Source organism: Solibacillus daqui (assembly GCF_028747805.1).
GTDB classification, from domain to species: domain Bacteria; phylum Bacillota; class Bacilli; order Bacillales_A; family Planococcaceae; genus Solibacillus; species Solibacillus daqui.
Genome location: NZ_CP114887.1, coordinates 405,858 through 521,200 on the forward strand (window position 1 = coordinate 405,858; position 115,343 = coordinate 521,200).

Below are 115,343 nucleotides of genomic sequence, written 5' to 3' on the forward strand. Positions count from 1 at the left end.
TAACTTCAGAAGAACATAACCGTTTTACAATAACAGTAGGTAAATCCACGGTTACATTTATTAAAGCCCCGTTGGAAGAAAAACCATTCTATCATTTTGCATTTGATGTACCTTCAAATCAATTTGAAGAATCGAAGGCATGGACAAAGGGAAAATTAGAATTATCTCAAGAGCAAGGGGATGATGAAGTATACTTTGCTTTCATTGATGCTAAATCTATTTATTTTGAGGATCCTGCCGGAAACATTGTTGAATTCATTTGTCGTTTTTCAGATGCAAAACAAAGTGATGAGCCGTTTAATGCTTTTTCCCTACAAAAAGTGTCTGAGATGAGTATTGTTGTAACCGATAAATTAAAGGCCGTATCATCATTACATGAAGTATCCATCTTTGAACGTGATCGCGAAGAAATCTCAGCAGAAGGCTTATCTTTTATGGGAGAACGTGAAGATGCGACATATCTACTATTTGTAAATGAGGGACGTACATGGTTTTTCTCAAATAAAAAATCAACAGCTTATCCTGTCGAGATTTCACTAGATCATGGGGTTTCGGTTAAAATTAATGAAGAACTGGAATTAGTTAGTTCTATAAATTATTTTTAAAAAGGAAATATTGGAAGTCTATAATAAGAAAATGAAAAGTGCTAGTTGATTTTTAATCAATTAGCACTTTTTATAACAATTGTGGGAAATTAGTTTTAAGCCTTATACGTTTTGTCTAAAACTAAAATTGGTTTAATCGTTGAACCGTTTTTAGAATCAGCAAATGCTTGTTCAATTTGATCGAAATCATAAAATTTCACCAGTTTATCTACCGGGAATTGGCCATTTTTAAAGAATTGAACTAATTTAGGGATAATTAATTGTGGTACTGCGTCTCCTTCAATAACACCTTTTAAAGTTTTTGCAGGACCAACGATGTCTGTGAACACATTTAATGTTAAGTCACGTTTACCAACAGCTACAGAAGCGATTTCACCTTTTACACGTAATGAGCGAATACCAGCTAATGTTACTTCTGGAACACCAGTAGTTTCTAATGCATAGTGAGCACCTTTACCAGTGATTTCAATAATACGTGCTATTACATCTTCTTGCTTACTATTGATTGTGTGTGTTGCACCTAGCTCTTTTGCTAATTCAAGTCGACTATCATGAATGTCTACAGCAACGATAGGGTAGCATCCCGCAATTTTTGCTGCCATCATACCTGCTAAGCCTACAGCACCGGTACCGAATACAACAAAGCTTGAACCTGGTTCTGGTGCAAGTGAATTTAATACAGTTCCACTACCAGTCATGATACCGCAGCCGAAAGGTCCAAGAAAGCGTAGGTCGATTTCTTTATCTACTTTAACAGCATTACCTTCAGAAACTGTGGCGTAAGTAGCGAATGAAGATTGTCCAAAGAATTGAGATACATCTTGATTATTTTCTGTGTGAAGTGGCGTTTCACCGTGTTTATTTTTACCACCGAAGTTTAGAGGGAGCATGTTTTCACAACCACCAGCGTTACCTTCTAAGCAGTTATCGCAGTGACCGCAGTAAGTGAAACCAAGTACAACATGATCTCCTGGTTGGACTGTCGTTACGTTTGCCCCAACTTTTTCTACAATTCCAGCACCCTCGTGACCAAGTACCGCTGGGTAAGGAACAGGTGTAGATTTATCTAAAACAGTTGCATCCGTATGACAAACACCCGTTGCAACGATTTTCACTAGTACTTCATCAGCTTTAGGCTCGTCTAAAATCAAAGTTTGTTGTTCGAAATCAATAACATCCGTTGTTACCATTGCTTGAATTTTCATGTTAATACCTCCTAAAAGTTGAAACGAATAAGATTCTATCGTTAAGATAGTATTATCCGCCCAGAAATAATTATAGGTAGCGGAAAATTTGCATTCAATCATTAAAAAAGTAATTTTGTATCCGTTTTCATCACCTAATTATAAGATGTACTGGTATTCAACATTATTTTAAAAGTGTCGATTTTGGAGGGTAGGTAGATGGAAAAAAAAGAAGATCGTCGCATTGAAAGGACTAAGAATCAACTTAGGCAAACATTGAAAACGCTTGTAGTAAAGAACGGTTATACGAATGTACGTGTAAAGGATATTGTAGAAAAGGCTAACTATAACCGAACGACCTTTTATGTGCATTACGATAGTAAGGACGAGCTCGCTGAAGAAATAATAGCTTTGGAAATGGAAAAATTTATTTATGAATTTTGTAAGCCAGTTCGAGATAATCCATTATTAGATTTACGTAAAATGGACGCTTCAGGTACGGATGTATTTCATTATATTAAAGAGAATCGAAGCTTCTATGATCTACTTGTGCTTGAAAATACGCTCCCAAATATTAATCAAACCTTATTAACAGAACTACAAAATATATTCCAAAACCGTATGTATTTTTTAGGGGATCAAGCTACTGAAATTAACGCACAGTACTTTATTCATTATCGCTCTTATGGGATATATGGATTTATTTTAGAATGGATTCGAAGCAGCTACGATGCAAACCCAGAAGAAATGGCAAGACGGATTATTAATCTATTGCATTATCATTCTCCACTTATGACTAAACTAAGTGATGAATAAGATGATGGTGAATTATTCATACAAGCCGTGAACGTGATGTATCTATAATACATCTGGCGATATTCTTTAAATTTAACGTCTAGATAATAACAATAAAGACCGTTTTAAGCCATATGTTTAAGCTTAAAACGATCTTTTTAATCTTGGCTCTCTTCACACAGAGATTGTTGTTTTAATAAAGTTTGGCCGTTGATTTTTGCTCTAACCAACATAGCACCAAATCAACAATGAACTTTTACCTAGCCTGTTTTTTAGAAATCATATCCGTGTTTCACAAGTGCCCAAAGTACAATATTATTTCTGTTCCGTATCCTTGTTTGCTGATGACGGAAATTTCGCCTTCATGTGCAACAGTTAATTGCTTGGCGATACTCATCCCTAGGCCCGAACCGCTTGTGTTCTCTTCAGAATTGGTTCCACGATAGTATCTCTCGAACAAATTGTCCAACGTTGCTTGGTCCATCCCATATCCATGATCACGTATCGTTACCGAAAAGCCGTGTTCACTTTCCGTTTTTACGATAATATCAATTTGGGTGTGTGGCGGATTATGTTTAATTGCATTTGAGATCATATTGTCAATTATCCGGGTAAACCATTTCGTATCAATAGGATACATAATCGTTTTTTCAGAAGCATGGAATGAAATTTCGTATGTTGTAAACTGAGGATCGTTCATAAAATGGATGACGGATCTGCGAATCGTTTCGTTTACTTCCTGAGGTTTCCGTTCTAATGGTAGCGCATTGTTTTTCAATCGGTAAGTAATGCTTAAATCGTCGATTAGTTCAGACATAAAAGTCGATTTCTCTCGAAGCGTCTTGCCTATCATCTGGAATTCTTCTTGTGACCATTGGTAAGGGGCGGATTCAAGTAAATGAGCATAGCCCTTAATAGAGGATAAGGGTGTTTTCAGATCATGAGAAACTCCGACGATCCACTCTTCTCTTGTTTGTTCAATATGTTTTCGCAGCTGTTCATTTTCTTGCAGCTCTTGTTTTAAACCTTGTAAGGAATCATTAACTTCTTGGAATAACCGATAGGAACGCTTTAGTTTGCCTCGACGATCTAATATATAGCTTCGCCCCTTAGTGTCTTGCATATCTCTATAGTTACCTTCTGCTAATTGTTGAATGAAATTAATTATATAGAGAAAAGGTCGTCCAAATCGTTTGCCATACCATAAGGATGCTAGGACTATGAACAATAATAGAGCAATACTATATAGAGAAATTGCTTTCGTCATATACTGTGGAAGTTTATCGCCAACCCCTTGTTTATCTTCAGAAGCTGAATCCACTTCAACAACCCAGGTTTGCCGTTTCGTTGGATCATAGTAGACGTACTCCTTTCCATTTTCCCTGAGTTCATCTGCTTTACTCCCTAACAAATCGTCCAGTACTAGCTCGGTATTTACCGCCTTCCCATACCCGTATTGCTGTACTCTTTGTCCATTAACATCAAATATTTGTAATGATCCATGGCTCTCTTCTAGTAAATTCGCTCCTTGCTGAGACAAATCTAGGCCATTCCATTCCTTAATCAGCCTCTCAAAAAGATGCCTGGCTTCGCTTTTTTGACCGACAACAACAAAATACGATTGTCCATCTTTCTCTTCACGGCTTAATGCAATTTCATAAGGAAAAGGCATACTCTTCTCCCAATAAGCAAGCAATGCTCCGATCTCGTATTGTGAAGGCACATCGGAGGGTAACTGCGAGGAAGCCAACACTCTACCATGAGAGTCCAACACCTGCAACCATTTCCCTTGTTTCTCTAATATAGAAAGCCATTTCGAATCCAATAACACATCGCCTTCCTCAATCGAAAATGTTTGCCAGAGTGAGCTATTGCTATCGCTAGACAAATGACGCGTTTCCGGTTCATCCTCCATTCGCAGCCCAACATATACTAAAAAAACGAGCGTCCCCACAATTAACGCTACCATAACAAAGAAAATTTGCATGATAAACGTAAGGGTAAGTCGACTGTTTATCCGATTCATAATTTGTCCTCTTTTCGGATCAATTTGTAACCGAGACCGCGTACCGTCAACAAGTATTCGGGTGTCTTCGAATCATTCTCAATTCGATCCCTGATACGTCCGATGTGTACTGTGACAGTATTGTCATCACCTATACTATTCTCTCCCCATACAGCTTCATACAACTGACTTTTCGTGAAAATTTGATTCGGATGCTTACAAAAAAATAGCAAAAGTTGAAACACTTGAGCTGGACACGCAACGGTTTTACCTTCCACCGTCAACTCACCAGCACGTTCATCTATCTGAAATCGACCATAATCATAAACAATAGAATCCGAAGTTGCATGTTTGATTCTATCTTCATCATACCGTTTTACACGACGCAACTGAGCCTTCATCCTAGCCACTACTTCCAGCGGATTGAATGGTTTCGTAATATAATCATCCCCACCCATAGCAAACCCTGTTAACTTCTCCAAATCAGAATTTTTTGCGGTAATAAATAAAATAGGAGCATCTGTCGTTTCCCTTAGAAAAGGACAAATCTCAAAACCGCTTTTATCTGGAAGCATTACATCTAGTAGAATCATGTCATACCTTTTTCTTCGGCAATATTCTAGCGCTTGGCTAGCAGTGCCCACACTATCAATTTGCCGAAATCCTTCTTTATTTAAAACGATTTGTAGCATATGTAAAATGGCCGGTTCATCATCAACCAGTAAAATTGTAGCTTCGTGCATGTTCATGTTCAAATCCGCCCCTTCCATCATAAATTATGGCCCTAATTGTACCACGAAAATACTTCATTCAAATAAACAGAACATAAACTTGAAACTCAAAAGTTTATTGAAATGTAATCGACTGTTTTCGTTTCCGTTAGATTCAATGTTTATACTCGACGAGTAGGTAAAAATTATGTAAGAAACAATTAGATTGAAACTGGAGGTAAATTGAATGATTGCTATTTGGAAAAAAGAGTTTATCCAATCGTTTCGCAGTGTATTTTCGCTCATTACGATTGCGATTTTCATTGCTGTATCGTATTACTTATCTGATTTTGTATCCAAAGCCAGTTCCATTACGGGACTTCAGCTTGCGGATGCTGGTTATGTAAGTGGGCTTGTCTTTCTTATTTATATTATGGGGTTTCTGTTTATTTTTTCTCTATTTCATGACACTATCAACCGTGAGACAGAAAGCAGAACTATCCGTTTCCTGGTTACGAAGACATCTCGATCAGCTATTATTTTTGGAAAGCTGCTTGGTATATTTTCATACTGGTTTGTTTGCTTATTTGCATCTTTCAGTATCATCGCTTTCTTTTCCCATCAATTTTATGGAAAGATGTTCGGCAACTTGTTCGTTATGTTAGCTTACATTGTCTCCTTGTGCGTGCTGATGTCTTGCCTTATTCCTAAAAGATCCATGTCAATGTTTGCTGGATTACTCGTAAGTATTGCGATTCCTACGCTTGGTATATGGAGCTTGTTCTCAGACAAGCTGTGGCTCAAAATTTTTAAATATATCACACCCTATCACTATATGCTCGAAGGTGGAAAATGGGGCTGGATCATAGTATTGCTGTTAGCTGCGGTTATGGTTGGATTTTCAATCATTAACTTGAACAGGAGGGATTTATAATGGTCGTCATCGAAACGAATAACTTAAAGAAGTCTTATCAAAATCACGAAGTTGTCCGTGGAATTAATTTAAAGGTAAACGAGGGAGAAATTTTCGGTTTCCTTGGAAGAAATGGGGCAGGGAAAACAACATTTATCAATATGCTTACTGGAATTGTTCTCCCATCTAGTGGGCAATTTCATATACTAGGTGTTCCGGACAAGCAGTTAGATCAAGTCAAACATAACGTCGGAGTTCTACCAGATTATACTGAATTTTACTCGAACGATACGGCTCTTGAACATCTTCGTTTTTTTGCCGCTCTACAAAAGCATAACGTCACTCGTCAGCAATGCCTGGATCTGTTAGAGCAGGTTGGATTAAAGGATGCTGTACATGTCAAAACCAAAAAATATTCATTCGGAATGAAGAAAAAGCTGGGTATAGCCCAAGCCGTTATTGGAAACCCAAAGCTAATCTTTTTGGACGAACCTACCTCTGGAATGGACCCAGAATCCGCACTGGAAATACAACAATTCATTCGTGGGTTAGCTAGCCAAAAGAAAACAGTATTTATGACCTCCCATAACCTAAATGAAGTAGAGAAACTGTGTAACCGTGTTGCCATTATGAAGAAAGGGATTATTTCTGGTTTAGGAACGATCGAACAATTGCAAAAACAATTTCAGTCCAGTATCGAAGTTACCATTAAGTTACTCCCTAAAAGTAATGAATCCTATCGCAGGGCTCGGGAAGAAATTCAAACGTGGACCACTATGAAAAGCTGGAGTCAGCATCATCTCACGGCTGAAGTCCGAGATGAATCTGATATTGCTGCAATCATTCATCTCTTATGCAGTAGCGGCGCCGATGTATTTGGAATTCAGACCAATCATCCTTCATTAGAGGACATTTTTATGAGCGAATGAGGTAGGTTTGGGGAGTATATCAATGGAATGATTCTCTGATAGCACCCAGCGATATGAAATAGAGTGAGATCCCTCAATTACCTATATATCCATATCCATATTCGTAATCATTTTATTTAAGGCACTAAGTAAATAATTTTTAGAGTTAATCGAAGTGGTAGCCCCCAAAAGTCATTGGACTGACTTTTGGGGGCTGCCCATTTTTGTTTAAACTAGAAGTAAGAAAATCATAAGGTAATGACAATCTTCAACAACCCAATATCCCATATAAATTAGATGAAATAGGGAATCAAGAGAAAAATCGTTCTTATATAGTATTCTCCTAACTCTGCAGCCTTGTCGACTCTGATAGTCCTTTATCCGCTAATTGAATAAGAAAGGCTTTTTCTTGCAAAAATATTTTATGTTATGATATTAAGGTTGTGCATCTACTATATGACACATTTACATTCATCTAAGAAAAGAGGTTTTTATGCACTCTACAAAATTATCGAAGCAACATTGGTTGCTCATCTTAACACTTACTTTATTAACATTTGTTCTAGGAACAAGCGAATTTGTTATTGTCGGAATCTTAACAGATATTTCTTCAAGCTTTCAGATAACAAATGCAAAAGCAGGTACACTCGTTTCTGCGTTTGCAATCACGTTTGCCATTGCCACACCATTAGTGATGTCAGCAACAAGTCATTTTCCAAAGCGTAAATGGATGTTGTTTTTAATAGGAACTTTCATTGCCCTGAATGCTTTGTGCGTAATTTCCACGAGCTACATCATGTTCCTTGCACTTCGGATTTTGACGGCAATTGTAACAGGCGTATTAATCTCCCTAGCTATGATTGTTGCAAGTGAAACGATGCCGATTGAAAAACGCGGAATTGCAATATCATTCGTTTTTGGTGGATTCACACTTGCAAATGTCGTTGGAGTGCCTCTTGGTATTGTCATCGCTGAAAGGTACGGCTGGAATGCCACTTTCATTTTAACTACTTTCTTAGGTTGTTTGGCGTTTTTGGCATCTTTTTCAGTCTTGCCAGATAAACTTAGCCAAGTTCGCAGTTCGATACTGGATCAGTTTTCTTTATTGACCAACCCAAGAATTTTGATGGCTTTTTTCATTCCTGCTCTCGGATTCGGAGCAACTTATACTGTCTTTACGTACCTAGTTCCTATCTTGAACGGAATGGGCGCACCAGAAAACTCGATTAGTTTAATCTTGTTTGGTTACGGATTTATCTCGATTTTCAGTAACATTCTCGCCGGCAAGATTGCTAGCCACAATGCAATCGGTCGCCTTCGATTTGTTTTTCTCGTTCAGGCAATTGTGCTAACAACTTTATTTTGGACGACAAATCATTTTATTTTAGGACTTGTAAACATTGGCTTAATGTCGTTAATGGCCATTCTCTTAACAACATCTACTCAGCTTTATTTAATAGACCTCGCAGGAATTTATCAGCCCAAAGCAACGGGACTTGCTGCATCACTTATGCCAGTGGCAAGCAATGTAGGTATCGCTTTTGGTTCTGCATTAGGCGGAATTGTATACCATCAAGGGAATTTAATGAATGTAACATGGGTAGGGGGAATAGTTGCAGTCTGTGCAAGTCTACTAACTTTCTTTAGTTATCTTTTGGACCAAAAACAAAAGAAATCAGTATAAAAGGGAATCAACAAACGTTTGGCATGCTTCCTATGGTATCTCCAGAAGAACAAAAACCTTTCTATGCCATAGTTAATGATATACAGTAATCTCTTCTATATAAAAAATTAAAAAAAGAAGTATCAAGGACGTTTAATCGTTGATACTTCTTTAAACTATATTTTTTTATTGAGTTACTTTAACAGTTTTATGCAATAGTGTCCTTATATTTATATCTAATCCACTCGGTATACTTATCTTCAAATCTCCTCTTACATATTTCTCTGTCTACAAAAGTAATTCCTTTAGCATCCATCATAAAAGTAACCTAATTTCTCTAATCAATGGTTGGTATTTCTATCTCCACTTTGCATTTAATCCCGTACCACTAACATTAAAATACTCACTAATAAATGGACTAAATTGGTATTTAATAGTACTATTTTAATACACAATATATTTCGGGAGCTAGAAAATGAGAATTCAATATAATCAAGGTTTATTCACACAAAACCGATACAATCACACAAATACTGAATTAAATAAAACGTTAAACAAACTTTCTTCAGGCTTCCAAATTAACCAAGCTGCAGATGATGCTGCTGGATTAAGTATTTCAGAAAAGATGAGAGCACAAATTCGTGGGCTAAATCAGGCTGGAGAAAATATTCAAGATGGGATTTCACTTATTCAAACAGCTGAAGGTGGATTAGGTAATATCGTAGACCCTAATTTACAAAGGCTTAGAGAACTTGCGGTACAAGCTTCCAATGATACTTTAACTGATGAAGATAGACTTTTAATACAAAAAGAAGTAGATCAAATAATAAAAGGCATAAGCGATATTGCTACTAATACTGAATTTAATGGGATGGCTTTACTCGCTGGAATGTCTAATAAAGATGGTAATCAAATACCGTCTGGTTCTTTAGCTCAAGATGTTAAAGAAATTACAACTAGTGGTGGCATAACGGATAAATATACATTCGGGGGAAAGGATTACGCTAGTGCTGTCATTGACTTTAGTAATATTACCTCAGCAAGTGACGTAGCTAATTTAGCTGGAAAAGGGGTTAATTACACTTGTTGTACTTGTACAAAAGCTTATAGTATAAAATTTGTAAATGGTAATCCGGATGCATCAAGATTAAATGATTTTAATCCCGTGATGGAAGTGGATATCAGTTCTATTACGAACGGAACGGATTTAGTAAACAAAATTATTGAGACAGCTTATGGTCAGGCAGGATTTGTTTATGATCCCGGTAATCCGTCTATTCCAGGTAGTGCAACAAGTTTTGTAAATCATTATTCACAGTTAGCAGCTGATGGTGGAAAAATATTTATTTATGATAATAGACCCGGAAACGCTAATGGGAATTGGCCAAGTAATGGCAGTGGGGTATTTGATCTGAGTGTTTATGGGGAAGTACAGGAGGAAGAAGACTTGTTCTTACATTTGGATATGCAAGTAGGAAGTAATGCCGGACAAACGGTTAGAGTATCCATTCCCAATGTAACTGTGCAGAAACTAAAAATCGATCCGCTACCTGTTGATACGCAAGTGAATGCAAATGCAGCTATTACGATTATTGATAATGCGATTAAGAAAGTATCAAGTGCAAGGTCAACTATAGGGACATATCAAAATCGTTTTGAACATGCATACAACAATGTTCAAAATGCGGCAGAAAATTTAACAAAGGCCGAATCACAATTACGTGATACCGATATGGCTAAAGAAGTTTCTAAATTACAAAAAGACCAAGTATTATTACAATCAACTCAATCCATGATGGCACAAATCAATCAAATGAGCCAAGGGATTCTAGAGATATTAGGGTAAGCCTTATTTTAAACAGCACCAATCCAATAAAGGACTGGTGCTTTACTATTTTCTCTAAACCTCAAAAATAACTTTTATTAAGCTTCTAGTGTTTTATAAATCTTTTTGACTCTTTTTAATTGTGGTGCTGTTAGGTATTCTTCTCTTTTTCGTAACACATTCAATAATTCCTCTTTATTTTCATCTGTTACGGCTAAAAGCGTACTTTCCGAGTGCTGAGGAATTTCCTTTGGTCTGCAATTCTCAAGGTGATGGAGTAATATTGGAAAAATCACATCATTGTTTTCCTTACTGACAGCTGCTAGCTTCGCAAGAGTTAGCACACCTTTATCAATTGTAATAACAGAACCAACTTTCATTGCACTTTTTAATATATCAAGATGAGCCATAATGGTTTCTGATGCTCCCTCGGCAATCGTAGCTAATGCTGTCATTCCGCCCCAGACCAAACGATTATTACGGCTTTTTAGCAATTCTATAAAAGTCAGGACGTACTTATTTATGAGTTCTGGTTTAACTTGCCCAATTTCGTACGCTACTTTAATACAATCGTATTGAATCTTTTTATCTTTGCAAGTTAGGTTTTTAATTATTTCTTCGATGCCCTCATAATTTTCTTCATTGGCTAATTTATGTGCCAGCTCAATATTTGGCACTTCATCATTTCGACTTAGTTGAGAAGCTAACAGGTTCAAAACTGACATGATTATCCCTCATTTATCAAATTTTTTTATATACATTATTACATTTAACCCTTAACCAATCTATTGTTTTGTAATAAATTTCTTACGAGATATTATCGTTTAATATTAGCAATATTATTGCAATATAAATGCCATGGACGTAAACAAATTAACACCTCCTTGTTCTTTTTCTCAGAAAAATCTATGTTACGATTAATAAAAATTAGCAACCAAGAACATGGAGGAAAATTAAATGCTTAAAAAAATTATATCAATTGTACCAGTTGCAATGCTTTCGGTAACTTTAGGTGCTAATGTTCAAGCTGCAACGATTACCGTACAAAAAGGGGATACACTTTGGGATATATCACGTGCAAATGATACGTCTGTAGAAAATATTCAAAGGTTGAATCATCTTACTACCGACCTTATTCACCCCGGGGATGTCTTAACCATTGCACAGCAAAAACAATATACCGTAAAGCAAGGTGATACATTATGGGACATAGCTCTAGATCATCAAGTAACAGTTTCGCAAATTAAAGAATGGAACCAATTACATACTGATATCATTCATCCAGGTTTAAATCTAATCATCTTTGATGGTTTGAAAACTAGTAATACGGTTGTAACTGAAAAACCAATAATGCCTGAAGCACATGAATCAAAGGAAACTACAACTCCATCAACAAATAATACAGATTCAAAGGATAGTAAACCTGAAGCAACCGCTCCATCAACAAGTAATACGGATTCAAAGGATAGTAAACCTGAAGCAACCGCTCCATCAACAAATAATACAGATTCAAAGGATAGTAAACCTGAAGCAACCGCTCCATCAACAAGTAATACGGATTCAAAGGATAGTAAACCTGAAGCAACCGCTCCATCAACAAATAATACAGATTCAAAGGATAGTAAACCTGAAGCAACCGCTCCATCAACAAGTAATACAGCTTCAATGGATAGTACATCTGAAGTAACTGCTCCATCATCAAGTAATACGGCTTCAAAGGAAATTATAGTAGAAGCTTCAGCCTACACGGCTTCATGTGAGGGATGTTCAGGTATTACCGCTACTGGAATTAACCTTAAAACAAACCCGAATGCAAAGGTCATCTCAGTTGACCCAACTGTTATTCCACTTGGTAGTAAAGTTTATGTAGAAGGCTATGGCGAAGCAATCGCAGGGGATACTGGCGGAGCCATTAAAGGAAATCGAATCGATGTCTTTATTCCTTCTCAACAGGATGCAATCAATTTTGGAGTAAAACAATTAAAGGTAACAATATTAAACTAACATATCTATTACCATCCTATCCTTAGGATTGCTATAAATGTACAAAAAGGTGATTTGAATCTTAAATAAAAAAAAGGAACCAGATTTGGTCCCTTTTTTTTTCAGCCATTCCAATAGGGGAGTGCCCAAAAAGTTGGTCACTCCTTTTATAATAAAATTTAACTTTGTTCTTCTATTTCTTCATCTTCTCTCCAACATTCAACTTCTCCAATTTCAGGTACATTTTTCGTATAGAACACTGGATCTTTACCTTGTTTACGTTGGTTTAAATAATCATTAATTACTGGTTTTGCTACTTTCCAAAGTAACAGAATAGCGATTAAGTTTATGATTGCCATAATGCCCATAAATAGATCCGCTAAATCCCATACAACTTGTACTTTTGCAACCGAACCAAACATGACAAAGAGTACGACAAATATACGGAATACAAATAATCCATTTTTTGAATCTTTAATAAATCCAATATTCGATTCACCATAGTAGTAGTTACCAATAACCGTGCTAAAGGCAAACATAAATACAATTATTGCTAAAAAGCTACCTGCCCAATCACCTAGGTTTTCAACTAAGGAAGCTTGAGTTAAATTTACGGAAGTAGCATCAGATTGAAGATATGCATCACCCAATAATACGATTGCAGCAGTTGCAGTACAAACTAATAAAGTATCAATAAATACACCAAGTGCTTGAATCAAGCCTTGCTTTACTGGGTGTGAAACAGCTGCTGTTGCTGCTGCATTAGGTGCAGAACCCATCCCTGCTTCGTTGGAGAATAGACCACGTTTAATCCCATTCATAATTGCTGCCCCTAACATTCCCGCAAAGGCTTCTTCCAATCCAAAGGCAGATTTAATGATCAGGGCAAACACATTTGGAAGTTCTGAAATATTGATGATTACAACAAAAAGTGCAATGATAATATATAAAATTGCCATAACCGGAACAACTATTTGAGTGAAGCTTACAATTCGCTTTAACCCACCAAAAACAATGATTCCTGTAAAAGCAGCCATTATTAAACCTACAATAACACGATTAGCACCAAAACTCTCTTCAAAGGCTATTGAAATCGTATTGGCTTGTACTGCATTAAAAATAAAACCGTAAGTAACTGTAATAACTACAGCAAAAAGAATACCCATCCACCTTTTATTTAAGCCCTTTTCCATATAATAGGCAGGACCACCACGAAACAATCCAGTACGTTGATCTTTAACTTTATATACTTGTGCTAATGTACTTTCAATCAGTGCAGACGCACTCCCAATTAGCGCAATCATCCACATCCAAAATACAGCACCAGGACCTCCAAGAGCAATTGCCGTCGCAACCCCAGCAATATTACCAGTTCCAATACGTGAAGCGGCGGATATTGTAAAGGCCTGGAAAGAAGATATACCCTTTTTCCCTGACTTATCTTTTGGCGCTGCTTCTGTAATAAGTTTAAACATTTCTGGGATTAATCTAAATTGAATAAACTTCGTTTTAACAGTAAAAAACACACCTGTTCCAACTAACAATACAATTAATACATACGAATATAAAATTGTATTTATTTCACCTAGAATACTGTCAAACCAATTCATAAATTCACTTCCTTTATTTAATAAAATCTCCTGTTCACCATAGGAACACAAATTTGGAAACAAAAATGGAGTACCTTTTTAAAGACAAAAGGGTTTATTATAAGTACTCCTTTTTAAATTTCCGTAAAACATTTCTCTGACTTTTACCACTCTGTTTTCTCTATACATGTTATAACCGATAAATTTAAAAAAATCGGCGAACAACTATAATAAAAATCTGATAATTTGTAAATTGACGGAGGAGGATGAGCTACTTCTGAGAGAACAGCACAATTCTCTAGATTACAGGCTCAGACCGTGCCCTCTGAAAGCACCCTCAGAATGAAAATCAATTTTCATTATACTAAAAAAACACCATTTTCCTCAACGGAAAAACGGTGTTTTTGATATTTGTCTTTAGATTTTCAGGAGTTTTGTTCTATTAGGAAGAAACAGTGAAATTATGGAACGAAGTAAAATAAAATCTATTAAAAACTTCACTTACTTATGAAAAGGTTCACCATGACTTATCTAAATGAGGTATCGAGTTATCCTACTGGTCTATTCTTTTAAAATAATTATAAATCTTTTCAAGTTTTTTCGTTTGCTTTCCCTTAGGACTTTCCATATTTCCAAATTCAAAAAACTTCACTTTCTTAATGCCCACAAAATTAAATAATGCTCTTTTCATTAGAATTTTATGTGCATTGTTCAACCAAAGAAATGGATAGTGAGTAGGACCCTTCATTGTAGAAATACATATAACGGACTTTCCCTTCAGCAATCCTTCCGGAAAAAGGCCCTTCTTATCTTTATAAGCAAAATTTGAAGCAAATAAACGATCTATATATCCCAAAAGCATCGCGGGAGGTCTTCCCCACCAAATAGGATAGATAAAAACAATCATATCAGCCCAAGTAATTTGTTCTCTATATTTTTCAATACTAGGATCAGTATGCATATCACGTCTTCGTTTTTGCTCATTAAACACTAGAAGTGGATTAAATCCTTCTTCATATAAATCTAAGACCTGTATTTCCTTTATCTTAGGGTTTTCATTACTTCCTCTCATCACTTTTTGTAAAAATGCATCGTTCAAACTACTATGATTAGGATATGTAAAAACTATTAGCATCTTCATAACGCACCTCTTATTTATCATTTGATAACTAAATAGTAGCACCTTTTATTTTGGTTATCAATTGATAATTGTATTTTGATAGCATTTTTGTTACCTTGGCTATAAGAGGTGAGAGAAATGAACAAAAATACTCTTTTTGATAAACTTGTGTCATTTACGACTTCTGTTCATCGTGTAACACATGAACTAACCAAAAATGCGAAACCAGATTCAATCTCGCAAGTTCAATATAACATTCTTGAATATATTGCAGTTAGTCAACCTGTTACTCCAAGTGAAATTAACGATTGTCAGAATATGTCTATGCCAAACACAAGTCGTGAGCTTAGCAAGTTAAATAAGAAAAAATTAATTGAAAAGATAAATGATAGCAAAGATCGACGAAAACAATATATTCGTCTCTCACATGAAGGGGAAGCTATAATGAACGAAGCTTTTGCAAGCATAGAGTCACATTTTTTAATGCGAATACAAAATGCTTCGAAAGAAGATTTAGAAGATATTGAGCGTGCAATAGATACTCTTCAGAAAAAGCTATTTTATCCTTAAGTATAAATTAACATCAACAGCTCCCTCAATGGAAAATCCATTGAGGAAGCTCGATACTTTATTTTAATGTCCCTGTTAACCAATCTATAGAGGCTGTTCTCTAAAAATTAATATGTTCGTACCATTGGTGGTATATAATTTGCAATATATTGTTCGATCTCGGTGAAAGAGTTGGAAAACAGCATTGCTTTTTTATCTGCTTCAGTTAAAAAGCCGTTTGTTACCATATCATCATAAAAATCTTTTAATTTATCATAGTAGCCACCTACATTGAATAAAATACATGGATTTTGGTGTTGTCCTATTCTTGCCCATGAAATTACCTCAGAGATTTCTTCTAGAGTTCCAGGTCCTCCAGGCAGTGCAATATAGCAGTTCCCTAATTCAATCATCTTGTTTTTACGTTCAGACATGGAGTGAACAACTTCTAAACGAGTTAAATTAGGATGACTTAGCTCTCGGTCAACTAAAAATGTTGGAATAATGCCGATTACTTTACCATTATGTAATAAAACTTCATCTGCAATCACACCCATTAGACCAGCCTTTCCTCCGCCGTATACTAAAGTATGACCATTTTCGGCAATCCACTTTCCAAGTGATTTTGCTGCCTCTTCGTATAAATCATTGTTACCTAGACTTGCACCACAATAAACTGAAATATTCAAATTCTATTCCTCCTTTATGCTATCATTATAGAAGTATAAGGAGTGATTTTCATTGAATATTTTTGAATACCAAAAGTGGATAACAGAATTTTATAAAAAACGTGGCTGGTATGACTTAAACGCCTTTATTCGTGTAAATTTTTTAACAGAAGAGGTTGGGGAAGTTTCAAAAGCCATTCGAACAATTGAAATTGGGCGTGATCGTCCGGATGAAGAAACTCTACCTAAAGAAAACCAAATTGAGAATTTAAAAGAAGAACTAGGCGATGTTCTTGATAATTTATTTATTTTAGCTGATAAGTACGAAATTGATTTAACTGAAATAATGTTAAGCCATAAAGATAAATTAACCAAACGATATCAATAAGTATGCATCTTACCTTTAAACAGCCCCTAAAAAAAAGTTCTAAAAATAACAAAACCACCTAAATCGTTGTCATATCAACGTTCTAGGTGGTTCTTTTAATAGAGCCGCACTTACTTATCATACGGTTCACCGTTAAGATTTAAAAATTTAAAAAAATTATTTTTTCTTTCGAACCGTTTTTAATTTTTCTTCGTTTCCTTTATCGAATTGAAAAAATAGGAGGGAATTAACATGAAAAAGAATGGTTATTTTTACACTACTTTACTTTTAGCGTTCCTACTTCTTGCGGGGTGTAGCGCTGGAACAAACAGCGAGGATCAGAATACAAAGGAACAAGCAAATGAGACAGCAAAAGTCGAAAACAATAAAGACGAAGCGAAATCCGCACTTAAGATGATGGAGAATGAAACAGTAGGTCAATACTTGGCTGATGCTAATGGAATGGCTCTTTATTACTTTACTAAGGATGAGCCTAATAAAACGAACTGCAGTGGGGATTGCTTGAAAAACTGGCCATCTTTCTTTGCAGAAAATGTAGAGGTTCCTAAAGGATTCAACAAAGAGGACTTCGGCACGATTACTCGCGAAGACACTGGAGAAAAGCAAACAACCTATAAAGGCTATCCGCTTTACTATTTTGCCAATGACACTGCATCCGGGGATGTTAAAGGTCAAGGCGTCAAGGGTGTTTGGTTTATTGTAAACAGCGACACAGTATTTAAATAAGGATAACCTGAAGGAACTGCTGAAATTGGCAGTTCTTTTTTCTCTCCATTATATTTTTATATACAGTATATGGTTTATAATAAAACTAAATATTCTTACAAAGGGAGAGAATCAGAGAGTGAAATCTAAAACGGACGAGGAATTAATTGAGTTAATTGTCCAAAAACATCGTCCAGCTCTGGAAGAACTGTATGATCGCTATATAAAGCTCGTTTACAGTTTCTCTATGAAAATGACAAAGGGCGACACAGAGAAAACAAAAGAAATTGTTCAACAAGTTTTTCTCCGACTTTGGACAACAAATAGAACTTATAGCCAAGCAAAAGGGGCATTTCCGAATTGGCTTATCACGATTACTAGAAATATTTCCATTGATTTAATTCGTAAAGAACAAAAACATAATGGAACCATCCAGTTAGAGTTCCAACAATGGAGACAAATGGAGGATCATCAGTCAGAAGGCATCTTCCAACAAGTTTCAAAAAATATTTCAAAACAGCAAATTCATGAAGCTAAATGCCATCTATCCGAATCACAGCAACGCCTTATCAATCTATTATACTGGGAAGGCTATTCTTTAAGTGAAATTGCTGAGCTTGAAAAAAAACCCATTGGTACAATTAAAAGCCGGCTACATCAAACCTTAAAGAAACTTAGGGAATATATGAGTGAAGGAACTGGAGGTGTTAGGCGTGGAAAATAAATGCGAAAACCTGACTTTATATATGATAGACGAACTTTCTAAACAAGAAAGAAAACATTATGAACAGCATCTTAAAACGTGTAGATCATGCCAAAATGAATTAAACTCCTTGCAAGAAACATGGCAGATGCTTTCATATGATATGGAAGGAGCGGAAGTCCCAGAAACACTTAAAACAGAGGTCATGAATTTTATCTTTGACGATGTACCTTTAAAAGCACCCGCAGCAATCGATAAAAAACAAACCATTTTTCAACGTTTGAAGTTACAATTGCGGAATCAATTCTCACCCTTATCTGCAGTAACAACCATCATTTTAATATTAGGTATGTTTGGATTGTATTGGAAAAACATTCAATTAAACGATTTTATTACAGCAGTAGAAAGCGAAGTTCATACTCCTTCTCAAATCGTCAAAACCTTTACTTTAAAAGGACAGAATATAGCTTCATCTGCAAACGGAATGGCCTATCTTCTTGAAAACGGCAATCATAACAATCTAATTATTGAGTTAAACAATATGCCAGGAACTAAAAGAGATGAAGTATATCAAGTATGGCTGTTAAAAGATGGGGATCGGCATAATGCTGGTATTTTAAAGCCCGATGAAAACGGTAACGGCTTCATTACGTACCGGCTACCGAAAGATCAAACCTTCAATGATATTGGGATTACTTTAGAACCAAATCCAAATAACACCCAACCTCAAGGGGGGAAAGTGATGGGAACTTCTTAAATTTAATCTAAATAAGGCTTTACCTATGAATTTATTTTTGTAGGTAAAGCCTTTTTTTCATAAACCACATATGTTGTACTTGTTTGATCATTCTATTTAAAAAAATTCACCCCTTTTATTGACAGAAAATTCGAACTTAATATATAATTTTTGGTATTACCACTGTATTTAAATTGTATTACCAAAAAACAAAGGGGAAGAGGATTTGAAGGAAAAGGAACGGTCTTCAGATAAAATTGAAAGCACATTAATTAAAGCAATATTGGATGGTATTTACTCTGTAGGAAGTACGTTGCCGCCTGAAAGGGAGCTTGCAAAGGAATTTGGTGTTGGCCGTCCAACGATTCGGGAGGCACTTCAACGTTTAGAAAGGGGAGGATGGATAGAGGGGAGAACAGGAATGCCCGCGGTTGTGAATGATTACTGGCGCGATGGGAATATTACGACACTTGTTAATATTATTGAGAATCACCAAACGATAACAGATGAATTTATCATGTATTTATTAGAATTAAGAAGTTCTTTGACACCCACTTATATTCGTGATGCGGTTACGTTTAATCAGCCTAAAGTCGTTGCGCTTCTTGCCAATCTAGAGCAGCTTGAAGATCGTGCAGAAAGCTATGCAGCATTTGATTGGGATTTGCAAAAAAGATGTGCTGCCCTTGCCGTCAATCCAATCTATCTACTCATCTTAAATAGCTTCGATTCCATTTATTTAGATATGGCGAAAATCTATTTTTCTGTAAAGGAACATCGAGAGTTGTCCTTCAATTATTATAACGACCTATTAAAAGCTGCATTAAAGGGAGATGCAATGGAAGCGGAAAGGTTTTCTAAGACAACAATGGAGAAAAGCTTGGCTCTCTGGAAAGATAGAAAAAAATGAAGAATGCTGGAGGTATGGTAAATGAAATTGAAATATTTTAAAGAATATTTTTCTTATCCTGATATATTAATCATGAGCTGTCTGTTCCTCATTAGCTTTGGATATATGATTCTAAATTTCACCTCAATCATAATTTTGGGTGCCTTTATTTTGGGAATGATTATGTATTCCTTAGCGGAGTATTTGATACACAGATTTGTTTTTCATCTGAAGCCACCAAAGAATGCATTTCTGTTAAAAATACTGAAACGTTTACATTATGACCACCATGCAAATCCGAATGAATTACATTTATTATTTTTACCATTATGGTATAGTGTGCCAAACATTGCGGTTGTAGGAATTATTTTTTACTTTGTTTCATCTAGCTTTGTCATAACAAACGCATTTATTGCAGGGGTCATATCTTTTTTATTATTTTATGAGTGGAAGCATTATATCGCCCATCGCCCCCTTCAGCCGATATCTCCATGGGGGCGTTGGATGAAAAAGGTTCATTTATGGCATCATTTCAAAAATGAAAATTACTGGTATGGTGTTACGAACCCAGCCTATGATTTTCTAATGGGTACCTTTAAAAACCAAAAGGATGTTGACCAAAGTAAAACTGCTAAAAATCTAGAGAAACGTGGCCACTAGAATATAGAATTATAAAAAAATTCATCGTCACTCCCTGAGATATGTCAAGAAATGTCCTTTAAACTAAAACCGTGCCAGCCCTACAGGACTGGCACTTTATTTTTTCCTCTGAAAAAACCGCATTTACTTATGATACGGCTCACTGTAACACCTCTAAATGAGGGATAAAAAATGGATCCCCATATGTATGAGACATCCTTCTTTTTACTCGATTCAATCTATATAAGTGAGACGATTAGACAAAAAGACCGTGGAGTGCTCCTAGTAAGGTAAAAATGATCAAATGGTCACCAATCGCAATTAAACAATTTCTCTTATTTACGAGTCCAAATAATGTATTTTTCATATAAACAATTGAAATAAGAATGCCAATAATACCTCCTACTGCAGCACCTTCTAACAAACTATTTGAACTAGTCGCTTGAACGAGTATTGCAATAAAAATGGAACTAATAAAGGCAACGATTACTGAAAACACATATTTTAATGCACCTTTGCTTTGATTTTCCTTCCCTACTAATATGGAATAATAGATTGCCCCATAAAACATATACAAGATTCCACCTATAAGAATAGCAAGATAATTTAACGCACTTAAATCTATTGACATACATTTACCCCCGATTTATTTAGGCTCTATGGCTAAAGCGATTGCACTGATTCTGCAAATAAGATTGAGTGTACCACTCACTTCCTCAATGTGCACAAGCTCAATTGGATTTCCCAAATATTTGTACCCACTAATTGGAAACCATTAGCTATACCAAAGTGGCTGTAACAACAGTTACCATAAAAGTTGATAACGCTTTAATTTTCATTTAAGTCACTCCAATCATAATAATTAGTAGATAATATAACATATATTTCTATATTTTAGTTTATTCAGGTGTATTGTACTATGTTTTGCGAAACGAATAAATCGTTAGTCACTTTTTTGAATTCTATATTTATGTAATATAACCCTTAAATTTCTTTGTGAATAAGTAATATTCTGCTTTATTCGCCAAATATTCTATTGTGATACATTAGTCCATCTATTATGATTATTTAAAAAAGGGGTGTTGTAATGAAAAAATCTAGGAGTATTGCTTTAAAGCTATCTTCCCTAATTATCGGAGTATTTTTAGTATTATTTCTTGCTTATACTTTGTTATCAGGTGTTGTTTTAAAGAATCAGAGTGTTGATGATGCAGAAAGTGCAACACTTCAAACTGCTGAATATTCTGCAGCAATAATGAATGAACGTTTCCAGAAAACAAACACTACATTACTGACGACAAAACGTATTATTGAGAGTATAGAGAAAAGAGAGCAACTTTCAGGAGAAACCATAATGAAAATTATGGAAACTAATTTACTCAATAATGAAGATTTACTTGGAGTAGGGGCTGTATTTGAAGAGAACTCTGCAACGATAGAGCCAACAATTAGTGCTAAATTAGTAGATTCAAAAAATCGCTTTATCCCTTATTTAACTAAGGATGGAAGTTCGATATCAAAATCTTCTATTGAAGGTCTCGAAGATAAGAGTGTTTCAGAGTGGTATTGGGTACCAAAGGAAGAAAAACGAGCAGTTTTAACAGAGCCATATGAATATAATGTAAATGGAAAGACAGTACTAATGACTACGATTGCTGTACCTGTAGTCAATTCTTCAGGAGCAGTTTTTGGCGTATTGACAGCTGATTTATCCATCGACTATTTAAATGGATTAACAGAGTCCGTAAAGCCAGATGGTGGCTATGCCGCAATTATTACAAATAACGGTATTTTAACTACCAATAGTTTTGCTGAGGCACTAGACGGAATAAATATGCAGGATACTTTGGATTGGACAAGTATTAAACAAGCGATGGATAATGGCGAGCTAAAAAGTTTGTATATGGATTCCAAAGAGCTTAAGGAAAATTCGTTTAATGTTTTTGCACCGATGAAATTAGATGGCATTGATGAAACTTGGACCGTACAATTAGTGTTGCCGGAATCCAAAATACTAGAAACTTTTAATCAAGTACTTATCTATACGATTATAGCTTCAGTTATTATGGTTATTTTAATGTCGGCTGCTAGTGCGATGTTTATCTACAAACAACTGAAGCCGTTAAAGATTTTACGTGCATCTATTGAAACGGCAGCAAAGGGTGACTTAACTCACAAAGTAGATGAGAAATTTATTAAACCTGATGAGATTGGTGCTGTTGCATTAGCCTATAATAACATGCTAGATCAAACGAATAGTGCCATTCAATCGGTGTTAGATTCTACTACATTGCTTAACCAATCATCCAATAATGTTCATGAAGCTATTAACGAAATTGTTGTTTCAAGTGAAGAAGTCTCAACAGCAATTGATGAAATTGCTAAAGGGACTTCGAAGCAATCAGAGGATACAGAAGAGACAAATTATCGAATGATTGACTTATCTGATCAAATTGATGCTATTACAAACCTATCGAATGAAATGGATGAGCTATCGAATAAAACAATAGCTACTACAGATAAAGGAATGCAAGAAGTGGAAAGCTTACGTGAACGTAATGAAGAAACGAATGCAATGAATGGACGCATTCAACAACAAATGGAGTCATTGGCCTCTAATATTGCCAACATTAATCAAATTATCTCGTCAATTCAAGGTATTACAGAGCAAACAAATTTATTAGCGTTAAATGCTAGTATAGAAGCAGCTCGTGCGGGTGAACATGGGAAAGGTTTTGCTGTTGTGGCTGAGGAAGTACGAAAGCTAGCGGAGCAATCCAAAAAGGAAACAGAAGTTATTCAGAAAACGGTATCTAGCATTTTAGAGAATTCGCAGCAAACCGTTGCTGTAATTGCTGCAAACGCTGATTTAACGAGGGCTCAAAATGAATCTGTGCAAAGCACTGAACTAGCATTTAAAGAAAATAGCGAGCTTTCACGTTCTATTGCAGCATCAATCAATGAGCTAATGACTAAACTTTCTTCTATGTTAGAGCATAAAAATCAAGCGATTATGGCGATTCAAAGTATATCTGCTATATCAGAGGAGACTGCGGCCTCTGCTGAACAAGTAAGTGCATCTGCTATAGATCAACAAGCAGAGTTACAAAAGGTGGCTGAATCGATCGATAATATGGAAAAGACTTCAAATGAATTACAAGAGGTTGTTAATCGATTTAAGCTTGTTTAATAATTTTTAAGAATGACTGCTAGTTAGGTATGTAAATATCTACAGCAGTCTTTTTTTCTGTAAAGTTTATAGAAAAGGGTACATTGACCGAGTAGATGAACAGTACTATACGCCCATCATTCAAGGATGCTTTAAGCTCATCTGCCCTGTTCAATGTGTATTCTGACCGCTTAAGCTAGCTGGACCTCTTCATCAACACAGAGGTCCAGCTAAGTAAAAGCATGGTAATTGAAAATAAGGTGCTTAATTAACCGCATTTACTTATGATACGGCTCTCCGTAACTAGTTTAAGTACGGCTTTTTACTTGTTCATTTATAGTTTTGATAACCGCCATCTCTTTACCGAATCGATTACCATAATCAATAAACCCTAAACTTTCATATAAATTATGTGCATTTAAATTATTTGGATGATAACCAACAATGATTTTCCTTGCATTCGGTATTTTGGCTATTTCTGAAATCATTAATTGAGTGGCAGCTTTACCAATACCTTTACCTTGATAGTGCTTATCCACCATAATTCGATATATCCAATAACCATCCAATTCCTCAAGAATTGAATTAAACATTAAGAAACCAACTACTTTCCCCTCAAAATAAATAGCATAAGGTTTTAATGTAGTTTCAAACTTTGAATGAGCAATTGAAAACGCATTTGGCTCTAAAAAATTTTGTTGATCTACTGATACTTCAAGCGTACAGCATTCATACCAATTATCTGCATTGACTTCTACTAATTCCACATTACGAATTTCCATTCATTTTCCCCTCTCAAATTCGGGAAAACGCTAGCAAATTGTTAATTAGACGTTCTCCCTCTATAATGATTCATTGTTTTAATAATATTTTTCATAATGAACGCCCCCTAATAGTTACTGTCTAGAATAAATAGACTTTAATAGTATAGCATTTATATTAAATAAACCCAAAACATCCATAAAATAACATAATGCTTGTTCTCCACTTTTAATGAAAAAGGTGTAAGAGTGCTCAATGAACTGATCCCTGAATATTGGGAATAGTGAAAACTTTATAAAAAGTGTACCTATTCGGGGTTTTTCTAATTCTCTATTTATTCCCTCAGACCTATCTAAAATTATTCATTAATCATTTTTTTTGCTTTTTTAATAACTTTCTATTAACATCTCTATGACACCATTTTCAACAAAGCTTATTTAAAAAAACTATGTACGGTTCTTTTTTATTAAATATGGACAAAATATTTATTACAATCACAAATAATTGAAACCCGCACATTATGTTTTATTTCATCAGGAGGTTACATATGCAATACGTTATTTCTATTTTAGGTATTCTTGTGGTATTGTTTTTGGCTTGGCTGGCAAGTTCCAATCGAAAAGAGATAAAATTCAAACCAATTATCACAATGATTGTCATTCAAATTCTTTTATCATTGTTATTGTTAAATACAGAATTTGGTTTAATCATCATCAAGGGAATTGCTACAGTTTTTAACAAGCTGCTCGAATATGCAAGCGAAGGAGTTTCCTTCGTGTTTGGTGGCATGGCGAATGAGGGAGAGGCTCCATTCTTTTTAACTGTATTACTGCCAATTATATTTATTTCTGCATTAATTGGGATTCTTCAGCATTTAAAAATCCTACCATTCCTTATGAAAGGAATTGGCTTATTATTAAGTAAAGTAAATGGGATGGGTAAACTTGAATCATATAATGCCGTTGCTTCATTAATAGTCGGACAATCAGAGGTTTTCATCACATTAAAGAAGCAACTCGGTCTGATTTCAAACCAGCGTATGTATACGCTATGTGCGTCGGCGATGTCTACTGTATCAATGTCCATTGTTGGGGCTTATATGACGATGCTGGAACCAAAATACGTTGTCACAGCTTTAGTATTAAATTTATTTGGCGGTTTTATCATAGCTACTATAATTAATCCTTATGAGGTTGACCCAAATGAGGATTTATTAGAGATTGAGGCGAATGAAAAACAATCCTTTTTTGAAATGCTCGGCGAGTATATCCTTGATGGTTTCAAGGTTGCCGTTATTGTTGGGGCCATGTTGATTGGGTTCATTGCGTTGATGGCGGGATTCAATCATGTGTTTGAGCTATTGTTTAATATTTCTTTCCAGAAGATATTAGGTTATATCTTTGCTCCAGTTGCCTTCATCATGGGGATTCCTTTCTCTGAAGCGGCAAGTGCCGGATCCATTATGGCGACAAAACTGCTAACTAATGAATTTGTGGCGATGTTGGATTTATCCGGAGGCAATTATCACTTTAGTGAACGAACAATGGGCATTCTTTCTGTATTCCTTGTTTCCTTCGCCAACTTTTCATCTATTGGTATTATTGTCGGGGCTGTCAAAAGTCTAAATGAAAAGCAAGGGAATTCTGTCGCTCGTTTTGGCTTGAAACTGTTATATGGTGCCACACTTGTAAGCGTACTTTCAAGTATCATCGTTAGTTTGATTCTATAAAATCCTTACTTAAAAAAGGCAGTGGTGCGCACCACTGCCTTTTGATTTAATAACCATTTACAAAGAAAGAAATCGTTTCTTTTTCGTCTTCTGTCAATTCCCTTTGTACATGTTTTTTATATTCCATCATTATTTTCTGTCCATCCCCACCACAAATATCTGTATATTTTGCAATCGTTCTAAGCTGGGCTACTTCTTGATTGAATTCCTCTTTTGAAATTGGCTGTTGATGCGAAGGTATATATGTATCTGCATCAAATTGCTCTAACTCATCTAATAGCCGCAGCGTTTCCTTGATTGTATAGTTTTCTTTTACTGCATAAAGATTAGGGTAAATGCAATCAGCAAGGAAGAGAATCTTTTCTTCTTTAATATACACGATTGCTGAATCGGCAGCATGGTCCCCTCCAACATATTTAACAATACAGGTTACCCCGCCAAGGTCGATTTCCATTTGTTTTTCAAAAGTTACATCCGGCAAGACAATCTTGATATCTCGGTGATCCTTGAATTCTTCCTTAATGGCTTTGGCGCAAAATTCAATTTCCGTTCCCTCTTTCACTCGCTCATCTATTGCCTCGTCTGACCATGAAAATGGGATTAATTTCTCCATTTCTTCTTTTGTTTCTTTGGAAGCAATGGAAACTGTATTAGATAATGCTGAAAGGCCAAAGATATGATCCCAATGCCAATGAGTAAGAACAACCATATCAGGATTGGGAACTCCTCTTTTTAAAAGTTCCTTCTGAAAATAATTAGCATGGGCTTCAGAGTTGCCTGCATCAATCATTAATGTCTTATTATTGCCGACCACCATTCCTAGAATAGGGCGATCGGTTACCGATATTGGAGTGATATACCAAAAACTGTTACCTATTTTGTTAATTGAGTGCATAAAAGCTACCTCCTTTTTATAATATTTTAATTCAAATAGCGGTGATTTACCCTATTGGGGGAATTTTATAAAACGGTACTTATTTATGATTTGATACTCCGTAACTAATTTATACGCAGTTTTTTATTAATAATTAGTCTTTATTGATCTTAGCCAAATACCGCTTAATAGTTCCCATTATCATTAATACCATTATATAAGAAAAAAGCATATTAAACGATTACGTTTACTCTCCTTGTAATAATCAGCATCTACAGAAAACATGAAATATCAATCAGTATTATTCTTTAACTTTTATTCTAAAAATTAAATAGGAGAAATATCATATAGCAAGACAATAGTAAAGGGGGGACACGTTTGAAAAATTTTTTTCGCGCGATACCATTATCTTTACAGCATTTGTTAGCAATGTTTGGTGCAACAGTTTTGGTTCCAGTACTAACCGGTCTTGATCCAGGAAGTGCACTTATTGCCAGCGGTTTAGGAACCCTGATTTTCCATCTTATTACACGTGGAAAGGTTCCTACGTATCTAGGTTCATCCTTCGCTTTTATTGCTCCGCTAGCATTGTATGTGGGGGAGTTAAAATCACCAGGTCAAGCAGTTGCAGGTCTTATCAGCGTTTCCATTGTTTATGCCATTGTATCTATTATCATTTCAGTTGTCGGTTTTGAAAAAGTCAGAAAAGTAATTCCTGCAGTTGTCGTCGGACCGGTTGTAAGTATAATCGGTCTTTCGCTGGCAACCACTGCGGTGACCAACATGGCTTCTACCCAATGGGATGTCGCTATCGTCAGCCTTCTTGCGGCGATCATTGCTACGCTTGCGGGAACTAAGGTGATCCGCATCTTCCCACTCTTAATTGGTCTTGCAATAGGGTATGCCTATGCTGCGATGCGTGGATTTGTTGATTTTGATACCATCGCCAGCGCACCTGCTTTTGCTCTTCCACATTTCGTCATGCCGGAATTCACGTGGGTTGTGATCCTTGGCATGGCGCCGATTGCCTTGGTTACCATCATCGAAGACCTTGGACATATGTTTGTACTAAATGAGATTACAGGAAAAGAAGTGACAAAGGATCCTGGATTTTCAAGCATCCTATGGGGAAATGGCCTTGCAACATTAATCTCCGGCTTCATCGGTGGACCTGCACAAACTACTTACGCGGAAAATCTCGGGGTTCTAGCCATCACACGCCAGTATTCAAGTAGGATTATTCAGGGTGCTGCTGTTCTTGCGATTCTTCTTGGTTTGTTCGGTAAAGTTGGAGCTGCTATCCAATCCATTCCAGTTGCAGTGATGGGCGGCATATGTATCTTGTTGTTTGGTATGATCGCAGGAATGGGGATCCGTCATATCATTGAAGAAAAAGTTAGTTTGGCTAATATGAAAAATTTAGTCATCGTCGCAATTATCTTTATCATCGGAGTTGGATATGCCCACGGTATCGCCTACGCAACAATTGCCGGATTGCTCATCCATTGGTTCGTACCTGATTTTACGACAAAGAACGAAAATTAGAATAAAAAGGCCATTCCACAATAATAGATAATATAGGGTAAATAGTATAATAAAATAAAACCAGACTTTATATTTAGAGGTTTTGAGTTTGATTATATATAATCAAACTTTGTATTTGTATATATGTAAAACTTTGAAATAAAGTTTGAGAAAACACCTCGTAAATCTTTATTTTACGATTAATAAGAAGAATCCATTTTGAAAAAAGATTGATCAAAATGGATTCTTCTTTTGCGTTTTTAAGTTTAGTTTTTATAAGTAAGTTTGAACATTTTCTACTAGCATTACTCCATAAACGCGCCCGATTGTTGAATAACGAATGCAATTACAAGGTTATGTTTAGCAATACTCCCAAACACCGCTTTGGGAATGTTATAAAGATGACTTTTGAAACTTTTATAATTGAATTAATGTAAATATAGTAATGACTTATTGTAGGGAGGGGATTATTGTTTTTATTTATTATTTTTTATTTAGTTTAGGTGTGTTATTTGTTATAGGCAGTGCGATTTTTTTTATTCGTATGTATAGAAAGAGAGAAATTAAGTTTTGGTCGACGATTAAAATGCTGAGCGGTTTTCTAATGGCACTCCTAATTTTATGGATGACTGTTCCAAGTTTAAAATATGTAATAACGAAAGACTTTGATGTTGTTAATGGTAAATGCACGATAGAAATATCTTCATCTGGTCGTTCTTCTAATTCGATTTTCAATATGCTTCAAACAGACGAACAATTTAATTTCAATGAGATTCCTGAACTCGATGCTTATGGCAAATCAATTCCTTATTACTGTGAGGTTACGGTGACCAAAGACCGTATTTGGGCAATGGATTATAAAATTTACGATTTAAAGACAGGAAAGCTTATGGATTCACATACTGGTAAATAGCTTATTCTTGGGTCCCGTCAGAAAAATGTGGAATTACAACATTAAGATTTTTTTCTGACGGAATCACCTATTTTAACAATGTTAAGGAATTCGTAATGGTCTAAGTTATGTTGGATTATGACTACTCTCTAACCCCTCACCTTGGTTTTGGCGGCGCGGGATCTGATTTAAACGATATAAACCGTCTATACCTGTTTGTCGATACGCCGCTCGCTAACTACTTAAACATTTGGATTGCATTCTAGTTGTTCCTGATCTTTTTTAGTAAAAAATTTTAAGTCATTTCTCATCCGCTCCAACATCTTTTTTTCTCATTAAAAGATAAATACCCTATACGATAGTCTTTTTTCAAAGTTTATATCGTATAGGGTACATTTTATAAATCAAGTCCACGAAGTGGTTTTTTATTACTTATATTTCTTTGCTAAATACTTATAAGCATAATACAAAATTATGAAAAAAAGTATTCCGTAAATAAATTTATATAATAAGAAAAAGGTTTTATGTTCATCAGTTAGAACATAAAGAATAAATCCACTTAAAAGATAAAGAAATATAATTGAAATTAGTTTTAATTTTTCGTTCAATTTTGATTACCACACAACATCGAAATATCCATTATTTGGTTTCGCATCTTTAGAATCAAGATATTCAGCTATTGCTCCCGCAGGATCAAGCACATAATTTAAATAACTAGCAATAACAGGAAGACTGATTCCTAAAGCTATTGCTGCTTTTCCGATAACTTTTGTTTTAATTGTATTGGTGAATATTCTTTTTAATTCTTCTGCTCCATATTTTTTTAATGCAGCAGCTAATGTGCCTACTCCAGAGGCAATAAGGATTCCACTTATAATTGTATCAATTGCTCCTGCTACATATTTATTCTGAATATGAATATCTGGAAGGTTAGGTGTCCAAATATCTCCAAGGTCAAACCCCATAGTAGATATCGAATCTGGTGGAATATTAGAAATATCGATGTTTTCAAGGTTTTCTCTAATACCAATCTCCATTTCTTTTCGTTCTTCGATATTATCAATCTCAGCCAATTTCATTTGTAATGCTTGCTCAATTCCTTTTTCTATCTCTTCTTCTGTTAATGATAATTTTTCAAAAGAACTTGTTTCCATAGCAGAAGTAGGAGCACTTAAACTGAATGCCATAGCTAAAACAATCAAAAAACTAGTAATCTTTGTTAAACATTTCATAAAATTAATCCCCCTTTTATTTTGTTTTACAGCTTTGAGAAGCTTCGCATTTACTTCTCTATGAATTTCTTGGGTGTAATTATCTGAATTTGCATAATGAGAAATCGTAGAAACAGATAATGTATTGTATTGCCCCCAACACATAACTTTAAGTATGCCATTTGTAGTGAATGTTTATTATATTCTTACAAAACACCGGTTCCAGTTAGCCATACGTCTAATGTTTGAACAAAGTCCATTATAATTAAGACCATAACAATCCCTCCTTTTAAAATAGAATACATCTTTTTACATTTTTGGATTATAATTATTCACATATGAATAACAAGGAGGATGTGTATGACACTTTCGGATACAATTCGTGATATTCGATTATCTAAAGGCTTATCTCAAAAACAAGTATCTAACGGATTTCTTTCACAAGGAAATTACTCTAAATTTGAGAATGAAACTATCGAAATAAATGCCTCCACATTTATCGGAATTCTAAATAATTTGAATATAGAACTTGAGGAATTCCTTTATATTAAAGATGGATATAGGTATTCAGATAAAGAAAGAATATTTAGAGACTTTTTTCGAGTACCTGTAAATAGCCAGGCATTATTAGAAAATCTAGTTTTGAAATGCGAAATTTACTTAGAAACCAATGCAGATTCTCTTGTTTCACTCATAAAAAAAATAAGCTTATTTTTAATTGAATCAATTAAAAGTAGTGATATATATTTCAATAAAGAACAAGCAAAAGATTTATTGGAGGAATTTTCAAGGAAAGAACACCTTTATATTAAGGATCTTTATTTAATAAATAGTATTTTTTTTTTATTTCCAATTGAGAGTGCAGATTTAACAATGGAATACATTGATAATACTTTAAAAAAATATGGGGATTTTCAGTCAATTAATCGACTTGAAGTAAATTTGCGTATGAACTATAGCTTAATGCTTATAAAAGAGAACCTAGAAGAAAATGCACTGCAACAAATAAATAGGACCTTACCCCTAGTAAAAAAATATAAATTAAGTGTACAAATGGGGATTCTTTATATTAGAATGGGGATTTGCCACAACAATCTTAAAATGAGTGAAGAGACAAATTACATTGAAAAGGGATTAGCAATACTAGCTGTATTAGAGGAAAACGACATATTGGCCAATATGAACAAAGAAATTAATAAATACCTACAAGTCGAGTAGGAAGCTAATTATTATTTAATGAGCCAACCTCTCACAACTGAACTTGATATTTTAGAAGCGACTATAGACAAGCATATTGATGTTTTTAAAGATTTTACGAAAGTCGTATTACAATTAGAGTGCTAATTACGGAGGATGATTATGTTAAATACACCTCTTGGACCTATTATGATATTGAACGGGCAACAAAAAATACCTTACACCTTTATACCACTTCCTAAAACCGCTCATTGCCCAAATGTAAACGGTCGCTTTTCAATTACAGTTCCTATTGTAGAATCACCTGCAACTATTCAATGTATTATTGAAAATGAATTGCTCAATAGCTATCCAGAGACAGGAGAAAATCTAGAAGCCCTTTCATTTTATAAAGATGATGTAAAATTAACAATTGGTATTACTGCAGATTTTACGACTACTGATGGCCAATTGCTGAAAAATGGGCTGGAAGTAAAAACAGCTTTTCCTATAGAATTTGGAGTTTGCTGGATTCAGCCAGTTACCGAATCAAATGATGTTGAAACGTTTTTTGGCGCTGATTTATTTTATAAATAAATGAAATATGGCGCGGTCAATATTAATTGACTGCGCCGTATTAAAAACCTCATTTACTTATGATACGGTTCACCGTAACAAATCTAAATGAGGTTTAACTTTTTTACTAAATTGAGTTTATTTAGTGCTGTTAAAAATGCTATGACCCTTTTAAAACATTTCTAACATTCGGAAACCTTTATCTTTTCGGGGTGTATAAAATAAAAGCAATTGGTAACTGGCCAAGCTCAAATCATTTGGGTTTTAACTAGTACTGCTTATGGGCAGTATAAGTATAATCTCTCTTGTAAACCTTCTAAAACTTCTTCTGGCATTTCCCTGACCTTGATATCCCTACCTAGGAAAAGTATCCAATTTGTTATTTCATTTAATTCTTCGGGATTATTAACATTGATAAAAGTCTTTAGAATGGCTGTGGCTTGGTACGGATTCGTATAGGAAATAGAAACTTTTAAAGGATGATATTTTTTGAACTGGGCAATCGCATTTGGACCTAGTTCAAGGACAAGGTTAATTACTTCTTCCTGCTTACTTAGTTTTTCTAAAATCTTTTTCTTACTTAGTCTATTTTTCGTAAGGTATGGTTCGACATTGGTGAGATTGTCGACAGGGAAAATCTGCCTCTTTTCATCCTTTAAGTTGAAACCTTCTATCAGCCAAAGGCCTTTTTCATGATAAAGGTGCAAGAGATAAATTGAATAATGCTTTATTAAATTCTCTTCTTTGATAGTAATTGATAAATAGCTATCCAAAAGAAGGATTTGGATGAGTTTTTCTAACATAGGATGGGGTAGGTCTGACATATCAAGTAAATCGGGATTATTCGGGTTGGTCCCTTCAAAAAGCAAGATTTGATTTAAAAGAATAAGGTCATCTTGCTGGTTTTCTGAGATGAGAAATAGTAATTTTTCAGCTAAAGACTGACGACTCTTTAGATAAGGGAGTTGTTTATTTCTTGTGGCCATAAAGGCAATAAAAAGAGCTTTAATCTCATTATCGGTAAAGCGAACAGTGGGCAGGACAGAGTTGTTCATAACAAAATACCCGCCATCCCTTCCAACTTCAGCGACAAGTGGCATTCCCGTGGCCTCAATTTCTCTGATGTCTCTGATAGCTGTTGAACGAGAAATGTTGAATTCTCGCATGATTTCAGAAATTGTAAAATGGGCGCGATTGTTGATATACCGCATGATAATATTAATACGTTCAACTTTTTTCATTGTTGCCTCCAAAACAGTATCATTTTTTGACATGATTTAAGGATATTATAAACTCATCAAGTGAAAAGACAAATCGTTTGATTAATAAAAACTAGGAGGATTTTGAAAATGGCAATTTATAACCTAGAAGAAAAAGATAGTTTTACCGTATTTGGTATTGGAACTGAGCTAACGAGCCATTACACCGACTTTGCTGGTATAAACAAGGAAAAAGCAGACTTTTGGCAGGCCGTCAGCCAAGATGGAAGACTAGATTCTTTAAAAGCGATAGCCACAAACGACTACGTTTTTATCGTGAACGAAGCCGTGAATAACAAGATGATGCATTATGCTGGCGTCATGACAGAGGCAGTAGCACCAGAACTAGGAGAAACAGAAACTAGAATTATCCAATTTCCTAAGGGCGAATACTTAGTTGTTAAAGGCGATGGGAATACGATTGATGAATTGTGTAATAAAGTGACAGGCATTGCTTTTGGTCAATCCTTACAAGAAGCAAACGATATTGCCTATGTTGGTGGACCTAATGCAGCGGTTGTAATGGAGCAGCGAAACGGTGTCTTTTATGGTGAAATGTTGATTCCTGTAGTTAGGAAATAAAGAGAAAAAGGAAGGTTGGAAATGGCCTATATCGTTGATTTTAAAAATATGTCCACAGTTGGCTTAGAGTCTTCTCCTGTAGCAGAAGCTCTAGCTGGTTTACGTGCTAATGAAGCCCGTTACTTTATGAACAAATACAAGCATGAATTTACGGTTGTACCAGCTAGCGAATCCTTCGAGTCCCTTGATTATGTGAACCGAATTTTGAAAGAAAATCGTGATATTGAGTTTGCGGCCAAACCTTTAGAAACTTCACGTTTTCAAGTAGAAAATATCAAATTTACTTACGTCTTTTATGAGGATGGTCTTTCGGTCAACGTCATGTATACGGTGGATGATCCTAAGAAGCGTGCTGTTGGTTTTAAGCTTTCTGAGGGGATGGAGGTACCTAAGGAATTAGAAGGAAAGTTTAAGTTTGCTAGGCAGAAGTCTAAGTTAGCTGGAACAATACGGGGCTCATATTTTGTAATTAAAGGTGAATATTAAATAAAGTAAAAACAACTATACATGCAACAAATGTTCATCTAGGTATAACAAAACAGCACCACTCCATCAGATTAGAGGGTGCTGTAACTTATTTTGCAAAAACCTCATTTACTTATGGTAAGGTTGGCTAAATGCGTTTTTTTATTGAAATAAAATTAGACTATTCATGGATGAATTTTATATAAAATTTCTCATCTATATAAACTGATTGATGAACTACTTCATTTAAATTAAATTCTAAATTACCTTCAATAGAATCTATTTCTTCACCAATCCAGCAATAATAAAGCTCACAAATATCGCCCTTTGGAATAATCATTTTAAGTTGTTCACAAAAAGCATTGAAGGTAGCTTTAGCTTTTATAAAATTATGCGGCGAATATTTTTCATTATATTCTGTCATTTGCCAAATGCTTTCGTATCCATAATTGAAATCAATTTCATAAGCAAATGGTGTTGAAAAAACATTTTTTTTAATAGTTAAACCTTCTTCTCTACAGTTATCTAATACAAATAAAGATTCTTCAATATTATCATTGTCGGCGATCCGTATTTCATTATTTGTACCTAAACATAAAATCATACTCATTTATTTTGCTCCTAAAAAAGTAGCACCAATACTAAATCGATGCTACTAAAAACACCTCACTTACTTATGATACGGTTCTCCGTTACACACCTAAGTGCGGTTTATTGAAAGTAATTATTTTCTACAAATCTTTATTAAGCATAAAAATTCTAACCCTTATTTCTTTCTAATAGTTGCTCAATTTTATGATCTGCTTTTAGTAATACCTGTTTTATTTGCTTAATGTTATTTTCCCTTTGTACCATTTGTACATATTTGTTATGAAATATCTCTTTTATTTGAAGAACATTTTGAATTTCTTCTTGTGTTAATTTTTTATTTTGATCCGTATTTTTCGACCACTCAAAAAGCATTTTAATTTCTAATAGTGAAAATCCAGTTTGTTTAAGTTTAATGATGGTTTCAATTAGAATGATTTCATTATTGTTATAGTCACGATGTTTATTTTTAATTTCTGGATGTAATAAACCTATCTTTTCATAGTATCGAATAGTATCTTTACTAATACCGGTACGCTCTGCAAATTCACCAATTTTCACCAATACCACCTACTATTTTATAAATTTATAAACCATTAGAAGGATTATACTATGGAAAATGAAACGAATGATATGGTGACCGTACTTAATTCGTCCATTTGTTACTTTCCCTTGAATAATCGTCAATATATGTAGCAAAATAAATAGGAAAATTAGTAATATAAACAGCAAGTCTTTATTTGGTATAAATAAGATTAAAATTATACCTGTTGATATAATAACAAATAATAAGGCTCGTACATGATATCCTACATCTTTCCATTGTTTGATACCTGCTAATCCCGTTAAAAATGCATATAATCCAATCAATATATACGTCACAATAGCCATTTCCATCACTCCATTCTTTTAATATATTCACTTTAAAAGATGGAGTTAACTCCATGTCAATACTAAAAAACAGCCTACCTTTTTCATAGACTGTTCTAAAACATATATGAAACCGCACTTACTTATGGTACGGTTCACCTTATCTAATGCTAAAAACTACTCTATTTAAAAATCTCGCACATACGATCATACACTAGCCCACCCAAAACGAAACTTACTACGAAGCGTTTTTCAAGTCCGCTTAAACCCGTACCGTCTCGTTAATACAAGCCAAAATCTCCTCTGCCACATTATGCGCAAGTTCTAGCTCAGATGTGAAGCCCACGCATGAGCAGTTCATTTCGCCTAAGATGTATGTATCTTGGCCATTTTCATCTGTATCTAATATGAAATCGGCTGTCCAAATCAGTGGTAAATCATAGCCTCCTAATAGGGAAGTGACTTCATCTAGCTGACCTAAAAAGCCGTGTACAAGCGTTACCCAATCATCTGGGCTATCATAACGGTATTGCGCGCCTGAGAACAATGTCGCGCTAAATGCGTCTGCATCTTCAGCGGGCTTTTTGTGTACCACATTAATCGGCTTGTCGCGCAGCATGAATAGACGAATTTCGCCTTCTTTAATGCGTGGTAGGAATGTCATATCCACAAGCATGCCGTTTACGCCAACGATGTATTGCTCACAAAATGACATGAAGGCATCGAGCTCATGGTATTCTACATGATTGTCCTTTGCTTCCGTGCATTTAACTTTCGCGTTTAATGGCACAACTAAATCGCCATCCTCTAACTCGTCTACTAACTGCACGCGCCAAATACCTTCACCCGTTGACCCACGATTTTGCTTTAACACGCGCTCACCGTTAGCAAGTGATTTCGGGAATGTTGCTTTAAATTCTTCAATTGTATAGTAGGCATACGTATCTTCAGGAACTAATGACGTATGACGTAGCTTCACTAGTGCATCCTTCGCACCGTAACCGATCATCGCATCAGGGTGTGGCATCCCAACAACACCTGCTGCACATAATTCACGTAGCATCTCGAAATACTCGGCTTCATGCGCTAAGTTCCCAGGGTTGATACGTGATACGTAAGCTATCGCATTGTCTTTAACGTAGTTAAAAATTTCATCGCGCTTTTCTAACTCAAAGAAAATAACTTCTGCATCCTGCTCACGCTGTTTTAATGCTTCTACCATGGGCATCGTATCTGGACGATAACCATCTGGCCCTTTATCACTTCCACCTTGTACTTCAAAAAATATGACTTTTTTCAAAATGTAATGCTCCTTTCGAATTATGGCTTACAGGTTCATCATAGCTTAAAAAAAGAAATAGTAATATTAAGAAATTATAGCGATATTGTTACAAAATGCTGTATTTACCTTAATATAGCTCGAATAAAGCAAAGGTAAATACTCGTCTTTAACAAAAAATAAAGTGTAAATGTATAGATTTATAGTAATTTTTGAACTGTATAATAAATATTAATTTTAAGATTATCGAATGAATTATCGAATGAAAAACGAGAAATGAATAAATCTAAAAGAAAAAGCATGAAAAGTGCAAGAACAGTCCAAAATCAATAAATCATCAAAAATAGGCAAATCAAAATGCCAGCAATTAAAAATCTGCTCTAGTTAAAAATGCTAAAATTTTTGAATAAATTGTGTCGGCATTGAATATAGTTTGAGGTTTGAAAATGTTAGAAAAATGGAAAAAAGAAAAGTTGGCGTACAACGATTGAATGAAATGTCATTTTGTTGTAGCATGTATTTTTACGTAAAAGTGCGAAATGAAAGTTTTTACTTTCCAAGCATTTGGAGGCGACCGAAGATGGAACTAACGATTTGGCAGCAAGAACAAACACATTTAAAAGAAATTAGTACGCTGTTAAAAAAACATATTGTGGATTTAGAAACGCAATTACAAAAACAAAAAAGCGAAATTGTTGAGGAACGCACACAAGCTTCGGCGGAGTTTAATGATGTGTCGGGTGAAAACGCCATTCAATTTTCGCAGATGCTACAAACGATGCAGTTACGAGAGCGCGAATATTTGCAGCAAAGTGATCAGCTAGCAAAGGCGCAAATTTTATATAAAAGCCCTTATTTTGGCCGTATCTCGATTGAAAATGAACAGGGCGAGAAGGAACATTTATATATCGGACTTTCAACATTCCGTGAACAACAAACCGATGACGTCTTAATTTTTGACTGGCGTGCACCGATTTCGAGCTTGTTTTATGAAAATAAGGTCGGTATGTCACGCTATCAAATTCCGAATGGCGAATACATTGATGTTCTAATCGAGGGGCGCCGTCAATATAAAATAAAGTATGATGAGCTAATGCAGCTGTTTGATGCCGATATTTATGTAGGCGACGAAGTGTTACAGGGGTTATTAACGGATACGGCAAAAGAAAAGATGAAGTCCATTGTCGCAACAATTCAAAGTGACCAAAATCTTGTTATACGCTCATCCAATAAGGATAATTTAATTGTACTTGGGCCACCAGGTAGTGGTAAAACCTCGGTAGCGATGCAACGAATTGCTTTTCTACTATATGAATATCGCCAGTCGATGAATGCACGCAGTATTTTACTCATTTCACCGTCAGACCTGTTCAACGACTATATTTCTAATGTATTACCTGAGCTAGGTGAAGAAAATGTGCAACATACGACGTACTTTCATTTAGCGAAAGATGTAAAGCTATCGCACTATAAAATCGAAACAAATTACGAAAATATCGAACGTCTCTACACAGCAAGCCCAGATGCGCGAGCAAGCTATGCCTTTAAAGGTTCACATGGCTATGTAAAGCAGCTGCTCCATTACATTGAAAGTGTAAAAAAAGCAGGGATGCCGTTTTATAACTTAAAAATTGGCGAGGAGCTCTTCGCCTCTGCGAAAAAAATATCAGAGCTATTTTACACGCGCTTTGGCGGTTTAGATATTGATTTTCGCCTAAAGAAAATTCGTACACTGTTACTCGAAAAAATCACGCAGCGTAAAGTGAAGGATCGCAAAGCATTTATGAAGGAATTACAAGCGGTCACAACGTACATCGGTACGGATAAAGAAATCGAACAGCAAGTAAATGAGCGATTACAAAAGAAATACGGCAAACTTGAAATGACCATCCAGCAGCTCGGCTTTGTAAATCTGAACAAAATGTATGTGCAATCACTGGCTTATCAAAAGGATGATTTATGGACACAATCTGTTTCGCAAGCGACAGCAGAAACATTAAAAAAGCGCACAATCTATTATGAAGATTTAGCACCGATGATGTACTTGCAAGCGGTTGTCAAAGGCATGTACGCCGACAATACCATTAAGCATATCGTTATCGATGAAATTCAGGATTATTCGTATTTGCAGCTGCTAGCCATTAAAGCGATGCATCCCAAAGCGCATTACACATTACTGGGCGACAAAAATCAGCTCGTGCATCCACAAATGAAGGATTCCCTTGCAGAACCATTAGCCAAGCATTTTAAAGTAATCGAGCTCAACAAATCGTACCGTTCTACAAATGAAATTACCGATTTCATGAGTGCGATATTAAATAATACAACAACGCTTTCACTGGGAGTCGCAGGAGACAAGCCACAAATCATTCAAACAAATGATTTGCTAGGAAAAATAAAAGACTTAGCAGAAACGCAGTATGAAACGAACGACAGTTTTGTCATCCTGTGCAAAAATAAAGCCGTATGTGAGCAGCTATACACAGATTTGAAGCCGTTCATTCCTGAGCTACAATTGATTACCGAAAAGCAAAAGGTCTATATGAAAGGACTGCTCATTATGCCCGGCTATATGGCGAAGGGCTTTGAGTTTACGACGGTTGTGTTAGCTGATGCAAATGCGCACGTTTATGCTGAAGATATGGACGCGTATTTGCTGTACACAATTGCTTCTCGTGCGACACGTAAATTATTTTTACTAACGGAAGGGACATTACCAAAAGCGCTTGCACATATTGGTGAGCAGTATTTTCGTAAAGAAGTGAACATATTGGGGAATAAAGCGTCTAACAAAAGATAACTATTTTTTTAGGAGATGCAGATGGAAAACTTCGATTTGATTTTAATTTTAAAGCATTTGATCATCGGCTTAGTGCAAGGTTTTACGGAGCCAATTCCAGTTTCATCAAGCGGCCATGTCATGATTGCTAGTGAGATTTTAGGAATGGGTGAGCAAGGCTTTACGTTCGCAATTTTAACAAACACCGCGTCACTAATTGCGATTATGTATATTTACCGTGAAGATATTATACGATTAATGACAGGCTTTTTGTTATTTATTAAAACACGTAAAAAGCGCTATCGAGCAGATTTCAACTTCGCTTTATATATCATTATCGGCTCGATTCCAGCTGGTGTGTTAGGGATTTTGTTGAGCGATTATATTGCGGACAATGTGAGTATGACATTGATTGCGATGATGCTATTTGTGACCGGGATTGCCCTATGGTTAATTCGGAATATGCGCGGTACAAAACGGGATGGCGATTTAACTGCAAAAGATGCTTTTATCGTAGGTCTTGGGCAAGCGGTCGCTTTAACACCCGGGATTAGCCGTTCAGGTGCAACAATTATCTCGTCGATTGCAGTCGGCATGAAACAAGAAACCGCATTACGCTTTTCGTTTATGCTATACATACCAGTAAGCTTAGGCGGAGTTGTACTAGGAATTAGCGATTTTATCGATGAGCCAAACAAAATGGACTTGGCACTTCCGTATGCAGTCACATTCTTTGCGACATTATTCATGACCTACTTTGCCATGCGTTGGTTCATGGGCATTATGAAAAACGGAAAACTACATTATTTCACCTACTACTGCTTCCTAGTAGGTGCACTGCTGTTGATTTTCTTCTAAACCAATTCGAAGCATCATTTCTATTTAAGAAGGGAATGGTGCTTTTTTCTAATTAAAACAACCGCTGTCTCGCTTAGCGTAGCAGAACGAATTTCATTAGATAAATCCACTTGAATCTAAATTTTGTATTGGAAAATACGTGTTATGAAGATTAAGTAAACGTTTTTTCAAAAACTCTGTAAACACTAACGCATTCATGTCATAATTCTACTAACAGTCGGTAAGTATATGCTAAAAAGTGACATGCCTATTGTAACGTAAACTAAAAAATGATAAAATTTTGAAAATTTAAAATAAAGGGAAGAGAACTCAACATGCAATATTCTGATAGTATTTTAAACACACCATCCTCATTCATCCGCAACATTTTGAAAGTAACGGATTCTGCGGATGTCATTTCATTTGCAGGTGGTTTACCGAATCCGATTTCATTTCCAATCGATGCGCTAAAAGCGTCAGTAAATCAAGCAATTGATGAGAGTGGTGCAAAGCTGTTCCAATATTCAACGACACAAGGTTATTTACCGCTGCGTCAGTATATTGCAGAAAAATACAATAAAAAACAACCCGGCTTAAACTACACAGCCGATGATGTATTAATTACAACAGGTTCACAGCAAGCGTTAGAACTGATTTCAAAAGTTCTTTTAAACAAGGGAGACGGCGTTGTTATTGAAGAACCTGGCTATTTAGGGGCAATCCAGGCGTTCACATTACGCGAGCCACAATTTTATGGCGTGACGTTAGAAAACGAGGGCATTAATGTTGCCGAATTAAAGACCGCATTAAAACAGCCAAATGTAAAAATGGTGTATACGGTACCGAACTTCCAAAATCCAACGGGGCTAACGTATACGAAAGAGCGTCGTGAAGCGGTTTATGAAGCCATTAAGGACGAAGATGTTATTTTCATCGAGGACGATCCATACGGTGAATTACGTTTTACTGGAGAGCATTTACCGTACATCGCAGCAGGGAAAATGACAAATAGCGTCGTGCTTGGTTCGTTTTCGAAAACGGTAACACCAGGTATGCGTTTAGGCTATGTTTTAACGAAAAATCATGAGCTACTAAATCATATCGAAACAGCCAAACAAGCGTCTGATTTGCATACGAACATTTTTGCACAATATATTTTACATGACTATTTAACAAACAATGCCTACGAAGAGCATGTCGAAAAAATTATCGCACTCTATAAAGAACAGGCAAATGCGATGTTAGCGGCAATGGATAAATATTTCCCAGCACATGTTTCGTACACAAAACCAGAGGGCGGCATGTTCATTTGGGTAACGATGAACAACGGAGCCAACGCACTAGACAAATTCCACGAAGCAATGGAACAAAAAGTCGCCTTTGTACCGGGGAATCCATTCTATACATCAAAATCAGACGTCAACACAATGCGTCTGAATTATACAAACGCTACACCTGAAATGATAGAAGAGGGCATTAAGCGCTTAGGTCAAATTTTATAAAGTGAAACTTTGCTCGGTGGGTTTTTTATCCCCACCGAGCATTAGCTTTCACCAATCGGGCTTTTAGGGACAGTTGATCGCCCAATTAGCTGTATCATTTCATTTGCCAAATTGAAGAGGGCGTCTTACTGTCCCTTAATGCGGGATAATACACATACGAAAAGCCATTGTCTTGAATTTACACAGGACAATGGCTTTAAATTTGCATAAAATTCAAATATATGGGAATAAACGATATAATAGTGGTAATCGGATTTTCGACAGAGAAGGAGTGTATTGTTATGCAATTAAAAATTGACGAAGTAATCGAATTAGGAGAATCACTTTTACCTCCGTTTCTATTGGATTTTCAACAAGCCATCACGAACATTTACACGGATGTGACAAAGCTAAACTTATTAAAAGATCAATTACAAAAGAAGAGGGAAATTTATATCCACACGCAACAGCTAGGGCATTATGAAAAGCTAACCGTTGCAGAGACATTTCGCTTTTATAACGATTTATATAATGGAAAGCAGTCGACGGAGCAGTTAATAAAAGAATTTGATTTTGAACAGCAGCGAAAAACGCGCGTTAGTGAACTTTCAACGAATGAACGCCAAGTGTTAAGTTTTATCCAACCTTATTTAGAAGAAAAAAAGCACTATGTATTCATTGAGCCATTTCAAAATTTACAATCAAACGAACGAAAGTTGCTTTTACATTTAATGCTGCAGTTTAAGCAAGTGCATAAAAATGTTTTAATACTTTCGAATAATTTAGAGCATTTACTTATGGTAGGTGGCGACATTTTTAGACTTGATACAGATGGCTTACATACGTTAGATGTAAAAGATGAACAACCTGACTCAGCCCCAATCGAAACAATCCAAATAAAAATTGAAAAAATTCCAACGAAAGCAAATGACAAAATTATTTTATTTAATCCCCCTGAAATTGATTACATAGAAAGTGTGGAAGGGGAAGTTTACATATATGTTGCTGGAGAAGGGTATTCATGTGCGTGGACGTTAAATGAATTAGAAAAACGACTCACGCATTTTGGCTTTTTTAGATGCCACCGTTCTTATATCGTCAATTTGCAAAAGGTAAGTGAAATCATTTCATGGACACGCAACAGCTATAGCTTAGTTTTACAAGGGACTGCTAAATCAGAAGTGCGGCTTTCTCGAAATAAGTTAGCAGAACTGAAGGAGCTTGTCGGAATTTAACGTATTTCCTGGGAAATTTCCTGTACCATTCATCGTCATATAACACGAAACAGTAACAAAAAGCTACAACTCACGTGCATAATAATGCATGAGCTGACAGAGTCCTTTAAATTGATGATAACAACCGAATTAAAGGAGGCACCAATATGACAACGATTATTGATGTGCAAAACATGCGAATGAAATTTGGAAGCGAGGAAGCATTAAAGGATGTTTCGTTTTCCATTAAAAAAGGAGAGATTTTTGGCTTCTTAGGACCAAGCGGTTCAGGCAAGACAACAACCATTAAAATACTGACAGCGCAATTAACGCAGTCAAGTGGCCATGCTTTTGTTTTCGGGCAGCCTGCGAGTGAAATGCATAAGCCACAGCAAAAAGCGAAAATAGGCTTACTTACGGATAATAGCGGACTTTATCAACGCTTAACGGTCGAAGAGAATTTATTATTATACAGTAATTTATACGGTATTTCGAATACCGCTGTTGAAGAAGCATTACAATTTGTTAATTTGCAAAATCAACGTAAGAAAAAGGTCAACCAGCTTTCAAAAGGGATGCTGCAGCGTGTCATTTTAGCGCGAACAATTATGCATAAACCGCAGCTATTGTTTTTAGATGAGCCGACATCCGCGCTAGATCCTGTGAATGCGCAACATATTTATAGAGGCTTACGAAAATTAAATGAATTAGGCACGACGATCTTTTTGACAACGCACAATATGGCAGAAGCAGAGCTACTTTGTGACCGCGTTGCCTTCTTACACAAAGGGGAAATTCGCGAATTGGATACACCCGCTGCCTTAAAGAAAAAGTACAGTGACCATTCATTTACTATTGAATTAGATACAGGGGAGCGACATGTTGTTGTGAATGGCGAGGAAGATGCCGTAAGCGTAATGAACTGGATGAAAAATGATCAAATCGCACGTATGCATTCAAATGAGCCATCATTAGGGGATATTTTTGTAAAATTAACAGGGAGTGATTTACTATGAACGTATCATTAAAACGTATTCAAGCTATTTTCATGAAGGATTATAAAGAATTTTCTCGAAATTACGCAATTTCAATGGTAATCTTTTTACCACTTATTTTAGCCCTTATGTACCGCCAAACAGGTGCAGAATCGATACAAAGTTACTTTTTACCACTCAATATGACATTTTCGATGGTAACAGCATATGTACAATCGTGTTTAATTGCGGAAGAAAAAGAACGCAATACATTACGTAGTCTCATGATGTCACCTGCATCAATAGCGGATATTTTATTAGGAAAAAGCTTGCTTGTCTTTATCGTGACTGGGGTCATTTTAGCGGTAAGTGCGTATATTGTTGGGTACGCTCCGAGTCAAGTAGTCCCTATTGTTTTGGTTTTAGCGATTTCAACGGTATTTTATTTAGCTGTCGGAACAATTTGTGGCTTATTTACAAAGTCTGTAATGGAAGCATCATTAGCGGTTTTACCCATCATACTCGTGTTTTCGTTTGGTCCAATGGCCTTGAATTTAACTGAAACGAACGTTATGTATAAAATTGCACAATGGCTACCAAGTGCGCAGTTGGTAATTTTAGCAGAACATTCGCAGCAGGGCGCTTCAGTGGGGGAGATTGTCCAACCATTACTACTGATTACTATTTGGACAGTGGTCGCAATTGTCATAGCAGTTCTTTTATTTAAAAAACGAACAAAAGATGAATAGATTGAACTTGTTTTTGCGGAAGCAAGTTAAAGCCTAGGCAGATGACATAGATTTTTGGATGCGTTTTTAGAGCCAACTTGAAAAAAATCTGCATGCAGTTACGCCTCGGTGTAATTGTATGGACATGAGGTTGGGACAACAGGTGAGATTTTAGCAGACCCGTTAAAATTTCGTTTTGTCCCAGCCTCTTTTTTTATAGGGGCTTGCTGTTTTATCTAGAAATGAAAATAGCTATTTTACATAATAAAAGAAGCACACTCACAAAGAGTGTGCTTCTTGCAACTAACTATATGAACTTAATTCGTTAAAATTAAAGTTTTGTAACGTTAGTAGCTTGTGGTCCGCGGTTACCTTCTTCAACGTCGAACTCAACTTTTTGACCTTCGTCTAAAGTTTTGAATCCTTCACCTTGGATAGCTGAGAAGTGTACGAATACGTCGTTGCCGCCTTCAACTTCGATGAAACCGAAACCTTTTTCTGAGTTAAACCATTTTACTGTACCTTGTTGCATGAGAGAAAACCTCCAAAAAATAAATTGTATAAATTGCTAAATGTATAAAAAAATTCACACATTAAAAAAGGGAGCGTAGACGTTCACTTTTTTAATATGTGAATTAATCGTTAACAGCTAAGCAATTTAATTATTCTCATTGTATAACAACTTTATCCAACTGTCTACAATATTTTAATGAAATAGCGAGAAAATTTTTGATTTTTCGTATAAATGAAGGAAGTAATGGAATTAAACAAGCAATTTGAATATTTTTGTACCACGTACTTTTCTAAATAAAAGATTAAAAAATTATCCGATAATTTTATACAATTATTAGCTAGGTAAGCTCAAAAAATATTGTTGAAGTTGTTCATATACAATAAATATACTATATTTTGATTTTTTGGGTGTACTAAGAATTAAGAATAATTCAAAATTTCTGCTGACTTTTTACCTAAGACATGTATATAATTTTGCTTGGACAGTAAAAATTCTGAAAAATGGAGTGGTACGAGATGAAATATTCAATTTCAAAAAAATTATGGCTATCCTTTTCAATTTCAATTGTACTTATTCTTCTTGTTAACGGTATTGGATCAGTGGCATTAAGTACTGTAAATAGTAAGTATGAAGATATTTTAGACCGTGAAATGCAACGTATAATTTATGCAAAGGATATAGAAATTGCTCAAAAGGATTTATCAACAAAATTAACGGAATACGTTGTATTAAATAAAGCAACAGCAAAATCAAGTATTGCGAGTGAAATCGAAAAACAAGAGAAGGCTGTAGCAGGGTTGCTCGAATTAAATGATGACAAAGCTTCTGAACAATTGCTAAAGCAGCTACAAGAAAAACAAAGCTTGTTAGTTGAAGCCAATAATACATTGATGGAATTGAAAGAAAAAGGACAAAGCATCTCTAAAGCGCAGCTTACTTCCATGAGTATTAATTCAGAAGTTTTGAATATTATTAGTGAACTTGTGGAAGTACAACAACAAAATATAGAGAATACGCGTGCAGAAATAGAGCGATTTCAGCGTATAGCCTTTATTACGATGCTGGCTTTAACGGTTGTTGCCACTGCACTTGCGTTAGCTGTTTCGACGTATATGAGCCGTCATATCTCAAAACCGGTAAACAAGGTTACTACGGCACTTGAGGAAATCGCACAAGGTAACTTAATGATTCAACCACTACATATTAAGAACAAAGATGAAATCGGATTAATGGGGAAGAGCTTTAACAAAATGCTAGAAGATTTGCGAAATATTGTGTCCAATGTAAGGGATTCTTCTAAGCAAGTGGCTTCGAATGCGGATGAGTTATCAGCGAGCTCGCAGGAAAGTTTAGCTTCTTCTCAAATGGTCGCAACTTCAGCGGAAAAACAATTAGCAACAAGTTCGGAGCAATCAAGCTTTATGAGTGCATCGATTGATTCGATGGAGGAACTACGTATAAGCGTTGACCAAATTTCAGGGGATAACGAGCAAATGCTTCACGCAACGAATGAAGTGAAAACGTTAATCGGCCGAGGTGCAACATCGATTCAAAATGTCGTCACGCAAATGGAAATCATCCATGAAACATTCGCCAACACAACAACTATGATGCATGAAATGGAGCAACACTCAACCGGCATTCAACAAATTACCGGGCTTATTACTGATATTGCAGATCAAACCAATCTTCTAGCATTAAATGCGGCAATTGAAGCGGCACGTGCAGGAGAACATGGTAAAGGGTTTGCAGTTGTAGCTGATGAAGTTAGAAAACTTGCAGAGCAATCGAAAAACTCTGCTACTGAAATCGAGCGCATGGTGCAGCAAATTCAGCAAACATCAAGTGAGGCAACGAGAACTATTGTTAATGGTGGCACGAAGGTGAATGCAGGGATGGAAAAAACAACAGAATCGTTACAAGTGTTCCTAAAAATCGAAACAGGCATTGAAGATGTCGTGCACAGCGTCGAATCTGTATCGACGGCAGTTGAAGCCATTCAAGCGATGACAGGAGCAGTCTCAGATAGTGCAAAGCGTGTGCAACTACTTGCAACTCAAACAGCAAATATCGCAAGTGACACAAGTGCGGCAACTGAAGAACAGCTTGCATCAACCGAAGAAATTTCCGCAAATGCACAGGCATTATCGGAATTAGCCGAACAATTACAGCTCGAAGTAAATCATTTCAAACTATAATTAAAATGCGCCATTAGCAGTTTGTTCGCTAATGGCGCATTTTTTTAGCCCATAGTGAACGATACTTTACGAATGCGCTCAACAGTTCATTGCTCCCGAAATAGGTGCTCGTTTTGATGTGTGTTATAGTAAACACAACGATTGTTTGAAAGGGTGTAACACAATGGCTAAAAGTATAGTATTAGCAGAAAAACCATCAGTAGCGCGCGATATTGCCAACGTGCTGAAGTGTACTAAAAAAGGAAACGGCTTTTTAGAAGGCGACAAATATATCGTGACATGGGCATTAGGGCATTTAGTGACATTAGCGGATCCAGAAAGCTACGATGAAAAATATAAAAAATGGAATTTAGAAGACTTACCGATGCTGCCAGAGCGCTTAAAGCTAACGACAATTAAGCAAACGAGCAAGCAATACAATGCCGTAAAATCACAGCTAACGCGCGGTGATGTAAGTGAAATTATTATCGCAACAGACGCTGGACGCGAGGGCGAGCTTGTGGCACGTTGGATTATTGATCGCGCGAAAGTAAATAAGCCTATTAAGCGCTTATGGATTTCGTCGGTAACCGATAAAGCCATTAAAGAAGGATTTGCCAATTTAAAACCAGGGAAAGCGTACGAAAATCTGTACTATGCTGCTGTAGCGCGTAGTGAAGCAGACTGGTATTTAGGATTGAATGCGACTCGAGCGCTATCCACAAAGCATAATGCACAGTTAAATACGGGGCGCGTTCAAACGCCAGTTGTCGCAATGGTTGCGGCGCGTGAAGATGAAATAAAACATTTCCAAGCCCAAACTTATTACGGCATTGAAGCACAAACGAAGGATTTAAAATTAACATGGCAAGATGCAAATGGTAATTCACGTAGTTTTGCGAAAGAAAAAATAGATGCCATTGTAAATAAACTAGATAAAAAAGAGGCAACGGTTGTAGCCATCGACCGCAAGCCGAAAAAAACGTTCGCACCAGGGCTGTACGATTTAACGGAATTACAGCGCGACGCCAACAAAATGTTCGGTTACTCAGCAAAAGAAACATTAAATATTATGCAAAAGCTTTATGAGTCACATAAGGTACTGACATATCCTCGTACGGATTCACGCTATCTTTCAAGTGATATTGTTCCAACCTTGCCAGAGCGATTAAAAGCATGTGGGGTTGGTGAATATCGTCCCTTAGCCAATAAGGTATTAACAAAGCCGGTTAAAGCCAATAAATCGTTTGTTGATGACAGCAAGGTAAGTGATCACCACGCCATCATACCAACAGAAGAATACGTGAATTTCTCGGCATTTTCAGATAAAGAACGCAAAATTTATGATTTAGTTGTAAAGCGATTCTTAGCGGTATTGTTCCCGGCTTATGAGTATGAGCAATTAACGCTTCAGGCTGAAATCGGTTCAGAAAAATTTATCGCACGAGGGAAAACAGTTTTAGCAATGGGCTGGAAGGAAGTCTATTCGAATCATTTTGAAGACGAAGAAACAGACGAAGTAAAAGAGCAGTTATTACCACGCCTTGAAAAAGGGCAAACATTAAAGGTGAACCTACTTGCACAAACTTCAGGTCAAACGAAACCACCTGCACGCTTTACAGAGGCAACTTTATTATCTGCCATGGAAAATCCAACGAAGTATATGAATACACAAAACAAACAGCTTGCAGATACATTAAAGTCCACAGGCGGATTAGGGACGGTAGCGACACGTGCTGATATTATCGATAAGCTATTTAACTCGTTCTTAATCGAAAAGCGTGGTAAAGATATTCATATAACATCAAAAGGTCGTCAGTTGTTAGATTTAGTACCTGATGAATTAAAGTCGCCTGAAACAACAGCTGAGTGGGAGCAAAAGTTAGAGTTGATTGCAAAAGGCAAACTGAAAAAAGACGTTTTCATTAACGAAATGAAGCAGCATACAAAAACTGTAGTTGCTAACATTAAAAACAGCGATAAAAAATTCAAGCATGATAATATTTCTACAAAAACTTGCCCAGATTGTGGTAAGCCAATGCTTGAAGTGAACGGTAAAAAAGGAAAAATGCTTGTGTGCCAAGACCGTGAATGTGGTCATCGTAAAAACGTATCACGCGTAACGAACGCACGCTGTCCACAGTGTAAGAAGAAGCTAGAGCTACACGGGCAAGGTGATGGCCAAATTTTCGTATGTAAATGCGGCTATCGTGAAAAACTATCAGCCTTTGAAGCGCGTCGAAAAAAAGATGGCGGCGGAAAAGTGGATAAACGTAGCGTACAAAAATTTATGAAGCAGCAGGAAAAAGAAGCAGAGCCAATTAACAATGCGTTTGCAGATTTGTTAAAAGGCTTTAAGGTAGATAAATAACAAAACACGCCTAGAGGATGTCATTCCTTTAGGCGTTTTTTAGTGAAAAGTAGCATTATTACAAAGAATCTATTTTACAAATAAAAGGTAACAAATTGCAGGAAATTGTACTTCAAGTGTGATAACTAGTAACATACCAATATTAGTCCAAAAGATTCAAAATATGTATAATTAGTGAATGTTTTATTTTCCCATGCGATAATACCCTATATAAACTTTTAAAAAAGAGGTGAATAGTTATGAAAATTTCTAGTTTATTGCATGGTTATAATCCTGATTTAGAAGAAAGAAAACGCTCAGTCCAGCGCAAAGAGGTTGGCGATGCTTATAAAAAGCATGCGAAATATGCAAATGCAAGCAAAAACCCAATGCTCCAAGCGCTTGAAAATTTACTTTCTGGTAAAACAGAGAAGGAATTACACGAGGCAGATGCAGCTGCCCGTAAAGATTCGCAGCAGACTTTAGTGGAGTCAAAGGACGAGGAGCTAGCGCGTCCAAAAGGAAAAGAGGAACTTTCACAGTTAAAGCAAACCGAGCAAGAAGTCATAGCGCATGAAAATGCCCACAAATCGGCAGGGGCAGGTGTGACGGGCGCAATTACGTATACGCAAACAACAGGACCAGACAATCAGCGCTATATTAATGGCGGCGAAGTAGCGATTCAAATGCCGGCAACTAATGGAGAGTCAGATGAAACCATTGCGCTACTTGAAAGGGTACGTCAAGCCGCATTGGCACCAGCAGAGCCTTCCTCGCAAGATTTACGTGTAGCGGCAAGTGCTTCAGCACAAATTCAGCAAGTACGTGCCGATAAATACGGCGAAGTAATGGAAGAACAAGAAGAATCGGCACCATTTGCAGATGAAGATTTCACATTTGAAATGCCGGAAAAATTCCAAAAGGATTTTAACCGTAATCCAGAAGAACAAACGATTTTTGGGAAAGATTTAGAAAAGCTGTTATTCCAACGTACATTTAACAACGCAGCACAAAAATATAGTTCCCATATTGCAATGGTGAAAAACGGCTACCGTTCTGTAACAGAACCGACCTTCTCACAAGTTGCATAAATGAAAACTCGCTTTAGCCAATTCGTGCTACTGCGGGTTTTATTTTTGCCCACTTAAATGGAATGATTCCAATTTCAATCAAAGGTGCTATACTAATTTTTAACGAAAACACAGGAGTGATAGTTTTGGCAAAGAAACATGTGAAGACAAATGCGATTCGATTGATTGAACAGAAAAAAATTGTACATGAAATTTTTGAATACACGTCAGAAGATGGTAATGCGGTAGATGGTGTAACGGTCGCAGCAAAAATTGGTCAACCGGTTGAACATGTTTACAAAACATTGATTGCCACTGCGGGAAAGGGGGATTATTTTGTGTTCGTTATTCCGGTTGAAGCCGAGCTCAATTTAAAGGCCGCAGCAAAAGTGGTCGGCGAGAAAAAGGTAGAACTGATTGCGGTAAAAGAGCTGCTTGGTTTAACGGGCTATGTACGAGGTGGTTGTTCGCCAATTGGTATGAAAAAACTATTCCCAACGTATATCGAGCAAACAGCTGAAACGCTTGATTACATAATTGTCAGCGCAGGAAAGATTGGCATGCAAATGAAACTCGCACCGACAGATTTGGCGAAAGCATCGAATGCGCAATTTGCCCAGCTTGTAACACAATAGAAAGAAGGATTTATATGTCGAAAAAATTTTGGTGGCAGTGGGGTAGCTTTTTTGTCGGACTGATGGTGATGGCACTCGGCATTACACTGACAATTAAGGGCAATGTCATTGGCACAAGCCCATGGGATGTATTCCATATCGGAATGTTTAACCAATTTGGTTTGACGATCGGTATGTGGTCAATTTTAACAGGGCTATTCATTATTTGCGTAACGTCGATGTATCTTAAACGTGTTCCGAAATTAGCTACTTTTTTAAACATGCTATTAATCGGTTCGTTTATTGATTTATTTAACTGGCTATTACCAGAGGCGTCTCTATTTGTTTTTGAAATTAGCTATTTTATAGTAGGCTTTTTTGTCATGAGTATTGGCTGTGCGCTTTATATTGCGGCAAGTCTTGGGGAAGGACCACGGGATACGGTGATGATGATTATTGCGAGCAAGGGCTATTCGGTAAAAACGGGGCGTATGGTGATGGAAGTGATTGCGGCAAGCATTGGCTGGCTACTTGGTGGACCGGTTGGCCTTGGTACGATTATTTTAGCGCTTGGAACGGGCTATATTATTCAACCCGCATTATTTTTCTTTAAAAACAAACTTGAAAAAATTATTGGTGAGCCACTCACGTAAAATATTGGCAACTTATGCTACACTATAACTGATGTTGAATTTGAAAGGATGAACGAGCATGTCAAACGTATTAAATACCTTTTTAGATGAAAATTTACAAGACCTACGCACTCAAGGTTTATACAACGAAATTGATCCTGTTGAAGGTGCGAATGGCCCGATCATTCAAGTAGCAGGCAAAAAATTAGTTAATCTATCATCAAATAACTACTTAGGTTTAGCGACAAATGATGAATTAAAGAAAATAGCACAAAACACAATCGAAACATATGGTGTCGGTGCGGGTGCGGTTCGAACAATTAACGGTACATTAGATTTACATGTGAAATTAGAACAAACATTAGCAAAATTCAAAGGGACAGAAGCGGCGATTAGCTATCAATCTGGCTTTAACTGTAATATGGCGGCGATTTCTGCTGTTATGGATAAAAACGATGCCATCCTTTCAGATGCTTTGAACCATGCTTCCATTATCGACGGCTGCCGTTTATCAAAAGCGAAAATCATTCCATTTGCACACGCAGACATGGAAGATTTACGTGCGAAAGCAAAAGAAGCGACAGAATCAGGCCTTTACAATAAAGTCATGGTTATTACTGACGGCGTGTTCTCAATGGATGGTGACATCGCAAAGCTACCTGAAATCGTAGAAATCGCAAAAGAATTTGATTTGATTACGTATGTAGACGATGCACACGGTTCAGGAGTAACAGGTAAAGGTGCGGGTACAGTGAAGCACTTCGGGTTACAAAACGAAATCGATTTCCAAATCGGCACACTATCAAAAGCAATCGGTGTTGTTGGTGGCTATGTGGCAGGGAAGAAAAATTTAATCGATTGGTTAAAGGTTCGTTCTCGTCCGTTTTTATTCTCGACAGCATTACCACCAGGGGATGTTGCAGCCATTACACGCGCTGTGGAAATCATTATGGAATCAACAGAGCTGCATGACAAGCTTTGGAACAACGGTGATTATTTAAAGAAAGGCTTAAACGAGCTTGGCTTTAATATCGGGGAATCAGAAACACCAATTACACCTTGTATTATTGGCGATGAAAAATTAACACAGCAATTCTCCAAACGATTAATCGAAGAAGGTGTGTACGCAAAGTCGATTGTATTCCCAACGGTACCAAAAGGAACAGGTCGCGTGCGTAATATGCCAACAGCAGCACATACAAAAGAAATGTTAGATGACGCATTAGCCATTTACGCAAAAGTAGGTCGTGAATTAGGTGTAATTCAATAAGAAAAGCATCATACCTGTTTAGCCCGTATAGACATTGTGGGATTGACGCAAAAGTAAACGCTTCACCACTTTTGCACGAGGGACCTAAATGACCGAGGGGCTGGTGTGAATGCCTAGACATAAACAAAAAGGCTCCGTACTACAATTTTAGTAGCGCGGAGCCTGTTATTATTGTACTTTTACAGTAAATAGTTCTAATTTTGCAACACGTTGCATCGCTTCACGTAGACGGTTTTCATCAACGAGCAACCCTACGCGGATATAGCCTTCCCCGTATTCACCGAAACCATTGCCGGGAGCGACTGCGATATCTGCCTTTTCAAGTAATAGGTCGGCAAATTGCTCGCTTGTATAACCGTCAGCGACAGGTAACCATGCAAAAAACGAACCCTTTGGAGCGGTAATAGTCCAGCCAATTTTCTGTGCTTCTTCAACAAGCGTATTGCGGCGACTTTCATAGAGTGCACGCAAATTTTCAACACAAGTTTGTTCTTCATTTAGTGCCGTAGCAGCCGCATGCTGAATAGCTGGGAACTGACTGCAAAACAAATGGTCCTGAATGATGTTAATGGCTTCAATCATTTTAGCATTACCAACTGCAAAGCCGATACGCCAGCCCGCCATGTTGAATGATTTTGACAGGGTATACAATTCAATACCGATAACCTTTGCGCCGGTTGCTTGTAAGAAGCTCGGTGGACGTTTGCCGTCAAAACCAATTGCTCCGTAGGCGAAGTCATGGGCAACAGCGATTTGGTTGTCTTTGGCAAATAGAACTGTTTCCTCAAAAAATTCAGCCGATGCAACACCACCAGTTGGATTGTTTGGGTAGTTTAAGTACATTAATTTCGCGCGCTCTTTCACTTCGTCAGATAGAGCGTTATAATCCGGTAAAAAGTCGTTTTGTGCAGTTAATGGTAATGTATCAAATTTTACATCCGCAAGCGCAACGCCTGATAAATAATCAGGATAGCCTGGGTCAGGAAGCAACATGTAATCACCGGGATTTAAAACAGCAAGGGGCAGTTCAACTAGCCCGACTTTTGTACCACCAAGTATTGCAACTTCGGTGTTTGGGTCAATGTCGACATTGTATTCACGCTTATAAAAGTCCGCTGCTGCTTGACGTAGCTCAGCAATGCCACGAAACGGTGAATATTTATGTGTTTGTGGATTGGTTGCCGCCACTTGTAAGGTTTCAATAATATGATCGGGTGTTGGCTGGTCAGGGTTGCCTTGCCCTAAATTAATCACATCACGCCCTTGTGCAAGTGCCTCGTTGACTTTCCCGACAAGCGTCGCAAAAAATTGTGGAGGTAGCTGTTGTAGTTTTTTCGAAAATTTCATGGTTTTGTTCATTCCCTTTTTTGTAGATTAGGAGAGTATAAGCTTTTCGATGTATGGTACATAAGAAAATATTTTAACTCGTACAATTTGTGTTTTTCAAAGATTAAAAATAAGCTTAGTACTTTTCTAGGTTTAAGTAAAGTGAAAATTATGATAATTTAAAGTGTAGTGAAATTTGTAGAGGACGGTGTTTACATATGAAAATCGGTTGTATCCAATTAAATGTAGGTTTTGGCAAAGTCGACGAAAACTATGAGCGTGCCGAAAAATTGATTCGAGAGGCAGCTGCAGGGGGCGCGGAAATCATTGTGTTACCCGAAATGTGGAACACAGGCTATGCACTTGAGAAATTAGAGGAGCTAGCGGATGAAAACGGTGAGCGTTCGAAAGCGTTTTTAAGTACGCTTGCAAAAGAATTAGCAGTACATATTGTCGGTGGTTCAGTTGCGGTGAAGCGTGATGGCGAGTTTTATAATACGATGTACACGTATAATCGTGCAGGTGAATTAGTCGGCGAATATAGCAAAGTGCATTTATTCCGTTTAATGGATGAGCATTTGTATTTGCAATCAGGTGATGCGATGAATCGTTTTGCACTCGATGGTTTAGAAGCAGGAGGCGTAATTTGCTATGACATTCGTTTCCCAGAATGGCTGCGTTCACATGCATTAGACGGCGCAAAGGTGTTATTCATTCCAGCACAATGGCCAACGCCACGTATTGACCATTGGAAAATTTTACTGCAAGCGCGTGCCATTGAAAATCAGTGCTTTGTCATTGCGGTCAATCGTATTGCACGTAAAGTCGAGAATTTCAACGGGCAATCGATGATTATCGGACCGTGGGGTGAAGTACTTTGGACAGGTGCGGAAGATGAGGAGTTAGCCATTGTTGATGTTGATTTTTCAACGGTAGACGAGGTGCGTGAACGTATTCCTGTTTACGATGATCGCCGTCCGAATCTTTATGAGAAGGTAGTTAAATAATAATTGTTGAAAGTGCGCCTACATTGATAAGGTGCGCTTTTTTTACTTGATTCAGCGGATGTCACAGATTTTTTAGAGGAGTTTTTCAAGTGAACTTAAAAAAATCTGGACCAAAGATAGCCGAGGCGCAATTGACTTCAACTGTCTCTCCCGTAATAATCATCAATTTTTAAAATGTTTGTCATGGTGTTTAACAGTGCATACGCATCAAAATCGCATGTAATTGTTCCACTGTTGTTACTTGAATTTTATGCACAAAGACTGGCAATACAATGCAGCGCTCTATAATAGTCGAAGGCAAAAACAAGGGGAGTTGAATAAAATGAATGGAGACAGAGGACAGTTTATAGCTGGTTGTGAACACGCCAATTTTATGAATCCCGTGCCACAATTTAAAAGATGCGCTTGCAAGCATGAATGCTATTGTCATTAGTCGTTAAATTGGGATATTTTGAGGGATTTTTGTCCCACCGTAAGAAAGATAACACAATTCGCATATTTGAGACGGACAATTGTATTACTGAAAAAGAATTTTTATGAAATATTGTATTTTATAAAAGAACACCCTATAATAAATCCGAGAAAAAGCTTTTCAAATTAGGTTTTGTCTTTAGTTGAATGTTTTTTTACAGAGGACATTTGTGTTAATAAATGTTTTATTGGAATACTTTTTTCGAGGATAGGGAGGCATTAAGTGTGAAAAAAATTATGGTGACCGGTGCTTTAGGTCAAATTGGTTCAGAATTAGTAGAGAAATTACGCCATACGTATGGCATTGACAATGTATTAGCAACAGATATTCGGAAAATTGATCAACATGAGGGACCGTTTGAAGTGTTGGACGTAACAGATGGGAAACGCATGCATACACTCGCACATGACTTCGGTGCGGACACGATGATTCACATGGCTGCATTACTATCTGCAACAGCGGAAAAAAATCCGGTATTCGCATGGAATTTAAATATGGGCGGCTTAATGAATGCACTTGAAGTAGCACGTGAATTAGACATGCAATTTTTCACACCAAGCTCAATCGGCGCATTCGGCCCTTCAACACCAAAGGACAATACGCCACAAGATACACTGCAACGCCCAACTACAATGTATGGGGTAAATAAAGTTGCTGGTGAATTATTATGTGACTATTATTACACACGTTTCGGTTTAGATACGCGCGGTGTTCGTTTTCCAGGGTTAATTTCGTATGTGACGCCTCCTGGTGGTGGAACGACAGATTATGCGGTAGACATTTACTACAAAGCCATTGCAGAAGGTCGTTACACATCGTATATCGCAGAAGGTACTTTCATGGATATGATGTATATGCCAGATGCGCTGCAGGCGATTGTTGATTTAATGGAGGCAGACCCAGCGAAACTCGTACATCGCAATGCATTTAATATTTCAGCGATGAGCTTCGAACCATCACAAATCGCAGCAGAAATCAAAAAGCATATTCCAACATTTACGATGGACTATGAGGTAGACCCAGTGAGACAGGCAATTGCCGACAGCTGGCCAAACGCAATCGATTCGTCAGCGGCGATAGAAGAGTGGGGCTTTAAAGCAAGCTATAACTTAGAAAAAATGACAATAGATATGTTAGAAAAGTTAAAAGTACGTTTAGATCAAAAGGTAATTTAATGCTAAAGCGAGCATGTAGATTAAATCTATGTGCTCGTTTTTCTGTTTTATAATATTTGTTGGAGTTATCGTACAAAATCACACTTTTTTACATACTTGAATTGATGAGAACCAAGTAATCAATTGGTGTATTACTTAAGAGATTTAAAACAAGTAAATTAAAAAGGAGCTGTCCATTTTTCGGGCAGCTCCTTTTTAATGCTAAAGTAATTACTTTTGTCCGCACATAGTCAACTAAAAAACAAGAGTGGAAAACATTGTGACAATATATTTAGCGAATAAATCATCTGCATAATTTCTCCATATTTATTTCGTATACTAACATTGTCGATTGCTAAAGAACAAATATTTGTTAGTCAATAAAATCTAAAAAAACATGAGGTGAACGAAAGTGAAAATGCTTATTAGTACTATTTTTGCAGCTGTTCTATTAGTTGCTTGTAGTGAAGAAAATACGATTGAGGAAAACAATCCTATAAAAACTGAAACGGAAGAAATAAAGGAATTGGTTCAAGATTATAGTGTACGTAATATCACAGCTAAGTCAGTATCTATAACATCCAAACAACTATTTGTTACAGATAATGATGGAACAGAGCAAGTTTATAACCTTCCGAAAGATGAATTTTTTGTTTCAATTGCCCCATACATAAATGAAACACATCCTTGCGATAACCATAGTTTAACAGGATGCCAAGGTGAAATGGTAAGTGAGCAGTTCAATGTATATATTGAGGATGCTGAAGGCAATGTCTTAGTAGATGATACATTAATAACAGAAGCAAATGGATTTATTGATTTATGGTTACCACGTGAACAATCGTTTCAAATAAAAATTGAGCATCAAGGAAAAACGGTTGAATCCGAATTTTCTACATTTGAAAATGATGGTACTTGTATCACAACAATGCAATTGGTTTAAGCATTAAAAATAGTTCCAGTATGTGTCAACAGTAAATGAAATACCAATAAATAAGTAGAGAAGGTGACAATAAAGTGTATAGTTTTTTGTCTCAAATAAGTCAAATAATAAGCGATCCCGTCTCTACTTTTTTACATTCATATGATCATTCTCCACTTTTTATAGCTCTTCTTCTTGGGGTAATTGGCGCAGTTGCACCATGTCAGCTGACAGGTAACATTAGTGCAATAACCCTTTATGGAAACCGAACAATTCAAATGGACAAAAGTTGGAGAGTAATTGCATCCTTCATTATGGGGAAAGTAATGGTTTATAGCGCCATCGGATTATTTGCGTGGCTTTTCGGTCAATCATTTGAAACAAAAATGACGGAGTATTTTCCAGTATTCCGTAAAATAATTGGCCCCTTATTAATTATTACTGGTCTTGTACTGTTAGGCTTATTAAAGCTACGGTTTTTAGATCGCTTAACTCTTCGTATTCCAGAAAGATTCAAAAAGGGAAAGGTAGGTTCATTCCTTTTAGGCGCGAGTTTTGCAATTGCATTTTGCCCTACAATGTTTGTCCTCTTTTTCGTTTGGCTAATGCCTACTGTAGTATCTACATCTTATGGGCTAGTACTTCCCGCAATATTTGGAGTTGCAACATCTATTCCTGTAATCATTATGTTAGGCTTAATATGGTATTTTGATGTGAAAGGCTTAATTATGAAAAAGAGTATGAAGGTTGGAAGAGTCATACAAAGGATTGCTGGGATTGTGCTAATTTTCATTGGCTTCCTCGACACAATTACTTATTGGGGAATATAAAAGTAAAAAATATTGCTTGGTGGTATCCATTGCTCTAAGCATTAAAAAATATTTTTACTATATGAATGAATGGAAGGTGCAACTTCAACAATCGATAGTACATATAGTAGATTACATCTCGACAACAGATGAAAAAGCAACCAATTATAATTAGATAACTGAAAGGGAATTAGCTGCACAATAACATATCGTAAAAAGGAGATGCCTAATGGTCAATTGTGACATGGGCATTTTTTTGATTTTGTCATATATACGTGTTTCCGTTAAACTGCATATTTTTTTCATATCTATTTGTTACAGTTTATTTGTAATAAATCATAAGGAGGAAATAAAATGAAGTTTAATTTGTTCGTTACTACATTATTAGCTAGTAGCGTAATTATTGCAGGCTGTAGTGCAACTAGTTCTGAAACTGACAAACATGAGACGATGGATCATTCGAACATGACTGATGAAGAAATGGCAAATAGGGAAGGTATGGACCACTCAAACATGACCGATGAAGAAATGGATATGGAAAACGGTCATGCAAGTCATACAAACCTTGTTGCTCTAAATAACTCAACTGGGGAAAATGAGTTAGCAATTCCACAATTAATTGAACCGAAAGATGGAATTGTTAATATTAATGCGCAACAAGGTACAACAGAAATTTTTAAGGGAGTTCAAACTCAAACATTCGGATATAATGGCTCGTTTTTAGGGCCGGTAATTCGGGTGAATGAAGGAGAAACGGTAATATTCAGAACAAAAAATGAACTAGCTGAATCAACAACATTTCATTGGCACGGTGTAGATATACCAGGTGAAGGTGACGGCGGTCCGCATCAACTTTTAGAACCAGGCGAAATGAAAGATGTGAAGTTTACTGTCAGTCAAGGTGCTTCAACGCTATGGTTCCATCCCCATCCTGTAGGTGCTACAGCAGAACAAGTATATAAAGGTTTAGCAGGGTTAATTTATATTGAAGATAATAACTCGAAAAATCTAGAATTACCGAAAGAATATGGTGTAAATGATTTTCCGTTAGTATTCCAAGATAGAGAATTCACGGACGAAAAACAGTTTGATTATCAAGCAGTACGTAACGATGATGGTACAATCGGAGATACGTTATTAGTTAATGGTACGTTAAATCCAAAACTTACAATAGGAAAGGAGAAGGTGCGACTTCGTTTATTAAACGGAGCGAATGCACGAAACTACACATTTAAATTAAATACTGGCGATAAATTCCAACAAGTAGCAACTGATGGTGGATTATTAAATAAACCAACTGAGATGAGCGAAATTACACTAACACCGGGTGAGCGGGCAGAAATTATTGTCGACTTTTCAAAATACGATTCTGAAAGTGAAGTTGTACTATTGAATGAAGACGATGCAATTTTATTACAATTTATTATTGATGAACAAAAAGTAAATCCTATAGAAATCTCAAAAAATTTAAATGATTACGTAGTGACAGACGAAGAGAAAAACTTACCCGTAACGAAAAAACTTGAACTTTTTGGTATGGGGAAAATGGTATATATTAATGGCAAGCAATTTGATATGAATCGAATTGATTTTTCACAGAAGCAAGGTGAAACAGAAATTTGGGAAATTTACAATAAACCAGATGCAATGGGAGGGATGATTCATCCATTCCATATTCATGGTACTCAATTCAAAGTTGTTTCAATTGATGGAAATGAGCCACCAGTAAACTTACAGGGATGGAAGGATACAATTTCAATTGAACCTGGACAAGCTGTTAAATTAGCTGTCAAATTTAATCATAAAGGTATATACATGTTCCACTGTCATGTGCTTGAACATGAAGAAAACGGTATGATGGGGCAAGTAGAAGTAATCTAAATCTAATTACTTGTGCCATTAATGAAAAAAGAAATACCACAATATAAGTAAATAAAAACACCTTCAAGTAATAGTTTGGGTAAACTTGAGGGTGTTTTTAGATACGTAATTTCAATTAATAAATAAAGCAAGGGAAGGGTCTAAATGTCTCTTAAATTAACAGAAGATAAGAACAAAAGAAAGGGAAAGGAAAAGAATAGGGCAAAGCTATTTCTATATATTGCGATTTTCCTATTCCTTATCTGGGCGATGGCTACTATTTGGGTGGCAATGACCTATAAACTTAATGATAAAACGAATGGAGAGAATGAATTAATAAATAATTTTTTAAATAAAGAAAAGCCCACTCTTAATATATCCATAGAAAATTCAGAAGAGGATAAAACTTTTGAAAACACGGATAGAGATGAATTAAAGCTACCTATGGAAATAGTATTAAAAGACAAAACGCTTCGATTAAAAAATATTGAGAAAATTTTTGGGGAAATGAAATCTCCAAAAGAAATTTCGGCTAACCATTCTACTTTTGGTAAAGAAGTTTTTTATATTTATCATTCCCATAGTAGGGAATCCTTTTTGCCCTATTTAAAAGATATAAGCAAGCCAGATGAAGCTTACCACTCGGTAGCGAACATAACGCTGGTAGGAAAAATGCTAGGGCGAGCAATGGAACAAAGAGGAGTAGGTACCAAAGTTGATACAACAGATATTGTACAGCTTGTAGATTCTAAAAACTTAGATTACACGAGCTCTTACAACGTTTCAAGGGAGCTAGTGCAACTATCACAAAAAGAAAATAAAAACCTTGAATACTTTATAGATATTCACCGTGATTCATTGCGAAAAGAGAATACTACTACTGAAATAAATAGAGCAAAATATGCAAATCTACTTTTTGTAGTTGGAACTGGGCATGCAGAATTTGAAAAGAATCTTCAATTTGCAAAGAATTTACATAGGCTATTAGAGAATAGATACCCAACATTGTCAAAAGGGATACTACAAAAAAGTAGTATTCAAGGGAATGGCGTATACAATCAAGATCTTTCTCCTAACTCGATAATTATAGAAATTGGGGGTGTAGATAATACGGTAGAAGAACTTCATCGATCAACGGAAGCCCTGGCAGAAGTATTAAGTGATTATTATTGGAAAAATAAATTTTGAATCTCAGTGAAATTTATAACAATTGCTTGTACATGATTTTGGTGCAGATACGAAATTCATATGGCCGTATTATTATCAGCAATTGCAGAAAAAATCTAGTATTTGCGTGGAATTTAAATAAGGGTGGATAATGAAAGAGTATTATCAGAAGCACTTTTAAATGTAAAAGGAGCAATGTCTTAAAAGACATTGCTTTATTCGGTAAATTTAGTTTGGTTGCTATTTATCATTTTACTTTACTTGTAACTTTAATTGATATGAGCGAATTAGATTTTCTGCGCAGTTTACTAAAAATATTCCTAATACCCCACCAAGAATATTAAGTAACAAATAGATCATATCCACATTACCATAGCCTCTCGATGTTAAACCAGCCCATCCAAATAAAAGACGAGCAAAGTCGATTACTAAACAACTTAAAATAACAATAGCAATTGCTTTCCTGTTGCTTAAATTGAAAAGGAGTAATAAAGAAATTCCTAACGGTACAAATAAAATTACATTATAAAATATAGCAGAATAACTCCAAATGGAAATATTAAAGTGCATCGTATCAAATATTCCAAACCAATCATTTGTTGAAATAAACCTGCTACTAGTATCTGCAGGATTTTGAGGGAGCGTGAATCCACCAAATATAATTTGAATTAAGCTTATCAAGTAAAAGATAAAGCTATATAAAATAAATCGTTTCTTATTACTTTTTTCTACTTTTCTAAAATAATCAAGAAATACATCAATAAAAATAGATATCAGCAAAATTAAGAACGCAAAGGGAACAATATTGTAAAGAACGTATGTTGAATTCACAATTAACATCTCCCATCGTTTATAAAATATTAAAGATACCATAATTTTACTTATTTTTACAGTATGAAGCAATACAACATTACCAAATGCGTATTCTTATGAAGCGTTATTAGCAGAAGCAGATGAAACTTTTGCGTTTCCAGAAGACTTAGATGAAAATGCACCGGCAAGTATGTGCTATACAAGTGCTACGACAGGTAATCCTAAAGGTGTTGTATACACGCACCGCTCACTTGTACTGCATAGCATGATGATTTCAATGATTGACACGATGGGGATTTCAGAGCGTGACGCCATTTTACCAATCGTGCCGATGTTCCATGTAAACGCATGGGGAATGCCATTTGCTGCGGTGAATGTTGGGGCAACTCAAGTATTAATTGGGCCACAATTTACGCCGAGTTTAATTTTAGATTTCATTGAAAAATACGACGTAACAAAAACAGCAGGCGTGCCGACTATTTGGCTTGGTGCATTACAGGAACAAGAAAACAGAGCACGTGATTTATCGTCATTACAGGCGATTTTCTGCGGTGGTTCGGCATCGCCAAAAGGGCTTATTAAAAAATATGAAGAGCTTGGCATTAACTATATTGTGGTATACGGTATGACCGAGACGACACCGATTGTTTCGCTATCACGCGATTTGTCGGATATGGATGGCTGGACTTTAGATGAAAAAATTGAAACGCGCGCCATGCAGGGGTTAACGGTGCCAGGTATTGAATCGAGCATTGTTAATGAGCACGGTGAAGTACCATGGGACGGAGAAACGATGGGAGAGCTCCGCTTACGTGGTCCTTGGATTGCAGCGGAATATTATAAAGATGAACGTACTGCTGAAGCGTTTAAGGACGGTTGGCTATACACAGGAGATATCGCGGTGCGTTCAAAAGAGGGCTTCATTAAAATTACGGACCGCACGAAAGATCTTATTAAATCAGGTGGAGAGTGGATTTCATCAGTTGATTTAGAAAATGCCTTAATGTCACATGATGCCGTTTTCGAAGCAGCGGTAATCGCGATTCCGCACGCAAAATGGCAGGAGCGCCCACTTGCCTGTGTCGTATTAAAAGAGGATGCAGAAGTAACAAAAGAGGAGCTAATGGACTTTTTAGCAGGGCAATTTGCGAAATGGTGGCTACCAGATGATATCGTCTATTTGAAAGAAATCCCAAAAACATCTGTTGGTAAGTTTTTAAAGGCCAAGCTACGTGAAAGCGTACATGATTTTTATCCGCAGCTGTCATTTTAAATAGCTTTGAACTAAAAAAATAACACCTTCTTATTGTGAAATGCTTGATGGTTATGTAAAAATGATGTCAAGTTGAACTCTAAAATAAGAAGGTGTTTTAATTTGCGCATATTAGTTGCAGATGATGATAAAACGCTATGTGAAAACATCGCAAAAATATTAAATGTTGATTTATACGCGGTTGATACGGCATCTAGTGGAAACGAGGCGACCGATTTAATCGATTATTATACGTATGATTTATTGGTGCTTGATTGGATGATGCCAGGTGCGTTAGGCATTGAAGTGTGTCAGTATGCGAGAGGTAAAGGTTTTGATGGTGGGATTTTAATACTGACAGCTAAGGATGCAACAGAAAATATTATTGAAGGCTTAGATGCCGGTGCGGACGATTATATGGTGAAGCCGTTTAAAATGGAGGAGCTGCGCGCAAGAGTACGTGCAATATTGCGTCGTAAAAACAAAATCGTTGAGGAAGAAATTATTGTAGGCTCATTAAAGCTCAATAAAAATAAACGAACGGTGTACATCGATAATTTCGAAGTAAACTTAACGAAAAACGAATTTTTACTATTGGAATATTTGATTGAAAATAAAGGGCAAATCCTAACGCATGAGCAAGTAATTGAATATGTATGGGGGATTGATGATAATGCCAACACCAACACGCTCGCAGCACTTGTCCGTTTAGTTCGTAAAAAAATTGATGTTGAAGAGGAGCCGTCTTTTATTCAAAGTTTGCGCGGACTCGGCTATAAATTGAGGGATAATTAATGTTCAAAAAAATTCAAATGCGTTTGACGTGGATGAATGCTATTAGCTATTTCATTTTTCTCGTATTATTTTTAACGGTATTTTACGTGTCGTTTGCCCAAATTTTAAATAAGGTACAGGAAAATATGGTCGAAAGCTATGCGGCAAACAATACCGATAAGTTTTTCAATATATATAAAGGACCACCTAAGCCACCGAATCGCTTTGAACTAGAAGTTGATCAAGTAAGCTTCTTTTATGTGATTTCGAAGGATTTAGAAATTTTATATGGTGAGGAATTGCATGAAGGCTTTAACAAAGTATTGCAAACTAATTTAACTCCCGTAGAAACGAAGCAATTTAAACGTTATGAATATGAAGGGGAAACGTTGCTTGTGATGACGCAGGCAGTTCGCATGAAGGGAGAAACACTTGGCTATATTGCGGTTGGTCAAAATGTAACGCTGTATGAAGCCTTGCTACAAAATGTGTTGATCCTGTTAGTGATGCTGTTAATTGTTTCGAGTATCGGCATAGGGCTATTAAGTTACTTCCTAGCAAAAAAATCGATGGCCCCGATTCAAATCTCATACGAGCAGCAGCGTCAATTTGTTGCCAATGCTTCACATGAGCTGCGCACGCCACTTGCTGTTATATATAGCTCGCTTGAATTATTTGAAGAGCAAATGAAGCAACAGGGTACGAATTATCCGCGAGATACAATGGATGATATGAAAAACGAAGCGAACTATATGAATGAAATGCTTTCAAGTTTATTGACGCTAACACGCTCCGATCAAAATCAAATTGAGCTGAATATTAACGAAGTGGATTTATCAAACGTTATCATCCAACGGACACGTCGCTTCGCCAAAACGGTGCAGCATTTAGCCTTCCAATTAGATGTTGCGGATGAGTTAATGGTGGAAGCCGATAAAATTTTAGTGGAAGAACTGCTCTATATTTTATTAAAAAATGCAGTTACCTATACACAAGAAGGCACGGTGTCGGTGCGTGCTTATGAAGAAGTAGGATTAGCTAAAATTGAAGTAGCTGATACTGGAATAGGAATTGCCGAAGAAGATTTACCGTATATTTTCGAGCGCTTCTACCGTGCCGATAAAATCCGCAATAAATCAGGAACGGGACTAGGACTGGCCATTGGGAAAGTTATTACAGAATTACACAATGGTCAAATTTATGTGCAAAGTGAATTAAGTAAAGGCACAACGTTTACAATTGAATTGCCGTTAAAGCACAAATAAAAGTTAAAACACAGCTTGTACGTTTATATGTACAAGCTGTGTTTTTTTTACAAATAAAATATTTACTTCGTGTTGAATTTTTTATAATTCATTACGTTTTTCATTTTCATTTCATTTTTCACCTGTATTGTATGACTTGTAAGGAGGGATGACTTTGAAAGTACGTACAATATGGCTTGTTGTGCCGATTGTGTTAGCGCTAGTTGTCGTGATTACATCGGTGTTTGCACTCAATTATTTTGACGTCGAAAAATCAACAGCAGGCTATGACTACAAAGAGCAATTGTTTAGTGAAGATGAAGTCGGAACAGTTGAAATTACGGTTAGTGATAGCAATTGGAGCAAAATTTTAGACAATCCTACAGCCGAGGAATACGTGGAAGCGAGCGTGACGATTAACGGTGAAACGTATGACAATGTCGGCATTCGTGCAAAAGGAAATTCATCTTTATCTAGTGTAGCAGGCAGTGATTCTGAACGCTACAGCTTGAAAGTCGATTTTGCACAATATGATTCGAATCAAACCTTTTATGGACTGGAGAAATTTAATTTAAACAATAACTTTTCAGATACAACGCAAATGAAGGAATTCGTATCCTACGAATTAATGGAGCAACTTGGCATTGCAACCCCAGCGCATTCCTATGTCAAAGTGATGCTTAACGGCGAATATTACGGCTTAATGCTAGCAGTTGAAGAGATTGGGGAAGCGTTTGCGAAAACGAGCTTCAGTTCGACAGAAGGTTTTATTTTTAAACCAGAAGGCAATGGCAGTGATTTAGCGTATGTGTCTGATGATGTGGCTGATTATGCTGGCATTTTTGATGAAGTAAAAATGAATAAAAAAACAGCGGAAAATAATTCAAACATCATCAATATGATGAAGGAAATAAGTGAAGGTGATACGTCTTCGATTGATATCGATCAAATCGCACGCTATTTTGCACTAAATACTGCGCTTGTCAGTATGGATAGTTATCAAGGCTCATTTAAGCATAACTACTATTTATATGAAAATGGTGACGGCGTATTTTCTGTTATTCCTTGGGATTATAACATGTCATTCGGTGGTTTTGCTGGTGGCGGAGGTGGTCGCCCAGAAGGACAAGAACAGCCAAATGCCGCAGACACCGAGCAAGAGCGAGCGAAAGAACAACCAAATACAGACAACGCACAACAAAAAGATAACGCAGCAACTGCAAACGGTAATAGGATGACACCACCAAATAATACGAATGGTCAACAAAACGCAGAAGCTCAAAATACACAATCTAATAAAGAAATAATCACTAACGATAATGCCAACGTAGCAAATGATCTTCCACAAATGAACCGCGGCGGTATGGGTGGAGGCATGATGTTAAATGCCAACATCGTTACGGATTCAAATGTGAACTTTAGCATCACTGAGCCAGTTTCAGGTACAACAATCGATGCGCGTCCGCTACTAAAAATTATATTAGAAGATGAAGAAGCACGTGCACTTTATGATCGCTATTTAGAAAAAATAGCAACGGATATTTTAACAGAAGAAAATGTATTAGCAATTACAACAAAATTGCATGATTTATTACTCGATGCAGTCGATGAAGATCCATCAAAATTCGCCACAACGGAACAGTTTGTAGCAGGGGTAAATGGTGAACAAAGCTTACCGGAATTCGCAAAACAGCGTAGCGAATCCATTTTAAAACAGCTTGCTGGTGAAATTGAAGGCGTGTCAGGAGCTGGCTCGTCAGGCTTTGGAGGCGCCGGTGGAGAAATGAACGGTGAAATGCCGAATTTCGAAAATATGCCAGAAATGAATGGACAGATGCCACCAAATTTCGAAAATGGTCAAAATGGCAATACCGAACAGAGACAACAAGGCAACCCACCTGAAATGAACGGAAACATGCCAAATATGGGCGATTTCCCAGGACAGCAAGGGGCAAATGCCAATAAAACAGGAAGCTCCAAGCAAACAATGATTAAATTAGTTGCTTCATTGGCAGTAGTAGTGCTCGCAATTGGCGCGGTATTACTACTAAGCAGAAAAAAATACAAAAAGGGGTGACTGAGATGACAAAGCAAACTTCCTATAATCCAAACGGTCGCAGCGAAATGAAATTTGGGATTACTTATGTCGATTATCAAATTCTAAAAATGAAGATGCGCTATTTGATGAAGCTCGATCCACATTCAGGCGCTAACGGCCGCTATTCAATCCGCTCGTGCTACTTCGATAACTTTGACAACAAAGTAATGAACGAAAAAAAAGAGGGCTTTATAAATCGTGACAAGTACCGCGTACGTATTTACAACAAAAGTGATGAAGTCATTCATTTAGAACGCAAATCGAAACGCAATAACCAAACATTCAAATCAAAATGTAAGTTATCTAAAAAAGAATTTGAGCGTATGCGTGTCAATGATTTTGAATGGATGAAAGATGATGAACGCTCATTAATTCGGGATCTATATAAAGACATCCAGCTTTATCACCTAAAGCCAATAACTGTGGTCGATTATGAGCGGGAGGCGTACCTTTATGAACATGGTAATGTACGTGTGACATTTGACTGCAAAGTACAAACAAGTATGCACAGTACCGATATGTTCAATAAAACATTACCAATGGTCGATGTACTCGAACAAAATGAAGTAATTTTAGAAGTGAAGTTTGACGAGTATTTACCAACTGTCATCAAAATGCTGTTGCAAGGCATTCATACGCGACACGAAGCGTATTCAAAATATCAATTAAGCCGAATGTTTGGCTAAAACTTTAGGAGGAATTCATTGTGTTTACATTATTAACAGCTAATAATATCACCAATTTTGAGGATATTTTTAAGTCAAGTTTTTTAGAAAAGGCGTCTACGTTTTCATTAGTTGATGCTTGTATCGGCCTAGCAAGTGCCTTTTTACTTGGCATATTTATTTACTTCATTTATAAGAAAACATTTAACGGAGTAGTCTATTCGCACTCATTTAACATTTCATTAATGATTATGACACTGGCAACAGCGCTTGTCATTATGGGGATTAGCCAAAATGTCTTGCTATCACTTGGTATGGTTGGTGCATTATCAATCGTGCGTTTCCGTACACCGATTAAAGACCCAATGGATTTAATTTTCTTATTCTGGTCAGTAGTTGTAGGTATTTTATGTGGTGCTGGATTTATTCCATTAGCAGTGATCGGTTCTGTCATTATCGGACTTGTGATTATTGTATTCCAAAACAAAATTGTTATCGAAAACCCCTATTTAGTCGTTGTGCGTTTTGAGCATGAAGAAACGAATGCAGAAATCGAACAATTATTAAAAGGTGCTTCTAAACGCTACTTACTGAAATCAAAATCAGTGATGAATGATGAGCAAATGGAAGTGACATATGAGGTACGTTTAAAAAGTGATGACGCAGCATTTGTATCGACATTATCAAAAGTAGCAGGTGTATCATCAGCTGTTATGCTAAGCTATGATGGCAATTTCACAGCATAAACGGAGGGGACTATGAAAAAAACGATAATTGGTCTCGCGCTCACAGCATCACTTATGCTTGCAGCGTGCGGCAATTCACAAGATGAGGTCATCGTAACGACGGCTTCAGGTGATATTACAAAAGACGAATTTTATGAACAAATAAAAGAACTCGCAGGTACATCATTATTAGAACAAGTCGTAATCGAGAAAATTCTAAATGAAAAATACGATGTAACGGATAAAGAGGTAGAAGAGCAATTCAGCACGTACAAAGATATGTACGGTGATAGCTTTGAAACGGCTTTAGCATCGAACGGCTACACAGAAGAAACATTTAAAGATACTGTGCGCTTCCAACTCTTACAGCAAAAAGCAATGGAAGACGTTGAAATAACAGATGAAGAAATCAACACATATTATGAGCGAGGAAAATACGAGCTGCATACACGTCATATCGTAGCTGAAACCGAAGAAGAAGCACAGCAATTTTATGATTTAATTGCTGAAGGAAATGATTTTGAAACGGTTGCAAAAGAAAAGTCTCAAGATAGTGCCACAGCAGAAAACGGTGGTGACCTGGATTGGTTAGCGGTAGCTGATATGGATACCGCATTTGCACAAGCAGCCTATGCGCTTGAAGCGGGTGAAGTGTCAAAAGTAATTGAAACCGCATCTGGCTACGAAATTATTCAGCTAGTTGAAAAACGTGAAGTAGCAGATTACAAAGCTTTAGAAGATCAAAGAGACGAGGTCATTGCAGCAGTTAAAGACCAAAAAGTAGCAAATACGGAATGGTCAACAATAGAAGCTAAGCTGTTAAAAGAAATGAACGTTGAAGTGAAAGACGAAGATTTAAAAGAAGCATTTAGTGAAACATTAGGCACTAATGAAGAATAATAGAAAGAGGGTGTTACCGTGTAAAAACGTGTAACGACCCTCTTTTTGTGTGTTAGCTCTTTTGTTGTGTATTGCCAACAAAAAACTTTTTAATAAATGTTAATCCTAAATTGAACAGGAAAATAATGAGTGCGATGCGGAAAAATGCTACGCAATATTGCCAAATCGTTGTCGAGTCCGTAAATAACAATGACATATCCGTCACAAGCTCATACGTAAAATAACCTGCAACACCGATAAATAGTAACCCTGCGAAGAAATCTTTAATATTCATGTAGACGCCTCCATTCGATAATTTTACGATACCATATGAAGGAAATGGAAAATAGTATCAATTACGCCTTCGCGTAATTGCGTCCAGATTTTTTCAAGCGCACTTGAAAAAATTCATTTAAAAATCTGTGACATCCACCGGAGGTATTAACTTGCTTCAGCTAGGGGGTGTCCCCTAGCTGAAACAAGTTAAACCGCCTCTATTTTTTTCGTTGCTTGTACTAATTGCTCGATTGTTGACCAATCATCTTCTAATAGTGCAGTCACGATTTTACTGCCGACAATAACACCATCTGCAATTTCACAAAAGCTTTCCACATGCTCAGGTGTCGAAATACCAAAGCCGGCTAACACAGGAATCGAACTTGTCTGTGTTAACTCGGCAAAGTGCCCGGTTAATTGAGACGCGAAGCTTGCGCGTTCACCAGTAATACCGTTTACTGTAACGGCATAAATAAAGCCCTCACTTGCTTCTGCTAATTTTTTCACACGTTCAGGTGGACTCGTTAAAGACACGAGTTGAACTAGCGCGATATTTTGCTGCTTTAAAGCAGGGTGAATGACGTCACTTTCCTCATATGGCATATCTGGAACGATTAAGCCTTGAATACCAGCTAGTCGTGCATCCAGCGCGAAAGCATCAATACCATACGCTAAAATCGGATTTAAGTACGTCATCATGACAAGTGGTACGGTAATGTCATCGGCAAAGCTTGTTAATTGTGCGATGACTTTTTTTAATGTGACACCGTGACTAAGCGCACGTTCACCAGCTTTTTCGATTGTTGGGCCATCTGCAACAGGATCTGTAAAAGGAATGCCGACTTCGATTGCGGATACACCGAGTTGTTGTAACTTTAAAATCGTTGGTTTTAATGTAGTAAGTCCGCCATCGCCCGCCATAATGTATGGGACGAATGCTTTATCACCTTTCGCTAATACTTTTTCAAGATGTACTTTTAATGTCATACGTTTTCACCTCCAAGCTTTTCAATTAATGTGTGTACGTCCTTATCGCCACGACCTGATAGGCAAACGACGATGAGCTCATCTTGCGGACGAGTTTTTGCATATTCAGCAGCATAGTAGACAGCATGCGCACTTTCTAATGCTGGTAAAATACCTTCTGTTTCACAAAGTAGCTTTACTCCTTCTAATGCTTGGCTATCGGTAACAGAAGGGTACTTCGCGCGACCTGATTCATATAAAAAGCAGTGCTCAGGACCGACGCCAGGATAGTCCAGTCCCGCTGAAATTGAATGTGCCTCTTGTACGAAGCCATTATCATCCTGTAGTAAATACATGAAAGCGCCATGAAGGACACCTGTTTTTCCTACATGAATGGCTGCTGCATGCTTGTCGGTATCAACACCAGCACCAGCCGCTTCAACACCATATAGTGCCACATCTTTGTCGTTAACAAACGGATAAAACATACCGATTGCATTACTTCCACCACCAATACAAGCGATGACTGTATCCGGTAAGCGACCTTCTTGCTGTAAAATTTGTGCACGTGTTTCATCACCAATCACATGTTGGAAATCACGAACAATTGTGGGGAATGGGTGAGGGCCAAGTGCTGAGCCCAGAATATAATGGGTATCGTCAATATGCGTAACCCAGTGACGTAAGGCTTCATTTACCGCGTCTTTTAATGTTGCGGATCCTTTTTCAACCGCTACAACCTTTGTGCCAAGGAGCTCCATACGAAATACGTTTAGTTGCTGGCGGCGAACATCTTCTGCGCCCATGTAAACGATACATTCCATATCGAGTAGTGCACAGGCAGTTGCTGTGGCGACGCCATGCTGACCGGCACCCGTTTCTGCGACTATTTTCTTTTTCCCCATTCGCTTAGCAAGTAGTGCTTGACCGATTGCGTTATTAATTTTATGAGCGCCTGTATGATTTAAGTCTTCGCGTTTTAAGTATATTTTCGCGCCACCCATTTTCTTAGTTAAACGTTCCGCATAGTATAGTGGTGTTTCGCGGCCTACATATTGTTTTAAATAATAAGCTAGTTCTTCTTGAAATTTCGGGTCATTTTTTGCCTGTTCATAGGCTGCTTCAAGCTCGGCCAGTGGTGTCATTAATGTTTCAGGAACAAATTGACCACCGAATTGTCCGAAGCGTCCTTTTACTTCTGTCATAAAATAATTTCTCCTTTCGCACGTTCCACAAAGCTTTTTATTTTTTTGGAGTCTTTACGTCCATCAATTTCAACACCGCTCGATACATCGACTGCAAATGGTTCGACTAACATCGTTGCAATGCCGACATTTTCTTCTGTTAAACCACCGGCTAAAATGACTTTGTCTAATGGAATATTCACATCATCTAGTAGCGTCCAATCGAATGATTCCCCACTGCCACCGCGAAAATCTGTACCCGGTGCATCAAATAGGTAGTAATCAATACTATAAGTAGCTGCACGTGTTACATCGGCTTTTGTACGAATCGAGAATGCTTTTATGGCTGGAAGTCCAATCGCAGCAATTTGTTCGGCCGATTCATCTCCATGATATTGAATAAAGTCCAGTCCAACTTGAGCGGCGATTTCCTTAACTGTTTCAGAATCTTCGTTTACAAATACTCCGACTTTTTTAACATCTGACGGGATATGCGCAGTAAGCTCTACTGCTTGTTCTACCGTAATTCGGCGTTTACTTGGTGCAAACATTAATCCGATAAAATCTGCACCAGCTTCAACTGCTGCTTTTACGTGTTCCACTTCTTTTAAACCGCAAATTTTTACTTTAGTCATGTTTTATTCGCCAACCTTTGTTGAAAGTTCGATTTGTAGTGCTTGCAAAGCCGCTTGTACATCACCGCTACGCATGAGCGATTCGCCAACTAACACACCTTTAGCGCCAGCATTGGCAACATACGCAGCATCGTCACGATTCCAAATACCGCTTTCGCTAATAAAGGCAATTTTTGACGATGGAAGGTGCTGAGCAATTTCGCGTGTTTTCGTCAAAGAAACATCAAATGTCTTCAAATTTCGATTGTTTACACCGATAATTTTTGCTCCGATGTTCCCGGCACGTTGTAATTCTTCTATATCATGCACTTCAACAAGTACTTCTAAATCTAGGTTCGTTGCGTACGTATAAAGTGCTTGTAGCTGTGTGTCAGTTAATGCCGAAACGATAAGTAAAATGACCGAAGCGCCTGCCGCTTTTGCATAATCGATTTGCACGTCATGGATGATGAAGTCCTTACATAAAACAGGGATGGTAACTGCTTGTGCAACGGCGTTTAAATCATTGAAGCTACCTTTAAAAAAGGCTTGCTCCGTTAAGACCGAAATACAGGCAGCTCCTGCAGCCTCATATTGTGTTGCTTGTTCAACAGGATCAATATGTGTGGCGATATCTCCTTTGGAAGGAGAGGCACGCTTCATTTCGGAAATGACTTGTAGGGTGTTACTCGTCATTAATGTTTCGTAGAGAGAAGGGCGTACTTTTGTAACTGCTGGAAAGCTTGGGTCTTGTGCAAGTAACCCAGGTAATTCTGATTTTTTTTGCTCAATAATTGTATCTAAAATCGTCATTTTGCTGATTCCTCCTGAGCGACTTGCTTACTATAAGCAACGATATTTTCAAGTTTTTCAAGTGCACGGCCCGATAAGATGCTGTCCTTTGCCATGTCGATGCCTTCTTTCATTGTGTCAGCTAAGCCATATGCGAAAAAGCCAATGCCGGCATTTAGCACAACCGTATCGAAATAAACGCTGCGCTTTCCTTTTAAGAGGTCTCGCATAATTTCAGCGTTTTCAGCTGGCGTACCTCCACGAATGGCCGAAAGTGGCTGCCGTGTTAACCCAACATCTTCTGCACGTAATTTAAAGGGAATAATATCGCCTTGATCGAGCAAGACAAATGTATTTTCGCCATCAAGTGACGCTTCATCCATGCCTTGTGAGCCAGATACAACAATCGCGCGTTCACGTCCGAGCATGTGCAGCACTTCCGCATAATCGGTAGTAAAGTTTGGACGATTAATACCGACAAATTGCGTTTTTAATGGCACTGGATTTGTTAATGGGCCAACTAAGTTGAAAATCGTTGGCTTTCCAAGTGCTTGGCGAACTTCACCAATACGCTTTAATTTTGGGTGCATATTTGGTGCGTGTAAGAAGGCGATTCCATGTAATTTTAAAAGTTCAGTTGTTTGCGCAGTATTGGGTAGGAGTGTGATGCCTAGTGCCTCTAATACATCAGAGCTACCAGAGGCACTTGAGATTTTACGATTACCATGCTTTGCGACTAAAATGCCACCACCGGCTAAGACGAATGCAGATGTTGTACTAATATTGAAGCTTTGCAATCCATCACCGCCTGTACCGCAGTTGTCGATATAAATGCCTTCGGGTGTATCAACTGCAACGGCATGGGATTTCATCACATGTGCTAATCCAGCCACTTCATGTGCGGTTACGCCTTTGTCATTCATTGCTAATAAAAACGAGGCAATTTGCTCCTTTGGTGTTTGTTCATTAAATATCATTTGCGAGGCCTGCAGCATTTCCTCAAAAACTAAATGCTCCTGCCGCGAAATTTGTTCAATATATGGAATTAATGACATTGTGAAATCATCCTTTCAAAAGCGTCGCAAATGGTACGCCTGTAGTTGAATCTGTTCGAATTTGTGCGGTATCGCCAGTAATGGTAATCGCATTTTCAGGTGTTGTGAAATCCACTTGACCGTTAAAGCCAATATAGCCAATTAACCCCTGTGCAGGCTTCAATGCTTTTACGACATCAATCGCATGGAATGTTGGATTGAGTTCACCGTTTTGTACATCGTTTGTTGTATAATTCGAGCTTTGGCAAAAACGCTCGATTGATGGCGCTTCATTTGTTGCAGAAAGTGTGCCATCACGTACTTGCAAATAGTTATGATCGGATGTACCAACAACCGTGCAATCATCGAATTCCATGTAGTACATATAAGGTGCGGCGTGCTCGATACGTAGTTTACGATAAAGTGCAAAAGCATCGCCTGAAAATTGTGCAGTGTATTGGCCATCTACTTGAGGTTCAATGGTATGAAGGGTGTACGACGTTTCCTCCGCTATTGGATTGGCAAATAACTTGTCGATAATAGCATCGATATTTGGCTCTACTTGCTCAGCTTCAATATTTGTATGGAACACGGCAATTTCATCTGTTAAATGGTCGAAAATTACGAGCGTATCATAGACATGAAACTGTAATTTAGGTAATCGGTCAGGCAAAGCTTCAATATAACCAATACCCCCACCTGTGAACGGATATTCCGTATGTGACGAAACACGGGGCATCACTTGTTTTAATAAGGCAATAAGTTCGCCTTCATACGTATATTGTTTATTTGTTAAATGTGATAGATCGATTAATTGTTCCTGCTCGCCGCGATATGTTTTTCGAGGATTGACGCCAATAAACGAGTAGCGCCCGTGACCCTCATATTTCATTGAACTCTCTAATAAAAATTTTCGTTCACCTTGCAAACGTTGAAAAATCGAAATCGGTGTTAACAAATCACCGTTTACTTTTTTCATTGACGTGCGAAAACGCTGTTTAATGGACATCTGTATACACTCCTTCTAAATGAAATAAAAAAAGTCCCCAGCAAAAGAATCACTTTTGCTGAGGACGATATAAGACCGCGTTGCCACCTCGATTGAAGTAAAGAAAAATTACTTCCACTCTACCTGATAACGGCAGGGAACCGTCCGCTGACTCATGCCAGCAGCTTTCATAAGGCCCATTCATATTGTACTTTCGACGCATTTCCACCAACCATGCGCTCTCTTAGCGAAAGTATCAATATTACTCTTCTTACTCGACAATTTACTCAACTCAACTTAACTTAACTAAAACGGTGGTCATGCTCTCACAACCTGCTACCGTGGATATCAAAATAGAATAAACTTATTCTAACATCGAAAATTTAAAAGTCAAACAATTATAAAAATGCGGAAATAAAAAACCAGCAAGCAAAAACTAGCTGGCAAAACGAAAAAGTTGTCACAAAATTACGCAGAGGCATAATCAATCATGTTAAATTAACTTTTTAAAATCAAGACGTTTATTTAATGTGTACATGATCGGCGCGCCGACAATTAATACGACAAATTCACCTACAGCAACTGTTAGCCAAGTCCATAAAAATGGCAACTCTAATGCTAAGTTTAACTCAAACGCAATGATGAACATCGTAAAGGTAAATAACAATGAGTTAATAATCAGACGTGCGACAATGTTTTTCACAAATTTGCAGATAAAAATAAAGATACTGATTGTGACAATAGAATGGATTACCCCAAACACCAAGTCATACCAGCCCAGCGGTGAGAACATATTCGAAATGAATACGCCTAATATAATACCACCTGCAAAGCGTGGGTTAAATGCCACTAAATGGTTAAACATTTCAGAAACACGAAATTGTACCTCCGTAAATCCGAATGGTGCAACAAGCATTGTAACAGCAATATAAAGCGCCGCAATAATACCAGTCGTCGCTAAAAATTTGACTTTCATATTCATTTCCTCCTAGTTTTTTTACGTGGGATGGTTACGAACCACGCGAAGCAACTGCAATCATAGCAATATTGCATGCGAATGTAAATAAAGCAGCTTAAAATATAAATAGTAGAAATTTTTTTACAATTAGATAGCACAATGATTTCAAGAGTTTAGTGAAATCATCGATGGATTAAGCAGCTTAAGTAAAGAAATGAAAGTATTCATGCATAACGGATTGAAATAACATGTTCAGCGAATGAGCGTAAAATCCGTTCATTCGTTTTTTTGTTCATGGGATTGACAAATAACAGATTAATTTTGAAAGTACGCCGGATTTTCTTCAAATTCACTACTAAATTCTAAATATTGAATTCAGAACATTCTAAATGTTATTGACTATCTGAAAACGAAGGGGTAATATATTTTTAATTCAGACTTTATCCAAATGAAGTATGACGCTTTAAATCGACAGAGAAAAAATAGGGGGATTATTCATAATGAAACGCAATTTACTGAAGCTATCATTCGTATTATTCGGGCTTCTGTTTGTATTAGCAGCGTGTGGAGGAGAAGAAAAAGATAACGCTTCAAACGACACAGCAAATAGCGGTGCTGGAGGAACAGAAGAAACAAAAACATTTAAAATCGGTACAACTCAAATCGTAGAGCATCCATCTTTAGATGCAGCTACAGAGGGTTTTAAAAAGGCAATTGAAGATGCCGGTATTAAAGCGGAGTATGTTGATAAATCAGCAAACGGTGATAACAGTGCAAATATGACGATTGCACAACAACTTGTAAGTGAAAACGTAGATTTAATTTTTGCTAACTCAACACCATCAGCACAGGCTGCAAAAAGTGCAACAGCTGACATTCCAATTATCTTTACTTCGGTAACAGATGCAGTAGGGGCAGAGTTAATCGCTTCTATGGAGAAACCAGGTGCAAACGTTACAGGTACAATCGATTTACACCCAGAAACAATGCCAAAAACAGTGGCATTCTTAAAAGAATTAGGTGCGAAAAATGTTGGGATGATTTACAACGCTGGTGAGCAAAACTCAGTAGCACAAATCTCAGCGGTAAAAGAATTAGCTGCAAAAGAAGGCGTAACAATCGTGGATGCAGCAGTATCAGCTTCTTCAGAAGTGAAGCAAGCAGCTGAATCATTAATCGGTAAAGTAGACGCATTCTACGTAGTTACAGATAACACAGTTGTTTCTGCATTAGAATCTGTAATAGATGTAGCAAACGCAAACACATTACCATTAATCGTTGGTGAGTTAGATTCTGTTGAGCGCGGTGGTTTAGCAGCATATGGCTTCGACTACTACGATATCGGTTATGAAGCAGGTCAAATGGCAGCACAAATTTTATTAGAAGGTAAGTCACCTGCTGAAATTCCAGCGGCTTACCCTGCAAACTTAAAACTAGTAATTAATAAAGCAGTTGCTGACAGCTTAGGTTTAGACGTAAAACCTGAGTGGGGAGCAGAAGTACAATAATTTTTCATTCGCGCTTGTGTCCTGAAGAGGAAGTCAGCCGTTGTTGCTTATTGCGACGAAGGCTGGCTGACCCATATCATGTGGGTCCTAGCGCGAATGCTTATTTAAAGAAAATATTAGGAGATGATTCGAGATGTTTATAGCTTTGTTTGGTTCAGTCGAGCAAGGAATCATCTATGCAATTATGGCACTGGGTGTGTATTTAACATTCCGTGTGTTAGATTTTCCGGATTTAACCGTTGATGGAAGCTTTGTAACGGGTGCAGGAACAGCCGCGATGATGATCGTACTGGGCTACAATCCGATACTTGCAACATTAGTGGCAACAATTGCTGGATTTATTGCTGGATGTATGACTGGGATTTTACACACGAAAGGAAAAATTAATCCATTATTATCAGGGATTTTAATGATGATTGCGTTATATTCTATCAACCTACGTATTATGGGATTAAGTTCAGATTCAGGTGTAACACGTCCAAATATTCCACTGTTAAATTCAGATACAATTTTCTCAATGTTCAGTAGCTATTGGTCGGGACTTGGCATTGATGGTGCCTTATCAAGCATGGTGAAATCAATGGGGGCAAAAACAATTCCATCTACATGGGGTATTTTAATATTAATGATCCTTGTGACAGTCATCATTAAATTAATTGTGGATTGGTTCTTAAAAACAGAGGTAGGTCTTGCAATTCGTGCCACAGGGGATAACAAGCGCATGATTCGTAGCTTCTCTGCTAATACCGATTCTTTAATCATTTTAGGTTTAGGGCTATCAAATGGTATGGTGGCATTATCAGGGGCGTTAATTGCACAATATACAAAATTTGCGGACGTTGGTTTAGGGATTGGGATGATTGTTGTCGGCTTAGCTTCGGTTATTATTGGGGAAGCGATTTTTGGTACAAAATCCATTGTACGTGTAACATTTGCAGTTATTGCTGGTGCGGTCATTTACCGTATGATTTACGCGTTAGCATTGCGTGTAAAGTGGTTAGATTCGGGGGATATGAAGCTGATTACGGCATTTATCGTCATTTTAGCGTTGGTTATTCCTCAAATCGTTAGCAGATATAAAGAAAAGAAACGTAAAGCACGTCGTTTAGAAGAACGTATGGCAGCGCAAAAAGCAAAAATAGAAGTAGAGCAGGGAGGGAAGGGCCTTGCTTAAATTAGATGGCATTAACAAAGTATTTAACGAAGGTACGCCTGACGAAAAAATTGCCTTAGACAATATTAATTTACATTTAGCACCTGGTGATTTCGTAACAATAATTGGCAGTAACGGTGCAGGTAAATCAACGATGATGAACATGATTTCGGGTGCACTTACACCGGATTTTGGTTCAGTTATTATTGACGGGAATGATTTAACGCGTTTACCAGAATATAAGCGTGCTGTGCATATTGGACGCGTATTCCAAGATCCAATGGCCGGTACAGCCCCAACGATGACGATTGAAGAAAACTTAGCGATTGCGTATTCGCGTAATGCAAAGCGTGGTTTACGTTTTGGGGTTGATAAAAAGCGCCGCGAGTTTTTCAAAACGTCATTAGAAAAGCTACACTTAAATTTAGAAAATCGTTTATCTGCAAAAGTCGGATTGCTATCAGGTGGGGAACGCCAAGCATTAAGTCTACTAATGGCAACCTTTACAAAGCCATCGATCTTACTGTTAGATGAGCATACAGCGGCGCTTGACCCATCACGTGCCGAGCTAATTACAAACTTAACAAAAGAGCTTGTTGAAGAAAGTAAGCTTACTACACTAATGGTAACGCATAACATGCAGCAAGCACTAGATTTAGGGAATCGTTTAATTATGATGGACAAAGGTCAAATCATTTTAAAAGTAGAAGAAGACCGTAAGCCACATTTAACAATTCCAGATTTAATGGCAGAGTTCGAGAGTATCCGCGGAGAAAAAATGAACTCTGACCGCGCATTACTAGGATAATTTTAAAATCTTTAGCTGACGATATGACGGCTAAAGATTTTTTTATTTGAGCAAAAAATACCCGCTACTAATAAAGTAACGGGTAATGATATTAGACGAGTAGTGCAAATAATGTACTGTCTTTATTGACCTCTTTATAATCAAAGCCGTTTTCATGCATACGCTCTACTAAACCGGCATGATCATCCGGGTGCCCAATTTCGATACCAACGAGTGCAGGGCCACTTTCCTTGTTATTTTTCTTCGTATATTCAAATGTAGTAATATCATCATTTGGTCCAAGTACCTCTGTTAAAAACTGACGAAGTGCACCTGAACGCTGTGGGAAGTTCACGATATAGTAATGTAGCAAACCTTCATAAATTAAAGAGCGCTCTTTAATTTCCTGCATACGTCCGATGTCATTATTGCCTCCAGAAATAATAATGACAACCGATTTGCCCCGAATTTTATCAGCATAAAAGTCAAGCGCCGCCACAGATAATGCTCCAGCAGGCTCTGCAATAATTGCATGTTTATTATATAAATCTAAAATGGTTGTACATACTTTGCCTTCAGGTACTGATACGATATCGTCTAAATAGGTACGACATACTTGGTAAGTATCATTGCCAACGCATTTTACCGCAGCACCATCAACAAATTTGTCAATCCAGTCAAGTGTAATAGGACCTTCATTTTCAAAAGCCGATTTCATACTTGCCGCGCCAGCAGGTTCTACACCAATGACTTGACTATGTGGCGATAAATTTTTCACATAAGCGGAAACACCAGACATTAAGCCGCCGCCACCAATGCTACCGAAGATATAGTCAATAGGTTCTTCGATATCATTCATAATTTCCACCGCAACCGTACCTTGACCTGCCATAACGTCGTAATCGTCAAATGGGTGAATGAAAATACGATTTTCCTCTTCGCAATAAGCAAGTGCACTTGCAGCAGAATCATCAAATGTATCTCCAGCTAGGATGATTTCAACAAAGTTACGCCCAAACATACGAACCTGATCGATTTTTTGCTTTGGTGTTGTTTTTGGCATGAAAATCGTTGCTTGAATTTCAAGCTTCGCACAAGCGTAGGCAACACCTTGTGCATGATTGCCAGCACTAGCGCAAGCCACACCTGATGCACGAGCTTCGTTTTCGATTTTTTTTATTTTATAGTAAGCACCGCGCAATTTAAATGAACGGACATGCTGTAAATCTTCACGTTTAAAATAAATCTTTGCGCCATACTTTTCTGATAAATATTCATTCAATTGCAGTGGTGTATGCACGACAACATCCTTTAAAAAATGGTGTGCAATTAATACGTTTTCCACCGCAATGGTTTTAGGTTGAGCAACTTCCATCTCCATGTAACCTCCATCGTCTGTGTAAAGATTACATTATTTTATCATAAAACCACTAATGAATGTTGTAAAAATTCAGTAAATTAAGAAAATTTATTAAAACACCGTAATGAAAGCGGTTTAATGTAGAGGAGGAATTAATTTAGAATTTATTCTTTTGGCAATAATAAAAAACCCGCATTTTGCAAAATACAAAATGCGAGCTCTGTTTAGAATAATAAATGCGTAATCACTGCGATGATTGGAATTGAGATAACTGTTCGGATTAAGAAAATCACGAATAAATCCCATAATTTTAATGGAAGCTTTGTGCCTAAAATAAGGCCACCAACTTCAGACATGTAAATTAATTGTGTTACCGAAACCGTTGCGATGAAGAATCGCGTCATCTCAGATTCAATACCAGCACCTAAAACTGAAGGTAATAGCATATCCGCAAAACCGACGATCATCGTTTGTGCCGCTTCACCAGCTTCTGGAATTTGTAATAGGGCTAGAATTGGTTCGAATGGCATCCCTAAAATACGGAAGAAGCTTGTGAATTCAGCTAATACTAACGCGATTGTACCAAATGCCATGATAATTGGCGTTACAGCAAACCACATTTCTAATACGTTAATAAAGCCGTTTTTCACCATTTTACCTAAGTTACGATTTGAATCGGCTTTCGAAAGTGCATTGTGTAGACCGTAAGAAACGACGTTATAGCCTTCTTGTACAACTTCACGGTTGATAGAAGCTTCAGAACCATCGATTAACGTATCCGCTTTGTTCTTTAACGGATAAATACGTGGCATAATGACTGCTAAAATTAAACCACAGAAAATTACGGATGCATAAAACTCAAGGAAGTACGCTTCAATTCCAATTGTCTCAACAACAACTAAGCAAAATGTAATCGAAACAACTGAGAACGTTGTGGCAATCGTTGCCGCTTCACGTCCTGTGTAGTTCTTTTCCTCGTATTGCTTACTTGTTAATAATACGCCGATTGTACCGTCTCCAACCCATGACGCTAAACAGTCAATCGCAGAGCGTCCAGGAATTTTGAAAATCGGGCGCATAATTTTTACCATCATTGAACCAAAAAATTCAAGTAAACCGAAGTCTGTTAATAATGGAAGTAACAGACCCGCAAATAAGAACAATATGAACATGAATGTAACAAGACCACTAGCAGGGTCAATTAAAATCCCAGATGTTACATCACTTTTTAGACTTTCAGGACCTACCTGAAATAAAAATGCGCCCGCAAATACAACGGCCAATACGCGCATAGTTGTCCAGAACCAGTGAACACGGAATAATGAATCCCAAATATTACGTGGTCCACGTTGTGGAATAACGTGCATTGCAATCGAACCTAACGCTGCAATAATAAAGACAATAAATGCGAACCAATGAATATAAGGCTCAACATAACCAGCTAACCAGTTAGCAAGTAACGCGATTGGAACTTTCATACCAGCATCTGTACTAATTGGTGTAATGAAAATGAACACACCAAGAGCAGACAGGGCTAAAAATAAAAACCACGTGTAAAACGAAAATTTAGTTTTCATCTATAATAACCTCAGTAAAATGTAATATTGAATATTTATACACTATAAAATGTAGAAATAGTCCTTGTCTACCGTTTTGCATAAAGATTAATATTTCAGAAAAATTTCAATGAGTAAGAAATTGAATAAATTTAAGCGAAATATCTTTAATGAGCAAATAAATACTGATTAAGTAAAGGATTTCAATTTGAAAGAGAGTGAATAAAAATACGGTATTTTGAATTTGGGCAAAAAAAAAGATGCTTCGCGAAATGACGCATGCATCTTTGTAAATTTAATCATTAAACGTAAAAGTATAAAATCTTTCAACATTTAGCCAGCTATCTGACATGACCTCGCCATCATCAACGCGCTTAGCAGTTTCTTGCATCATCCAAGCCGTTTGAGAGGCATGGGCTTGTAGTGCCTTTATCTTGTCGTTTTTTACAGAACGAATGTCCACAATTACATCTGGTTCACCGTTTTTCTCAACGGTATCATTTGCAAATGCACAGGCTAAAATGCGTGGACGCTTTTCAGGTGCCATACGACGAACTGCTTCAATAACCGCTTTTGCTGTTGCTTCATGGTCTGGATGGACTGCAAAGCCCGGTAAAAACGTGTAGATTAATGATGGATTAAGCTCGTTGATTAAATCCGTCACAAGCTGAACCATTTTTTCATCATCTTCAAATTCAACCGTTTTGTCTCGAAGACCCATCATACGTAAATCTTCAATGCCCATCGCAGCACAAGCAGCAATCAGCTCTTTACGTCGAATTTCTGGTAATGATTCACGCGTCGCAATTGGGGGATTTCCTAAGTTACGACCCATTTCACCTAATGTTAAGCAAGCGTATGTAACGGGTACGCTCATATTACGGTGCATACGAATAACACCCGCAACAGAAAAAGCTTCATCATCTGGGTGGGGGTAAACGACTAATACGTGACGTTCTTGTTGTAATGTCATGAATAAGTCCTCCTTAATAAGCAAATGGCGATTCGCTAATTTCTAGTGCAACCGCTAGCTTCCCTGTATAGTCTAAGCCCGCCATAAGTAAGCGACCTTGATCGTCTAGTTCATAATGTGTAATACCTTGTGCATATACCCAGCCATGCGGCAATTTTAAGCCAACGCGGTGTGGAGCGTCGCCAACAACTTTCCCTAATTCGTAATTTAATTTGATGTTGCGAATAAATGCCCCCGCATTAAAGAATTTTTCGTCATAATGGGCTGCATACGAGCCGTTTGTTGTTTCTAGATGAATATAAACGTCTTTGTTCGCAAAAGAATTAAGTAATTCTTGGAGCTCTGTTTGATTTACTTCCTTCATCCTAATTCTCCTTTCGAATCTAATTAATACTAGTATAGTAAAATTTCACGCTCGATGAAAAGAAAAAGTCGCAAAAGAGGCTTTTTCTTAGAGATAATGAAAAAATAAAATTTTTCAAACAAGTTAATATAAAAAAACACATTTCACGCCATTAGACGTGAAATGTGTTTTCATAGTGGGTATGTCATTAAGCTTTCGTATAATGTGGAATGGTTGTTACCGTTACTTGTGGTGCTCCGAAACGAGGTTTTGCTCCATGCATAACTGGGCCAACATGCTCATTTAATGCCCAGCCGTGTTTAATTGCAGCTGAAACGAATTCTTTTGCTTCGATTACTGATTCCTCAACAGAAAGACCATTCGCTAAGTTTGCACATACGCTTGCAGCAAATGTACAACCTGCACCGTGATTGTAAGTAGAAGTGACTTTTTCAGTTTCAAGTAGTTTAAAGTCATTGCCATCAAAGAATAAATCAACCGCTTTGTCATGTGCTAATGCTTTACCGCCTTTAATGACAACATTTTTCGCACCTAAAGCATGAATTTTTGCTGCAGCGATTTGCATGTCTTCAATCGTTTTTGGTGTACCTGTACCAGCCAATTGACCTGCTTCAAATAAGTTTGGTGTAACTACGGTTGCGTGAGGTAATAGATAGTTAATCATCGCTGTTGTATTGCCAGGATTTAAAACTTCGTCGTCCCCTTTACAAACCATTACTGGATCGATAACCACTTTGTCTGTTCCTGAATCTTGGATTGCTTTTGATGCAATTTGAATAATTTCTTCTGTAGAAAGCATTCCTGTTTTAATGGCATCAACACCAGTAGATAATGCTGTGTCGATTTGTTTTTGTAATAATGCAGTTGGTAGTGGTGTCACTTTATGGCTCCAAGTTTTTGGATCCATTGTTACGACTACAGTTAGAGCGACCATTCCGTATGTGCCATGCTCTTGGAAAGCCTTTAAATCTGCCTGCATCCCTGCGCCACCTGATGTATCTGAACCTGCAATTGTTAACGTTTTTTTCAACATAAAACCAATCTCCTTATAATGAATATTCGAAAAATAATTACGTATAGTATAGCGTGTATCTGACTTTGTAAAAATAGTCAGAATCAATAAAAACTACAAGGTCAGGTAAATTGACTTGAATTTATAGCGTATTTTCACTACTGTTTGAAGTGAGGTGGAAATAATGATCGAACAATTAACTAATGAATGGCAGGAAATTTTAGCACCACAACAACAAGAGACATACTATCAAAATTTAATGGAATTTTTAACGCAGCAATATAAAACGGCGACGGTTTTTCCTAAGAAAGAACAAATATTAAACGCGTTGCATTATACCGATTATACGGATGTAAAAGTGGTGCTCTTAGGACAAGATCCATATCATGGACCAAATCAAGCACACGGTTTAAGTTTTTCAGTGGAACAAGGTCAAAAGCTACCACCATCATTAAAAAATATGATGAAGGAATTACAAGATGATTTGGGTTGCCCGTTGCCTGATCACGGAGCGCTATCTACTTGGGCAAAGCAAGGGGTTCTTCTATTAAATACCGTGTTAACAGTGCGTCAAGGAGAGGCCAATTCACATAAAGGGCAAGGTTGGGAACAATTTACCGATAGAATCATCGAAAAATTGGCAGAGCGAAAACAGCCAATTGTGTTTTTATTATGGGGCAAACCAGCGCAAAGTAAGCGTGCAATTATCGAACGAATTTCAAATCAGCATATTATTTTGGAAGCACCACATCCGAGTCCACTCAGTGCACATCGCGGTTTTTTTGGTAGTAAGCCGTATTCGAAAACGAACGACGCATTAGTAGCGCTTGGTGAACAGCCAATTGATTGGTACATTCAAAGTAAACAGGCTAAACTTTTTGACTGAAGCATGGTAAAGTAAGGAAAGAAAGAGAGGGCTAGCTGATGAAAATTGATTGCTTTAAATGCCAGTATTTCCGTGTGACGTGGGATCAAGAAAATCCACGTGGTTGCACGGCATACGGCTTTAAAACAAAACAGCTGCCATCATTAGTTGTACGGCAGTCGAGTGGCATGGATTGTTTAAAATTTGTGCAAAAAATAAGGCAGGGGGACACGAGTCGATGATTACACAACAAACCATTTTAACGCAAATTGAAAAGTTGACTATTGAGGCGCGCCAAGCAAATTCAGAGCAACAAGTACGAGAAAAATTTGCGGCTATAAAAGCAATTTGTGATGTTGTGCTTGCAGAAAACAGGACTGAAAAGCAACAGTCTTTAAGCGTCGCACCAAACGCGATGCCAGTTCCAGCCTTCACACAGCCTGTCGCAATCCCGTCGCAAAAGTTGCAAGAAGACGACGCCAACGGAGATTCGATATTTGATTTTTAACAAACTAAAAAAAGAGGTAAAGATAATGAAAGGTTCAATTATTTCTGGTGCGATTCATGGCTTTTTAGCGGTAGCACTTGGTGCATTTGCAGCACATGGTTTAAAAGATATTTTAGATGATTACGGCACAGGTATTTGGGATACAGCGGTACAATATCAAATGTTCCATGCAACTGCTTTAATCCTAGTCGGTATTTTAATGGCTCGTTCAATTATAGGTGAAGTAAAGCAATTAAAAATCGCAATGATTTGCTTTAATTTCGGTATCCTTATTTTTTCAGGCAGCTTAATGGTACTTGCTTTGACAGGTATTAAAGTATTAGGCGCAATTACCCCAATTGGCGGCGTTTTATTTTTGATTGGCTGGGTCATGGTCATTATGGCCACATTAAAAAGAACATAAAAAGATAAAGCATGTACTTCTAGGATTGGAAGTATATGCTTTTTTTAGTATATTAATAATTAAATTAAAACTTTTTTCTAAATTATCGGAATTTATTGTATAGTTAAAAAGTAACTTAGTGAAGGAGCGAAGACAATGAATCAATTATTAACGAAACTACAAGAGCACTTCGAAGAGATGGTTATCATTCGACGCTATTTACACGAATATCCAGAAATCTCCCATGAAGAAGTACAGACACCCGCCTATATTGCGAAATTTTATCGTGAGCTCGGTTTAGAAGTTCGTGAACATGTAGGTGGGCGTGGGGTAGTTGCGACATTACGTGGAGCTAGACCAGGTAAAACCGTTGCGTTACGGGCTGATTTTGATGGATTGGCAATTCAAGAATTAAATGAAGTTCCATATAAATCAAAAAATGATGGCGTAATGCATGCATGTGGTCATGATGGGCATACGGCAACGTTACTCGTATTAGCAAAAGCATTAACCGAAATGCACGAGCATCTAGTAGGGAATGTTGTCTTCATTCACCAGCATGCTGAGGAAGTCGCACCAGGTGGGGCAAAGGCAATGATTGAAGATGGCTGCCTAGAAGGCGTAGATGTAATTTTTGGTACACATTTATGGGCACCAACTCCATTGGGGGAGATTTTAGTACGTGATGGGGCAATTATGGCAGCAGCTGATCGTTTTGAAATTGTCATTCAAGGTAAAGGGGGGCATGGTGCAGAACCTCAGCACTCTGTAGATGCAATAGTCGTAGGTGCACATTTTGTAACGCAATTACAAACACTTATATCACGCCGAATTGCACCACTTCACTCAGCGGTTGTGACAGTAGGGCATTTCGAAGCAATAAATCCATTCAATGTCATTGCGGATACCGTAAAAATTCAAGGTACTGTACGCGCGTTTGATGAAGTAGTACGTCAGCAAATCAAAGAAGAAATTGAAACGCTATTAAAGGCAACTTGTTTAGGTATGCATGCAAGCTATGAATTCACTTACTTTGACGGCTATCCACCGGTTATAAATCATGTACAAGAGACGCAATACATTCAGAATATTGCTGGGCAAATACCTACAGTAGAGCAAGTGACTGTTTGTCCACCATTTATGATTGGCGAGGACTTTGGTTATTATATGCAACATGTTCCAGGGACATTTTTCTTTACCGGTGCCAAAAATCCTGCATGGGAGACGGTTTATCCGCATCATCATGCAAAATTCGATTTTGATGAAAGGGCTATGTTAATTGCGGCACAAGTTTTAGGTGCAGCGACATGGAGCTTTTTGACGAGCGAAAATAATGGGGATGTAGTATTATAAATTATACATTTTTAGTAAATAATTTAAAAAACTAGGGGGATAATAATATGAGGGTTGGTGCTAAGTTAAATATTGCCTTTTATTCAATGATTGCATTGTTTGCAATCACAATAGGAATCACCTTTATAAGCTTGAGTAATATCGAAGCAAAGTCTGAAGAAGCTTTAGATTATCGTGTTGTGCAAATTCGTTTAGTTGATGAAATTCGATTTATTATATCGATGCAGGGACTATATGCACGTGCAGTTGTACTAGATGGTACGGAAGAGTCCTATGAAAATTTCGAGTATTATAAAGGGTTATTAACAGAAGAAATACAGGGTTTAGAAAAATTAGCAACCAGCGATATGATGAAAGAACATATTGCGCAACTTCACAAATTTAATAATGATTTTAACAATGGTTCTTTAGATATGTTAGACGCAATTGAACGTGGAGATAGTCGATTAGCTAATGGTTTTATTAACACAAAATTAAAAGCGGCGAATAATGGGATTTTAGGTGTTGCGGACCAAATAGTGGAATATCAAGAACAACAATTAGCGGAAATTAACAAACAAACAGCTGGTGCGATTTTGTTAACGAAATCCATTGCTATACTAGCATTAGTAGTAAGTATTGCTATTGTCTTCATATTCATTATTTATATTCGCAGAACAATAACAAGTCCACTTAAGAATGTTGTAAAGAAAGCCAATATTATTGCATCTGGTGATTTGTCACAACATGATATCGTTGTAAAATCAAAAGATGAAATTGGACAACTTGGACATGCATTTAATTTAATGAAGACAAATTTATCCGGTTTAATTAATAATATACAAATAAATGCAGAGCAATTAAGTGGCGCTGCTCAAGAACTTTCAGCAAGTACAGAGGAAATTACTGCCACGACAGAAGACATAACAACGCGTGTAAGTAATACATCAGAATCAGCGCATGTTTCAGCACAAGCTTCAAATGAAAGTGCGCGAGCTATGGAAGAAACCGCTTCTGGTGTACAACGTATCGCAGAAGCAACGCAATTATTACATGGTAGCTCGATTGATGCATCGAAAACAGCACAAAATGGTGGAGCAATCATTCATCATGCAAAAACACAAATGGATATCATTAGTGCTTCAACAAACTCTGTCAATAATTTAGTACAAAAGCTTGCTAAGCAAACGGACGAAATTAATAATATTTCAAAAGTCATTACAGACATTACAGATCAAACGAATTTATTGGCATTAAACGCGGCGATTGAGGCGGCTCGTGCGGGCGAACATGGGAAAGGGTTTGCAGTTGTAGCAGATGAAGTACGTAAATTAGCAGAGCAATCGAAAACATCTGCAACTTCTATTGTTAATTTAACGCTTGAAATTAAGTCTGACACGGAAAATGTAGAACGCGCGGTAACTGAATCGTTATTATCTGTACAAGATGGTGTTGAAATTATTACAGAGGCTGGGAATTCATTTACTTCGATTGTAGGAGCAGTTACGAAAATGTCCACACAAATCGAAGAAATTTCCGCTACTTCTGAACAACTTTCAGCAAGTGCAGAACAAGTAAGTGCATCGATAAATGAAATTGCAATTGGCTCCAATGAATCAAGTAGTAATTTGGAAGTAATTGCTGCTGCGGTGGAGGAACAAGCAGCAACGATGCAACAAGTAAGTGCTGTAGCTGTCACATTAAGTGGAAATGCTCAAGACTTACAACAAGAAATTCAGCAATTTAAAGTTTGATAATAAGGAAGGGATTGTCCGAAAGTAATTTCAGAACAATCCCTTCTTCTAATTTAAGATACTGAAATTTCTTTACGGAGATTGCGTGAAGTAATTTAGCTCCTCATCAAACTCAGCATAGTCAAAATAAATCATCGGGAATAAAAAGCGGTGATTTGATTTGAGCTCACGTAAAATGACATGATCACGTCCAGCTGCTTCTACAACACCTCTTACTGTACGCGTATTAGTACCAGCAACAGCATTATCAAATGAAAAATAGAAGGTGCCCGGTTTTCCTTTGTTAAGTCGTAAAATATTTTCGATATAAGACTCTTCACGTGGAAAAGAAGCGCCCGGTACAGTAGTTTGCATAGGTATGCCTGAAGGAGTCATTTGAGGCATTGGTGATGTCCAATAATAAGTCAAATTGGTATCCGTCCTTTCGAAAATGTTGTCATACTAAGGGAGGTCCCTTGTTATCGGTTTAGTATATGCAACACGGTATGTGAAAGATACATAGCAAAGTAAAAATGGTGTATGCTTTTGAAAAAAATGAATATACTAATAATAAAATTAGAAATATGTAATATCCGAATAAGTGGGTAAATATTCAGGAAAATGAAAGAGATGTTGCCTCGTGTATATAAAAACTCGGGGAGTGAATGTGATGAAAATCGACATTTGGATTGGAATGATTATTAGTGCGATTTTGTCGTTTGCAATCGCAGCATTTTTCGGAGAACCACTGAATTGGTATTTACTCGTATTACTAATAGTAATGGGTTTATACATTAATACCATCATCATTATTTTAAAATTAAAGGACGACCGCACTTGAAAGGATGAGTTGATTTTGGAACTCATCTTTTTTTATTTATGCCCGGTATGACACCCCAGCTCAACTAGATTAGTAAGTATCCGGCTGTTCGTGCCTAACGTTTTTTGGATTTTAAACGGATAATGAGCGAGAAAGGACAAATATGAATTTAAAGTATGAACAAAAAAGGCTATTTGAAAGGTTTCAAATAGCCCCATTTTACAATTAAATGGCTAATAATTTCTCTAATTTTTCATTGTCTAATAAGTTTCCTACTAGGAACTCACCGAATTCACCATAGCGAGCTGACACTTCATCAAAGCGCATTTCATATACGATTTTTTTGAATTGCAGCATATCATCAGAGAATAATGTTACGCCCCATTCGTGATCGTCTAAACCAACTGAACCTGTGATGATTTGCTTGATTTTACCTGCATAGCTACGGCCAATAAGTCCGTGTGCGTGCATTAATTGGCGGCGCTCATCCATTGAAAGCATATACCAGTTGTCATTGCCGTCACGTTTTTTGTCCATTGGGTAGAAGCAAACGTATTTTGATTTTGGTAATTCAGGATACAGGCGCGCACGTACATGTGGGTTTTGGTATGGATCTTCGTCTGATTTACCTGCTAGGTAGTTTGATAACTCTACGATTGACACGTAAGAATACGTTGGAATCGTGAAATCCGCGATGGCTAATTTTGCAAAGCGTGTTTCAATTTCACCTAACTCTTCTGGTGTTTCGCGTAATGTCATAATCATGAAATCTGCTTTTTGCCCAATAATTGAGTAGAAAGCGTTCGAGCCTGTATCTTTATTTAAGTCCTCTAAAAATGCGATGAACTCTTTCGTTGCGGCTTCGCGTTCTTCCGCAGAAACTAATTTCCAAGATGCCCAATCGATTGAACGGAAATCATGTAGTGCATACCAGCCATCTAACGTAATTGCTGCTTCATTCATATGTAAACACTCCTTGTAATTGAAAATGATTCACAGTTAGTGTAGCACAAAACACGCTAAAAAAATCATTTAGACGATTTAAAATCAATAATTTCACCAATTTGACATGACTTTAAATTGCGGTATGCTAAAGTGAGAATAATGTGAAACTAGGAGTAATTTTATGAACGAACTTTTGCAACAAACAACATGGCGTTTTGTCGATCAATCGATCAGTGCCAATAAGCGTTCGCCATTAGAGTCATTTGCGTTGGACGATACATTATGCCATTTAGTTGGCCAAGAAATGACGAACCCAACAATTCGTACATGGGTGCACCATGATTCGGTAGTTTTAGGAATCCAAGATCACCGCTTACCACATATTGAACAAGGAATGGCGCAATTGCGAACAAATGGATATGAGCCGATTGTTCGTAACTCAGGCGGGTTAGCTGTTGTATTAGATGCAGGTGTGTTAAATATTTCAATTGTGCTTGGTGAACAAACACCGCTCAGTATTAATGGTGCGTTTGATGTGATGGTCGATTTTATTCGGACGTTATTTCCGCAGGTCGCCGACAAAATTGAAGTCTATGAAATTGTTGGCTCATATTGCCCAGGTTCCTATGATTTGAGTATAAATGGGAAAAAGTTTGCGGGTATTTCGCAGCGCCGAATGAAAAATGGCATTGCGGTGCAAATTTATTTATGTGTAGAAGGTAGTGGTAGCAAGCGCGCGGAGCTGATTCGTGAGTTTTATGCTGCTGGTTTACAGGGAGAAGAAACGAAATTCCAATATCCTATGATTACACCTCATGTGATGGCTTCACTACAGGAGTTAACGGGTGAAATGGTCACCGTTCAACAGGTCAATGAGCGTATTCGCCACTTACTTTTTGAATGGAAGGGTATGTTTGAAGAACAACCTTTACAAGAAAATGAGATAGAATTATATACTTTTTATTTGCAGCGTGTTTTAAAGCGCAACGAATCGATGTTAACAAAATAAAAAGGACGACGTGCACTATGGGTGCACGTCGCCAACTTCTGTGATAGATGTTTGTGAAACTAAATTTCCGTTTTTCTCCATTTTAAAGGTTGGTGTTGCAAGTCCATCCTCGTCTTCGAATGCTACGAGGCGTCTTGCGCGGTTCATAATCGAAACGAATTGCTCGTAATCTTCTTTAATGGCTTTATTTTCTTTTTGCAATGCGTGTAATTGCTGTTCGAGTTGTTGCTTTTGTTCTGTTAATAGTGTTGTTAGTTTACGCCATTTTAAAACATCATGTTCACTAGAATTATTGTGTTGCAAACGTACTAAATAGGCAATCACGATATCAAGTGATAGAGCAGATAATGGAATCGACATCGGTTGCTCTTCATTTGATGGGAGTAAATAGAGTGGTGTTGTGCGACGTTTCGTTGCTTGATTCATTAGGCGCATACGTTCTTTGCGCTCTTTTTTTGCCTGAGATAAATCTTCCTCGTAAATACGACGAACTACTGCATTCCAACGAAAACCACATGCCGCTGCGGTACGATTTAATAGATCACCCGCTTCTTCAAAGGCGTTTAACTGAGTACTACCTTCCTTTACATGACGAATTACAGCTTCTGCTAGCAATGCGTCATTTTCTTCAATCCATGCATCCTGTCTTGCTTTTGTCATAAATATCCCCCTTAAGTTGTTGTAAATCTATCATGTCCAACGCAGGAAAGATTTATTCACTGTATGGTAAATTGTTGCTAGAATTATCGTGAGTGTTGCAGCTATCAGACCTTTGACGGAAATACTAGGATATTGCTTGAATGAAGTACGTGACATAAGCTACAATAGCACATAGGTTAAACTAGATGAGAAAGAGGTGTTGACACTATGGCAAACTTATTTCACGTTTGCGATGAATGTCAGGCCGTTAATTTAAAGACGTTAATTCCCAAATTAAAAGAAATTGATCCAGATGCAACGATTGAAATTGGCTGTCATTCATATTGTGGTCCCGGCCGCAAAAAAACGTTTACTTTTGTAAACAACCGTCCAGTAGCCGCATTAACTGAAGAGGAGTTAATGGTTAAGGTGTTAGACAAGCTAAAAAAGTAACGATATAAAATCACTAGTCATGCAATATGGCTAGTGATTTTTGTATGTTAACAATTCTTTTTTACTATGAGTTTCATTATAATGAAGGAAATAGGTTAAATTTTTTAAAAAGGAGGTCGGTTTTATGACTACGTATGGGGAAATGAAAATGCAGGAAGAAAAGGTATTTAAAGACCCGGTGCATCGCTATGTGCATGTGCGTGACCAAGTCATTTGGGATTTAGTGAAGACGCGAGAATTCCAACGCTTGCGCCGTATTAGGCAGCTTGGTACAACCTATCTAGTATTCCATGGTGCCGAACATAGCCGCTTTAACCATTCACTAGGAGTATATGAAATTGTGCGTCGCATTGTGGATGATGTATTTAAGGGACGTCCAGAATGGGATGAGTCTGAGCGTTTACTGGTGTTATGCGCGGCGCTACTACACGATTTAGGGCACGGGCCATTTTCACATGCATTTGAAAATGTATTTGAAACCGACCATGAATATTTTACACGACAAATTTTATTAGGAGATACCGAAGTAAATGAGGTATTGAGCCGTGTTGCATTAGATTTTCCTGAAAAGGTAGCGCAGGTAATCGAAAAAACGTATCCGAACGAATTAGTTGTTAGCTTAATTTCAAGCCAAATTGATGCGGATCGAATGGATTATTTGCAGCGTGACGCTTATTATACTGGCGTGAGTTACGGGCATTTTGATATGGAGCGTATTATGCGCGTGATGCGTCCCCGAAAAAATGGTGTTGTCATTAAAGACAGTGGCATGCATGCAGTAGAACATTACATCATGAGCCGCTATCAAATGTATTTACAAATCTACTTCCATCCAGTATCTCGTAGCGCGGAAGTCATTTTGAATAATATTTTGAAACGAGTAAAGGCATTGTGGCGAAAAGGCTATCAATTCAAAGTACAACCAAAGCCGTTTGAATCATTTTTTGAAAATAACGTTTCTTTAGAGGATTACATTACACTCGATGAAAGCATTATGCTTGCCTACTTCCAATTTTGGATGAATGAAGATGATGCAATTCTAAGTGACTTGAGTCGTCGTTTTGTGAATCGAAAACTTTTTCAATATACAAGTTTAAATCCGTTTGAGCATCCAGAGGTGTATTCGGAGTTACGTCGTTTATTTTCGGAGGCAGGATTTGACCCGGAATATTATTTAGTGCATGATTCCACATCGGATTTACCCTATGATTTTTATCGTCCAGGAATTGAAGGAACAAAAAAGCCTATTTTCTTGTTAATGCAAGATGGACAGCAATGTGAATTATCGGAGCGCAGTCAAATCGTAGAAGCCATTGCTGGGCACATAAAGGTAGATCATAAAGTGTATTACCCGGAGGAATTGTTTACTGATGAAACGGTGCCGGAATTATTACGGGCTGAAATAAAGAAATTACTAGAAGTTTAAGAAGCCGATAAATGAAAGTTTAATTAACATTCCAAATGAAAAGACATTGAAAAGGAGGCCCTTTTCAATGTCTTTTTTTTCGTAATAGTTCTAACTAAATGTTTGGTTAAGATGAACAATTCAGTTTTCAAATTAATTTTAGTTAGTATATCACGGGAAGGTTAAATTTGGAGTTAGTGTTAAAAAAATTAATCAATAGACGTGATAAATTAGATTACTTATCGCTGTAACGTACGCCAGCTGTTGCGTAATGGCTTTTTGACATTTCTTCAATAATAATGGATACATTCTCTACTGGTGCGTTGACTGTTTTTGAAACAGCTTGTGTAACTTCTTCTACTAGCGCGCGCTTTTGTTCATCAGTGCGGCCTTCAATCATTTTAATTGTAACGATTGGCATAAAGTCGCCTCCTACGTAAAATATGGTGTATAGTAATAATAATATCGTATTTGGAGGTATTTACAATGGCAAATGAAGAAAAGTCAAAACCAAAAATGGGTTTTACAATTATAAAAAATGATCCTACAGATGGACACAAGGGCTTTGGGATTGGCTCTCTTTCATTAGAAAATGTGTCGCCAGTTATTATTGATGTGGCAGAAGGAACAGCGATTGTTGATGTCGGTGCAATGCACGCCAAAAGTGATGTAGAGCGTGGGATTAAATTTACGATGAACTGTGAAGACTCAGAAGGCGGTAAAGATTACTGGCTTGTGTGGGTAACAATTGACCATAAAGAATCAGGGGCTTATTTTGCTGGAGTAACGGCTTGTGAGATGGTTGTTAACCGTGAAAAACGTCGCGGGTACAAAATATTAGCAGATCACGTCAACCGAATGGATAAATCAATGAAGCGAAAAATTATTGTCGAGCATATGGATGATGCATCGAAAAAAATATTAGTAGACTTCCTAAAAAACCACGATGAAGCAATGTGGCATAATAGTGATGAACAATTACACAAAAATTTGGAATGATTTCGATTGAATACTACTAGTTGAAAATAACCGGTATGTAGTCAATTACTTTTTTAGGAAAATGAATCGATTCGGTGAACAATATGTGACATTTCGGTATAACGAAAATCCGTGGTTGAATCTGCTTCCAAAAGAAAGTAAACTGAATTTAAAGCTTGCAAAGTAGTAGGCTAGGACACGTGGAAAATGAATAGTGATGAGGGTTATGCGGCATTTGTAATTTCCCAAGCCGAATGCCCCATGATTCTCATCCGTTCGTTAACCACAATAGAAAAGCTCTTTCGTTTTACGGACTAGAACCGGAGACGAAAGAGCTTTTTTATTTTTAAATTATTGGATAATAACTGTTTTAACGTTTTTTATTACCAAAAACCTTTAAGGGCTTCCATTGGAGATTCTAAAAAGTCGTCCCATAAATTTGAATCAAAGAAATCAAATGTCGAACAGGATTCAGTTGGAACATCAATTGCTTTTAAATAAACAACACGCTGATTTTTACATGCTTTGCTCGCTAACTTTCCGCTTTCAATATCAACGTTTACAGGCTCTACGCCATTTGGAATATTAAATGCTTCATTTGACTTGCCGTCTAATGCTGATTCCATGAAATCAATCCATACTTGTTTTGAGGCAGCCATATCTGCTTGTACCGATAATGTTTTACCTTGGTCATAACCGTTCCATACACCGGCAGTCAAGCTTGGTGTAAAGCCAATCATCCATTGATCTGAATTAGTAGTACCTGATTTTGCCGCATACGTATGTGTCATACGAGAACGTAATGAAAGACCTGTTGCAGGTGAGTAATCACTGAAAATAGGGTCAAAAATGCCTGTCATCATATGTGTTAGGACAGAAGCATCTTCTTTAGTAATTACTTGTTTTTTTTCAGGCGCCTCATATTTATAAACAAGATTCCCTTTTGCATCGGTAATTGAAAGAACGGTTGTTGCTTGGCGATTTTCACCACCAGCGGCAATGATGTTATAGGCATTTGTTAAATCGTAAAGCGAATTTTCCTTAGTTCCAAGCGCAACCGCTGGATTATCCTTGTCTGAATAAGCTAAGCCAAAACGTTTTTGCATATCGCGGAATGTACGATAGCCAATATCCTCTAGCGTTTTTACAGCATAGACATTATCTGAAATCGCTAGTGCTTGAGCCATTGATAATTCGTGCTCGGCATATTTTTTATTAACATTTTGCGGTGTGTAGGTAGCACGTCCATTATCATACGTAAAAGTCGTTTGACTCACATCTAAAAATGTCATCGGATTATAGCCTTTTTCAAGAGCTGCAGCATACAAAATCGGTTTGATTGCCGAACCAGGCTGACGGTTACCGAGTGCTACGCGGTTAAACGAGCTTGAACTATAATCACGTCCGCCGACAAGGGCTGTTACGAATCCAGTGTCGGCATCCATACTAACAAAGCCAACTTGTAGCTCATTGTTTGGCATATTTTTTTCGATTGATTTTTCGGCAGCGCGTTGGTGTGCTTGGTTTAATGTCGTTTGAATGGTCCAGCCACCTTCACTAATATTTAAGTTTTTAGCTGCTAATATATCACTTGCCTCTTCCCATACGACATCTAAAAAGTATGGTGCAATCGATTTTGTGGCAATCCATTCATCACTTTTTAAGCTCACTTGTTCAGATTCTGCACGTGTCTTTTCTTCGGCAGTAATTTTACCTTGCTCGCCCATTAAGCGCAAAATCACATGCTGACGATTCGTCGCTTTCTCTAAGTTATTGAGCGGCGAATAATACGTAGGACCCTTCGGAACACCTGCAAGCATAGATGCTTCAGATAATGTTAAATCTTTTGCGGATTTACCGAAAAAGTAACGACTTGCTGCTTCAGCTCCATACATGCCATGTCCGTAATAGACTGTATTTAAGTAACCCTCTAAAATTTCTTCCTTTGAATAAAAGAGCTCTAAACGATAGGCATAAAGTGCTTCGTTGATTTTACGAGTCCATGTTTTTTCATGTGATAAATATAGGTTACGCGCGTATTGCTGTGTCAATGTACTCGCGCCTTGCACTTTGCTACCAGCTTTAATATCTGCAAAAACAGCACCAGCAATGCGTGAATAATCTAAGCCACCATGTTCAAAGAAATCTTTATCTTCTACTGCGATTGTTGCATCTATTAAATAGGGAGAAATATCTTCATACTCTGTCCAATAACGACGTTCGTCAGTGAAATAATCCCCGATTTGGTTGTTGTCGCTATCTAAAAAAATCGATGCTTTTGGCACTGTAAGCGGTGGCGCACCGGCAACTTGTGCATATATACGTAATGAAAGGAAGATGACAGCGAAAAAGCATATAAAGGCGATGGCAACAAGACCGATTCGTTTGCCAAATCTTCTACGATTTTTATGTTTTTGATATTGCTGTCTTTTCAAATTTTTCCACCTCATTTGTTGTTAAATTTAGTGAACCAATCAAATTTCAATGAATTATAAAAAAACACATAAATTCTATTGCACTTTTAGTGAAAACAACTATACTTTTTCGTAGCACTCTACAAAAAAGTGTCGAATGATGTCGGTTGCACTTAATTATACGAAAATAGCGAACGAAAGTTTCATATGATAAATTTAGTATGAGCAAATACAAGGAAACATATGCAAACTTTATAAATATAAAAAATGTAAACGACAGCTTCAATATAGAGAAGGTTTGGTGAGTATACATGAGATTTGACGAAACTTATGCTGGAAATATGTTTATTAAAAGCAATCAAAATTACGAAGAGTGTAAGGCTGTTCTATACGGAATGCCGATGGATTGGACAGTTAGCTATCGTCCAGGTCAACGTTTTGGTCCAGCGCGCATTCGTGAAGTATCGATTGGATTAGAAGAATATAGCTTCTATTTAGATCGTGAATTAGCAGATGTACCATTTTTCGATGCGGGTGATATTCCTTTACCATTCGGAAATGCAGAAAAATCATTAGCAGAAATTAAAACGTTTGTCCGAAAAGTATTAGCAGATGACAAAGTACCAGTTGGTATGGGTGGCGAGCATTTAGTATCTTTACCGGTAATGGAAGCCGTTTACGAAAAGTATCCAGATTTAGCGATCATCCATTTTGATGCACATACGGATTTACGTACGGATTACGAGGGCGAAGAGTATTCACACGCGACACCAATTCGTAAAATTGCCGATACAATTGGACCGAATAATGTGTATTCATTCGGGATTCGTTCAGGATTAAAAGAAGAGTTACAATGGGCAAAGGAAAATGGTATGCATATTTCATTATTTGAAGTGTTCGAGCCATTAAAAGAAGTGCTACCTACATTAAAGGGTCGTCCTGTTTACGTAACGATTGATATCGACGTATTAGACCCAGCACACGCACCAGGTACAGGTACTGTGGATGCGGGAGGAATTACACCGAAAGAGCTTTTAGCGTCTATTCATGAAATTGCACGCGCTGAAGTAAATGTCGTAGGGTTTGACTTAGTAGAAATCGCACCCGTATATGACCATTCGGATATTACTGTAAACACAGCAGCAAAATTAATTCGAGAAATGATTTTAGGCTGGGTAAAATAATAAAACGCATGACGATTATTACCATTCGTCATGCGTTTTATTTTGCCTATTTTTTAATTGATTATCGTGACAAATCCAAGTCGTAGTTTGATTTTTAGCAAATCTTAAGGCTCGATAGGTAGTGTTTAATAACTGAGGTAGTTGTACATAATTGCTTGAAGAGCAAATGCCAATAGCCGATGTGATTTGAAGCGTTAAATCTTGATTAAAAGCACTATTTTTTATGGTCTCATTGATCTGATACGCCTGCATAATTGCTTCTGCGGGCGTAGTGTTTAGTAGCGCGATATAAAATTCGTCACTATCGATTCGCCCGATAAAACTTTCCTCTGGTAACTGACGTTGAATGATGTTCGCTATTTTGACAAAAAACTCATCACCTAATTCATAGCCATATTGATGGTTAACGGTACTAAATTTTCGCAAATCCAAATGAAGCAATTCGAATGGAATTTTTGATTGCATGAGCCATTTTAGTTTTTGCTCTGTCGCCACATGATTTGGTAGCTGAGTTAATAAATCCATTTGGTTCAGTACATATATTTGCTTGATTTGTTTATTACGATGATCAAGCTGCAATAAAATTACACGCAGTAAATAAAAGATAATTGAAGAAAAAATTAAAAGCAACAGTAGGTAGTGTATAATTTCTAGCGAAAAACGCCAATAGATGAGCAATAGTAATATATGTTCAAATGTAACGACTAGAAAATAATATGTAATGTTATGATACGTTATGGGATATCTTCGGGCAGCGTAATATAGCGCGATTGTTATAATAAACAAATTCAACATCATAATAAATGAGATTGTAGATATAAAGCATAAGGCATAACGGCTAATCAAAATTATCATTCCTGAAATAAACATTGAAACCGGTCCCCCGAGTAAACCACTAAAAAGAACAAGAATATTGTGATTGTGAATTAAAATACCATCTACAAAAGGTGCTGTAATTATTGTTAAAGTAAGCGCAGCAACACCAAATAAAAGACCGATCAGCACCGATTTATATTTTTTAATAAACGGCACATCTTCGTGTTGAATAAATGACCAATGGATTATGGTAGTAAAGCAAAACAAAATCGAAAAATTAATAATAAATTCTAGAAACATATCATTTCCTCTTGATGTATAGTAATACCTACTATAATAAGTTACTCACATAAAAATAGGAAGAAATAGATTTTTCTTTGCATGGTGTTGTGCGAGTATGTGCAAAGATTATGTTTCCGTCTTGCTTAAAGCGAGCAATCTATCCTATAATAAAAAGGTTATAGAAATACATGCATAGGAGCTGACTGCTGTGGCGAACGAGAATGGGAAAACAGTCAAAATTAAGCTAGTTTCCTCGATCATTCCAACCGAGGGCGAGCTTGAACAATACGAAATGTGGCTAGAGGGTAGCTGTATTGAGAAGGGCGAAAGTCATTATTTGCGCTATGAAGAAGTTCAGGAAGAGTTACCAATACAAACAACGATTAAATTAAACGATAAACGTGGATTTATTAATCGAAGTGGTGGTGTCAATATGCGCTTACCATTAAATCCTGGCATGCGTGAAAATGGTCATTATGAAAGTCCGTTTGGCTCTTTACCAATCGTTACCGATACACATCAGTTAGCGATTGACGTACAAAAAAATGAAAAAGTATCAGGGCGCTTTAATACGCAATATGATCTTATTATAGGCGGCAATTCAGTTGGCCGTTACACATTAGATATTCAATTTACGGAGGTACAGTAATGAACGCAGTAGAACAATTACAGCAATCGATAAAAACCGCTTTAGCTGCAGCAATTGAAAAAGCGGGTTTAGTAGAAGCTGGCACAGAAGTGAACATTCATTTAGAAACACCAAAAGACAAAGCAAACGGTGACTACGCAACAAACGTAGCAATGCAGTTAACAAAATTAGCGAAAAAGCCACCTCGTGCAATCGCAGAAAGTATTTTAGAAAACCTGGAAACAGAAGGAACAGACATCGAGAAAATTGACATCGCTGGTCCTGGTTTCATGAATATTACGGTTCGTAAAGATTTCTTAGCGAGTGTTGTGAAAGCGGCATTTGAGCAACGTGAAAATTACGGTCGCACGGATGCTGGCGCTGGCGAGAAAGTACAAGTTGAGTTCGTTTCAGCGAACCCAACTGGTGACTTACATTTAGGACATGCGCGCGGAGCGTCAGTTGGGGATTCGTTATGTAATGTAATGGACTTCGCAGGTTACGCGGTATCTCGTGAATACTATATTAACGATGCCGGTAATCAAATTAACAATTTAGCCTATTCATTAGAGGCTCGTTACAAGCAAGCACTAGGTATGGACGCTGAAATGCCAGAAGACGGCTATCATGGCCCAGATATTATCGAAATCGCAGGTAAATTAGCTGAAGAATTCGGTGCAGCCATCTTAGAAAAATCCGATGAAGAGCGCTTCAAGTTCTTCCGTGAGCACGGCTTAAAACTAGAATTAGCAAAATTACAAAACGATCTTAAAAACTTCCGCGTAGAATTTGATGTTTGGTATTCAGAAACTTCTTTATACGAAAACGGCAAAATCGAAGTGGCATTAAACAAATTACGTGAAAATGGTCATGTCTTTGAAGAAGAAGGGGCGACTTGGTTCCGCTCAACGACATTTGGTGACGACAAAGACCGTGTTTTAATTAAAAACGACGGTTCATTCACTTACTTAACACCAGATATTGCGTACCACGAAGATAAGTTACAACGTGGTTTCAATAAATTAGTGAACATTTGGGGCGCTGACCATCATGGGTATATCCCACGTATGAAAGCCGCAATTGAAGCTTTAGGCTATGACCGCGGCACATTAGAAGTGGATATTATCCAAATGGTTCAGTTATATAAAAACGGCGAAAAATTCAAAATGTCGAAACGTACTGGTAACGCAGTAACAATGCGTGAACTAGTGGAAGAAGTAGGCTTAGATGCAGTACGTTACTTCTTTGTAAAAACAGCAGGCGACTCACATATGGACTTCGATTTAGATTTAGCGGTTTCTCAATCTAACGAAAACCCTGTTTATTACGCACAATATGCACATGCACGTATCTCATCTATTTTACGTTCTGCAGCGGAGCAGGGCTTTGAAGCCTCTTTAGAAAACTTAGAGCTACTAACTGCTGAAAAAGAAGAAGAAGTATTGAAAAAAGTAGGCGCATTCCCACAAATCGTGGCCGATGCAGCGAAGCACCGTACACCGCACCGTATCGCAAACTACATTCAAGACTTAGCAGCGGCATTCCACAGTTTCTACAATGCCGAAAAAGTATTAAACCAAGACAACAAAGCGTTAACTGAAGCGCGTCTTGCTTTAATTACAGCGGTAAAAACAACTCTTGCAAATGCACTGAAATTAATCGGTGTATCTGCACCAGAAAAAATGTAATGATTAACTCAAATCCCTGTACTATTTGTTATTGCAAATAGCGCGGGGATTTTTTGGGTTAGGATAGTACTCATTTTTCAAAGAAATCCACAAAGATGCAAAAACATTTTACCCTATTTGGAGTGAAATGTTTTTTTCTTATGTTTAAGCGAGTGATAATCCGTTCATTCCATTATCAAAAATCTTCAAAACTCGAAAGTTAATAATACCTATAAAAAAACTTGGAAATAACTATTGACTTCCGAAAATTCTGAAAGTATTATTAAGAATAATAATAAAACTGAGTAATGAACTTGGAATTAGGTGGTGCATTATGAGTAAGCAATTATTTATAAAAACAGATAAACAACGCGAATGGTTAACAAAACTGGAGTCACTGGAACAAAGCTTTAAACAACAGGCACAACAAATCGATGAAGCTGCAGTTTTTCCATTTGACAATTTTAAAAGGCTACGTGAAGTTGGCTATACAAAAATTACATTACCGAAAGAATTTGGCGGAGAAGGCTTTTCGCTTTACGATACAATTTTGTTACATGAAACATTATCAAGCTATTGTGGAAGTACTGGTTTAGCAGCTTCTTGGACGATCCAAAATGTCGGTGAAATTTTTGAAAATCGTTATTGGGATGAAAACAAACTAAAATGGTTTGGCGAGCAAGTAAAAAATGGAGCTACAGTAAACCGTGCTGTAAGTGAATTTGCAATGGGCAGTCCAGTTCGTGGCGGAAAACCAGAAACATCTGCAAAGCGTAAAGGCGAAGGATACGTATTAAATGGACGAAAAAATTATACGAGCGGTGCACCTGATTTAGATTACTTCTTAGTTTCAGCTTGGGTAGAAGATGATAATCATCTGGGCTTTTTCTTAGTACCTAAAACAGCTGAAGGCGTATCAGTGGAAAATACATGGGATGTTGCATCAATGCGTGGCACAGGTAGTGATGATCTCGTACTTCAAAATGTAGTGGTGGAGCAATCTTTTTTAGTTGAAATTCCGAGTTATTCTACAGGTTTTAAGTTAAATGGCTGGTTATTATTAATTCCAGCAACGTATTTAGGTATTGCTCAGGCAGCGCGCGATTATGCCGTAAAGTTTGCTACAGAGCATTCACCGAACAGTATACAAAGAACAATTGCCGAGCTTCCGAATGTGCAAACATTAATTGGCGAAATGGATTTAGCGTTAACCAAAGCACGCTTTACGCTTTACGGTGTAGCGGAGTTATATAAGGACCCGGCAAAAAAATTAGCCATTATTAATGAAGTAAATATCGCGAAGCATGTGGTGACAAATACTGCAATCGAAGTTGTCGACAAGGCTATGCGCTTAGTCGGTGCAAAAAGCCTACAGCGTTCCAATCCATTACAGCGTTATTATCGTGATGTACGTGCAGGTCTTCATAATCCGCCAATGGACGACATTACCATTAAGCGTTTAGCGGAAACAGCCATTCAAAATCAATTAAAACAGAAAGAGGTAACTGTATGAAATTCAAGCAAATTGTGAAATTAGCAACAATTAGTATTGCAGCTTCAGCATTATTAGCTGCATGCGGTAATGATACAGAATCGGGTTCAGCTTCATCATCAACAGAAAGTAAAGATGGCGTAACAGTTGTCAAAGTTGCTTATGACCAGGCAGGCAAGCCAATGACGTATTTAGACGAAAACGGTAATCCGACAGGCTACGATGTCGAAGTAATGAAGCTAGTGGACGAGGCATTACCAGACTATGAATTTGAATATGTTGGTACAACTAATGATGATTTATTAATCGGCGTGGAGCAAGGCAAATATCACGCAGGTGTTAAAAATGCTTTCTGGACAGAAGAACGCACACAAAAATATATTTTCCCTAAAGAATTTTTAGGGTTAAGTAGTGCTGGCTTAGTATTGAAAAAAGAAAATGAACATATTAAAAATTTAAGTGATTTCGCATCAGCAGGCTATACGCTAGCACCAATCGCGGCGAATAACGCACAGTATACTGTAATCGCAGAATACAACGAAGCAAACCCAGACAATCCAGTAAAATTACAAGCGGGTGAAGAATTTACAGTGGATGTTGTGCAATGGGTAAATGAAGGTCGTGTAGATGGTGGCGTTCAAATCGAAGGTTCATTCACAGGTCAAGTATTAACAGAGGGTGGCCCATACTACAACTTAAAAGATGAAGTCGTTTATAACGAATTTGCCGTTATTAAAACATGGCCGCTATTCAACAAAAAGCAGCAAGAATTTGCAGATGCCTATGACAAAGCAATCACAGAAATTAAAAAGACGGACGCTTTAAAAGAATTAAGTAAAGAATTTTATGGTAAAGACTTATTCGAAGTATTAGATTCAGTAAATCGCTAAACTGCAAGAAGCTGCTTAAGTATTTTGCTTAAGTAGCTTTTTTTAGCACAAACATACGAAAGTGGGGAGCACATGGAAAAGTATTTTGATTTGTCATACATTTGGTCGGCATTGCCGAATTTATTACCGTACTTATGGATTACATTATATATCGCAGCCCTTTCAGTAATATGCGGAACTCTATTTGGCTTAGTGCTTGCAGCGGCGAAGTTAAGTACTAATAAATGGTTTTGTAGGCTCGCGAATGGCTATACGACGATTATTCGTTGTACGCCATCCATCGTTTTATTATTTTTAGTGTATTACGGAATCCCAGCGTTTTCAGAAGGGCTATTAGGTATTTACTTGCAAAATGTTCCGACTGGAGTCTTTGTTGTTGTGACGTTTAGCTTACAGTTTGCAGCGATGATGTCAGAAGTCATTCGTTCGTCGTATTTAGCGATTGATCGAGGACAATTTGAAGCGGCAGTAAGTGTTGGTTTAACTCCTCTTCAAGCATATCGTCGCATTATTTTCCCGCAAGCTTTAGTCGTTGCATTGCCGAATTTTGGGAATGGCTTAATTTCGGTACTTCAGGAAGGCGCACTTGCTTATACAATAGGTTTTATTGATATTGTGGGCAAGGCAAATTTAATTATTGCGAATAACTATGGTACACATACACTAGAAATCTTTATCGCTTTAGCGGTGATTTATTGGGTGTTATCGATCTCAATTGAAAAGATCTTCGCACTCTTAGAAAAAGCGTTTAGTAAAGGAAAACAACCAATTAAAACGACGTAGGAGGTACGCATATGGACATTATAAACTGGCAATTTTTATTTGATACTTTTTTTGTTGCATTAAGTGGTGTGCCGGTCGCGTTACTCGTAACGGTTGTTTCACTTTTTATTGCGGTTCCACTCGGCTTTTTGTTAGCGCTAGCACGTGTATATGAGGTGCCAGTCATTAATTTCTTCGCAAAAATCTATATATCATTTGTGCGTGGGACACCAGTAATTATTCAAATTTTCGTGCTGTATGCAACGATTCCGCTTTTACTGAAGGGTCTATTTGAGAAATATAATATTGATTATCCGATTTATGAAGTGAATCCACTTTGGTATGCGTTTATTATTTTCTCATTCAATACAGCTGCTATTTTAATAGAAGTATTCCGTTCGGCGCTACAAACGGTTCCAAAAGGGCAGCTTGAGGCGGCACAATCGGTTGGCTTAACGGCAACACAAGCATATCGCCGTATTATTATTCCACAGGCGCTTGTTGCTGCAATGCCAAATCTTTGTACAGCGACGATAAATTTAATAAAAGCTACGTCGCTCGGTTATGCGATTTCATTGCAAGAAATTACGTTAAAGGCAAAGGTAGAGGCAAATTTGGGTTACAACTATTTAGAGGCATATATTGATATTTTCATAGTCTACTTAATGGTTTGTATGACAGTTGAATATTTATTTAAATGGTCTGAAAAACGTTTAAGCCGTTACAAGGTGGCTACGGTATAAGGAGGGAAAGCGATGCTAGAAATTAAAAATGTGCATAAAACATTTGGTGATAATGAAATATTAAAAGGTGTTAATTTAACAATTGATAAGGGGGACGTTGTCGTTATTTTAGGTCCAAGTGGGTCAGGGAAAACGACATTGTTACGTTGTATTAACTTTTTAGAACGTGCCGATGAAGGAAGCGCAAATTTTGATGAAATCGAAGTTGATTTACATAAAGCTTCGAAAAAGGAAATTTTAGAAATTCGTAAAAAAACTGCATTTGTGTTCCAAAACTATAATTTATTTAACAATAAAACGGCGCTTGAAAATGTGGCAGAAGGGCTAATTGTTGGGCGTGGTATGAAAAAAGATGCTGCTTATGATATTTCGAAAAAAGCACTCGCTAAAGTAGGGCTATCGGCAAAATATGATGCCTATCCAAGCCAATTATCGGGTGGGCAGCAGCAACGTGTTGGTATTGCACGAGCGGTTGCATTAAATCCAGATATTATTTTATTTGATGAACCAACATCGGCACTAGATCCCGAGCTAGTTGGAGAGGTACTTAGTGTCATGAAGGATATTGCCAAAGAAGGAACGACAATGCTTGTAGTAACCCATGAAATGTCCTTTGCGAAAGATGTAGCAAATCGCGTCATTTTCATGGATGGCGGCAATGTTATTGAAGAAGGCTCACCACATGAAATTTTTGTCCAGCCAAAAGAGGAGCGTACGAAGCAATTTTTACGCCGAGTCCTTCCAGACGATTACACGTACCATATTTAGTTGTTGGTTAATTATCTGAAAATTTATATGCGATTGCATACAAAAGTGATTTTTTTCGCTATAATGAAATGTATGAATTTCATATGGATTGTAAAGGTTCTTATTTTTAACAAGTAAGAAGTAAAAGGGAAATCGGTTGAAATCCGATGCGGTCCCGCCACTGTAAATGCGAGTTTAGAGCACGTTGCCACTGTTCACACGGGAAGGCGCTCACAAACGCTATAGCATGAGCCAGGAGACCTGCCTTTATAATGCCCAAAGTAAACCTACGAGGATAGGATGTGGCGGATAAGTTCTCTTTTTACGTTGAATTTTATTTGCAAACACAAGGCTTCCTTCTCATAAGAGTGGGGGGCTTTTCTTTATGTCAAATAACGAGCGCTAAAGAGCTTATGAATCAACGAGCACATCATAATGTGTTCTTTTTCTAAATCTAAGGAGGTAAGTTTACAATGAAAAAATGGCAAGTACTTTCTTCAGTTGCATTATTATCATTATCATTAGCAGCATGCGGCGAGAAAGAAACAGACAAACAGTCAACAAATGATAGCGCGGAAGTTGCTGAAACAGCACAATTTCCAATCACACAAATGGATGCACTAGGCAAAGATATTACAATCGAAAAAGCACCAGAACGTATTATTTCATTAGTTCCATCAAATACCGAAATATTATTTGGTCTAGGTTTAAATGATCAAATTATTGGTGTTTCTGACAATGACACATACCCAGAGGAAGCATTAACAAAAGAAAAAGTTGGCGGTATGGAATTTAACTTAGAGCAAATCATTGCTTTAGAACCAGATTTAGTATTAGCACACGAATCAGGTATGTATAGTTTTAATGAGGAAGCGATTGCACAGCTAGAAGCAGTTGGGATTCCCGTATTTGTTGTGAAAGATGCAAAAACATTTGAAGAAACTTACTCGACGATTGAACAAATTGGTCGTATTACAAATAAAGTACAAGAAGCAAAAGATATTATTGCTTCAATGAAAGAAGGCATTGAAGAAATCGAAATGAAGGTAGCCGACTTAGAAGAGAAGTCTGTGTTCGTCGTTGTAGGGACAGACCCAGATCTTTATGCGGCAGGACAGGATACATTTATTAATGAAATGTTAGAAGTGCTAAATGTTGAAAATGCTGTACCAGAACTAGGCTGGCCAATGTATAGTGCAGAGCAATTTGTCAGCAGTAATCCAGATACCATCTTAGTGACTTATGAAAATGATATCGAGGAAATTACAACAAATGATGCTTATGCAGAGATGACTGCGGTGAAAAATGGCGAGGTAAAATTAGTTGATGCTGATACAACAAGTCGCCAAGGTCCACGTTTAGTTGAAGGCATTGAATCAATCGCAGAAGCAATTTACCCAGAGGTATTTAATGAGAAGTAAATATTCAATCGCTTATTTTTCATCGATTGGATTGCTATTAGGTAGTATGTGGCTCGGTATTTCATTTGGCTCGGTCGATATTCCGTTATCCACTCTGTGGGATAAAACGACAGACCCGGTTGCGTACAGCATTCTATGGAAAATCCGAATGCCACGTGTTATTTTAGCGGCACTTATTGGGGCAGCGCTTGCGATTGCGGGTGCTGCTTTCCAAGGGTTACTTAAAAACCCGTTAGCTGACCCGTATACACTAGGCGTTTCTTCAGGTGCTTCAGTTGGTGCAGTAATGACAATTTTTTTAGGCATATCCTTACCTGTACTGGGTGCGTTTACGCTACCGATTTTTAGTATGCTAGGTGCGGCTATAACAATGGTTATCGTGCTCCTATTCGCCCGTTTAGTAGACCGTACTATGAAAATGGAAACACTTATTTTAACAGGGATTATTTTTAGTTCTTTTTTAGGTGCTTGTATTTCATTAATGGTGGCATTAACAGGTGAGCAGCTACGTGAAATTATTGGCTGGTTGCTTGGCAGTGTGTCAATGCGTGGCTGGCCGTATGTGAGAATGGTTGTTCCATTTATAATAATTGGCACGTTGATTATTTGGCTGAATCGTCGGGAGTTAAATGCGATGATTTATGGGGAGGAGCGCGCACAATATTTAGGGGTCAATGTTAAGCGCAGTAAATATATGATTTTAGCAGGTGGCTCGATTTTGACGGGTGCTGCGGTTGCAGCATCAGGAACGATTGGTTTTGTTGGGTTAGTTGTTCCGCATATGATACGTATTGTAATCGGTGCTGATCATCGCCATTTGCTTAGCCTGTCATTTTTAAATGGTGCGAGTTTGCTCGTAATTTGTGATTTAGTGTCGCGTACGATTATCGCGCCTGTCGAATTGCCGATTGGTGTCATCACGTCATTTATAGGTGCCCCAGTATTTGCGTATATTTTCTTCAAGCAACGTAGAAAGGGTGTCGCATAATGTTAAAGGTAAATGACTTAAGCGGTGGCTATAGTGGCAAGAGCATTGTGAAAAACGTGACGTTTCACGTGAAAAAAGGTCGAATTTTAGGGATACTTGGTCCGAATGGTAGTGGGAAATCGACATTGTTAAAAATGATTAGTGGCATTATTAGTCCGACTGCTGGTGAAGTATTGATCGAAAACCAACCGATTAAAAGCTATGACGTTAAGCAATTGGCAAAAAAAATGGCGGTACTACCACAGTTAAACGCGAGTACATTTTCAAATCTTGTGTATGATGCGGTTTCATTAGGTCGTTACCCGCATCAAACTGGGTTTTTTTCGAGTTGGTCGGATGAGGATGAATGCATGGTACAGCAGGCTATGGAAAGCACCGGTGTTACAGGTTACAAAGAGCATTATTTGGAGTTTTTGTCTGGCGGTGAACAGCAGCGAGTGTTTATTGCGCAGGCACTTGCACAAAATTCCGAGCTACTACTGCTTGATGAGCCAACGAACCATTTAGATATTGCGCATCAAAAACAAATTTTAGATATGATTCGTTTACAAGTTGAACAGCATGGATTAACGGTTGTGTCGATTTTCCATGATATCAATTTAGCTTCGTTATATTGTGATGAATTATTACTTTTAGAAGACGGCGAAGTGCGAGCATTTGGTTTGCCACATGAAGTTATTCTGGAAGAGCAAATTGCGGATGTGTATAAAGCTCGTATCGCAACGTACCCACATCCCGAAGTACCAAAGCCACAAATTACAATGCTACCTACAAACGAATTACAGCGTAAAGAAGTACAAATTCAAGTATCTGATTTTTCGATTACAAAAGAGTACATTCAATTAAAAGTCAGTTCACCACTAAAGGTAATTTCGTCTGCAGTCCATAATGCAGGAATTGGTTGGTATGATACGTTTTTAAATCGCTCCATTGCACCAAATTATGATATATATCATGTAAAAGATGAGACGGTTAACTTTTTAGTAGCAAATCATTTTGCACCAACGAGTACAGTTGTTATGCTGACGGCTGTTGAAACAAAATGTGTTGAAATTCAGTCATTTACACAAAGTGAATTAGAAATTATCATTATGGTAACAGCTGGTGTTGGTAATAGTGTAGATGTAACGAAAACCTATTTACGCGAAGAGAAGCCACATGCTGGAACAATTAATACATGGGTATTTATAAACGGCAAATTGACAGATGAAGCGTTTATTCAAGCGATGATTACCGCGACAGAAGCAAAAACAAAAGCGCTCGCAGATCAGCAAATTAAAGATTCTGTTACTGGAACGATTGCAACGAGTACCGCAACAGATAGTTTACTCATTGCGGCAACACAGCACGGTCAAGAGATGCAATACGCAGGGCCCATCACAGAAGTCGGTAAATTAATTGGGCGAGGTGTTTTCGAAACAACGGTAGCGGCGATAAAAAAATATAAGGAATTACAAAATTCGTGAAAGAAGGAAAGGTGAAGGCTATGAAATTATATACGAAGCAAGGTGACACGGGGAAAACTAGTATTATTGGAGGCCGTGTTGACAAAGACCATTTACGTGTCGAGGCATATGGTACGATTGATGAATTAAATTCATTTATCGGAAAAGCAATTTCAGAGTTAGATCCAGACAAGTTTAAAGATGTCATTAAAGATTTAACAGCCATTCAGCACGAGCTATTCGACGGTGGAGGCGACTTAGCAAATGTCATGAAAGAGCGCCATTACAAGCTGACAGAACAACCTATTACTATTTTAGAAGGGCGAATTGATGTACTTTCAGATGAGGCGCCACCATTAAAACGTTTTATTCTGCCAGGTGGTGCACCAGCAGCAGCAACGCTTCATATCGCCCGTACTGTAGCACGTCGAGCTGAACGTCAAACGGTGTCATTAACGAAGGAAATTAAAGATGTTTCACCAGTTGTGCAAAAATATTTAAACCGTTTATCGGATTATTTATTTGCAGCTGCACGAGTTGTTAATCACCGTTTAGGGATTCAGGACGTCGAATATATTCGTAGTGCAGATGTATTTAAATAACATAAAATTGCTAGCTTAAACAATGAAAATTGTCGAGCTAGCATTTTTTATGGATTCATTTAATTTTCAGAATTAATAACAAATTCTGTTGACTGAATGCTCATTCATAATTACAATAGATTTATAGATTAATATGGAAATATAGCTTATTAGTTGGGGGAAAGTAACAAATCAGTTTAGCATTCAGGTTTCTAGGGGGGAAAGTATGAATACATTTTTAATTATTAACTGGATTGCATTCATCGCTGTGTTGGCGTATGCGCTTGGTTTATTCGCATATTTGTTAAAAACACGATACGCCTATGTTCAATTAGGTCGTAAAGAAGAATTCAATATTAAAATGTCGCAGCGTATTAATGACATCGTAGAAAAAGTATTTGGTCAATCGAAATTATTGAAAGATAAAAAGATGGGTCTTGTACACGTACTATTTTTCTATGGATTCCTAATGGTGCAGCTTGGTGCGATTGATTTAATTTGGAAGGGGTTAGCACCAGGTTCACACATTCCATTAGGCGGCTTATATCCAATGTTTACATTTACGCAGGAAATTGTCGTTTTAACAATTTTAATTGCGGTAGCTGTCGCATTTTACCGTCGTTATTTAGAAAAATTAGTTCGTTTGAAACAAGGGTTTAAAAACGGTTTAGTATATTTATTCTTATCGGTGTTAATGTTTGCGACATTGTTCGGGAATGGCTTTTATTTAATTTGGCAAGACCATGGCTTATCAGGTTCTGAGCCAGTTGCTTCGGCCATAGCATGGATATTCCAGTGGATGAGTCCAACGATTGCGGCAGTAGGTTTCTTCATCATGTGGTGGGCGCACTTACTAGCATTACTGTCGTTCCTTGTATACCTTCCACAAGGCAAGCACTTCCACTTAATTACGTCGATTTTAAATGTTTACTTCAACCGTCAAGATAGAATCGGTACATTACGTCCGATTGACTTCGCGGCATTAGAGGAAGCAGAAGATGAAGAAAGTATGCCACCACTTGGCGTAGGGAAAGTTCAAGATTTCACGCAAAAGCAAATGTTGGATTTATATTCTTGCGTAGAATGTGGGCGTTGTACAAATATGTGCCCAGCTACAGGAACAGGGAAAATGCTGTCACCAATGGACTTAATCGTTAAATTACGTGATCATTTAACATTCACTGGTGCGGTGGAAACAAAGCAAAAGCCTTGGGTACCGTTTCAATTCTTTAACAACACACAGGGGAATCAGTTAGCAATGGCTGCTGGTGCTGAAGGTGCGGTTATTGAAAACATCTATAGCCCATCATTAATTGGTGATGTGATTACAGAAGAAGAAATTTGGGCTT

111 protein-coding genes, 1 pseudogene, 2 riboswitches and 1 other annotated feature (2 of these 115 cut by a window edge) are annotated in these 115,343 nt (G+C 37.3%); of the genes and pseudogenes, 74 read left to right on the top strand and 38 right to left on the bottom strand.

Annotated elements, in window-relative coordinates; all coding sequences use genetic code 11:
* A protein-coding gene (locus tag O7776_RS01955; RefSeq protein ID WP_274308979.1) for a VOC family protein crosses the window boundary here: on the top strand, positions 1 to 605 show its 3' portion. 82 nt of this gene lie to the left of the window's left edge; the window shows 605 of its 687 coding nt (coding positions 83–687); the start codon falls outside the window, past its left edge; the stop codon is at positions 603 to 605.
* Positions 606 to 700: 95 nt separating this feature from the next.
* On the opposite strand, the gene O7776_RS01960 is transcribed toward O7776_RS01955, so the two are convergent.
* The gene (locus tag O7776_RS01960; RefSeq protein WP_274308980.1) at positions 701 to 1,810 is read right to left on the bottom strand and encodes an NAD(P)-dependent alcohol dehydrogenase; all 1,110 of its coding nucleotides are present in this window, start codon (positions 1,808 to 1,810) and stop codon (positions 701 to 703) included.
* A gap of 198 nt (positions 1,811 to 2,008) precedes the next feature.
* On the opposite strand from O7776_RS01960, the gene O7776_RS01965 reads away from it, so the two are divergent.
* Positions 2,009 to 2,605: a TetR/AcrR family transcriptional regulator gene (locus O7776_RS01965; RefSeq protein ID WP_274308981.1), complete on the top strand. Its 597-nt coding sequence runs from the start codon at positions 2,009 to 2,011 to the stop codon at positions 2,603 to 2,605.
* Positions 2,606 to 2,876: 271 nt separating this feature from the next.
* On the opposite strand, the gene O7776_RS01970 is transcribed toward O7776_RS01965, so the two are convergent.
* Positions 2,877 to 4,499, bottom strand: coding sequence for a sensor histidine kinase (locus O7776_RS01970; RefSeq protein ID WP_274308982.1), 1,623 nt, complete (start codon positions 4,497 to 4,499; stop codon positions 2,877 to 2,879).
* A gap of 107 nt (positions 4,500 to 4,606) precedes the next feature.
* The gene (locus tag O7776_RS01975) at positions 4,607 to 5,332 is read right to left on the bottom strand and encodes a response regulator transcription factor (RefSeq protein ID WP_274310430.1); all 726 of its coding nucleotides are present in this window, start codon (positions 5,330 to 5,332) and stop codon (positions 4,607 to 4,609) included.
* A gap of 214 nt (positions 5,333 to 5,546) precedes the next feature.
* Here O7776_RS01975 and O7776_RS01980 point away from each other — a divergent pair, with 214 nt between their 5' ends.
* From O7776_RS01980 to O7776_RS01995, 4 genes are all read left to right on the top strand, one after another.
* Positions 5,547 to 6,233, top strand: coding sequence for an ABC transporter permease (locus tag O7776_RS01980; RefSeq protein ID WP_274308983.1), 687 nt, complete (start codon positions 5,547 to 5,549; stop codon positions 6,231 to 6,233).
* Positions 6,233 to 7,141: an ABC transporter ATP-binding protein gene (locus O7776_RS01985; protein WP_274308984.1), complete on the top strand. Its 909-nt coding sequence runs from the start codon at positions 6,233 to 6,235 to the stop codon at positions 7,139 to 7,141. Before O7776_RS01980 ends, O7776_RS01985 begins: the two co-directional genes overlap by 1 nt.
* Before the next feature lie 472 nt (positions 7,142 to 7,613).
* A complete protein-coding gene (locus O7776_RS01990) occupies positions 7,614 to 8,804 on the top strand; it encodes an MFS transporter (RefSeq protein WP_274308985.1) in 1,191 nt (396 codons plus the stop codon).
* A gap of 454 nt (positions 8,805 to 9,258) precedes the next feature.
* Positions 9,259 to 10,629, top strand: coding sequence for a flagellin (locus O7776_RS01995; protein ID WP_274308986.1), 1,371 nt, complete (start codon positions 9,259 to 9,261; stop codon positions 10,627 to 10,629).
* A 77-nt stretch (positions 10,630 to 10,706) separates the two neighbouring features.
* On the opposite strand, the gene O7776_RS02000 is transcribed toward O7776_RS01995, so the two are convergent.
* Complete coding sequence (locus O7776_RS02000; protein ID WP_274308987.1) at positions 10,707 to 11,333, bottom strand: hypothetical protein; 627 nt, start codon at positions 11,331 to 11,333, stop codon at positions 10,707 to 10,709.
* A gap of 232 nt (positions 11,334 to 11,565) precedes the next feature.
* Here O7776_RS02000 and O7776_RS02005 point away from each other — a divergent pair, with 232 nt between their 5' ends.
* The gene (locus O7776_RS02005; RefSeq protein WP_274308988.1) at positions 11,566 to 12,612 is read left to right on the top strand and encodes a LysM peptidoglycan-binding and 3D domain-containing protein; all 1,047 of its coding nucleotides are present in this window, start codon (positions 11,566 to 11,568) and stop codon (positions 12,610 to 12,612) included.
* Between the two features lie 158 nt (positions 12,613 to 12,770).
* On the opposite strand, the gene O7776_RS02010 is transcribed toward O7776_RS02005, so the two are convergent.
* Complete coding sequence (locus tag O7776_RS02010; RefSeq protein WP_274308989.1) at positions 12,771 to 14,201, bottom strand: alanine/glycine:cation symporter family protein; 1,431 nt, start codon at positions 14,199 to 14,201, stop codon at positions 12,771 to 12,773.
* 532 nt (positions 14,202 to 14,733) lie between these two features.
* Positions 14,734 to 15,321: an NAD(P)H-dependent oxidoreductase gene (locus O7776_RS02015; protein ID WP_274308990.1), complete on the bottom strand. Its 588-nt coding sequence runs from the start codon at positions 15,319 to 15,321 to the stop codon at positions 14,734 to 14,736.
* Positions 15,322 to 15,438: 117 nt separating this feature from the next.
* Here O7776_RS02015 and O7776_RS02020 point away from each other — a divergent pair, with 117 nt between their 5' ends.
* Positions 15,439 to 15,870: a MarR family winged helix-turn-helix transcriptional regulator gene (locus tag O7776_RS02020; RefSeq protein WP_274308991.1), complete on the top strand. Its 432-nt coding sequence runs from the start codon at positions 15,439 to 15,441 to the stop codon at positions 15,868 to 15,870.
* A 107-nt stretch (positions 15,871 to 15,977) separates the two neighbouring features.
* On the opposite strand, the gene O7776_RS02025 is transcribed toward O7776_RS02020, so the two are convergent.
* Entirely contained in the window at positions 15,978 to 16,538 is a 561-nt protein-coding gene (locus O7776_RS02025; RefSeq protein ID WP_241367465.1) for an LOG family protein, read from the bottom strand.
* Positions 16,539 to 16,590: 52 nt separating this feature from the next.
* Here O7776_RS02025 and O7776_RS02030 point away from each other — a divergent pair, with 52 nt between their 5' ends.
* From O7776_RS02030 to O7776_RS02055, 6 genes are all read left to right on the top strand, one after another.
* Positions 16,591 to 16,905 carry a MazG-like family protein gene (locus O7776_RS02030; RefSeq protein WP_274308992.1) on the top strand — a complete coding sequence of 105 codons (315 nt, stop codon included), beginning with the start codon at positions 16,591 to 16,593 and terminating at the stop codon, positions 16,903 to 16,905.
* Positions 16,906 to 17,136: 231 nt separating this feature from the next.
* Positions 17,137 to 17,631 carry a COG4315 family predicted lipoprotein gene (locus O7776_RS02035; RefSeq protein WP_274308993.1) on the top strand — a complete coding sequence of 165 codons (495 nt, stop codon included), beginning with the start codon at positions 17,137 to 17,139 and terminating at the stop codon, positions 17,629 to 17,631.
* A gap of 118 nt (positions 17,632 to 17,749) precedes the next feature.
* On the top strand, positions 17,750 to 18,334 hold the full coding sequence (locus O7776_RS02040) for an RNA polymerase sigma factor (RefSeq protein WP_274308994.1): 585 nt from the start codon (positions 17,750 to 17,752) through the stop codon (positions 18,332 to 18,334).
* A complete protein-coding gene (locus tag O7776_RS02045) occupies positions 18,324 to 19,070 on the top strand; it encodes an anti-sigma factor (RefSeq protein ID WP_274308995.1) in 747 nt (248 codons plus the stop codon). The genes O7776_RS02040 and O7776_RS02045 overlap by 11 nt, the downstream gene beginning before the upstream one ends.
* A gap of 205 nt (positions 19,071 to 19,275) precedes the next feature.
* The gene (locus O7776_RS02050) at positions 19,276 to 19,959 is read left to right on the top strand and encodes a GntR family transcriptional regulator (RefSeq protein ID WP_274308996.1); all 684 of its coding nucleotides are present in this window, start codon (positions 19,276 to 19,278) and stop codon (positions 19,957 to 19,959) included.
* Positions 19,960 to 19,980: 21 nt separating this feature from the next.
* The gene (locus O7776_RS02055; RefSeq protein WP_274308997.1) at positions 19,981 to 20,598 is read left to right on the top strand and encodes a sterol desaturase family protein; all 618 of its coding nucleotides are present in this window, start codon (positions 19,981 to 19,983) and stop codon (positions 20,596 to 20,598) included.
* A gap of 235 nt (positions 20,599 to 20,833) precedes the next feature.
* Here O7776_RS02055 and O7776_RS02060 read toward each other — a convergent pair whose 3' ends face one another.
* Positions 20,834 to 21,208, bottom strand: a complete 375-nt coding sequence (locus tag O7776_RS02060) for a DUF1761 domain-containing protein (RefSeq protein ID WP_274308998.1) — start codon at positions 21,206 to 21,208, stop codon at positions 20,834 to 20,836.
* A gap of 456 nt (positions 21,209 to 21,664) precedes the next feature.
* Here O7776_RS02060 and O7776_RS02065 point away from each other — a divergent pair, with 456 nt between their 5' ends.
* On the top strand, positions 21,665 to 23,767 hold the full coding sequence (locus O7776_RS02065) for a methyl-accepting chemotaxis protein (protein ID WP_274308999.1): 2,103 nt from the start codon (positions 21,665 to 21,667) through the stop codon (positions 23,765 to 23,767).
* A gap of 287 nt (positions 23,768 to 24,054) precedes the next feature.
* Here O7776_RS02065 and O7776_RS02070 read toward each other — a convergent pair whose 3' ends face one another.
* Positions 24,055 to 24,528, bottom strand: coding sequence for a GNAT family N-acetyltransferase (locus tag O7776_RS02070; RefSeq protein WP_274309000.1), 474 nt, complete (start codon positions 24,526 to 24,528; stop codon positions 24,055 to 24,057).
* Between the two features lie 527 nt (positions 24,529 to 25,055).
* Here O7776_RS02070 and O7776_RS02075 point away from each other — a divergent pair.
* Positions 25,056 to 26,237 carry a NupC/NupG family nucleoside CNT transporter gene (locus O7776_RS02075; RefSeq protein ID WP_274309001.1) on the top strand — a complete coding sequence of 394 codons (1,182 nt, stop codon included), beginning with the start codon at positions 25,056 to 25,058 and terminating at the stop codon, positions 26,235 to 26,237.
* A 46-nt stretch (positions 26,238 to 26,283) separates the two neighbouring features.
* On the opposite strand, the gene O7776_RS02080 is transcribed toward O7776_RS02075, so the two are convergent.
* Complete coding sequence (locus tag O7776_RS02080; RefSeq protein WP_274309002.1) at positions 26,284 to 27,132, bottom strand: MBL fold metallo-hydrolase; 849 nt, start codon at positions 27,130 to 27,132, stop codon at positions 26,284 to 26,286.
* A gap of 357 nt (positions 27,133 to 27,489) precedes the next feature.
* Between O7776_RS02080 and O7776_RS02085 the strand changes: the two genes are divergently transcribed.
* Entirely contained in the window at positions 27,490 to 28,656 is a 1,167-nt protein-coding gene (locus tag O7776_RS02085; RefSeq protein ID WP_274309003.1) for a uracil-xanthine permease family protein, read from the top strand.
* Between the two features lie 583 nt (positions 28,657 to 29,239).
* Positions 29,240 to 29,548: a hypothetical protein gene (locus O7776_RS02090; RefSeq protein ID WP_274309004.1), complete on the top strand. Its 309-nt coding sequence runs from the start codon at positions 29,240 to 29,242 to the stop codon at positions 29,546 to 29,548.
* Positions 29,549 to 30,141: 593 nt separating this feature from the next.
* Here the strand turns inward: O7776_RS02090 and O7776_RS02095 are convergent.
* Complete coding sequence (locus O7776_RS02095; protein WP_274309005.1) at positions 30,142 to 30,759, bottom strand: hypothetical protein; 618 nt, start codon at positions 30,757 to 30,759, stop codon at positions 30,142 to 30,144.
* A gap of 339 nt (positions 30,760 to 31,098) precedes the next feature.
* On the opposite strand from O7776_RS02095, the gene O7776_RS02100 reads away from it, so the two are divergent.
* Together O7776_RS02100 and O7776_RS02105 are read left to right on the top strand one after the other, a co-directional pair.
* Positions 31,099 to 31,956 (top strand): helix-turn-helix domain-containing protein, encoded by an 858-nt coding sequence (locus tag O7776_RS02100; protein ID WP_274309006.1) that lies wholly within the window; start codon positions 31,099 to 31,101, stop codon positions 31,954 to 31,956.
* A gap of 141 nt (positions 31,957 to 32,097) precedes the next feature.
* Entirely contained in the window at positions 32,098 to 32,511 is a 414-nt protein-coding gene (locus O7776_RS02105) for a hypothetical protein (RefSeq protein WP_274309007.1), read from the top strand.
* A 257-nt stretch (positions 32,512 to 32,768) separates the two neighbouring features.
* Here O7776_RS02105 and O7776_RS02110 read toward each other — a convergent pair whose 3' ends face one another.
* A complete protein-coding gene (locus tag O7776_RS02110; RefSeq protein ID WP_274309008.1) occupies positions 32,769 to 33,731 on the bottom strand; it encodes a helix-turn-helix transcriptional regulator in 963 nt (320 codons plus the stop codon).
* A 108-nt stretch (positions 33,732 to 33,839) separates the two neighbouring features.
* Here O7776_RS02110 and O7776_RS02115 point away from each other — a divergent pair, with 108 nt between their 5' ends.
* Complete coding sequence (locus tag O7776_RS02115; RefSeq protein ID WP_274309009.1) at positions 33,840 to 34,331, top strand: GyrI-like domain-containing protein; 492 nt, start codon at positions 33,840 to 33,842, stop codon at positions 34,329 to 34,331.
* Positions 34,332 to 34,352: 21 nt separating this feature from the next.
* Positions 34,353 to 34,817 (top strand): DUF8821 family protein, encoded by a 465-nt coding sequence (locus O7776_RS02120; protein WP_274309010.1) that lies wholly within the window; start codon positions 34,353 to 34,355, stop codon positions 34,815 to 34,817.
* A 160-nt stretch (positions 34,818 to 34,977) separates the two neighbouring features.
* On the opposite strand, the gene O7776_RS02125 is transcribed toward O7776_RS02120, so the two are convergent.
* From O7776_RS02125 to O7776_RS02140, 4 genes are all read right to left on the bottom strand, one after another.
* Positions 34,978 to 35,406 (bottom strand): hypothetical protein, encoded by a 429-nt coding sequence (locus O7776_RS02125; protein ID WP_274309011.1) that lies wholly within the window; start codon positions 35,404 to 35,406, stop codon positions 34,978 to 34,980.
* Positions 35,407 to 35,555: 149 nt separating this feature from the next.
* Positions 35,556 to 35,945 carry a MerR family transcriptional regulator gene (locus O7776_RS02130; RefSeq protein ID WP_274309012.1) on the bottom strand — a complete coding sequence of 130 codons (390 nt, stop codon included), beginning with the start codon at positions 35,943 to 35,945 and terminating at the stop codon, positions 35,556 to 35,558.
* 12 nt (positions 35,946 to 35,957) lie between these two features.
* Positions 35,958 to 36,275: a hypothetical protein gene (locus tag O7776_RS02135; protein ID WP_274309013.1), complete on the bottom strand. Its 318-nt coding sequence runs from the start codon at positions 36,273 to 36,275 to the stop codon at positions 35,958 to 35,960.
* Between the two features lie 241 nt (positions 36,276 to 36,516).
* Positions 36,517 to 37,554, bottom strand: coding sequence for a Cj0069 family protein (locus tag O7776_RS02140; protein ID WP_274309014.1), 1,038 nt, complete (start codon positions 37,552 to 37,554; stop codon positions 36,517 to 36,519).
* Between the two features lie 559 nt (positions 37,555 to 38,113).
* Here O7776_RS02140 and helD point away from each other — a divergent pair.
* From helD to O7776_RS02170, 6 genes are all read left to right on the top strand, one after another.
* Complete coding sequence (gene helD / locus O7776_RS02145) at positions 38,114 to 40,333, top strand: RNA polymerase recycling motor HelD (RefSeq protein WP_274309015.1); 2,220 nt, start codon at positions 38,114 to 38,116, stop codon at positions 40,331 to 40,333.
* Between the two features lie 21 nt (positions 40,334 to 40,354).
* A complete protein-coding gene (locus tag O7776_RS02150) occupies positions 40,355 to 41,170 on the top strand; it encodes an undecaprenyl-diphosphate phosphatase (RefSeq protein ID WP_274309016.1) in 816 nt (271 codons plus the stop codon).
* Positions 41,171 to 41,484: 314 nt separating this feature from the next.
* Positions 41,485 to 42,651, top strand: coding sequence for an aminotransferase-like domain-containing protein (locus O7776_RS02155; RefSeq protein ID WP_274309017.1), 1,167 nt, complete (start codon positions 41,485 to 41,487; stop codon positions 42,649 to 42,651).
* A gap of 281 nt (positions 42,652 to 42,932) precedes the next feature.
* Positions 42,933 to 43,865: a response regulator transcription factor gene (locus O7776_RS02160; protein ID WP_274309018.1), complete on the top strand. Its 933-nt coding sequence runs from the start codon at positions 42,933 to 42,935 to the stop codon at positions 43,863 to 43,865.
* A gap of 146 nt (positions 43,866 to 44,011) precedes the next feature.
* Entirely contained in the window at positions 44,012 to 44,860 is an 849-nt protein-coding gene (locus O7776_RS02165) for an ABC transporter ATP-binding protein (RefSeq protein WP_274309019.1), read from the top strand.
* Positions 44,857 to 45,567 (top strand): ABC transporter permease, encoded by a 711-nt coding sequence (locus tag O7776_RS02170; RefSeq protein ID WP_274309020.1) that lies wholly within the window; start codon positions 44,857 to 44,859, stop codon positions 45,565 to 45,567. Before O7776_RS02165 ends, O7776_RS02170 begins: the two co-directional genes overlap by 4 nt.
* Positions 45,568 to 45,877: 310 nt before the next feature.
* On the opposite strand, the gene O7776_RS02175 is transcribed toward O7776_RS02170, so the two are convergent.
* Positions 45,878 to 46,078 carry a cold-shock protein gene (locus O7776_RS02175; protein ID WP_008404655.1) on the bottom strand — a complete coding sequence of 67 codons (201 nt, stop codon included), beginning with the start codon at positions 46,076 to 46,078 and terminating at the stop codon, positions 45,878 to 45,880.
* Positions 46,079 to 46,575: 497 nt separating this feature from the next.
* Here O7776_RS02175 and O7776_RS02180 point away from each other — a divergent pair, with 497 nt between their 5' ends.
* From O7776_RS02180 to O7776_RS02205, 6 genes are all read left to right on the top strand, one after another.
* Positions 46,576 to 48,258, top strand: a complete 1,683-nt coding sequence (locus O7776_RS02180) for a methyl-accepting chemotaxis protein (RefSeq protein WP_274309021.1) — start codon at positions 46,576 to 46,578, stop codon at positions 48,256 to 48,258.
* Between the two features lie 163 nt (positions 48,259 to 48,421).
* Entirely contained in the window at positions 48,422 to 50,608 is a 2,187-nt protein-coding gene (locus O7776_RS02185; RefSeq protein WP_274309022.1) for a DNA topoisomerase III, read from the top strand.
* 239 nt (positions 50,609 to 50,847) lie between these two features.
* Positions 50,848 to 51,678: a putative metalloprotease CJM1_0395 family protein gene (locus tag O7776_RS02190; protein WP_274309023.1), complete on the top strand. Its 831-nt coding sequence runs from the start codon at positions 50,848 to 50,850 to the stop codon at positions 51,676 to 51,678.
* Positions 51,679 to 51,803: 125 nt separating this feature from the next.
* Positions 51,804 to 52,292 (top strand): Cys-tRNA(Pro) deacylase, encoded by a 489-nt coding sequence (gene ybaK, locus O7776_RS02195; protein WP_274309024.1) that lies wholly within the window; start codon positions 51,804 to 51,806, stop codon positions 52,290 to 52,292.
* A gap of 14 nt (positions 52,293 to 52,306) precedes the next feature.
* Positions 52,307 to 52,924: a YczE/YyaS/YitT family protein gene (locus O7776_RS02200; protein WP_274309025.1), complete on the top strand. Its 618-nt coding sequence runs from the start codon at positions 52,307 to 52,309 to the stop codon at positions 52,922 to 52,924.
* A 58-nt stretch (positions 52,925 to 52,982) separates the two neighbouring features.
* Entirely contained in the window at positions 52,983 to 54,173 is a 1,191-nt protein-coding gene (locus O7776_RS02205) for a glycine C-acetyltransferase (protein ID WP_274309026.1), read from the top strand.
* 168 nt (positions 54,174 to 54,341) lie between these two features.
* Here the strand turns inward: O7776_RS02205 and O7776_RS02210 are convergent, their stop codons facing one another.
* Positions 54,342 to 55,520, bottom strand: a complete 1,179-nt coding sequence (locus O7776_RS02210) for a pyridoxal phosphate-dependent aminotransferase (protein ID WP_274309027.1) — start codon at positions 55,518 to 55,520, stop codon at positions 54,342 to 54,344.
* A gap of 197 nt (positions 55,521 to 55,717) precedes the next feature.
* On the opposite strand from O7776_RS02210, the gene O7776_RS02215 reads away from it, so the two are divergent.
* The 6 genes from O7776_RS02215 to O7776_RS02240 all read left to right on the top strand — a co-directional run bounded on the left by O7776_RS02215 (position 55,718) and on the right by O7776_RS02240 (position 62,911).
* Positions 55,718 to 56,506: a carbon-nitrogen family hydrolase gene (locus O7776_RS02215; RefSeq protein WP_274309028.1), complete on the top strand. Its 789-nt coding sequence runs from the start codon at positions 55,718 to 55,720 to the stop codon at positions 56,504 to 56,506.
* A gap of 696 nt (positions 56,507 to 57,202) precedes the next feature.
* Positions 57,203 to 58,153, top strand: a complete 951-nt coding sequence (locus O7776_RS02220) for an L-threonine 3-dehydrogenase (RefSeq protein WP_274309029.1) — start codon at positions 57,203 to 57,205, stop codon at positions 58,151 to 58,153.
* A gap of 397 nt (positions 58,154 to 58,550) precedes the next feature.
* Positions 58,551 to 59,075, top strand: coding sequence for a CueP family metal-binding protein (locus O7776_RS02225; RefSeq protein ID WP_274310431.1), 525 nt, complete (start codon positions 58,551 to 58,553; stop codon positions 59,073 to 59,075).
* Between the two features lie 74 nt (positions 59,076 to 59,149).
* Complete coding sequence (locus tag O7776_RS02230; protein ID WP_274309030.1) at positions 59,150 to 59,884, top strand: urease accessory protein UreH domain-containing protein; 735 nt, start codon at positions 59,150 to 59,152, stop codon at positions 59,882 to 59,884.
* A gap of 333 nt (positions 59,885 to 60,217) precedes the next feature.
* Positions 60,218 to 61,744 carry a multicopper oxidase family protein gene (locus O7776_RS02235; RefSeq protein ID WP_274309031.1) on the top strand — a complete coding sequence of 509 codons (1,527 nt, stop codon included), beginning with the start codon at positions 60,218 to 60,220 and terminating at the stop codon, positions 61,742 to 61,744.
* Between the two features lie 144 nt (positions 61,745 to 61,888).
* Complete coding sequence (locus O7776_RS02240) at positions 61,889 to 62,911, top strand: stage II sporulation protein P (protein WP_274309032.1); 1,023 nt, start codon at positions 61,889 to 61,891, stop codon at positions 62,909 to 62,911.
* A gap of 231 nt (positions 62,912 to 63,142) precedes the next feature.
* On the opposite strand, the gene O7776_RS02245 is transcribed toward O7776_RS02240, so the two are convergent.
* Entirely contained in the window at positions 63,143 to 63,730 is a 588-nt protein-coding gene (locus O7776_RS02245; RefSeq protein ID WP_274310432.1) for a VanZ family protein, read from the bottom strand.
* A 64-nt stretch (positions 63,731 to 63,794) separates the two neighbouring features.
* On the opposite strand from O7776_RS02245, the pseudogene O7776_RS02250 reads away from it, so the two are divergent.
* The 7 genes and pseudogenes from O7776_RS02250 to O7776_RS02280 form a co-directional block, all read left to right on the top strand.
* Positions 63,795 to 64,976, top strand: a pseudogene (locus O7776_RS02250) (AMP-binding protein); the annotation flags it as partial.
* Positions 64,977 to 65,078: 102 nt separating this feature from the next.
* Positions 65,079 to 65,750, top strand: coding sequence for a response regulator transcription factor (locus O7776_RS02255; protein ID WP_274309033.1), 672 nt, complete (start codon positions 65,079 to 65,081; stop codon positions 65,748 to 65,750).
* Positions 65,750 to 66,994, top strand: a complete 1,245-nt coding sequence (locus O7776_RS02260) for a sensor histidine kinase (RefSeq protein ID WP_274309034.1) — start codon at positions 65,750 to 65,752, stop codon at positions 66,992 to 66,994. Before O7776_RS02255 ends, O7776_RS02260 begins: the two co-directional genes overlap by 1 nt.
* A gap of 154 nt (positions 66,995 to 67,148) precedes the next feature.
* Positions 67,149 to 69,050 (top strand): CotH kinase family protein, encoded by a 1,902-nt coding sequence (locus O7776_RS02265; RefSeq protein ID WP_420802145.1) that lies wholly within the window; start codon positions 67,149 to 67,151, stop codon positions 69,048 to 69,050.
* Between the two features lie 5 nt (positions 69,051 to 69,055).
* A complete protein-coding gene (locus O7776_RS02270) occupies positions 69,056 to 69,757 on the top strand; it encodes a polyphosphate polymerase domain-containing protein (RefSeq protein WP_274309036.1) in 702 nt (233 codons plus the stop codon).
* Positions 69,758 to 69,777: 20 nt separating this feature from the next.
* The gene (locus tag O7776_RS02275; protein ID WP_274309037.1) at positions 69,778 to 70,482 is read left to right on the top strand and encodes a DUF4956 domain-containing protein; all 705 of its coding nucleotides are present in this window, start codon (positions 69,778 to 69,780) and stop codon (positions 70,480 to 70,482) included.
* 12 nt (positions 70,483 to 70,494) lie between these two features.
* Complete coding sequence (locus O7776_RS02280) at positions 70,495 to 71,361, top strand: peptidylprolyl isomerase (protein ID WP_274309038.1); 867 nt, start codon at positions 70,495 to 70,497, stop codon at positions 71,359 to 71,361.
* Between the two features lie 52 nt (positions 71,362 to 71,413).
* On the opposite strand, the gene O7776_RS02285 is transcribed toward O7776_RS02280, so the two are convergent.
* From O7776_RS02285 to O7776_RS02320, 8 genes are all read right to left on the bottom strand, one after another.
* Positions 71,414 to 71,635, bottom strand: coding sequence for a sulfate permease (locus O7776_RS02285; protein WP_274309039.1), 222 nt, complete (start codon positions 71,633 to 71,635; stop codon positions 71,414 to 71,416).
* A 188-nt stretch (positions 71,636 to 71,823) separates the two neighbouring features.
* Positions 71,824 to 72,603 carry a tryptophan synthase subunit alpha gene (gene trpA / locus O7776_RS02290; protein WP_274309040.1) on the bottom strand — a complete coding sequence of 260 codons (780 nt, stop codon included), beginning with the start codon at positions 72,601 to 72,603 and terminating at the stop codon, positions 71,824 to 71,826.
* Complete coding sequence (trpB, locus tag O7776_RS02295; RefSeq protein WP_274309041.1) at positions 72,600 to 73,787, bottom strand: tryptophan synthase subunit beta; 1,188 nt, start codon at positions 73,785 to 73,787, stop codon at positions 72,600 to 72,602. Before trpB ends, trpA begins: the two co-directional genes overlap by 4 nt.
* A complete protein-coding gene (locus O7776_RS02300) occupies positions 73,784 to 74,401 on the bottom strand; it encodes a phosphoribosylanthranilate isomerase (protein WP_274309042.1) in 618 nt (205 codons plus the stop codon). Before O7776_RS02300 ends, trpB begins: the two co-directional genes overlap by 4 nt.
* A gap of 3 nt (positions 74,402 to 74,404) precedes the next feature.
* Entirely contained in the window at positions 74,405 to 75,193 is a 789-nt protein-coding gene (gene trpC, locus O7776_RS02305) for an indole-3-glycerol phosphate synthase TrpC (protein ID WP_274309043.1), read from the bottom strand.
* Entirely contained in the window at positions 75,190 to 76,227 is a 1,038-nt protein-coding gene (gene trpD, locus O7776_RS02310; protein WP_274309044.1) for an anthranilate phosphoribosyltransferase, read from the bottom strand. The genes trpC and trpD overlap by 4 nt, the downstream gene beginning before the upstream one ends.
* 7 nt (positions 76,228 to 76,234) lie before the next feature.
* A complete protein-coding gene (locus O7776_RS02315; RefSeq protein WP_274309045.1) occupies positions 76,235 to 77,215 on the bottom strand; it encodes a chorismate-binding protein in 981 nt (326 codons plus the stop codon).
* Positions 77,216 to 77,272: 57 nt separating this feature from the next.
* Positions 77,273 to 77,482 (bottom strand) — a binding site (T-box leader).
* Positions 77,483 to 77,687: 205 nt separating this feature from the next.
* On the bottom strand, positions 77,688 to 78,170 hold the full coding sequence (locus O7776_RS02320) for a QueT transporter family protein (RefSeq protein ID WP_274309046.1): 483 nt from the start codon (positions 78,168 to 78,170) through the stop codon (positions 77,688 to 77,690).
* A gap of 6 nt (positions 78,171 to 78,176) precedes the next feature.
* A riboswitch (PreQ1 riboswitch) is annotated at positions 78,177 to 78,221 on the bottom strand.
* Between the two features lie 431 nt (positions 78,222 to 78,652).
* Between O7776_RS02320 and O7776_RS02325 the strand changes: the two genes are divergently transcribed.
* From O7776_RS02325 to O7776_RS02335, 3 genes are all read left to right on the top strand, one after another.
* Positions 78,653 to 79,660, top strand: coding sequence for an ABC transporter substrate-binding protein (locus tag O7776_RS02325; RefSeq protein ID WP_274309047.1), 1,008 nt, complete (start codon positions 78,653 to 78,655; stop codon positions 79,658 to 79,660).
* Between the two features lie 133 nt (positions 79,661 to 79,793).
* A complete protein-coding gene (locus tag O7776_RS02330) occupies positions 79,794 to 80,834 on the top strand; it encodes an ABC transporter permease (protein WP_274309048.1) in 1,041 nt (346 codons plus the stop codon).
* Entirely contained in the window at positions 80,827 to 81,621 is a 795-nt protein-coding gene (locus O7776_RS02335; RefSeq protein ID WP_274309049.1) for an ABC transporter ATP-binding protein, read from the top strand. Before O7776_RS02330 ends, O7776_RS02335 begins: the two co-directional genes overlap by 8 nt.
* A gap of 91 nt (positions 81,622 to 81,712) precedes the next feature.
* On the opposite strand, the gene ilvA is transcribed toward O7776_RS02335, so the two are convergent.
* From ilvA to thiD, 5 genes are all read right to left on the bottom strand, one after another.
* Positions 81,713 to 82,975: a threonine ammonia-lyase IlvA gene (gene ilvA, locus O7776_RS02340; RefSeq protein ID WP_274310433.1), complete on the bottom strand. Its 1,263-nt coding sequence runs from the start codon at positions 82,973 to 82,975 to the stop codon at positions 81,713 to 81,715.
* A 209-nt stretch (positions 82,976 to 83,184) separates the two neighbouring features.
* Positions 83,185 to 84,537 (bottom strand): YjiH family protein, encoded by a 1,353-nt coding sequence (locus O7776_RS02345; RefSeq protein ID WP_274309050.1) that lies wholly within the window; start codon positions 84,535 to 84,537, stop codon positions 83,185 to 83,187.
* A 274-nt stretch (positions 84,538 to 84,811) separates the two neighbouring features.
* The gene (gene bshB2 / locus O7776_RS02350) at positions 84,812 to 85,489 is read right to left on the bottom strand and encodes a bacillithiol biosynthesis deacetylase BshB2 (RefSeq protein ID WP_274309051.1); all 678 of its coding nucleotides are present in this window, start codon (positions 85,487 to 85,489) and stop codon (positions 84,812 to 84,814) included.
* Between the two features lie 13 nt (positions 85,490 to 85,502).
* On the bottom strand, positions 85,503 to 85,853 hold the full coding sequence (locus O7776_RS02355; protein WP_241367518.1) for a YojF family protein: 351 nt from the start codon (positions 85,851 to 85,853) through the stop codon (positions 85,503 to 85,505).
* Positions 85,854 to 86,040: 187 nt separating this feature from the next.
* Positions 86,041 to 86,886 carry a bifunctional hydroxymethylpyrimidine kinase/phosphomethylpyrimidine kinase gene (gene thiD / locus O7776_RS02360; protein ID WP_274309052.1) on the bottom strand — a complete coding sequence of 282 codons (846 nt, stop codon included), beginning with the start codon at positions 86,884 to 86,886 and terminating at the stop codon, positions 86,041 to 86,043.
* Positions 86,887 to 87,049: 163 nt separating this feature from the next.
* Between thiD and O7776_RS02365 the strand changes: the two genes are divergently transcribed.
* From O7776_RS02365 to O7776_RS02390, 6 genes are all read left to right on the top strand, one after another.
* Complete coding sequence (locus O7776_RS02365) at positions 87,050 to 87,751, top strand: uracil-DNA glycosylase (protein ID WP_274309053.1); 702 nt, start codon at positions 87,050 to 87,052, stop codon at positions 87,749 to 87,751.
* Positions 87,752 to 87,789: 38 nt separating this feature from the next.
* A complete protein-coding gene (locus O7776_RS02370; protein ID WP_274309054.1) occupies positions 87,790 to 87,972 on the top strand; it encodes a uracil-DNA glycosylase in 183 nt (60 codons plus the stop codon).
* The gene (locus O7776_RS02375) at positions 87,969 to 88,238 is read left to right on the top strand and encodes a YwdI family protein (protein WP_274309055.1); all 270 of its coding nucleotides are present in this window, start codon (positions 87,969 to 87,971) and stop codon (positions 88,236 to 88,238) included. Before O7776_RS02370 ends, O7776_RS02375 begins: the two co-directional genes overlap by 4 nt.
* 25 nt (positions 88,239 to 88,263) lie before the next feature.
* Positions 88,264 to 88,641 carry a DUF423 domain-containing protein gene (locus tag O7776_RS02380; protein WP_274309056.1) on the top strand — a complete coding sequence of 126 codons (378 nt, stop codon included), beginning with the start codon at positions 88,264 to 88,266 and terminating at the stop codon, positions 88,639 to 88,641.
* 135 nt (positions 88,642 to 88,776) lie between these two features.
* The gene (locus tag O7776_RS02385; RefSeq protein ID WP_274309057.1) at positions 88,777 to 89,973 is read left to right on the top strand and encodes an amidohydrolase; all 1,197 of its coding nucleotides are present in this window, start codon (positions 88,777 to 88,779) and stop codon (positions 89,971 to 89,973) included.
* A gap of 47 nt (positions 89,974 to 90,020) precedes the next feature.
* Positions 90,021 to 91,706 (top strand): methyl-accepting chemotaxis protein, encoded by a 1,686-nt coding sequence (locus O7776_RS02390; RefSeq protein WP_274309058.1) that lies wholly within the window; start codon positions 90,021 to 90,023, stop codon positions 91,704 to 91,706.
* Between the two features lie 72 nt (positions 91,707 to 91,778).
* Here the strand turns inward: O7776_RS02390 and gerQ are convergent, their stop codons facing one another.
* Positions 91,779 to 92,090 (bottom strand): spore coat protein GerQ, encoded by a 312-nt coding sequence (gene gerQ, locus O7776_RS02395; protein WP_337999459.1) that lies wholly within the window; start codon positions 92,088 to 92,090, stop codon positions 91,779 to 91,781.
* 265 nt (positions 92,091 to 92,355) lie between these two features.
* On the opposite strand from gerQ, the gene O7776_RS02400 reads away from it, so the two are divergent.
* Positions 92,356 to 92,526: a hypothetical protein gene (locus tag O7776_RS02400; RefSeq protein WP_274309060.1), complete on the top strand. Its 171-nt coding sequence runs from the start codon at positions 92,356 to 92,358 to the stop codon at positions 92,524 to 92,526.
* 204 nt (positions 92,527 to 92,730) lie between these two features.
* On the opposite strand, the gene hemQ is transcribed toward O7776_RS02400, so the two are convergent.
* Complete coding sequence (gene hemQ, locus O7776_RS02405; RefSeq protein ID WP_274309061.1) at positions 92,731 to 93,468, bottom strand: hydrogen peroxide-dependent heme synthase; 738 nt, start codon at positions 93,466 to 93,468, stop codon at positions 92,731 to 92,733.
* A gap of 163 nt (positions 93,469 to 93,631) precedes the next feature.
* Here hemQ and lipL point away from each other — a divergent pair, with 163 nt between their 5' ends.
* Complete coding sequence (gene lipL, locus O7776_RS02410) at positions 93,632 to 94,459, top strand: octanoyl-[GcvH]:protein N-octanoyltransferase (protein WP_274309063.1); 828 nt, start codon at positions 93,632 to 93,634, stop codon at positions 94,457 to 94,459.
* Positions 94,460 to 94,474: 15 nt separating this feature from the next.
* Here lipL and O7776_RS02415 read toward each other — a convergent pair whose 3' ends face one another.
* Positions 94,475 to 95,119 carry an RsfA family transcriptional regulator gene (locus O7776_RS02415; protein ID WP_274309064.1) on the bottom strand — a complete coding sequence of 215 codons (645 nt, stop codon included), beginning with the start codon at positions 95,117 to 95,119 and terminating at the stop codon, positions 94,475 to 94,477.
* 207 nt (positions 95,120 to 95,326) lie between these two features.
* On the opposite strand from O7776_RS02415, the gene O7776_RS02420 reads away from it, so the two are divergent.
* Together O7776_RS02420 and O7776_RS02425 are read left to right on the top strand one after the other, a co-directional pair.
* Entirely contained in the window at positions 95,327 to 95,551 is a 225-nt protein-coding gene (locus O7776_RS02420) for a YuzB family protein (RefSeq protein ID WP_241367530.1), read from the top strand.
* Between the two features lie 124 nt (positions 95,552 to 95,675).
* The gene (locus tag O7776_RS02425) at positions 95,676 to 96,977 is read left to right on the top strand and encodes an HD domain-containing protein (RefSeq protein WP_274309065.1); all 1,302 of its coding nucleotides are present in this window, start codon (positions 95,676 to 95,678) and stop codon (positions 96,975 to 96,977) included.
* A gap of 214 nt (positions 96,978 to 97,191) precedes the next feature.
* On the opposite strand, the gene O7776_RS02430 is transcribed toward O7776_RS02425, so the two are convergent.
* Positions 97,192 to 97,377, bottom strand: coding sequence for a 2-hydroxymuconate tautomerase (locus O7776_RS02430; protein ID WP_241367532.1), 186 nt, complete (start codon positions 97,375 to 97,377; stop codon positions 97,192 to 97,194).
* A 65-nt stretch (positions 97,378 to 97,442) separates the two neighbouring features.
* Between O7776_RS02430 and O7776_RS02435 the strand changes: the two genes are divergently transcribed.
* Entirely contained in the window at positions 97,443 to 97,955 is a 513-nt protein-coding gene (locus O7776_RS02435) for a YwhD family protein (protein ID WP_274309066.1), read from the top strand.
* Between the two features lie 362 nt (positions 97,956 to 98,317).
* Here O7776_RS02435 and O7776_RS02440 read toward each other — a convergent pair whose 3' ends face one another.
* The gene (locus tag O7776_RS02440) at positions 98,318 to 100,369 is read right to left on the bottom strand and encodes a transglycosylase domain-containing protein (protein ID WP_274309067.1); all 2,052 of its coding nucleotides are present in this window, start codon (positions 100,367 to 100,369) and stop codon (positions 98,318 to 98,320) included.
* A gap of 290 nt (positions 100,370 to 100,659) precedes the next feature.
* Here O7776_RS02440 and speB point away from each other — a divergent pair, with 290 nt between their 5' ends.
* The gene (gene speB / locus O7776_RS02445) at positions 100,660 to 101,532 is read left to right on the top strand and encodes an agmatinase (protein WP_274309069.1); all 873 of its coding nucleotides are present in this window, start codon (positions 100,660 to 100,662) and stop codon (positions 101,530 to 101,532) included.
* A gap of 18 nt (positions 101,533 to 101,550) precedes the next feature.
* Here speB and O7776_RS02450 read toward each other — a convergent pair whose 3' ends face one another.
* A complete protein-coding gene (locus tag O7776_RS02450; RefSeq protein WP_274309071.1) occupies positions 101,551 to 102,648 on the bottom strand; it encodes a GGDEF domain-containing protein in 1,098 nt (365 codons plus the stop codon).
* A gap of 190 nt (positions 102,649 to 102,838) precedes the next feature.
* Here O7776_RS02450 and O7776_RS02455 point away from each other — a divergent pair, with 190 nt between their 5' ends.
* From O7776_RS02455 to O7776_RS02510, 12 genes are all read left to right on the top strand, one after another.
* Positions 102,839 to 103,279: a YwiB family protein gene (locus tag O7776_RS02455; protein ID WP_241367537.1), complete on the top strand. Its 441-nt coding sequence runs from the start codon at positions 102,839 to 102,841 to the stop codon at positions 103,277 to 103,279.
* Complete coding sequence (argS, locus tag O7776_RS02460) at positions 103,279 to 104,946, top strand: arginine--tRNA ligase (RefSeq protein ID WP_274309072.1); 1,668 nt, start codon at positions 103,279 to 103,281, stop codon at positions 104,944 to 104,946. Before O7776_RS02455 ends, argS begins: the two co-directional genes overlap by 1 nt.
* 313 nt (positions 104,947 to 105,259) lie before the next feature.
* On the top strand, positions 105,260 to 106,438 hold the full coding sequence (locus O7776_RS02465) for an acyl-CoA dehydrogenase family protein (RefSeq protein WP_274309073.1): 1,179 nt from the start codon (positions 105,260 to 105,262) through the stop codon (positions 106,436 to 106,438).
* Positions 106,435 to 107,307, top strand: a complete 873-nt coding sequence (locus tag O7776_RS02470) for a transporter substrate-binding domain-containing protein (RefSeq protein WP_274309074.1) — start codon at positions 106,435 to 106,437, stop codon at positions 107,305 to 107,307. Before O7776_RS02465 ends, O7776_RS02470 begins: the two co-directional genes overlap by 4 nt.
* Positions 107,308 to 107,379: 72 nt before the next feature.
* Positions 107,380 to 108,090, top strand: a complete 711-nt coding sequence (locus O7776_RS02475) for an amino acid ABC transporter permease (RefSeq protein ID WP_274309075.1) — start codon at positions 107,380 to 107,382, stop codon at positions 108,088 to 108,090.
* An 11-nt stretch (positions 108,091 to 108,101) separates the two neighbouring features.
* The gene (locus tag O7776_RS02480) at positions 108,102 to 108,812 is read left to right on the top strand and encodes an amino acid ABC transporter permease (protein WP_274309076.1); all 711 of its coding nucleotides are present in this window, start codon (positions 108,102 to 108,104) and stop codon (positions 108,810 to 108,812) included.
* A 12-nt stretch (positions 108,813 to 108,824) separates the two neighbouring features.
* On the top strand, positions 108,825 to 109,580 hold the full coding sequence (locus tag O7776_RS02485; protein WP_241367543.1) for an amino acid ABC transporter ATP-binding protein: 756 nt from the start codon (positions 108,825 to 108,827) through the stop codon (positions 109,578 to 109,580).
* 77 nt (positions 109,581 to 109,657) lie between these two features.
* Positions 109,658 to 109,842: riboswitch (cobalamin riboswitch) on the top strand.
* 190 nt (positions 109,843 to 110,032) lie between these two features.
* Positions 110,033 to 110,980 carry an ABC transporter substrate-binding protein gene (locus tag O7776_RS02490; protein WP_274309077.1) on the top strand — a complete coding sequence of 316 codons (948 nt, stop codon included), beginning with the start codon at positions 110,033 to 110,035 and terminating at the stop codon, positions 110,978 to 110,980.
* On the top strand, positions 110,970 to 111,968 hold the full coding sequence (locus tag O7776_RS02495) for a FecCD family ABC transporter permease (protein ID WP_274309078.1): 999 nt from the start codon (positions 110,970 to 110,972) through the stop codon (positions 111,966 to 111,968). The genes O7776_RS02490 and O7776_RS02495 overlap by 11 nt, the downstream gene beginning before the upstream one ends.
* Positions 111,968 to 113,434, top strand: coding sequence for an adenosylcobinamide amidohydrolase (locus O7776_RS02500; protein WP_274309079.1), 1,467 nt, complete (start codon positions 111,968 to 111,970; stop codon positions 113,432 to 113,434). The genes O7776_RS02495 and O7776_RS02500 overlap by 1 nt, the downstream gene beginning before the upstream one ends.
* 20 nt (positions 113,435 to 113,454) lie before the next feature.
* Positions 113,455 to 114,015, top strand: coding sequence for a cob(I)yrinic acid a,c-diamide adenosyltransferase (locus tag O7776_RS02505; protein ID WP_274309080.1), 561 nt, complete (start codon positions 113,455 to 113,457; stop codon positions 114,013 to 114,015).
* 205 nt (positions 114,016 to 114,220) lie between these two features.
* Positions 114,221 to 115,343, top strand: the beginning of a protein-coding gene (locus tag O7776_RS02510) for a heterodisulfide reductase-related iron-sulfur binding cluster (protein ID WP_274309081.1). 1,160 nt of this gene lie beyond the right edge of the window; the window shows 1,123 of its 2,283 coding nt (coding positions 1–1,123); it begins with the start codon at positions 114,221 to 114,223; its stop codon lies beyond the right edge, outside the window.

Excerpts from the sequence above, each read along its gene's own strand:
- trpA (WP_274309040.1), bottom strand. The coding sequence starts at position 72,603 with ATGACATTAAAAGTACATCTTGAAAAAGTATTAGCGAAAGGTGATAAA.
- O7776_RS02160 (WP_274309018.1), top strand. The coding sequence starts at position 42,933 with ATGCAATTAAAAATTGACGAAGTAATCGAATTAGGAGAATCACTTTTA.
- O7776_RS02190 (WP_274309023.1), top strand. The coding sequence starts at position 50,848 with ATGAAAATTTCTAGTTTATTGCATGGTTATAATCCTGATTTAGAAGAA.
- O7776_RS02400 (WP_274309060.1), top strand. The coding sequence starts at position 92,356 with ATGAAAATCGACATTTGGATTGGAATGATTATTAGTGCGATTTTGTCG.
- O7776_RS02375 (WP_274309055.1), top strand. The coding sequence starts at position 87,969 with ATGATTACACAACAAACCATTTTAACGCAAATTGAAAAGTTGACTATT.
- O7776_RS02020 (WP_274308991.1), top strand. The coding sequence starts at position 15,439 with ATGAACAAAAATACTCTTTTTGATAAACTTGTGTCATTTACGACTTCT.
- O7776_RS01965 (WP_274308981.1), top strand. The coding sequence starts at position 2,009 with ATGGAAAAAAAAGAAGATCGTCGCATTGAAAGGACTAAGAATCAACTT.
- O7776_RS02135 (WP_274309013.1), bottom strand. The coding sequence starts at position 36,275 with ATGGCTATTGTGACGTATATATTGATTGGATTATATGCATTTTTAACG.
- O7776_RS02490 (WP_274309077.1), top strand. The coding sequence starts at position 110,033 with ATGAAAAAATGGCAAGTACTTTCTTCAGTTGCATTATTATCATTATCA.
- O7776_RS02330 (WP_274309048.1), top strand. The coding sequence starts at position 79,794 with ATGTTTATAGCTTTGTTTGGTTCAGTCGAGCAAGGAATCATCTATGCA.
- O7776_RS02495 (WP_274309078.1), top strand. The coding sequence starts at position 110,970 with ATGAGAAGTAAATATTCAATCGCTTATTTTTCATCGATTGGATTGCTA.
- speB (WP_274309069.1), top strand. The coding sequence starts at position 100,660 with ATGAGATTTGACGAAACTTATGCTGGAAATATGTTTATTAAAAGCAAT.
- O7776_RS01960 (WP_274308980.1), bottom strand. The coding sequence starts at position 1,810 with ATGAAAATTCAAGCAATGGTAACAACGGATGTTATTGATTTCGAACAA.
- O7776_RS02065 (WP_274308999.1), top strand. The coding sequence starts at position 21,665 with ATGAAAAAATCTAGGAGTATTGCTTTAAAGCTATCTTCCCTAATTATC.
- O7776_RS02210 (WP_274309027.1), bottom strand. The coding sequence starts at position 55,520 with ATGAAATTTTCGAAAAAACTACAACAGCTACCTCCACAATTTTTTGCG.
- O7776_RS02345 (WP_274309050.1), bottom strand. The coding sequence starts at position 84,537 with ATGAAAACTAAATTTTCGTTTTACACGTGGTTTTTATTTTTAGCCCTG.
- O7776_RS02090 (WP_274309004.1), top strand. The coding sequence starts at position 29,240 with ATGGCACTCCTAATTTTATGGATGACTGTTCCAAGTTTAAAATATGTA.
- O7776_RS02100 (WP_274309006.1), top strand. The coding sequence starts at position 31,099 with ATGACACTTTCGGATACAATTCGTGATATTCGATTATCTAAAGGCTTA.
- O7776_RS02415 (WP_274309064.1), bottom strand. The coding sequence starts at position 95,119 with ATGACAAAAGCAAGACAGGATGCATGGATTGAAGAAAATGACGCATTG.
- trpC (WP_274309043.1), bottom strand. The coding sequence starts at position 75,193 with ATGACGATTTTAGATACAATTATTGAGCAAAAAAAATCAGAATTACCT.
- O7776_RS02320 (WP_274309046.1), bottom strand. The coding sequence starts at position 78,170 with ATGAAAGTCAAATTTTTAGCGACGACTGGTATTATTGCGGCGCTTTAT.
- O7776_RS02095 (WP_274309005.1), bottom strand. The coding sequence starts at position 30,759 with ATGAAATGTTTAACAAAGATTACTAGTTTTTTGATTGTTTTAGCTATG.
- helD (WP_274309015.1), top strand. The coding sequence starts at position 38,114 with ATGGAACTAACGATTTGGCAGCAAGAACAAACACATTTAAAAGAAATT.
- O7776_RS02435 (WP_274309066.1), top strand. The coding sequence starts at position 97,443 with ATGGCAAATGAAGAAAAGTCAAAACCAAAAATGGGTTTTACAATTATA.
- O7776_RS02170 (WP_274309020.1), top strand. The coding sequence starts at position 44,857 with ATGAACGTATCATTAAAACGTATTCAAGCTATTTTCATGAAGGATTAT.
- O7776_RS02205 (WP_274309026.1), top strand. The coding sequence starts at position 52,983 with ATGTCAAACGTATTAAATACCTTTTTAGATGAAAATTTACAAGACCTA.
- O7776_RS01975 (WP_274310430.1), bottom strand. The coding sequence starts at position 5,332 with ATGCACGAAGCTACAATTTTACTGGTTGATGATGAACCGGCCATTTTA.
- O7776_RS02010 (WP_274308989.1), bottom strand. The coding sequence starts at position 14,201 with ATGAATTGGTTTGACAGTATTCTAGGTGAAATAAATACAATTTTATAT.
- O7776_RS02225 (WP_274310431.1), top strand. The coding sequence starts at position 58,551 with ATGCTTATTAGTACTATTTTTGCAGCTGTTCTATTAGTTGCTTGTAGT.
- O7776_RS02270 (WP_274309036.1), top strand. The coding sequence starts at position 69,056 with ATGACAAAGCAAACTTCCTATAATCCAAACGGTCGCAGCGAAATGAAA.
- O7776_RS02365 (WP_274309053.1), top strand. The coding sequence starts at position 87,050 with ATGATCGAACAATTAACTAATGAATGGCAGGAAATTTTAGCACCACAA.
- O7776_RS02425 (WP_274309065.1), top strand. The coding sequence starts at position 95,676 with ATGACTACGTATGGGGAAATGAAAATGCAGGAAGAAAAGGTATTTAAA.
- O7776_RS02325 (WP_274309047.1), top strand. The coding sequence starts at position 78,653 with ATGAAACGCAATTTACTGAAGCTATCATTCGTATTATTCGGGCTTCTG.
- O7776_RS02475 (WP_274309075.1), top strand. The coding sequence starts at position 107,380 with ATGGAAAAGTATTTTGATTTGTCATACATTTGGTCGGCATTGCCGAAT.
- O7776_RS02000 (WP_274308987.1), bottom strand. The coding sequence starts at position 11,333 with ATGTCAGTTTTGAACCTGTTAGCTTCTCAACTAAGTCGAAATGATGAA.
- O7776_RS02115 (WP_274309009.1), top strand. The coding sequence starts at position 33,840 with ATGGCAATTTATAACCTAGAAGAAAAAGATAGTTTTACCGTATTTGGT.
- O7776_RS02285 (WP_274309039.1), bottom strand. The coding sequence starts at position 71,635 with ATGAATATTAAAGATTTCTTCGCAGGGTTACTATTTATCGGTGTTGCA.
- thiD (WP_274309052.1), bottom strand. The coding sequence starts at position 86,886 with ATGTTGAAAAAAACGTTAACAATTGCAGGTTCAGATACATCAGGTGGC.
- O7776_RS02075 (WP_274309001.1), top strand. The coding sequence starts at position 25,056 with ATGCAATACGTTATTTCTATTTTAGGTATTCTTGTGGTATTGTTTTTG.
- O7776_RS01990 (WP_274308985.1), top strand. The coding sequence starts at position 7,614 with ATGCACTCTACAAAATTATCGAAGCAACATTGGTTGCTCATCTTAACA.
- O7776_RS02125 (WP_274309011.1), bottom strand. The coding sequence starts at position 35,406 with ATGAGTATGATTTTATGTTTAGGTACAAATAATGAAATACGGATCGCC.
- O7776_RS02165 (WP_274309019.1), top strand. The coding sequence starts at position 44,012 with ATGACAACGATTATTGATGTGCAAAACATGCGAATGAAATTTGGAAGC.
- O7776_RS02470 (WP_274309074.1), top strand. The coding sequence starts at position 106,435 with ATGAAATTCAAGCAAATTGTGAAATTAGCAACAATTAGTATTGCAGCT.
- O7776_RS02465 (WP_274309073.1), top strand. The coding sequence starts at position 105,260 with ATGAGTAAGCAATTATTTATAAAAACAGATAAACAACGCGAATGGTTA.
- O7776_RS01985 (WP_274308984.1), top strand. The coding sequence starts at position 6,233 with ATGGTCGTCATCGAAACGAATAACTTAAAGAAGTCTTATCAAAATCAC.
- O7776_RS02355 (WP_241367518.1), bottom strand. The coding sequence starts at position 85,853 with ATGAAGGAAGTAAATCAAACAGAGCTCCAAGAATTACTTAATTCTTTT.
- O7776_RS02370 (WP_274309054.1), top strand. The coding sequence starts at position 87,790 with ATGAAAATTGATTGCTTTAAATGCCAGTATTTCCGTGTGACGTGGGAT.
- O7776_RS02385 (WP_274309057.1), top strand. The coding sequence starts at position 88,777 with ATGAATCAATTATTAACGAAACTACAAGAGCACTTCGAAGAGATGGTT.
- O7776_RS01995 (WP_274308986.1), top strand. The coding sequence starts at position 9,259 with ATGAGAATTCAATATAATCAAGGTTTATTCACACAAAACCGATACAAT.
- O7776_RS02105 (WP_274309007.1), top strand. The coding sequence starts at position 32,098 with ATGTTAAATACACCTCTTGGACCTATTATGATATTGAACGGGCAACAA.
- trpB (WP_274309041.1), bottom strand. The coding sequence starts at position 73,787 with ATGACAGAAGTAAAAGGACGCTTCGGACAATTCGGTGGTCAATTTGTT.
- ilvA (WP_274310433.1), bottom strand. The coding sequence starts at position 82,975 with ATGGAAGTTGCTCAACCTAAAACCATTGCGGTGGAAAACGTATTAATT.
- O7776_RS02380 (WP_274309056.1), top strand. The coding sequence starts at position 88,264 with ATGAAAGGTTCAATTATTTCTGGTGCGATTCATGGCTTTTTAGCGGTA.
- O7776_RS02200 (WP_274309025.1), top strand. The coding sequence starts at position 52,307 with ATGTCGAAAAAATTTTGGTGGCAGTGGGGTAGCTTTTTTGTCGGACTG.
- O7776_RS02485 (WP_241367543.1), top strand. The coding sequence starts at position 108,825 with ATGCTAGAAATTAAAAATGTGCATAAAACATTTGGTGATAATGAAATA.
- bshB2 (WP_274309051.1), bottom strand. The coding sequence starts at position 85,489 with ATGACATTACAACAAGAACGTCACGTATTAGTCGTTTACCCCCACCCA.
- lipL (WP_274309063.1), top strand. The coding sequence starts at position 93,632 with ATGAACGAACTTTTGCAACAAACAACATGGCGTTTTGTCGATCAATCG.
- O7776_RS02185 (WP_274309022.1), top strand. The coding sequence starts at position 48,422 with ATGGCTAAAAGTATAGTATTAGCAGAAAAACCATCAGTAGCGCGCGAT.
- O7776_RS02035 (WP_274308993.1), top strand. The coding sequence starts at position 17,137 with ATGAAAAAGAATGGTTATTTTTACACTACTTTACTTTTAGCGTTCCTA.
- O7776_RS02070 (WP_274309000.1), bottom strand. The coding sequence starts at position 24,528 with ATGGAAATTCGTAATGTGGAATTAGTAGAAGTCAATGCAGATAATTGG.
- O7776_RS02300 (WP_274309042.1), bottom strand. The coding sequence starts at position 74,401 with ATGACTAAAGTAAAAATTTGCGGTTTAAAAGAAGTGGAACACGTAAAA.
- O7776_RS02240 (WP_274309032.1), top strand. The coding sequence starts at position 61,889 with ATGTCTCTTAAATTAACAGAAGATAAGAACAAAAGAAAGGGAAAGGAA.
- O7776_RS02120 (WP_274309010.1), top strand. The coding sequence starts at position 34,353 with ATGGCCTATATCGTTGATTTTAAAAATATGTCCACAGTTGGCTTAGAG.
- O7776_RS01970 (WP_274308982.1), bottom strand. The coding sequence starts at position 4,499 with ATGGAGGATGAACCGGAAACGCGTCATTTGTCTAGCGATAGCAATAGC.
- O7776_RS02155 (WP_274309017.1), top strand. The coding sequence starts at position 41,485 with ATGCAATATTCTGATAGTATTTTAAACACACCATCCTCATTCATCCGC.
- argS (WP_274309072.1), top strand. The coding sequence starts at position 103,279 with ATGAACGCAGTAGAACAATTACAGCAATCGATAAAAACCGCTTTAGCT.
- O7776_RS02480 (WP_274309076.1), top strand. The coding sequence starts at position 108,102 with ATGGACATTATAAACTGGCAATTTTTATTTGATACTTTTTTTGTTGCA.
- O7776_RS02260 (WP_274309034.1), top strand. The coding sequence starts at position 65,750 with ATGTTCAAAAAAATTCAAATGCGTTTGACGTGGATGAATGCTATTAGC.
- O7776_RS02420 (WP_241367530.1), top strand. The coding sequence starts at position 95,327 with ATGGCAAACTTATTTCACGTTTGCGATGAATGTCAGGCCGTTAATTTA.
- O7776_RS02180 (WP_274309021.1), top strand. The coding sequence starts at position 46,576 with ATGAAATATTCAATTTCAAAAAAATTATGGCTATCCTTTTCAATTTCA.
- gerQ (WP_337999459.1), bottom strand. The coding sequence starts at position 92,090 with ATGCCTCAAATGACTCCTTCAGGCATACCTATGCAAACTACTGTACCG.
- hemQ (WP_274309061.1), bottom strand. The coding sequence starts at position 93,468 with ATGAATGAAGCAGCAATTACGTTAGATGGCTGGTATGCACTACATGAT.
- O7776_RS02430 (WP_241367532.1), bottom strand. The coding sequence starts at position 97,377 with ATGCCAATCGTTACAATTAAAATGATTGAAGGCCGCACTGATGAACAA.
- O7776_RS02060 (WP_274308998.1), bottom strand. The coding sequence starts at position 21,208 with ATGTCAATAGATTTAAGTGCGTTAAATTATCTTGCTATTCTTATAGGT.
- O7776_RS02390 (WP_274309058.1), top strand. The coding sequence starts at position 90,021 with ATGAGGGTTGGTGCTAAGTTAAATATTGCCTTTTATTCAATGATTGCA.
- O7776_RS02245 (WP_274310432.1), bottom strand. The coding sequence starts at position 63,730 with ATGTTAATTGTGAATTCAACATACGTTCTTTACAATATTGTTCCCTTT.
- O7776_RS02110 (WP_274309008.1), bottom strand. The coding sequence starts at position 33,731 with ATGAAAAAAGTTGAACGTATTAATATTATCATGCGGTATATCAACAAT.
- trpD (WP_274309044.1), bottom strand. The coding sequence starts at position 76,227 with ATGTCATTAATTCCATATATTGAACAAATTTCGCGGCAGGAGCATTTA.
- O7776_RS02450 (WP_274309071.1), bottom strand. The coding sequence starts at position 102,648 with ATGTTTCTAGAATTTATTATTAATTTTTCGATTTTGTTTTGCTTTACT.
- O7776_RS02500 (WP_274309079.1), top strand. The coding sequence starts at position 111,968 with ATGTTAAAGGTAAATGACTTAAGCGGTGGCTATAGTGGCAAGAGCATT.
- O7776_RS02235 (WP_274309031.1), top strand. The coding sequence starts at position 60,218 with ATGAAGTTTAATTTGTTCGTTACTACATTATTAGCTAGTAGCGTAATT.
- O7776_RS02215 (WP_274309028.1), top strand. The coding sequence starts at position 55,718 with ATGAAAATCGGTTGTATCCAATTAAATGTAGGTTTTGGCAAAGTCGAC.
- O7776_RS02015 (WP_274308990.1), bottom strand. The coding sequence starts at position 15,321 with ATGAAGATGCTAATAGTTTTTACATATCCTAATCATAGTAGTTTGAAC.
- O7776_RS02175 (WP_008404655.1), bottom strand. The coding sequence starts at position 46,078 with ATGCAACAAGGTACAGTAAAATGGTTTAACTCAGAAAAAGGTTTCGGT.
- O7776_RS02005 (WP_274308988.1), top strand. The coding sequence starts at position 11,566 with ATGCTTAAAAAAATTATATCAATTGTACCAGTTGCAATGCTTTCGGTA.
- O7776_RS02055 (WP_274308997.1), top strand. The coding sequence starts at position 19,981 with ATGAAATTGAAATATTTTAAAGAATATTTTTCTTATCCTGATATATTA.
- O7776_RS02080 (WP_274309002.1), bottom strand. The coding sequence starts at position 27,132 with ATGCACTCAATTAACAAAATAGGTAACAGTTTTTGGTATATCACTCCA.
- O7776_RS02280 (WP_274309038.1), top strand. The coding sequence starts at position 70,495 with ATGAAAAAAACGATAATTGGTCTCGCGCTCACAGCATCACTTATGCTT.
- O7776_RS02505 (WP_274309080.1), top strand. The coding sequence starts at position 113,455 with ATGAAATTATATACGAAGCAAGGTGACACGGGGAAAACTAGTATTATT.
- O7776_RS02315 (WP_274309045.1), bottom strand. The coding sequence starts at position 77,215 with ATGTCCATTAAACAGCGTTTTCGCACGTCAATGAAAAAAGTAAACGGT.
- O7776_RS02150 (WP_274309016.1), top strand. The coding sequence starts at position 40,355 with ATGGAAAACTTCGATTTGATTTTAATTTTAAAGCATTTGATCATCGGC.
- O7776_RS01980 (WP_274308983.1), top strand. The coding sequence starts at position 5,547 with ATGATTGCTATTTGGAAAAAAGAGTTTATCCAATCGTTTCGCAGTGTA.